Origin of the sequence: Rhodonellum sp., from assembly GCF_030656585.1 — a bacterium.
Taxonomy (GTDB): domain Bacteria; phylum Bacteroidota; class Bacteroidia; order Cytophagales; family Cyclobacteriaceae; genus Rhodonellum; species Rhodonellum psychrophilum.
On sequence record NZ_JAUSPP010000059.1, the window covers coordinates 57,429 to 161,769 of the forward strand.

A 104,341-nucleotide genomic window follows, 5' to 3' on the forward strand; every position below is an offset into this window, starting at 1 on the left:
ATCCCTTGTCTTCGGCTCTTTTCAGAATCGAGTGGGCAAAAGGACCTTCCAACAATCCGGGTACTACTGTGATGATGTCAATGCGCATGGATCAATCTTCCAAATAAATGTCAAGCAATCCATCGGGTAGTGAGCAGTAAACTTTTTTAGCTGCTTTGTCGACTTTTTGAATAATGCCGTCCTGAATCGGAATCAGCACTTCTTTTCCTTTGTGTTCGACACCCAATAGATCCTGGGTTTGTAGGTCATATATGACCTTTATATCCCCGATCCTTCCAAGGTTTTCATCCAAAACCTCATATCCGATCAGTTCGTGGAAGTAATACTGGTCTTCTTCAAGTTTGGGCAACTCAGATAGCGGAAGGTACATTGCCGATCCTACCAGGGGAGTTGCTTCGTCTATGGAATTGAAATCTTCAAATTTCGCCAAAACCTTATTTCCGGGTTGTAAGACAAAATGTTCAAGAAACATGGGGACCAATCTGGATTTCTGTTCGATGAAGACATGCTCGAGGTCTTGGTAGTTCTCGGGAAAATCCACATCTAACACTCCTGTCACTTCTCCACGAAGACCATGAACTTTTGAAATGTAGCCCAATTGGAAACAATCTTCTTTGTTCATGGTGGGGTTATCTATTATGCTTTAGACTCTTCTCCTTCAGCAGATGCTTCAGGTGCATCAGCTTCTGGTTCTGCTGCAGGAGCTTCTTCAGCAGGAACTTCAGCAACAGTAGGCTCAACAACAGGTGCTTTTGCAGCTTCGATTGCAGCTTTTGCAGCGGCAGCTTCAGCTTCAGCAGCAGCTACAACAGCCTTTGCTTCATCTTCCCTTGATTTGATGACATCCAAACGCGCTTGGTTCTTAGCAGTTTCTGCCTCGAATGCGGTCTGACGTGCTTCGTCTTTTGCTTTGGTTAATTTCTCTACCTTACCTGCGATGACAGTTTCTTTGCCTTCTGCCCACACTTGGAATTTCTCATCCGCCTGCTCTTGGGTGATTGCGCCTTTCAAGACACCAATCTGAAGGTGTTTCTTAAGCATCACACCTCTGTAAGAAAGCATTGCTTTTACTGTATCTGTTGGTTGTGCACCATTCAACAACCATTTAAGAGCGCGCTCATTGTTGATGTTGATGGATGCTGGGTCAGAATTCGGGTTATAAGTACCGATTTTTTCAATAAAGCGTCCATCACGTGGAGCTCTTGCATCAGCTACTACTACGTCGTAAATGGCTAATTTTTTTCTGCCTCTACGCGCTAATCTGATTTTTACTGCCATATATTGTTGATTTTTAATGAATTGATGGATCTCGTCCATCCTATTTTTTGGACTGCAAAGATATGATTTTTTGATTGAAAAGAACAACTTCCATAATAATATTTGCACTTTAACAGATATATGACTTAAATTGCATCGTTTTTAGAAAGGAAAATCGTTTTGATCTCTTTTTCACAAACATTCTGGCCTCGTAGTTCAATGGATAGAATAGAAGTTTCCTAAACTTTAGATCTAGGTTCGATTCCTAGCGAGGCCACCAAAACCCGCTTAGACACAATGTTTAAGCGGGTTTTATTTTTTGGTAGGTTGTTGGGGGGACAGGTCGCTTTTGTTTGGTTTATTTCCCGATAAACTCTGGAGATGAACCTTTTGCGGAAATAAAAAAGACAGGCGTTAGGACCTGCTATGATTCATTGGTTAAGTTGAGGTTTTGAAATATTAATAGGGGAAAATTGGAAATTTTTCTCCAGCCCTTAAAAAATCACCCTCATGTTTTGCTTTTAATTCCTCAAACTGCTTTTTTGATTTTGATCTTTCCAAGGAAAGCCAAACAAATTCCTGCAAAGCGAAAATAGCCTTTTCTTCCCTGCCCAAATACAGTGATTTATTGTATTCATTAAACCAATATTTGGGATCTTGAGAAGCCAGATTTTTTTTTATTTTTTTAACATCCAAAACAAGACCCACAAACATTAAGATCAAAACAAACTGAAGGATTAAAGCAACACTAATTAGATTGTCCATATTTTTATAATTTTTGTTAAGTTAATAATAATCAATATAGTGGGAATAAAAAAAGCGGCCCGTGTGACGCCATAGAATAATGTTCCAAAAACATAAAAAAGGGAGGTTTGAGAACCTTTCGATTTATCCTTTTAAAAAATGGCGCTATCTCCTTTTTGAGAATCCTAATTCAAATCAACCCCAAAAAATGATTTGATTTATCCGACAATCCTGTTTGAAAATGGTTTTGAGAGTTTAAACTGTTCATGGTCTGTGACCTACCAAGTCCGATTTTTTTGCTGTTTTTTTTGTCAAAGGGAATCATTAACTTGGTACAAATTCTACCGGTATGTCAAAAGAAAAAACAGTTAAGAAGGCAGAGAAAAAAAAGCCTGAAAAAAATCTGAAAGAAAAAAGAGCAGAGAAAAAAGAGAAAAAAGATGGTAAAAAACGCGCTGGTTAATCAACCTTGCGATTGTTTTTTTTATTCCTATTAATTAAGAAAGCCCTCCTCCTTTTTTGGACGGGGGCTTTCTTTATTGAACCCGAAAGATGTATTCCGTTTTCTAATGGGAGTGGAAACAGCTAGAAAATCAGACAATTTTGGGAATAACGGATATTCCCGATTTGTTGTCGTCAAAAATTGTAAACAAGGACTGATTACTAAGAAATTTCAGGCCGCAATAGAATTGGTAATGCTGACACGGGCTGAATTGACTTGGATAAATTCACTTCCGAAGTTTCCGGATTGCCCCTCATTTTTCCCAGGCATTTTTCAAAAAACCCAGCCAGTTACCATGCATGATTTTTTTGAGGTCGGTTGGACTGTAACCTCTTTTTGTCAACAGATTCGGAATTTTTTGGAAATCCGCTATGGTCTCGAGATCATAGGGGCATTGTTCCCGGCCAAAGGCACCGTCCAAATCCGAACCGATTCCGATATGATTGGCATTTCCGGCCAGCTGACAGATGTGATCCATATGGTCGATCATCTTCTCAAGGTTACAATCCATTTCCCTTGGGTTTGATTTCCCCCTTTCCCAGTTGGGGACCATCATCCAAGCATCCAAAGCCCCTCCGATCACGGCTCCCCTTTCGATCAATGCCTTAAGCTGATCATCGCTGAATTGCCTGTTGTGGTTCACCAGTGCACGGCAGTTGTTATGGCTTGCCCAGACGGGACCGTTATAATTGGCCAGGGCTTCCCAAAAACTATCGTCACAGAGATGTGTGGCGTCCAAAATGATGTTGAGCCTTTCCATTTCTTTCAAAAGTTCTTTTCCATTCGGGCCCAAACCGCCCGTGGCATCTGTCCCATTTGCATACCTTCCCGGACCGTAATGGGCGGGACCCAAAGCACGAAGTCCGTTTTCGTACGCCTTCTCCAGGTAACTGAGGTTCACGATCGAGTCCGCACCTTCCAAGGAAAGGATGTACCCGATGGGTTTGTAGCTCCAGGGCAACTCAAACAGCCAGAGGTGGAGATGCTTTTCCAGGCTTTCAAGATCATTTATCTGGACCATTTCCCCAGCATCTTCCATGGCTTTGTACCAGGCCAGTTGTCCTTGCGTCTGCGCCCAAGCCTGCTCTGGGGAATGCCATCCCGGGAGGGGATTTCCTTCTGACACATAGCGGGCGATTTGGGTCGCCACCACCAAGCCAACTTCCCCTTTTCTCAATTCCGGAATACAAACGGTGGCCTTTCCACGGTCTGGTTTATCTACCATCCCATTTTCCCTCCGGTTGGTCTCCGAAAGTGGTTTTCTCAAATCCCTGTTCCATTCGAGGGCATTCATGCTTAAATCAAGATGAGCGTCTATGGTGAACATGTTTGGAGTGTTTTTTTTTGTTAAATTTCCCCTGCCAGAGCAAGGAGTTTTCTTTTTTATGTATATCCGCAAAACGCCAGTAGAAGCCTAAAATCTTAATTGGAGGATTCTTCTTTCTTCCAGCTTCTGTCTTCCAATCCTTTTCTTAGAAAATATATTTTACTGGCCAACAGCGGTTGATCCTATCTCTTTTCATTGCTCCAGCTCAAACATGGCCTCTATTTCGACGGGAATATTGTCGGGAAGTGAGCCAAAGCCAACGGCGCTTCTGACCCCGATACCATTTTCCTCTCCCCAAACACTGGCAAACAATTCGCTGCAGCCGTTGATGACATAAGGATGTTTTTCGAAATCCGATGTGCAATTGACCATTCCGAGTACTTTTATTACTCGTTTCACTTTGTTTAGGCTGCCCAGATTCGCTTTTATCGTGGACAACATGGCCAAACCAACCTGCCGTGCGGCGGTTTTGCCGGCTTGAATGTCCAAATCCTCTCCGATTCTACCGATAATCAAAGTGCCATCCCCTTGAACGGTTCCATGTCCGGACAGATAAAGGTATTTGCCATCTATCAGGCAAGGTTTGTAAACCCCAAGCGGTTTGGGTGGAGGGGGCAATATTAGGCCCAAAGCCTCAAAATTTTCTTCTGCTGTTTTCATCTTGTTTGTGTAAAAATTTTCACTTGAATGATCAAATTCTTTTTTTTCTGATGCAATTTAAATAATTAGATCCAAAAGCATGACGCCACCAAGCCCTACAACGGCCACAATGGTTTCCATCAAGGACCAGGACTTCAGGGTGTCTTTGATGCTGACGTTGAAATATTCCTTGAACATCCAAAATCCAGCATCATTGAAATGGGAAAACATCAGGCTTCCCGCTCCGATGGACAGTACCAACAGATTCGGGTCTACCACACCTCCCGATACCAATGGCGCGATGATACCTGCGGTCGTCAATCCCGCTACGGTTGCTGAGCCTACGCAAACCCGGATGATGGCCGTGATCGTCCAAGCCAAAACCAAGGGATGAACATCCCATCCTTGAAGTCCGTCTGCAATGGTTTGGCTGACGCCACTGTCCATCAATACTTGTTTGAGCGCGCCTGCTCCAGCAATGATCAAAAGGATCATGGATATATCTTTGACTGAAACCACATACAGGTCCATCAATGTTTTGATGGAAAAATTCATTCTTAGGCCCAAGGTATAAGTGGCCAACAGAAGGGAAATCAGCATCACCATCCCTGGGTCGCCAACAAATAAGATGTAGGGGTAAATGCTGCTGGTTTCAGGAATCTGAAAGGCCAAAACCGTTGTTCCGATCAACAGTGCAACAGGAAAGAGCGCCGAGAAAAAACTGTTGAAATTTCCGGGGAGTTCCTCTTCTCTTTTTGGTTTGGCCTGGAAAGTTTCCAAGGGAGAGGATTTGATGTTTTTGAGAAAACGTGCAAACAAAGGGCCTGCAATGATGATGGTGGGAATAACGATGATCAATCCATACACCAGAGTGAGTCCCATATTGGCTCCGAATTGGGCAACCAATGCCGCCGGAGAGGGGTGCGGAGGCAAAAATCCATGCGTTACGGACAATGCGGCCAGCAATGGCATTCCAACATACACCGCTGGCAATTTGTATTGGTAGGAAACTGTGAAAACCAAAGGGACCAGCAAGACAAATCCTACATTGTAAAAAAGGGGAATTCCGACCACCAATCCCGTGACCATCATTGCCCAATGGACATTTTTCACGCCAAAAATGGCCATCAAAGTGTCTGAGATTCTCTGGGCGGCACCACTTTCCGCAACCAATTTTCCCAGCATGGCGCCCATGGTGATCACGATGACCAAATCTCCCAAAAGGCTGCCCATCCCCATTTGAACCGATTTGGCTATTTTTTCTGGTGGGATTCCCAAGAGGAAGCCTGCAAGGATGGAGGAGATCAAAAAGGCGAGAAAAGGGTTGAGTTTTACCCAGGTAATTAAAAGAATAAGCACCAGAATGCTAAGGAGTACAAATACAATGGTCATAGGTAGGTTTGGGTTTGAGGTTTTAAGTTAAAAAAATATTTAAGAACCGCTCAACATGCCCATTGATATATTTTATGAATGGTAAAATTTCCCTGCCGTCAATCTTTAAGCAAGCGGAGGTATTGATGATTTTCCCTGTCCACAAAGGAGATGTAATACAATCCGGGCTTCAGGCCTTCCAATTCTTTTTCAAGGGATAATTTATCCAGTAAATCATGGTAGAGGATCACTCCCTGTGGGTTATGGATTTGGACAATTGTGGTTTTGGGCTCAAAAAATTCGGATAGAACTATCGATACCCGACCTGAAGAATAGGGATTTGGCCAGATCTTAACCCCGCTGATGCGATCCGGATTTTGAGAATTGATCATGCGGAAGACCTTGCTCAATGTTGATTTTCCATCTTTGTCGACTTGCTCTATTTTGAAATAAACCGGTTGTGCGCCATAAAAATCATGGTGTTCAAATTCATAATGTTGAACAATATCACTGTCTCCCCAGCTTGGAACCTCTCGAATCGATTTGAAGGATGCCACATTTCCCAAAGACTGAAGGATTTTGAATTTGTGGTTGTTCGTTTCTTTTGCAGTAGACCAGTTGACCTTAGCCCCTGCGGCAATTCTTTTCGCGGAGGTTTGCAGCCAGGTGACTGGAAGGATACTCATGATCCTAAAGCTGCCCACAGTTAAGGTTTGATTGTTCAATTCCCCAAAAGTGAGTTGCCTTCTGGCCCACAGTTTATCGGGATCCAAGCCGGGAAGGTGCGTTCCTGGAGCAGCTTGTCCCAGACTTACAATCCTGAGATCATCGACATCGTCCACGATGAGATTTTTAGCGGAAATTCTTAGCTCCAAATCATCTGTACCTGCATTTAGTCCAGAAAACTCAAAAAAACTGTACAATTGATACAAAATCGGAGTACCATCCGAATCATTGAACGAAGGGTCCCAGTCTGCTCCTGGGAATTCCAAAAACCGGATGGATAGATTCCCTCCGGGAGAATTTCCCAAAAGCCGGACTTCTCGAATGCCTCCCTGATAAAAATCCTCGAAGGGGAAAGCAGCGTTTGACCCATTCAATCCCATTGGTATCTGGTTGTAAACCAATTGGCTTAGATTCAGCCAGCTTCCGCCTTGATAGGTATAAAAACCATTTCCGCTGGTGTTGAGAAAGAGCCTGTTTCCTCCAAAATCGACCCTCCCGTTTTTCATAAGGAAATTCGATTTTATTCTGAGGTTATTGTTTGTCAAAAGGGTTCCGGAAGGCTTGTTGACTTCAATTTGGTGGAGGTCCATTTCAAGATTGATGATTTGTTGCGCTCCTGCGCCTTCAAATCGTAGGAATGTGGGACGATCCAATACGGCGCCACCGTTAAGATAAACAAAATTTCCTCTGAGGAAAATGGAATCATTCAGTGTTTTGGTGGCCGCATTCTCGAAAAACAAGTTCTGGTAGGTTTTGAAACGCCCTGATGTGGCCATAGTTGAGCGGAGCATTTGTTGGTTGCCGGTGTTTGAGCTGTAATACACACTTCCCTCCATGAGAAAATTGGCCACATCCATGGTGGGGATATTTCCAGATAAAATTAGATTTCCCGTCGGCTTGAGGTGAAAAAGTGCTCCTGGAATGGACTCGGATCTTCGGATGATCGCAGACAGAGGCGCCGAACATGCGGAAATCAAGGTAGCCAAAGGCTCTATAATCAAATCTCCATAGGGATTGCTGCCATTGAAAATTGCCTGCGAATTGAAAGAAAAAGTGGAACAAGCGGGGATGCCCATCGTGTTGACGGTTTGGATCACCGTTCCGGATTGGATGATGAAGCGGTTTGCCTTAAATGCAGAATTGACAATCAAGGTTTCACCAAAATCCGGTTCAAAAACCACAGTGAATCGGCTGTTTGTGGTATTGGCACTCCAGGAAATCCGATCTACCACCGTTCTGGAAATCCCTTTGAAAACGATTTTCCCTGTTTCCGGGTAAATCCAATCGGTTGTGGCATTGGTCACGCTGTTGATTATAAATATTCCCGCGGTTTTATCCATACCCCTCAATGCACCGTAAACCTGAAGCTCAAAATTCTGGAGATTGAGTTTTCTTCCGGGGCTGGCAGCACTGAAGAGATAAACATTTTTGGCTTCTTCATTTTGGGTCAGGCGGACTTCGAACCCTTGGTCGATGAAAATATTGTTGTTTCTTCCCGGCTTGATGGTGGTGGGCATCCAAGCCGCCCCATTCCAAGTTTCCCAAATGCCGGGGTTTTGAAAGTTGCCGGAGGAAATGGTCCTGTAATCGTTGGTTTCCAATGCAATTTGTGCACAAAGCCTTGGACAGAATAAAAGGATTTGTAGGAGATTTAAGGAGAATATCCAGTAAATTCGCCACAAATTGTGAAATCTAAGCTTATGTTGGATTTTGCAAAAAGTCATGCTTAAAAAATTAGGACCAGAATAAATCTATACATATGCCCCCTTATTTGAAAAAACTGTTGCTGATTTATTCGTTTATTTATTCGACTATTTTCATTGCCTCAGCGCAAGACTATCAGATCAGCCTGCTGACCTGTGATCCGGGAGAGGAATTGTACTCTGCCTTTGGCCACAGCGCTGTACGGGTTTTGGATAGGGAGACCGGACAGGATTTGGTTTTCAACTATGGGACTTTTGACTTCAATACCCCCTTTTTCTACGTGAAATTCACCCAAAGAACACTCGATTATATCTTGAGTGTGACCACCTACGAAAGGTTTTTAATGGAGTACCATTACAATGAAAGGGATGTCAGGGAGCAAATCCTGGACTTGAATCCTACCCAATCCGCAGATATGGTCCGTTTTTTACAGATCAACCAGCTTCCCGAAAACCGGGCTTACCGTTATGATTTCTTCTATGACAATTGCTCCACAAGGATAAGGGACATGATGGAATCGGTGCTGGGAAAAAGCTTGAAATGGAACGATGATCCCGCAGCAGAGGAGAAAACCTTCCGGAACCTGATCGATGAATATGTTTATGCTATGCCTTGGGCGGATTTTGGGATTGACCTTGCCTTGGGTTCGGTCATAGACCGAAAAGCCTCAGAATGGCAAAAACAGTTCTTGCCGGATTATGTCGAAGCGGCATTTGCCACGGCTACGATAGAAGGGGATGGGCCAACCCGTCCTTTGGTCAAAGAAGAGCGAACAATCCTTGAATTTGCGGATGGAGAAGGGGACGGTTCTTTATTCAATCCCTATCTGCTATTTTGGTTAGTGGCCATCGTTTTTGTTTTGATTACTTATTTTGGATACAAAAAGCAACGCCTCCTGATTGGGTTTGACGTCACGCTTTTTGCGGTGTTGGGCGTCCTGGGTTTGGTTATTGTCATGCTTTGGTTTTTCACTTTCCATTCCCAAACCAAATACAACTGGAATATCCTCTGGGCATTTCCTCCTCACCTAGTCTTGGTATATGGCCTTCTTCAAGCCAAACCCGCAGTTTGGGTGAGAAAGTACCTGATGTTTGCCTTGATCATGGCCGATGCCGCCATTGTCTTTTGGATACTCGGCTGGCAATCTTTCCACCCGAGTATAGTGCCTTTATTGTTGGTCCTCATTCTCAGAACCAACTTCCTTTATTACAACCTGGACAAGTTCAAAAAGATCAGGGCAGGTAATTAAAGGAAGTTCGGAAAACTATTTGAGGGGTATTCTCTGTTTACTCTAAAATACAATACATCCTTATGGACTTCAGATTAGTTTCAGAATTCAAACCAACCGGAGATCAGCCCGTTGCCATCGAACAACTTGTCGAGGGTGTCAACAGGGGTGATGCCAGCCAAGTGCTGCTGGGGGTGACGGGTTCGGGCAAGACGTTCACCGTCGCCAATGTGATCCAACAGACCGGAAAGCCCACTTTGGTCCTGAGCCATAACAAGACCCTTGCCGCCCAACTTTACGGTGAATTCAAGCAGTTTTTCCCAGACAATGCCGTTGAGTATTTCATCTCTTATTACGACTACTATCAGCCGGAGGCCTTTATTCCCTCCAGCGGTACCTATATAGAAAAAGACCTTTCCATCAACGAGGAAATAGAGAAATTGAGGTTGAGCGCCACGTCTTCCCTGCTTTCGGGCAGAAGGGACGTGATCGTCGTGGCTTCGGTTTCCTGCATCTACGGTATCGGAAATCCCGATGAGTTCGGGAAAAACATCATCAAGCTTCAGGAAGGGGATCGCATTCCCCGCAATCAGCTTTTGTTCAAGTTGGTGGACATTCTTTACAGTCGGGTCAATCAAGACCTTACCCACGGTACCTTCCGGGTAAAAGGGGACACGGTGGATATTTTTGTAGCCTACGCGGACTTTGGGTACAGGATTTATTTTTGGGGCGATGAGATCGAAGCGATTCATAGAATCGATCCAGATTCCGGAAAGAAAATTTCAGACGAAAAAATCATTTCTATTTTCCCTGCCAATCTCTTCGTCACAGGCCGGGACGTGATCGATACCGCCATCCATGAAATCCAGGATGACATGGTGGCCCAAGTGGCTTTTTTCGAAAAGGACATGAGGTTGATCGAGGCAAAAAGATTGAAGGAAAGAACGGAATTCGACCTTGAGATGATCCGAGAGTTGGGTTACTGTTCCGGAGTGGAGAATTATTCCCGATACTTTGACAGAAGACTTCCCGGAACAAGGCCTTTCTGCTTGTTGGATTACTTTCCCGATGATTACCTGATGGTGATTGACGAAAGCCACGTGACGGTTTCCCAGGTTCGCGCGATGTGGGGAGGTGACCGTTCCAGAAAAATGAATTTGGTCGAATACGGTTTCAGGCTCCCTTCCGCATTGGACAATAGGCCTCTTCAATTTGAGGAGTTTGAGAGCATCACCAATCAGGTGATCTACGTCAGCGCTACGCCGGCTGATTATGAATTGGCCAAAACGGAAGGAGTCGTGGTGGAACAGATCATCAGGCCAACAGGTCTTTTGGATCCGAACATCGAAGTGCGACCAAGTGCCAATCAGATCGATGATCTTTTGGAAGAAATTGACCAAACCATTCAGGCTGGCGACAGGGTCTTGATCACCACGTTGACCAAAAGAATGGCGGAGGAACTCCAGAAATATCTGGAAAGAACCGGTGTGAAAAGCCGCTACATCCATTCCGAGGTAAAACCACTGGATAGGGTTGAGATTCTCAGGGAACTGCGATTGGGGGTTTTCGATGTATTGGTCGGAGTTAACTTATTGAGAGAAGGGCTGGATCTTCCCGAGGTATCCTTGGTGGCAATCTTGGATGCGGACAAGGAAGGCTTTTTGAGAAATGAACGGAGTTTGGTCCAAACCATTGGTCGTGCCGCAAGGAATGAAAATGGAAGGGTGATCATGTATGCCGACAAAGTGACCAATTCCATGCAGCTGGCCATGGATGAAACCCGGAGACGGAGAGCTGTTCAATCAGAATACAACGAAAAGCATGGGATCACACCCACCACCATCATCAAATCCAGGGAAAAAATCCTGGGTCAGACCAAGGTGGCGGACAGCAAGAGAAATGCAAAAATTTACCAGGAAACCTTGGAATTGGAAGCACAGGTGGCTGCAGATCCCCTGTTGCAATACCTGAGTAAGGATAAACTCGAAAAACTGATCGGTCAGACCCAAAAGATGATGGAAAAAGCCGCCAAAGAGCTTGATTTCATGGAGGCTGCACGATTGAGAGATGAATGGCAGGGAATGAAAAACAGATTGGAGCAAATGAACAGAGGCGTTTCTGGATAATCTCCGGATTTTTTTCTTCCTTTTTGAACAAAGGGCGAAATAGACGCTTAATCAATTCCCGATTAGAATTTAGTTCAGTGGCCATTTCGGAATGCTGGGATGTAGGATTTCTAACCCTGGATACAAATGCCCTAAAAAAATGACACTTCAGGAAATACATAGATTGGCCCAGCAGGGGGAAGGTTTGAAGATCGAATTCAAAAAGAAAGCTGCATTTCCCGAAAAAATCGTTCGGGAAATCATCGCCTTGGCCAATACGGAAGGGGGGCATTTGTTGATTGGGGTAGACGATGATGGTACAGTGAGCGGACAGAAATTCATCGAGGAGGAGGTTTTTGTCATGGAAAAAGCCATTGCGGAATTGATCTTGCCCAAATTAAACTACCAACTCAGTGTGCTGAAAATAAATGCCAAGAAAGGGGTCGCTGTTTTTCATATTGAAAAATCAGAGCATAGACCCCATTTTTTGTTGGAGGGAAATCGAAAAAAAGCTTACATAAGGGCTGCCGATCAGAGTCTTCAGGCGAGCAAAGAAATCTGGGAAATCCTTCGGCAGGGCAAAAAACAAAAAGACATCATTTTTACTTACAGGGAAAAAGAGGATATCCTGATGAAGGCGCTGGCGCAAAAAGGAACCATCACGCTGAGTGAATATTGCAGTGTGGCCAATTTGCCCCGCTTTTTGGCATCCAAGACGCTGGTTCGGCTGGTTTTGGCCAACGTGTTGAAAATTATGCCCCGAGAAACAGAAGACCTCTACTGCCTGAAAGAATAATTAGATAGGTTTCGTGGCCTTTCCTCCGAAAAGATTGCCCATGATGCAATACGATGGGCATCATCTCAGGTCAAGGTCTGTTCCGTGCTGCTGGTTGAAGCCAATATTCCCCTGTAGACCTCCGGTATGGATGGCGAGGATTTTTGTTCCCCTTTCATAAAATCCTTTGTTGATAAGGTCAAATAAGCCAAACATCATTTTCCCGGTATAAATCGGGTCAAGAGGAATTCCGGTTTGGAGATAGAAATCCTTTATGAAATCAACCAAGATCTTGTTATGTTTTCCATAGCCCCCAAAGTGATATTGATCCAAAATCTGATAATTTGAAGGTGGGGAATTGACATGCTGTTGAAGCAGGTCTAATATTTCCTGATGGATGAAATTTCCCTTTAGGGAAGAAAACCCCAATAACTGTTGGTTTGCCGCCAAGCTTGAGGCGATGCCTGTAAAGGTGCCCCCAGTCCCGATGCTCAGGGATACAAAATCAAATTGTGCGTCATCAAGGGAGAGTATTTCACCACAGCCTTGGATGGCAAGTGCATTCGTACCCCCTTCGGGAATAAGGTAAAAGTGACCGAATTGTGCGGCCAGGCCCTCCAGGACTTCTGTTGTGTTTTTGGATCTGTAGGTGGATCGGTTCAGGTAGTGAAGCAGCATGCCCTTTTCCTTTGCGAAAGCCAGTGTAGGGTTCAAAGGAAGGGTTTCTTCTCCCCTGATGATACCGATTGCCTTCAATCCCATTTCCTTGGCTGCCACAGCAGCAGCATAAATATGGTTGGAATATGCACCTCCAAAAGTCAGGATTTGGGAATGGCCTTCCTCCTTTGCTTTTATAAGATTGTGTTTGAGTTTGTAAAATTTATTGCCCGAAACCAAAGGATGAACAAGGTCCAGTCTTTTGACAAAAAGATGGATGCCTTTCTCCAAAAGGAGAGGGTTTTCGATTTTTTGGGTGGGGATATGGGAAGGGATCAACAAAACATTCAGAGGAATTATTCTGCAAATAACCGAAACTTTATGAAATGCACCTTATTTTTGTAAAATGGAAGAAGTGTTTGACGGAGAAGAATTCGAAGAAGAAGAGTTGGAGCTCTTTGAACATTATAATTTTATTATCGATAAAGGGCAGTCTCCAACCCGTATCGATAAGTTCTTAACGGAAAGGGTGACCAATGCCACCCGAAACAAAGTACAGAATGCCATAGATACCGGAATGGTTTTGGTAAACGGTGCGGTGACGAAATCCAATTATAAGGTGAGACCTTTGGATGAAGTCAAGGTAATGATGGAAAGTCCGTCCAAGAAAACCGAATCTCAACCGGAAGATTTGGACCTCGACATATTGTATGAAGACGAGCATTTGATGATCGTCAATAAGCCGGCTGGGATGGTCGTTCATCCTGCGCATGGGAATTGGACCGGGACCTTGGTCAATGGATTGATGTATCATTTCAATCAATTGCCGGAACTTCCGGGAAATACCGGGAGGCCAGGATTGGTGCATCGGATTGATAAGGACACTTCGGGTTTGTTGGTAGTCGCCAAATCCGAATTGGCCATGTCAGACTTGGCTGGACAGTTTTTTCACCACACGATCGAGAGGACCTATTTGGCCTTGGTCTGGGGAGAACCAAAGGATGAGGTGGGAACCATAAACACCCACGTGGGCAGAAGTGCCAAAAACAGAAAGGTCATCGAAGCCTATCCAGACGGCAGCCAAGGAAAGCACGCGATCACGCACTGGAAGGTTTTGAAAAGCCTCAGGTACGTGTCTCTGGTCCAATGTAACCTGGAAACGGGGAGAACCCATCAAATCCGTGCCCACATGAGGTATATTGGACATCCCTTGTTCAATGATGCGATGTACGGGGGAGATAAAATCCGCAAAGGGACACAATTTTCCAAATACAAATCCTTCGTTCACAATTGTTTTGCGATGATCCCGAGACAGGCATTGCATGCGATGTCGCTTGGATTTGTCCATCCTTTCACGAAGGAGAAAATGTATTTTGAGGCACCATTGCCTTCCGATTTCGCCCAAGTTTTGGAGAAATGGGAGAATTATGTGACCTATGAGAATTAATGAATATTTGGTTTTCGAACCTTAACAGGAACTGAATCATTAAATAAAAAAAAGCAGAGAAGCGCAAAGGGAATAAGGTCAATTTTGACTTATTTACTTTTGCGCTTTTTTATGCCCTTTTGTGAGCATGACATTCCCTTTTTCAAGAAATTTTATTCTGAATGAATGAATATAAGAGCCAAAACCTCCCATGAAAGATGAATTTTTGAAGATTTCGGGTGGGGGACGCGAAAGTGTTACACAATTATTAATTTATCCATTATATTTTAGCAAATCATTAAACATTTTGCTAAATTTTTTTGAATTCTCAATAGGAAACTTCAATTCAATTGTCAAGTTTTCAAAATCGGGGTTTTCGCAATCGTTGTAATTTTTATTTATTTAAAAAATATCCCGTTATTTTAAATTTACTGTAAATTTTTAGCAAAATTATTGAATTATTTTTAATAACAGATTCTGTGCATTACCTTTGATGTATCAAGAATGGCAAAAGGCTTTGTTGACATATACTGTAAGGTGTTGAAATTGGCAGACAAGCCCTCCGGTCTCGGGGGTGGAGATAAATGACAAAGCATATATGGAGCTCGTATATTGCCTAAATGCTCCGTAGAGGTTCGAGTCCTTTCCTTACAGCAGGTTATTTTGGGTTTATTGTTAATTGACTAAAGCTATGAGATTTTGTTTCATAGCTTTTTTTATTGTCTAAAAATTCAGAAGGAAAAAGAAACATTATTTTTCAAAAATCACTTATTGCCATATAAAACCAATCAATAACATAGAAATGTAGCTAGAAGTGGTTTGGGGGATTGAGAATTTGCCAATTATTGCTCCTTATTTTATCGTTTTTTTATTATTTGGCAATATATGTTTGTTATATTGATGATAATGTAAAAATTATTATATTTTCTTGATAATTGTTTAATAAACAAACCAGTTTGTTAACTTTGGCAAAATATTTAGGCAAAAGCGCTTGAATCAACCTTTGTAGGATGTTGAAACTGGCAGACAAGCCCTCCTGTCTCGGGGGTGAGGAGTTTAGGATAAAGCGCACATAGAGCTCTTGTGTTGCCTAACTACCTCGTGGAGGTTCGAATCCTTCTCCTACAGCAATTTATCCAACACAAAAAAGGGAATTCAAAGGCTGCTTTTCGGCACTTTTGGATTCCCTTTTTTTTGTCCCCATAAAACAGGAAACTTTCTTTTTATTTTTTCAGGCCGAATTGTATTACTTTTACCTTAGTAGATGCACCTATGGCAGAGAAAAAAGATAAAGAAAAATTTGGATTTAGACCTTCCCGGAAGCTTTTGAGGATTTTAGGCTGGTCTGTTATTGCCTTGCTCTTTCTTCAGGTGACCCTTTATTTTTCCGCTGACTTCTTGCTTCGGAATTTTTTGAAGGAGAAGGTGAAATTGGCCTCGAACAACAAATATGAGATAGATTTTGACCGGTTTTATATTTCCTTGCTTCAAAGGGGAATATCTTTTGATGGATTCGTCCTCAGTCCCGTGGAAAGCGAACTCTTGGAGTTGTCCGGGAACCCTTTTTATAAGATTTCCATGCCGGAGATTTCCCTGAAAAACATCAATTACCTATTTAGAAAAAAGGAATTCCAAATAGGAAAACTCTCGCTGGACAGTCCGGTCATTGATTTCTTTCTGGAAAAAGAGGGGCTTGATGAAAACCAGGAGTCTGCACTTAAAGTCCTTCAGGAGGAGATCAAAAAATCATTTTTGGGATCAAGTTTGGAGGAAATAAGGATTAAAAACCTGTTTATCGAAAATGCTGATTTTCTGTTCAGGAATTTCATCAGTCAGCATGCCATTCAGGCGGTCAATGCGGATTTGTGGATGAAAGACATCCAATTGCTCCAAATGAGAATTCCCGAAACGCCCTTCAATGCAGAGGGTTTTTCGGTGGATCTCGAGCAATTTGAGGTCATGTTGTCGGACAGTGTACACAGGGTAAAGGCATCGGAAATCCATATTTCCTCCCTGAAACAATATATCCAAGCCAATAAAATCGAGATCATCCCGGATCTTTCCAAAGCCTCCAAGACTTACCTGAAAATAAATCTTGATGACCTGGAGCTCACGGATGCCGATATCAACAAGGTATTCTACACTTCAGAAGTGGAAATTGGGAAATTGAAACTGAACAAACCTATTTTTGATCTTATTTCCACCAAAAGCTCGAAAAAAGCAGAGACCGATATTTTTGATCTTTATGCTTTGATCGAGGGCTTGTTGAAATCGATCAGTATTACGGATTTGTCCATTGAAGAAGGGCAGTTTATGCAGCGGAATTTTTCGGATCAGGCCAAACACCGGATCAAGGCCGAAAGGATAGATTTTGTGATGAAGGACGTGTACATAGGTCCGGATCAGGAGAAGAAAAAAAATCAGTTCTTTTATTCCCAGGATGCCCAGGTGGACCTTTTTCAGGTAGAACTGGCTCTGGTGGACAGCATTCATTGGATCCGCGGGGATAGGGTGCAGCTTTCTTCTTTTACAGACGACATCAAAATAGAAGGATTTACACTGACGCCTTTCGTGGAGAATGAGCTGGACCAAAATAAGACCTTGATTGAAATCGATATTCCCGAATTGAATATCAATGAGGCCAATCTGAGGAAAATCTATAACGAAGGGATCTTGGATATCCGGGAAATCGTGCTGATGAAGCCCGATATTCTCTTGAAGGATGTGCAGGGAAAAGACCAGGAGAAGTTGCCATTTGACCTTGAAATGATCACCCGTGATTTCCTTTCCTCTATCTATGTGGATCGACTGGAAATTCAGGAGGGGTCCTTGATTCTTGACAATAACCTTAGAGTCCGGCAGGATAGCCTTTCGTTTGGGAAAATCAATCTGGTGTTGGAGAATTTTTCGCTCGATGAAAGCACGGGCGATGGGGAATTCAAGGGGATTTTTATGGCAGAAAATCTTCAGCTTGAGCTGGATGATTATGCTTTGAAACTTTCGGATAACCTCCATGTTTTTACCGCCGACAAATTGTTTTTGGATACCAAAAGGGAGCTGATCAGGATAGATGGTTTTTCGATCAGACCCGAATACCCCGACCAAATCCAGTCTGCCTTGGACCGATATGGGAAAACGACGAGCTTGGATATTTATATCCCCCAATTCCTGGCCACAGGAGTCGATATTCCAAGAGCCTATTTTGAAGGGATTTTGAAGGTGAAACAAATCAAGGTGCCTTCGCCAAAAATCAATTTGCTCAGGTACAGGACCAAAGTGGATGATTTGGGAACTCCAGTCAAACAACAGGATATTTTGGACCTTTTGACCAGTTATTTTTCAGAGGTAACCGTAGATTCCCTCATCTTGGAAAAGGGAACCCTTAATTTCGAGAATTATGCCGGGGACCGAATGAGAACCTTTTCGGAAGACAACGTATCCATAGCAGTGAAGAATTTCCACATCCACGAAGGGACCGACCCGGAGGCTTTCAAGCTGCTGTTTTCTGAAGAAGTGGACCTCAGGCTGAACAATTATGTATTCAGTCTGGCCGGTGGAAAATACAACATCCTTGCAGACAGGATCAGTTTCAACACGGCAAGAGAAGAAATCATCACCTCCAATGTAAGACTTAACCCCAGCAGGAACAGCAAGGATAAAGCCAGTGTTTCGGCTCAAATCCCCTCTCTCGCTTTCCGTGGAGTCGACATAGAGGCCTTCTTGTTCGACAATACCCTAAGTTTGAGCAAGGTTTCGCTCTTGGGGTCGAAAGTCAATCTATTGATCAACAAGGATTTTGAAGAGGACGAAAAAGCTGTTTCCAGAAGGAGGGGAAGCCGCGATAGGAACCTTCCCAAGACCATTGATGTGGTCAAAATAGACACCGTCGAAGCTGAAAAAGCGATCTTCAATCTTGCTTTCAGGGAAAATGGTGTTCAACGCGAATTGATGAATACGGGGATAGACTTGACCATTTATGATTTTTTGCTAGACTCCGCCAAATTGTCCCAAGGTGATATCGCAGGGTTTTTTAGTGGCATGTCGATGGGTGTGGATGAATTTTGGCTAACCTTGGCTGACAGCATCCATCAAATCACCTTCAGTAAGGTGGAATTGGATACCCGGAATGAAGGGATTTTGCTGAATAACTTTAGGGTGATCCCAAAGAATCTTTCGGGAAAACCCGGGGTGCCCGTTATTTCAGCACATATTCCGAGGGCGCTGATCAAAACCAACGTGTTGACAGAACTTCAGTCCAGCAAAGATCTTTGGCTGAAGGAATTGAGGCTTTTCCGGCCGGATATAGAGGTTTTTGTGGACGAGGTAAGCCTTGAAACCAAGGAAGAGGAATTGAGGGCCATCAAAGATTTATTCCTTGAAAACATGATCATCGATGACTTCGAAATTGTGGAAGGGAACTTGGCCGTTCTCGACAAAAATTCCTCCAAACCCACCCGGAACTTCAAGAAACTCAACATGAGTTTGGCCGATCTCCGGGTTGACCTGAGGGATCTTTCAGGATTGGACCAAAAAAGCTTGCTCGAAAAGGACTTCAACATCACCCTGCCCAACTATCATGTATTGCTAAAAGACTCCCTGAACCAGATCCACATTGGAATGATCACCCTGACCAATAAGGGGCTAAAGCTACAGGCTGTGAAAATGACCCCGAGATTGGGCAGATATCAATATACCAGACAATTCGGAACACAGACCGACGTGATCCAGGTCATTGCACCTGAGATCTTGGTGAAGGATTTGGATTTGGTAAGATTTGTCCAAGACCAAGAGCTAGTTGCGAGGTCGATCAGTATAACGGGTTTGGAAGCCGATATATTCAGGGATAAAAGGTATCCTATTCCAAAGGATAATTATAGGTTTATGCCGCAAGCGCTCATGAAAAAGTCAGGAATGGTGGTTCATTTGGATACACTCCAAGTTTTCAATGGAAAGATCAGTTATACTGAATTTCCGGAAAAGGGAATGGTTCCAGGGGATATATACTTCTCAGAATTAAATGCAAGCCTGTTCCCCTTCCACCTGAATAAGGAATCGAACGCCTATCCGACAGAAATGACCTCAATTTCAGCAAATGCGCTCCTGTTTGGAGAGGCTTTGCTTGGCTTGGAGGGGGAATTGTATTTTGAGCATCCCTTTCCGATGGAGATCTCTGTAAAAATCGGGGAACTTGACCTGAGGCGTGTCAATTCGATGACAGAAACCAATGCGTTTGCACGAGTGGAAGATGGGAAAATAAACAGTGGAGAATGGTCGTTCATCGCGGATGACAACAGTGCCAAAGGGAACATGACATTGCTTTACAACGATATCAAAGTGGTCTTGCTGGATGAAAGAACCCTTGAAAAGGCCAAAGGAAGAAGAAGGATTTTGACCTTTGTGATCAATACATTTGCCGTGAAAAGCCACAATCCACGGAAATTGTTTAAAAACACCGTCAGTTCCACGATATATGAACCACGGGATGATCAGCGCTTTATTTTCAATTACTGGTGGGCAACAACGATGTCAGGCTTGAAAGGGAGTGTTGGACTTGGACAACCCAAACCGCCGAAGAAAAAGAAAGGTAAATAAGAATTGAATTTGTAGGAACAATCACAAAAAAAAGCCCATTGGATTTTACCATCCAATGGGCTTTTTTTTTACACAAGCAAACGTGCCCTTGTCATCTCGTTTTTGTCCGAAGGACCAGGGAGAATTTCTACCTCCAGTCCCAAAGACTTGAGGTCTGATCGCAGTTGGTTTTCAGCACTCGGGGTCACCAAAACAGCATTGGGGTTCATGGTTTCTACTACTTTTTCCAAGATGGATTTATCCCAAAGTTCCGCTTGGGTCTTTTTTGAAAAAGGATTGTAAAAAATCACGTCTGCGTGATACAGAACGGCATCTTCCAAGGTGGTTTTTTCCTTTTTCATGTTGAAATATTCCGAAGCGATGAAGCCTTCATCCCATGGCGCCTCATGGAGCCGATTGAAATAAGGGGCAAAATGGTAGATCGTTTGGTCTATTTCGGTATAATTCAACTGGGAATAAATCTCCTTGTCAACCGGGAAAGGTTCGATGGAATGGTACAGGACTGGGATTTTGTTTTGTTCGGCCCAGACCAAAGTCAGCCAGGCATTCAGACCAGTTCCAAATCCCACTTCGAAAATCCGGATGGGTTGAACCCCTTGATTGCGAATAAGCCAAGCTTCGAGTCCATAGAGCATAAAAACATGGATGGCTTCGCGAAAGGCCCCTTCCATGGAATGATAGGTTTCGTCAAATTCCGGTAAAAGCAAGGTATTGGATCCGTCCGCTGTTGTGACGATCTTGATTTCTTTGTTCATGTGCTATTGATGATATATTAAGGCGACGCAGTAGGCGGAGATGCCCTCTTGGCGACCGACAAAACCCAGGTTTTCTGTAGTGGTGGCTTTGATGGAAATATTGTTTTCGGGGATTTCCATCACAGTAGCCAAGCATTTTTTCATCTCGGGAATGTGGGGATTGACCTTTGGGATTTGAAGACAAATTGTGGTATCTAAATTTCCGATTTCATATCCTTCCTTCCGAACAAGTGCCATGACTTCCTTCAACAGGATCTTGCTGTCGATCCCTTTGTATTTGGGGTCTTTGTCAGAAAAATGAAACCCAATGTCCCTAAGGTTGGCAGCGCCCAGAAGGGCATCACAAATCACATGGATCAGTGTATCTGCATCGGAATGCCCAACGGCACCTTTTTCGTGCTCCAGCTTGATGCCCCCCAGCCAAAATTCATATCCCTCTTTGAGTTGATGAACGTCATAACCAAAACCTATTCTAAAATTCGTCATTTTCTGATTCCGTAGTATTTTTTAATGGATCAAACTGGTCAAACTCCCGCTTCCCTACAGGCCTAAGCCCTGCTTTTATAATAGAGAACGGAGCTGTTTTCCTCTTTTAAAATCTTGTTGGCCCAAGAAAGAATTTCTTCTGGCTTGATCCGGGTCTTTTTTTCGTATTCGGTTTGATAGTGCTCCGGATTTCCCAAGTGTGCATAATAGGCAAGGCTCATGGCACGGTTGAGTAACTCAATCGACTCGTACGTCTTCATGGCTTCCGCTTGGTTTTTTACCTTGGTGAGGATGGATTTCTGGATTGGGTTGTTTTTAAAATCTTCAATGACTTCGTCCAGTTCCTTTTCCGCTTCTTCCGCGGATTGGCCTTTTTCCATTTTCCCCGAAAAAACCAAGAGTCCAGGATCCACACTTCCCAAAACATAGCCTCCCACAGATGCAAAGACCTTTCCGTTTTTCACCAATCTTTGCTCAAGTGTGGATGATCTGCCAAAACCCAAGATGTCGGTGATCAGGTCAGCCTCCAAATAACCATCGTGGAGCCTTGCTGGCATATGGTACACCTTATACAAGGCATCGGTGGGTACATCGGCCTCAATGGTCAGCGTTTTTTTGACTTTTTGCGGGAGTTCTTGCAGAATGCCTTTCTTGGGTAATATTCCTTTGGGAATATCTCCAAACCACTTTTCCGCCAGGTTTTTTACCTGCTCTAAGGTCACATCGCCGGCGACTACCATGGTAGCATTGTCGGGTCTGTAGTGGGTGTAGTAAAAGTCGGCGACATCGGCAGCGGTAAAGCCGATAATATCTTCAAGGTTTTTGCCGATTGTGGGCCACTGATAGGGATGTGTATCATAGGCCAGACCTTTCAAATGGTGAAAAACATCTCCATAGGGTTGGTTCAGGTACCGTTGCTTGAATTCTTCCAAAACCACCTTTCTCTGGGTTTCGATCGTCTTCTCGCTGAGGTTCAATTGCAGCATCCGGTCAGATTCCAGCCAAAAGGCGGTTTCGATATTGATGGCTGGAAGCGTGATATAATAATTGGTGATATCTGTGTTGGTAAAGGCATTGCAGGAGCCTCCGACTTTCTCCAAAGGGGTGTCGAACACAGGGACATTTTTGGAACTCCCGAACATGAGGTGTTCAAAAAAATGTGCCAAGCCTGTTTTACCGGGAATTTCATTTCTGGATCCTACCTTGTAGAGGATGTTCAAAACGGCCATCTTGGTGGTATGGTCCTCATGGACCAAAACCTGTAAGCCATTGTCCAGAACAAATTTTTGGTAGTCGATCATATTGAGTTTTAAGCAAAGCTAATAAAATAAAGCAATTTGGGAGGATTTTGTTTGCCTAAATAGGCTCTCCCTGATATCCGGATTTCTTCAGGGCTTCCAATATGGAATCCTGGTCCAAATCACCGGTTACGGTCAGGACTCTGTCCTTGTCCTGCAAATCCACTGCCCAAGAATCAGCTTCTAATTTTGCCATTTCGGGCGTGATGGCCTGTACGCAAGCGCCGCACTTTACATTGGTTTTGAATTGTTGTGTTTTCATGTTTTTGTATTCCCGAAGGGACGTTTTTATGGGTCGAATGAAAATAATAAACGCAATCCTGTAGTCACTAGCGGTGGTTAGAGGGATATTCGGCCCTGAATTACCTCAAGCGAAGACTGTTGGTGACTACCGACACCGAGCTCAAAGCCATCGCAGCGCCCGCAATCATGGGGTTTAACATAAACCCAAAAGCGGGAAACAGAACGCCTGCGGCAATCGGAATGCCGATTATATTGTAAATAAATGCCCAGAACAAATTTTGGCGGATGATTTTCACGGTTTTTTTGGTAAGCTCGAGGGTCCTTGGGATTTTGGAGAGTTCGGATTGGACCAAAGTGACTTCGGCAATATCCATGGCAATGTCTGTTCCCTGACCCATTGCAATGCTCAAATCCGCGAGGCTGAGGGCTTCACTGTCGTTGATGCCATCACCCGCCATGGCTACCTTTTTTCCTTGGTCTTGTAGGTTTTGGATATAGGCTGCCTTGTCTTGGGGAAGCACTTCGGCCTTGAAATGCTCAATTCCAACATCTCGGGCCACCCATTCTGCGGTTTTCTGTTGGTCTCCTGTCAGCATGTGGATGGTGATTCCCATTTTCTTCAATTCCTGAATGGCTGAAATGGAGTCGGCTTTGATAGGGTCCTGGATTTTAAAGGCAGCCACCAAATCGTTGTTTTTAGTTGCAAAAACAACCGTGGCGCCTTCATCTGAAGCTTCCTCCGCCTTTTTGAGCAAGGTCAAATCCGGAGCAACGCCTGTGGCTTCCAACCATTTCCAATTACCAATTCTGTATTCGTTTCCATTGACACTTCCTAAGACCCCTTTTCCCGTAAAACTCTTGAAAGTATCCAGTTCCTTTTTGTCCTCGGAATTGGAAAGGTTTTCTACGATGGCTTTGGCCAAAGGGTGTTCGCTCCTTGATTCAAGGGCAGCTAGGATTTTCGCATCCCCATCATCCCATTTTTCACCATGATAGACGGCGGTTACTTGCGGTTTGCCTTCCGTGATTGTCCCTGTTTTGTCGAGTACCAGCGTGTCTATTTTTTTTCCTTTTTCCAGACTCTCCGCATCTTTTATAAGGACACCCATTTGTGCACCATTTCCCATTGCGGCCATGATGGCAGTCGGCGTTGCCAAACCCAAAGCACAGGGGCAAGCGATCACCAATACGGTGATCATGGCCAACATCCCCCTCAGCCAGGCATCCTCTGCTCCACTAAAACCCCATATCAACAAGGTGATCAAGCCGATCACCAATACCGTGGGGACAAAAATACTGGCAGCTTTGTCCACCAATTTTTGGACGGGAGCCTTGGATCCTTGGGCAGCTTTCACTCTTTGGATGATTTGGGACAAAAGCGTGTTGTCCCCCACCTGCTCGGCAGTGAAGGTGAAGCTTCCCGTTTGGTTGATGGTTCCGGCAAATACCTTTTCTCCCGTTTTCTTCAAAACAGGGATTGGCTCCCCTGTGAGCATGCTTTCATTCACGTAAGAATCTCCATTCAAAACCTTTCCGTCCAATGGGATTTTTTGTCCCGGTTTGATCAGAATGATTTCACCCACGCCCACTTCAATGGTTTTTTTGATGATTTCCTTGTTGTTTTCAAGGACAGTGAGTTCTTGTGGCTGTAAGCCCATCAGCTTTTTCAGTGCTGCTCCAGTTCCTGATTTTGCGCCGGATTCCAGGGATTTTCCAAGAAGAATAAAAAAGACAATGACAGCGGCGGCCTCAAAATACACATGTGGTTCTATCCCTCTTGATTCCAAAAACTCTGGGAAAAAGGTATTGAAAGTACTGTAGATATAGGCAATTCCCGTACTCAAGGCAACCAAGGTGTCCATGTTGGTCTGACCTTTTTTTGCCAAAGTCCATGCGTGCCGAAAGAATTGGTTCCCAAAAACAAACAGTACAGGAGTGGTCAGCGCCCACATAATGAAATGACCGTATGGCATTGACATCCAAAACATCCCGATCAAAAATACAGGGAATGCCAAAATCCCAGCAAATAAGGTTCTTTGCTTGAGTTTTTTATAGGCTTGGTTTTGAATGTCCTCCAAGTCATCTACATCCTTATCTTGGATGATCAGGTCGTATCCGCTGGATTGAACCTCTTTTTGTAATTCATCAAGACTTGTTGCCTTTTCATCCCATTCTATCCAAGCGGATTGGTTGGCATAATTCACGGCTGCATTTTTTACCCCAGGTTTTTTGGCCAGGGTTTTTTCGACACTGATCGCACAAGCTGCGCAACTCATTCCGGTCACAGGGACTTCTTTTTTCTGTGTCATTTGGGGAGGTTTTTTGAATTTGGCTGGATTTCAGGAGCGGTGTGAAAGTGCTATTGTAGTCTGAATTCCTGTTTTCCTTTTGTTGTTTGATTACAAATTTATCGATAAAGCCTTGCTTAACTTTATATCATTTCGGAAAAGATTAAACCGGGAACAAGCGTTGGGTTCCTAAATGTAGCTTGAAATGGCAAGAAAATCAGACTACTTGGAATATAGGGCAAAATACCGATACGGTGAAGTCAAAAAAAATGCGCAAGAGGCTGATTATTGTATAATTGATTTATGGGATGGAATTGCCAAGACATGATACAGGTTAAACCTGATTCAACCGTTCTTGTAATAGAGAAAAAAACACGAACTTTACAGCCCATCTGGAAGTTAGTGTAACTTGTACCCAAATTGAGACCCTTGATTTCTTCATTTCATGAATAAAGCCACCATTGAGCCAGACTGTACCGGTCAGTTTTCTTCCTTTTTTATCGATTACATTCATCAAAAACCGGCTCTTTCTCCTTTTTACAATCAATTTCCCAAGATTGAAAACTTTGCGAAAATCATCGCGGAAAGAAAATTCGATGGGAAAAAGCGGGAAGTATTGGTCAAAGCTTTGCTTTCGCAATATTCGGAAGTGGAGGACTTGGCCCTGACCAAGGCCCAGATCGAGAAACTGGGGCTCGAAACCACTTTCACGGTGACGACTGGACATCAACTCAACTTGTTTACGGGTCCACTTTATTTCATCTACAAAATAGTGACGACCATTAATTTGGCAAAGAAATTAAAGGAGGCTTATCCCAAATTTGAATTTGTTCCCGTTTACTGGATGGCGACGGAGGACCACGACTTTGAAGAGATCAATTATTTCAAGTTAGACGGTAAAAAATACCAATGGCAAACGGAACAGAAAGGACCGGTTGGGGACTTCAAGCTAGAGGAGAGTTTCAAGGCTTTTATGAAAACGGTTGCCTTCGCGCCATCATTTTTTAAGGAAGCTTACCTGTCTTCCAAGACTCTTTCGGAAGCAGTCAGAAAATACGTCCACCATCTTTTTGGTGAAAAAGGAATTGTCGTTGTGGACGGAAATGATGCCAACCTCAAGCGGCAATTTATCCCTGTGATGCGAGAGGATTTGGTGAACGAAACCCCGCACGAATTGGTCAATGCGCAAACCGCCAAATTGGATGCATTGGGCTATAAGAGCCAGATTTTCCCCAGGCCGATCAATTTCTTTTATATGGAAGATGGATTACGGGAGCGAATCGAAAAGAAAGGAACACAATATTTTGTACTGAATACGGATTTGAAATTCGAAGAAGCCGAGTTCTTGGACATGGTTGAAAATTCCCCCGAAAAATTCAGTCCAAATGTTGTGCTTAGGCCACTCTATCAAGAACAGATCCTTCCCAACCTTGCCTATGTCGGCGGGCCCGCAGAAGTCATTTATTGGCTTCAGTTGAAAGTCATGTTCGATCATTTTGAAACCCCTTTTCCGGTGGTGATGCCAAGGAATTTTGCAGCTGTTTTGGATGTGCCGACTGTCAGGAAAATTAAAAAGCTGAACCTGTCGCCTCAGGACTTGTTCAGGGATTTCACAGACTGGAAAAAAGAATTTGTTTCCAAGCACTCCAATGTGGATATTCATTTGGTCGGGGAAAAGAAAAAGCTGCAGGACCTATTTGATCAAGCAGCATTGTCCGCCCGTTCAATCGACCCTACGCTGGAAAGCGCGTATGCTTCGGCAAAAGTCCGTGCGACGAAGATCTTGGATCAATTGTCAGTGAAAGTCCGGAAAGCTGAGGAAAGAAAATTCGGGGAGGAATTGGATCGCATGAAAGCGGTGCAAGCGTATTTTTTCCCTGGAGGAAGTCCACAGGAACGCGTGGAGAATTTTATGAAGTTCTATCTTTCAGACAATGATTTTGTGGAAAAATTATTTGGATTGTTTGACCCCTTCGATTTTGATTTCATGGTTTTGGCCTCGGATGACAAGTAAATCAGAAATAAGGGAAAGGCATAGAATGCTGCGGAAATCCCTGAAAAATGAGGATAGGGAAATCCTATCTGAAAAAATCACTGAGCGGTTTCTTGAATTTTTGGATAAGCGAAAGGAGATACAGCATGTCCATATTTTTCTCCCAATTGAAAGATTGTTGGAGGTGAATACTTATGCCCTTCTTAAAAAACTGTTCGAAAGGAAGATCAATGTCTATACTTCCTTGGTCAGCAAGGATAAAATCACGCTTGACACAGTCGCCTTGCATCGGGAAAGTGTTTTTGCTATAGACAAGTGGGGCATCCCGATACCCGAAAACGCAGAAAAAATTTCATCGGACGAAATACAACTGGTCGTGATCCCGCTTTTGGCATTTGATTTGAAAGGGCACAGGTTGGGTTATGGGAAAGGTTTTTATGATAGGTTTCTGGAGTCTTTGAAACAGCCCGTTTTCAAGGTCGGATTCAGTTATTTTGATCCAGTGGAATCTATCCCGCATGAAAATCACGATATTGCATTGGATATTTGTATTACACCTGGAAAGATCCTTTCCTTTTAGGAAACCATTTCGTTGGAACGCTTTAAATAAAACTTAAATCAATAAACTTCAGTACTATGAAAAAAATATTCTACTCCTTTATTTTGTTTGCGCTTTTGGGATTTGGAAATGAGGCATTGGCCCAAGGCTACAATACTGCGATCGGCTTGAGAGCCGGTTCGGGAAATGGATTGACTGTAAAACATTTCATCAGCGATAAGGCGGCTTTGGAAGGTATTTTATACACAAGATGGAGAGGCTTGATTTTTGGCGGATTGTACGAAGTCCACAATGATATCAGGGAAGTCAAAAATCTACAATGGTTTTATGGTGGAGGAGCCCATATCGGTACTTGGAATGCTGGTAGGGGAAATACGCCTTGGGGAGACCGCAACAGGAGTTACACTGCTATTGGGTTGGATTTGATCATCGGATTGGATTATAAATTCGAAGATGCACCGATCAACTTGTCATTGGATTGGAAACCAACCATCAACTTGACCAGAGATGCAGGTTTTTGGGGAGATGAGGTGGCCTTGTCCATCAGGTTTACTTTCTAAATAAGTCTACTGCTCAGATTGATTCTAGAGATGATTTTATACTTTGTGAGAATAGTCTGGCCCTGATGGGTCAGACTATTTTTTTTGCGTTTTTGGAAGGAGTGATGTCATGATCCAGCTTTTTCACGATTCTCTATGTTTTTATAGATCAATATTGGTCAGATTCTGAATCTTGCTTTTAACTTTTTTGGTCGAATGGTTTTACTGTGAGCTTGTTTATCCCTGATGTTTTGATTTGGCAAATTCAAGATAGATTTTATTTGGGTTTGATTATAAATATAGTTTTGTAGAAAAGAATGAATTTGGCTCCTATAGCTTAAATTTTTAATTGATTTAGGCATTTTTTTTAAAAAGTGGTTTTTTTTTGAGCCAAAAATTATTTTGTAGCGACAATTTTCTTCCATTAGGGCTATACGGGCTATAATGTTAAATAAAAATAAAAAATTACACAAAGGGCTTTTGTTAAAATTTTTTAACTGGATTAATGAATTAATTTATTTTTAATAAAAGCTAGTATAGTGGGGAAATTATTAGAATAGGTCAATATAATGTGATTATATTAAAAATAATGTAAAAAACACGCCTATGTAATTTATTTTTTTTCATTCAAGAAGTTTTATACGAGGTGCGTTTTATAATGATTTCATTTATTCAACGATTCAAACAAAAAAATGTCTGCTCATTTTAATTACACATTGTAATAATAAATAACCATTATAATCTATAATTAAAATCATGTATTATTAAAAATAATTAAATATAGTAAAGAAAAATTTAAATAAAACAATAGTATCGTCTGAAAATAGTGCGCGTTTTGAATTCTGTGATAATTAATTTTTATTTACCAATCAACTAAACTAAATACATTATGAGAAAAGCTTTACTTCTTGTTCTTGCGCTTTTCACGATGGCACTCAGCTATGATGTGTCTGCGCAACAACGGGCAATTACCGGAAAGGTAATTTCCAACGAAGATGGATTGGGCCTACCGGGTGCATCCATTTTAGTGAAAGGTACCGTAATGGGAACAACCACCGATTTGGATGGTAATTATTCCATTAATGTACCAGCAGGTTCCAATGTCTTGGTCTTCTCTTTTATTGGGTTAAAAACCCTGGAAGAATCGATCGGTAACAGATCCGTCATCAATGTAACCCTGTCTCCTGATGCTTCGGAACTTTCTGAAATAGTAGTGACTGCATTGGGTATTGAGCGGGACAAAAGTTCCTTGGGATACGCTACCCAGCAAGTGAGTGGGGACAACATTAGGGTTGCCCGTGAAACCAATGTGAATACTGCATTGGCTGGAAAAATCGCTGGAGTCCAGATCGTTTCAGGATCAGGTGCCAAGTTTGGTGCGCCTGCCATCCGAATCCGGGGCTTGAGGGGGATAAGTGCTCAAGATCCTTTGTATGTTTTGGATGGGATCATCGTCAATGATGCAGCTTCCATCAATATGGACAACATCCAGGACATCAATGTGCTGAAGGGAGCCAATGCTGCGGCATTGTATGGTTCCAGGGCACGCGATGGTGTGGTGGTGCTTACCTCAAGAAAAGGTGGGAAAGGTGATCAGGTAAATATTGACTTTAACCAAACCAACACTTTTGAAAGGGTTTATATCCTTCCAAAATTCCAAAATGAATATGGTGGCGGTTATTCTCAGGAATTCCCGATATTCAATTTTGATCCAACCATTCATGACCCGGGACTTTCTGGGCTGAACGGGCTTCCAATGACAGAGTTTTATGCTGATGAGAGCTGGGGACCAAAATTGGATGGTCGAATGGTTGCACAATGGGATGCTTTTACTCCTGGCACAAGAGGCTTTGGACAAGCCCGACCTTGGTCACCACAGCCAAACAATGTTAGGGATGTCTTTAGAACAGGCGCACTCAACAACACCAGTATCAACATTGGGAAAAGTGGAGAGAATTATGCTCTCAATACAACACTGTCCAAGTCATCCAGAACTGGCGTAATGGAGAACACCAACCAAGACAAGTTGTTTTTGAACATGAATTTCAATGCCAAACTATCCAAAAAGCTTGAGTTGATTGCCGGTGCGAATTATAGTGAAGCCAATACTTTTGGAAATCTATTTGAAGGATACAACAGTATTGGTTCAAATGTGAACCAATGGTATCAAAGACAATTGAATACCGATTTGTTACGGGAATATTACCAAATGCCTGATGGTCGGTTTACTTCTTGGAACATCAATTCGCCAACCAATACCAGACCCCTATATTGGGACAATCCTTTTACCACCCTTTATGCAAATCCCAATGAAACCAATAGAGAGGTTTTAAGTACAAAATTTGCGTTGGCGTATGAGATTGTTGAGGGCCTTAAAGTATCCGTACAGGGAACGCGAAATACTGTATCGGGTGGAGGTACTTCCCAAACTGCTACAGGTACATTGGAAGTTGCTCGTTTTGCGACAAACAGTTACCGGGAAAATGAAGACAATATCCAAGGTTTGCTCAGTTATGACAAGCGGTTTGGTGATTTTTCTGTTGTGGCAAACGTAGGTGTAAACTGGAGAACCAATACGATAAAAAGATGGGGCATGAATACCTCCGGTGGTTTGAGTGTGGACAATTTGTTCAACATTTCAGCATCCGTTGATCCATACGTTGCCACCAATTTTGAAGGAACAAGTAAAGTAAACAGTTATTTTGGTCAAGGATCAATCGGCTACAAGGACTTTCTTTATTTGGATGCCACCATCCGTCAGGATTATGATTCGAGATTGCCCAATGGCAACAATAATTATGTGTACCCATCGGTTTCGGCGAGTTTCGTGTTCACAGAGCTTGTTGATTTGAGATTCCTTTCCTTCGGTAAATTAAGGTCAAGTTTCGCAAAAGTTGGGAATGAGATTGGTTTGTACAGAACGCAACAGACCTATGCACTGGGGATTCCTTATGCTGGCAATGCAGTTACCTCTGTGCCCAACGCTTTGATAGATCCCAACTTAAGAGCTGCCACCACTAATTCAATAGAAGTTGGTGCGGAACTGGGTTTTCTGAACAACAGAATCAATACTGAATTCTCGATTTACCACATGGACAATTCAAATGAATTGTTGAGCATTACGATTCCTTCGCAATCTGGAGGAAGTGGATTTTTGACCAATTCAATCAAATCATACACCAAAGGCTGGGAATTGTCAATTGGTGGAAGTCCCATTCAAAAGGTTAGAGGGCTAAACTGGGATGTGAATTTCAATATTTCGCGAAATAAGGTTTTCATTGAAGAGCTTGGATATGGATTGACCTCTTTTCCTTTAGCAAATGCTTTCAGGGGAACGAGTACTGTCGGTGGATGGAATGGTCAGGCATTGGCAAGAGAAAATGATGAGTGGGGTAGAATTGTCGGTCGTAAATTTAGAACAGATGACAATGGCAATGTAATCGTTAACAGCGCTGGACGACCTCTTTTGGATGAAAATCAAGACTTGGGCAAAATCCTTCCCGATTTTACCGGTGGTATTTTCAATAGAGTAAGTTATAAGAATTTTGAATTGGCATTTACCATTGATTATCAGATTGGGGGTTCATTTATGTCAATCTCCCGTATGTTTGGTGCTTATTCCGGTCAAACATCAGAAACTGTTGGGAATAATGACAAAGGAAACCCAATGAGGGATGCTGTAGAAGATGGTGGTGGACTTTCATTCGGTGGTGTATTTGAAGATGGATCACAAAACAACATTTATCTGCGCGCAGACCAATACTTCAAAACCATGTTTGGAACCAGCGAACAGTGGATGTATGATGCTACCTTTGTGAAAATGAGGGAATTGCGAATTGGGTATAACTTCCCAAGTGTTTTAATGGACAGGTTAAGCTACGTGAAAAGTGCATCAATTGCATTGGTTGCCAATAATCCTTTCCTTTTGTATTCCAAAGTGGATGGTATAGATCCTTCCGAAATTGGAGGAGATTCAGTACAAGCAAGGAATAATGGATCTTGGGTTGAAAGTGGAAACTTACCAGGAACAAGAAGCTTTGGTGTTGATTTAAGGGTTAAATTTTAATTATGAAAACGATGAAGAATTACATAGCAGCAATATCCATTTGTTTGGTCATGGGATCATGCAGTTGGGATGACTTTGGGGATTTAAATGTCAATCCAAACGAATCTACTTCACCGAAGACCAGTGCATTGCTTACCAATAGTATGTTGACAACTGGTGGGAATGTCTTGGCTACTCAAGGCGCCCTTTATGTTCAACATATTTCCAATAAGCAATACACCTCTGCGGATAATTATCAGACGATTAATTTCGCCTCGGATTTTTGGTACAATGGCCCTTTGGCAGATCTCCAGAAAATCATTGAGATCAACTCCAATGAGTTGACCAAAGTAGTTGCATCAGCAGATGGATCAAATGAAAACCAGATAGCGATTGCCAAAATTATGCAATCGTATTATTTCTTGTTTTTGACTGATCGTTGGGGCGATCTTCCATATTCTGAAGCGCTTAAAGGGAATGAAGGAATACTTACTCCTAAGTTTGATCCACAATCGGAAATATACGATGGATGTATTCAGGCACTCAAAGATGCTTCGGCCATGATCGTTACAGGTCCTGGTACAATTCCGGTTAAAGGAGATATTCTATTGAATGGAAATATGGAGTTGTGGAAAAAGGTTTCCAACACAATCCGCTTGGTAGCTGCGCAAAGGCTCTCCAAGGTTAACCCAACCAAAGCCGCTGCAGAATTTGCGTTGGCTTTTAATGCAGGGGTTATTGCACTCGATAATTCAGAGAATGTAATGTTCAAATATTTGAATATTCAGACCTATGAAAATCCATACTACAGTTCTTTTGTCTCCCAAGGGCGTTTGGATTGGACAGTTGCAGATCCAGTGATGAATTTTATGCAATTGAATTCCTACGCAAGTCCCCATAATGGATCAAGAGGGAAGATGGATAAGCTGGCTGATCCCCGCTTACCGGTTTATGCCAATCCTTTGGAAAATACGACCAATCAGTTTGTTGGGATGCCTTATGGTTTGTCAGAGGCTGATGCGGGTTCAATTCCGAATTCTAGGGTGTCATTTTTGGGGAATGCCTTTAGGCAACAAAATTCCCCTGCCTATATCTACACTTCTGCACAGATTGCTTTCGCATTGGCGGAAGGAGTGGTTAGAGGTTGGATTCCTGGAAATGCCAAATCCTATTACGATCAAGGAATCCAGGCTTCTCTAAATCAACATGGAGTTGGTTCTTCCTTCGATGCTTACATGACGAATACTGAAGTGGCATTTAGTTCCGGAAGGGAGCTGGAGCAAATCCTAACGCAAAAATGGATTGCTCTTTTTCCAAATGGATACGAGGCATGGGCAGAATGGAGAAGAACTGGAATTCCAAGTCTTACGCCTGCGGCCAATGCGCTGACTCCAAGCTTGCAAATTCCTAGAAGACAAGCATATGGTACCACTGAAGCGAATTTGAACACTGAAAATCATCAGGAAGCACTCACCCGTCAAGGCTTTTCAAGTGATGACCTGGATGGTCGCATATGGTGGGATGTTCAATAATTGGATTTATGATCTGATTCAAATAAAAAAAGGGGCTTTTAAGCCCCTTTTTTTATTTGAATCAATTCTTGGACGCAAATAGGCATGTAGGACCTCATCTGTGGTGCAGCGCTTGAACCCAAAATAAACATTCCGTTTCAATCGCATTTGGAAACCTATTGCATATTTCCATCTACTTTAATCAAGTTAGATGCTTTACGTTACTTTTTCGATGTCTTAGAATTCGGGTTTAATGTAGGAGACCTTGTCAGAGAAACCACGGAGCGCCCTTTCTTCAATCTTCGAAAGGGCAGAACATTCCAAGCTCCCTGCCGAGAGAATTAGGATTCAACTCTTCCTCTCCATGGGTTTTGGCCCTTTGGATTTCCCGAATGGATCTAAATTGGGATGCTCTTTTGGGATTTATTCGGTTTTTATAACCAGGAATGTGGTAAAAATTTTATTTGGTTTAGAATATGAACCCAATTTTGTTAAAATGAATAAAATTGGGTTTTAAATTCTATAAATTTAAATTTTAAATAACATTTTTAAAATTTTAGGGTTTTTTTTGACCCTAAAATTTATTTTCAAGTAATTTTAAATTTATTCTGGCCCCCTTATTTATTTTTTTTCAGAATGAAATAAAAATTTATAGATAGGCTGTCTCATAAAATTTGCTGAAAGTATTCAGCTGAAGTTTTTTTTGTTTAAAATCATTATAAATGACATTTATTGAAATAAACACAAGATAAAATCTTTTTTTTAATAAAAATGTAAAATATATGCCGTAAAAATGAATTTAGTACCGATGTTGTTGAATTTCATAGAACAAAATAAAATTTTTATTTATTGTCAAATGAATTCTTTTTGCATTAAAAATTTGGCTAAAAAGCCATTCCTGCCAAATTTTCAGCTTTTCAACCGTCCACACAAAAAAATGGCCACTTATTGTAATCAAATCCTCTAAATATTAATTAAACGTTAAGCTATGTTAATATTTCAATAATGGATGCTTTTTAATTGAATAATGGGGTATTGTTCTGAAAAATTCAGATAATCCAACTAAAAAGAGGCATATTTTGAAATGTGCGATAATTGATTTTTATTTACGCATCAACTAAACTAAATACCTTATGAGAAAAGCTTTACTCCTTGTTCTTGCGCTTTTCACGATGGCTCTCAGCTATGAAGTGTCGGCGCAACAACGGGTAATTACCGGAAAGGTAATTTCCGAGGAAGATGGTTTGGGCCTGCCAGGCGCATCCATCCTAGTCAAAGGGACTACAGTGGGTACTACCACCGATTTGGATGGTAACTATTCCATCAATGTCCCCGCAGGATCAAATGTTCTGATCTACTCCTTTATTGGTTTGAAGACCAAAGAAGAAGCAATTGGCAACAGGTCCGTTATCAATGTCACCCTCAATATCGATGCTGCCCAGCTTTCAGAAGTGGTGGTAACGGCGATCGGTATCGAAAGGGAAAAGAAGGCATTGGGTTATGCTGTTTCTTCCGTAGGAGAAGAGCAGATTTCCAATCGCCCAGAGGCAGATGTCTCCAGAGTATTGCAGGGTAAAGTAGCCGGTGTAAACATTACCGCCACAAACGGGATGTCCGGTTCAGGTACCAATATCATCATCAGGGGATATTCCTCTGCTACCGGATCCAACCAGCCTCTGTTTATTGTTGATGGTGTTCCTTTCAGTACAGGAACCAATGCTGCCAATGGATTCAGTACCGGTGGAGCCACTACTTCCTCCCGTTTCTTGGATATTGATCCCAACAACATCGAAAGTGTAAACGTGTTGAAAGGTCTTTCCGCCACCGTATTGTATGGCGACCAGGGAAGAAACGGTGTAATCTTGATTACAACCAAATCCGGTGCTGCAAAAAGAAGACCAGCAGAAGTGACTGTCAACCAGTCTTTCTTCACCAACAAAGCGGCTTCTCTTCCAACATTCGGGAATATTTACGGAAATGGTTTCCAACAGCAGCCAGGATTCTTCTTCTCCAACTTTGGACCAAGAATGGATACAGGGTTACAGGTTAATCATCCGGTTGCGGCCTCAGGTTTGGCCAGTATCAGAAACGCTTTCCCAGAATTTAGAAATCCAGACGGTACGCCTATCTTGTATGACTACAAAGCCTATGAAGACATCAGTACTGCTTTCTTTAGAACAGGTTTGGTTTCCAATACTTCTTTACAAATGTCAGGTTCTTCGGACAAAACAGGCTTCAGCGCCTCTTTTGGCTATACCAAGGATCAGGGATTTACACCTGGAAATGAGCTTCAGAAATTCAATTTTGGTTTGGGTGTAAACTCAGCCATTACTGATAAACTTTCCGTGAACTCTTCCTTTACCTTCGCCATTACGGATTTGGAAACACCTCCGGTAAATGCGGCCTTCGGTTCAGGTGCAAGTGGGGGTATTCCATCCGTATTTGCCAACGTATTGTACACTCCAAGATCGGTGGATATCGCGAATTTGCCATTTGAGAATCCGGTGGATAGAAGTTCTGTTTATTACAGATCAGGAAATGACCAGACCAATCCCCTTTGGTTGGCGAAATATTATAGAAATACAAGCTTGGTGAATCGTTTCTTCAATTCAACTTCGTTGAACTATGACGTAAACGATAATTTCTCTGTTACCTACAGGATTGGTTTGGATACCTACACCGAACAGCGTGACAATATGTACAACAAAGGCGGCGGAACAGGGTCAAGTGTTCTTGTCAATTCGGGTTACTTCAGGTCTTTGAGCATCAGAAACACCATCTGGAACCAGGATTTGGTCATCAACTTCAAAAAAGACCTTTCCGAAAAAATAGGATTCAGTGCCTTGATAGGAGGAAACTCCAGGTATGATTCCTATGCTCAGGATGGTATTGTTTCCACAGGGCAGTTGGCGTTTGATCTCTTTAGACATACCAACTTCCTTACTTCAGCATCAAGAGATCCATTTAATGGTGCAGCATTGAACTTTACCCAGGAAGAAAGAAGAATGGGGGTTTATGCAGCGGTTACTTTGGATTATAATGATTATTTGTTCTTGAACCTTTCTGCAAGAAATGATTGGACATCAACTGTTGAAAAAGAAAACAGAAGAATTCTTTATCCAGGTGCATCTGTTTCTTTCTTGCCTAGCCAGGCTTTTAATTGGAATTCCAGTACTGTCAATGATCTTAAATTGAGATTTGGATACGGTACGTCAGCAGGGTTTCCAAGCCCTTACAGAACCAGGAATATTTTGGAACAAAATGCTCAGTCTTTCGAAAGAGGAGGAAGTGTTTTTCAATCCCAATCTGTGAGCAGACGTTTGGGAAATCCAAATTTGAAACCTGAGTTGCACGAAGAATTTGAGTTTGGTGTAGAATCAGCCATGTTCAATAACAAATTGAGACTTGACCTTTCGGTGTATCAGAAAAACACGAAGGATCTGATCACTGGTGCGCCAATTGATCCGGCCACTGGTTACACACTTACTGAAATCAACATCGGTAAAATCAGAAACAGGGGAGTTGAACTTCAGGCCACCGCCACTCCAGTAAGTACAGCGTCTGGCTTTAGCTGGGAATCCATTGTGAATTTCGGGCTTTACAGAACCATCGTGATGGAACTTGGTGGAGGATTGGAAGAAGTGGTCGTATCGGGATTTACCGATTTGGGTAACTTCGCCATACCAGGCAAACCTTTCAACATTATCAAAGGAACCGGTTTTGCAAGAGATGAGCAAACGGGACAGCCAATCGTATTACCCAATGGAGATTACCAAACCGCTGCTGAATTGGTTGAATTGGGTGATCCTAATCCAGCTTGGACAGGATCTTGGATCAATACCTTTAGGTATAAAGGTTTGAGCTTGAACGTCATGATGGAATACAGACACAAAGGGACCATTTTCTCGAACACCGTAACGGCCTCTTTGGCAAGGGGTGTGACGAAAGATCCTGTAGTGGATAGGGAATTGACCTTTATCCTTCCTGGTGTCAAACAAGATGGAACGCCAAATGATATTCAAATCACAGCTTCAAACTACTTCTTCAATCAATACCATACTGGTGCTGACGAATCCAACATCTTTGATGGAAGTACCATCAGACTAAGAGAAGTATCCTTGGGTTATGATATCCCATCCAACTTGGTTAGCAAAACGCCATTCAAACGTGCTTCAATAGCTTTGAGTGGAACCAACCTTTGGTTTAGAGCTTTGAACTTCCCTCCAAACATGAACTTTGATACGGATGTATTGGGACTTGGTGTTGGGAATGGTTTAGGCTTTGATTTTGTAACTGGTCCTAGCTCCAGAAGATTTGGTGGTACAGTAACCCTTTCTTTCTAATCCCCAAAACGAAAAGACAATGAAAATAAAATTATATAGCCTATTTATCGCCTTGAGTGTTTTGGTGGTAAGTTCCTGCGATTTGAATTTGCAAGACGATCCAAATGAGGTGACGCCGGGAACTGCATCTCCTAATTTAGTACTGAATAAAATCCAGGTTGATTTTGCCGGTTTCTTCAATACTACTGGAAACAATGGGATGCGATTGACCCGGGTTTTGGGACAGCCTAGTAACCTTTATGAGCAGGCATATGTGCCTGTGAATTTCAACGGGATTTGGACCACGGGATATGCAGATATCCTGAACGATATCAAATTTCTTGAGCCATTGGCTGAAACAGCAGGATTTAAAAGACACCTTGGTATCGCCAGGACAATCAAAGCCTATGTTTTGTTGACAATGGTTGATTATTTTGATGCAGTACCTTTGACTGAAGCTTTGGATCCAGCCAATTTCAACCCGGTTGTGGATCCAGGTGCCCAAGTTTACCAGGCTGCATTCGCTGCCTTGGCACAAGCAAGACTTGATTTTGCAGCCCCTTCAGTTGGGACGCCAAATGATTTCTTTTACGCAAATGATGCAGCCAAATGGCTCAAATTGATCAATTCTTTGGAATTGAAATACCATTTGAACAGAAAGCTTGTGGATGCATCGGGAAGTACTTCAGCGATCAATGCTTTGATTGCTGCTAACAATTTCATTGCGCCCGGACAGGAATTCGTTTTCAGATATGGAACGAGCTTGACCAATCCTGATTCACGTCACCCGCGGTTTGCCGCTTATGGTGCCGGCGGAGGAGACTATCAGTCCACATGGTACATGTATCATTTGACTGAGGAAAAAGGGTTTGATGATCCAAGAGCGAGATATTACTTCTACAGACAAGTACTCGTAAATCCAACTGATCCTGACAAGCTTAGATGTCTTTCTGAAATTGCGCCCGGCCATTATCTTGCTGGTGGATTTCCATTCTGCTTGCCTGGTGACAGAGGTTACTGGGGAAGAGACCATTTGAATGCTGAAGGTATTCCGCCGGATGGATTTGATAGAACGGTGTGGGGTATTTATCCCGCTGGAGGCAGATTCGACAATAATTCTGGAGCTCCTGTTAGTTCTCCAACATTAGGTGGACTTGGAGCGGGTATCCAGCCGATTATGTTGCCAGCCTTCGTTGACTTTATGTTGGCGGAAGCGATCCAGACAATGGATGGTGTTTCTGGAGATCCAAAAGCGCTTACACTTAGCGGGATCAAAAAGCACATGGATTATGTGAGGGCTTACTCGACTTCTACTGCAGACGCTGCCGCAATCACAACTTTCCAGCCGATAGCTGCATTCAATACTGCCGTAACGAATTACCTTACATTCGTTGCAAGTGAATGGGATGCTGCTCCTGCGGGAAGGAAGATGAATATCATCGGTAGAGAATATTGGTTGTCTTTGTACGGAAGTGGCAATGAAGCCTATAACCTTTACAGAAGAACTGGTCAGCCTGATGGCATGCAGCCTGGCTTGATTGCAAATTTCGGTGATTTCCCTAGATCCTTTTTCTATCCAAATAACTATTTGGTGACGAATACAAGCGCATCTCAGAAGGCTTCTCAGCGTTTGCGAGTATTCTGGGATACCAATCCTGAAGGAAATGCTTGGGTGTATTAATCTATAAATAGCTAAAAAATATGAAAATACTAAAATATAGTTATGGATTGTTGGTTGCCTTGTTGGTCCTTGCGACCTCCTGCACTGACTTTGTAGAACCAAGAATTCCCTATAAAACCTTTGATACGGCAACATATCTTAGGACGATAGCGAGAACAAGCGATAGTTTTAATTTCTTTGACCTCCAATCTTCCAAATTCGCATTGACCTTGGAAGCTGTGGATATCGAAGATGGAGCGACAGTGTCAACGGTGGAAATCAGAGTAAGACACAGAAGGTTGATTCCAGGTGTAGGTTTGGAATATACACCAACAAATGATGTCTTGGTGAAGACCCTTAGTGCTTCCGATTTTGGACCAAATCCAAATAGCAGGTTCTTGAGAACTTCTTTTGAAGTTGCTGCCCTAGATGCAATTACTGCCGTAGGTTTAACACCTGCACAGATTGAAGGTGGAGATACATTTGAATTCAGACTGGTGTTGACGACTACGAATGGAAGGGTTTTCTCTTCTGACAATAGAAGTTCCGATGTGGCAGGTGGTTTCTTTTATGCTTCCCCTTTCTTGTACAATGTAGGTGTGGTTTGTCCGACAGCTTTGGGCGGTACTTACGCATTCAGTACCGTGGTTACCAATTCTCCATATGCAAGATCATGTGAAGGAAAGGTTTTGACGGGAACCATTTCTCTGACTCCAGTTACCAACTCAACTGCCTATACCATTTCTGATGGTTCATTTGGGATGTTTGATTGCTCAGACTCAGGATGGGGTGCAGGAAACTTGCGTCTGAATGATTCCTGTGGAATACTTAATTTCACAGGTGCTGACAAGTACGGAAGTACTTATACTTTCACTTTCGTCAGCAACGATGGCAAAAACCTTGTATTTGATTGGATCACGACAGACAATGAGGCGAGTAGAACAACCCTTATTGCTCCAGCTGGTTTCACATGGCCAAGTACTTTGAGATAATTGACTGAGTAAACTTTCTTCAAATAAAAAAGCAGCTCCCTATGGGTGCTGCTTTTTTATTTGAAGAAAATCATCACTTTTCTATTCAGTTTACTGCTTTAAACCCGTAACCTGCATTAGGTTTCTAAATTGGGTTAAACTGCAAGAAAATCAGACTATTGGAGCGTTAGGAGTATTTCCTCAGTGGAGAAGTCTATAATAGTTTACAATTGACGGATTGGTGATCAAATTTATGCGGGATCAGAAATGGTAATGCATCACAGGGGCAGAAAGGATATTATATTTGTCAAAGGCTATTTTTTAGAAATCAAACAGTTAAAATTATTTCTCTTTATCAAAATTAAAAAATAAAATTCCGTTACTGACGAGAAGAGGTCTGATTTCCAATAATATTTGGGTATCCGAATATACAATTTTTATATCAATTAATTTGAATCTACATTTGTAAGGTTAGCAAAAACTCAAACATGGATAAATTCTCGTATATCGCCAATGCCCACGTTGCTTATATTGATGAGCTGTATGTGGAGTACAAAAAAAACCCAGAATCAGTAGATCCCAGTTGGAAGTCATTTTTTGACGGTTTTGAATTTGCCATTACCCAATATGGTGAAGATGAAAACGGTGGGGCCTTAAAAGGAACCAGTATGGCTGAGGCGGAACCAAGCACAACGCCTGCCTCCAGTGGATCCTTAGCGACTAAGGGGACCATCATGGACATGGAGTTGTTGCCCAAAGAAATCAAAGTGAGGGCCTTGATCCACGCATACAGATCCAGAGCACATTTAAGGTCAAAAACCAATCCAGTAAGGGAACGAAAGGATCGAAAAGCGCTTATCGATCTGGAGGATTTTGGGTTGGACCAACAAGATTTGAATACCGAATTCCAAGCTGGAAAAGAAATTGGCATTGGGACAGCCAAGCTCTCCAAAATCATGGAGGCCCTCAAGACAATATACGAAGGCCCAATGGGGTTTGAATACCTCTATATCCGTGATCCGGAAATGCTGGATTGGTTCAAAACTAAGGTGGAAAAAGAGGCATTGGCCTTCAATCCTTCCGTGGAGGAGAAAAAACAAATCCTGTCAAAATTAAACCAAGCGGTAGTTTTTGAAAACTTTTTGCATACTAAATACATTGGACAGAAGCGTTTTTCACTGGAAGGTGGGGAAAGTACCATTCCTTTCCTCGATGCAGTTGTCAATGCAAGTGCAGACCTTGGCGTGGAGGAATTCATGCTGGGCATGGCCCACAGAGGACGTCTTAACGTACTCGCCAACATCATGGGGAAGACCTACGAACAGATTTTTTCAGAGTTCGAAGGGACCGCCAAGCCAGATTTGACCATGGGTGATGGTGACGTCAAATACCATATGGGATACTCCAGTGATTTGGTTACCCCCAATAATAAAAAAATCCATTTGAAATTGGCGCCCAATCCTTCCCACTTAGAGGCAGTCAATCCCGTGGTTGAAGGATTCATCCGTGCCAAAATCGATTCCCAACACAAGGGGGATTCTAAAAAAGCGATGGCCATTTTGATCCATGGAGATGCTGCTGTCGCCGGCCAGGGAATCGTCTATGAGGTAACCCAAATGGCGGAATTGAAAGGATACAACACGGGAGGGACCATCCATTTTGTGATCAACAACCAAGTGGGTTTCACCACTGATTTTGACGATGCACGCTCCTCCATTTATTGTACCGATGTGGCCAAGATCATCGATGCGCCCGTCATTCACGTCAATGGTGACAACGCCGAGGCAGTGGTTTTTGCAGCACGTTTGGCTTCCGAGTTCCGTCAAAAATTCAACAAAGACATATTTGTGGATATGGTGTGCTACCGAAGGCATGGACACAATGAGTCTGATGAGCCTAAATTCACGCAACCCTCCCTTTATAATATCATCTCTAAGCATCCCAATCCACGTGAAATTTATGTGAAAAAACTCACGGAAAGGGGAGATTTCGATGCCAAGATTGCCAAACAAATGGATGAGGAATTCCGCCAGTTGCTTCAGGACAGACTGAACATGGTCAAGGAAAAACCACTTCCCTATCAACAAACCAAGTTTGAAACGGTTTGGGAGTCTTTGAGGAGATCAACCCCAGAGGATTTTGAACTTTCACCTGAAACTGGGATTTCGGAAGAAACCATCAAAGTGGTTGCCGATGCCCTGACCACCATTCCAAAAGGATTCAAGCCAATCAAACAAATCGAAGTTCAGCTCAAGCAACGGAAGGACATGTTCTTCAATTCCAAATCCTTGAACTGGGCTGCGGCAGAATTGTTGGCTTATGGGTCTCTTTTGAAAGATGGAGAAACGGTTAGGATCACGGGACAGGATTGTCAGCGGGGAACATTTTCGCATCGACATGCAGTCGTCCATGATGCCAACACCAACACGCCACACAACTTCCTGAAGGAATTGAAAGGGCATGATGGTAAATTCTACATCTACAATTCCCTGCTGTCAGAATATGCAGTTTTGGGCTTTGAATACGGCTACGGGATGGCCAATCCGCATTCTTTGACCGTATGGGAAGCACAATTTGGTGATTTTGCCAATGGTGCCCAGACCATGATTGACCAGTTTATCACCTCTGGTGAATCCAAATGGCAAAAAATGAACGGCCTTGTCATGCTTCTTCCGCACGGTTATGAAGGTCAGGGTCCTGAGCATTCCAATGCCAGGCCGGAAAGATTCCTCCAGTTGTCCGCTGAATACAACATCATCGTGGCCAATATCACCGAGCCTTCCAATTTCTTTCACCTACTCAGGAGACAGTTGGCCTGGGAATTCAGAAAGCCCTGCGTCGTGATGTCTCCCAAATCCTTGTTGAGACATCCCAAAGTGATGTCCCCGATCAGTGAGTTTACCAATGGTAGGTTTAGAGAAATCATTCTTGACACCAAAACCAATCCCGATGAGGTAAAAAGAGTTGTGCTTTGTTCCGGAAAGATCTATTATGATCTGGAAGAAGTCAGGGAAAAAGAGAAAGTCACTGATGTTGCCATCATCCGGATAGAACAATTGCACCCTTTGCCGAAAAAACAGATGTTCGAAGCGCTTAAGCAATACAAAAATGCCGAGGTATTCTGGGTACAGGAAGAACCTGAGAACATGGGTTATTGGAATTATCTCCTTAGGTTGCTCTACAAAGAACTGCCAATGGAATTGATCGCCCGAAAAAACAGTGCTTCCCCTGCCACTGGCTATAACAAAGTGCACGTTGAAGAACAAACGGCGATCGTCAGAAAAGCCTTAAAACTTTCATAATCACCCCTGAGCAGCATAAAAACGATTGTGATCCAGAGAGGATGACAATCGTTTACTCTGCTTTTGGTTTAATTTAAAAAAATCATGTTAAATTAACCTTGGACCAACTGGTTTGGGGGTAAAAAAGAAAAACAATGAGCCTAGAAATTAAAGTCCCTACCGTAGGGGAATCCATTACCGAAGTCACCATTGGTCAGTGGTTCAAGAAAGATGGAGATTTTGTAGAAATGGATGAGGTGATCTGCGAACTGGAATCTGATAAAGCAACTTTTGAATTGACGGCTGAAGCAGCCGGGATTTTGAAAATCAAAGCCGGAGAAGGCGATACCTTGGAAATCGGCGAAGTGATCTGTGAGATCGACTCTTCGGCAAGTGCCGGAGAAAGCGCTTCCGATGATACCAAGAAAGAAGAAAGTCAGCCTGTCTCCAACAAAGGAGGCAAAACAGGCGAAATCAAAGACATGATAGTTCCTACCGTTGGGGAATCGATCACCGAGGTGACTTTGGCAAATTGGCTGAAAGCCGATGGGGATTTCGTGGAGCTCGACGAGATCATCGCAGAAGTGGATTCCGACAAAGCAACTTTTGAACTTCCTGCAGAAGCCACCGGGATATTGAGACACGTCGCCCAAGAAGGCGATACCTTGGAAATTGGAGGCTTGATCTGCAAAATTGAGGTGACAGAAGGTGGTGCTCCTGCACAAGAAGAAGCAACCTCTACCGGAGGTTCCCAAGCAGCCAGTACTTCAGTATCTGGAAAAGACACTTATGCAACCGGACATGCTTCTCCCGCAGCAGCCAAAATTCTTTCCGAAAAAGGAATGGATGCCAAGGGAATCCAAGGCACCGGTAAAGATGGTCGAATCACCAAAGAGGATGCTGAAAGAGCCCAAGTGGCAGCCAAAGAAACACCGAAAGCGGAAAGTAAGCCAACGCCGAAGACCGAAGCAACGGCACCTTCTTCTGCCCCAAAGATTGCCGGTTCCAGAGATACCAAAAGAGAGAAAATGACCTCCTTGAGAAGGACCATTTCTAGAAGATTGGTAGCTGTGAAAAATGAAACCGCCATGCTCACGACCTTCAATGAAGTGAACATGGGTCCGATCATGGAAATGAGAAAGAAATACAAGGATCAATTCAAGGAAAAGCATGGGGTAAACCTGGGCTTTATGTCCTTCTTCACCAAAGCCGTTTGCGTAGCCCTGCAAGAATGGCCGGCTGTGAATGCACAAATCGATGGAAACGAAATTGTGTACAACCATTTCTGTGACATCTCCATCGCCGTGTCCGCGCCAAAAGGCTTGGTCGTTCCGGTGATCCGAAATGCCGAATCGATGAGTTTTGATCAAATTGAAAAAGAGGTCGTCAGGTTGGCGCTTAAAGCCAGAGACAACAAATTGTCCATAGAGGAAATGACAGGGGGGACTTTTACGCTTACCAATGGCGGTATATTCGGTTCGATGATGTCGACGCCGATCATCAATGCACCACAATCAGCCATTTTAGGCATGCACAACATCGTCGAAAGGCCGATGGCAGTCAATGGCGAAGTGAAAATCCTTCCCATGATGTATTTGGCCCTTTCCTATGACCACCGTGTCATCGATGGCCGCGAGTCTGTAAGCTTCCTGGTTCGCGTAAAGCAGCTTCTTGAAGCACCGGAAAGGTTGTTGTTTGGGGTGTAATTGGTATTTGGAGAATAAAACCTTCGGTTTTGGGTATTTGGTATTTGAAACCTAGGGTAAATGGTTAAATTCATTTGGATATTTCCACTGATACTGACCAATTTCACAAGTATTGTGTGTATACTCCGCCATAAATAGCTCAGCAAGAAAAACCGGGCCCAATAATAAGAAAATGGGAAGACACAGATATGAGGAATTGGGTGTATGGAAAAAAGCTGTTGATTTAGCTGTTGACCTAAGTATCCGAACAAGAAAATATCCAAATGTTGAAAAATTCTCTTTGGTCACACAGACAAATAGGGCCGTTTATTCGATTTCAAATAATATTGCTGAAGGAGCGGGTAGAGGGACAAACCCAGATTTTAGAAATTTTCTATATTATTCTTTAGGTTCACTCAATGAAACCGAAAATGTTTTGCTTTTGGCTCTTAGATTGAATTACTTGGAAGAAGAAGAATATGAAATTTTTAAAAGCAATACCGAAGTAATAAAAAAAATGCTGATCAATTTAATAAAAAGTCTCTCTTGATGATGATTCTTGTTTATGGAATATAAAGACTTTGGTTTTGTGGACCTTGTGTTATAAACATTTGGTTTCTCGGGTTTTGGTCTTCAATCCCAAAATACAGAAGCGATGTGTCATACCTACTAAATACCAAAATCTCAAAGAGATAAATACCACATACAATAAATTGAATAAAATATGTACGACGTAATTGTAATTGGCTCCGGGCCGGGAGGATATGTGGCAGCCATTAGGGCGGCACAGCTTGGTATGAAAACGGCCATTATTGAAAAATACCCAACTTTGGGAGGGACCTGTCTGAATGTTGGCTGTATCCCATCCAAGGCACTTTTGGATTCTTCCGAGCATTATCACAATGCGGCCCACACTTTTAAAACCCATGGCATCAACTTGACCAACCTGAAAGTGGATCTCAAGCAGATGATCCTTCGCAAGGACGACGTGGTCAAGCAAAACGTGGATGGAATCCAGTATTTGATGAAGAAAAACAAGATTGAAGTCCACCAAGGTTTGGGTTCTTTCGTGGACAAGAATACTGTCCGCGTGACCAAAGACGATGGAACAAGCCAAGATCTCCAAGGTAAAAATATCATCATTGCCACAGGCTCCAAGCCTGCTTCCCTTCCTTTTATCCAATTGGACAAGGACAGGGTCATTACTTCCACGGAAGCGCTGAACCTGAAAGAGATTCCCAAACACATGATCGTGATCGGCGGTGGCGTGATTGGAATGGAACTCGGTTCCGTGTATGGCAGAATGGGGGCGAAGGTTTCCGTAGTGGAATATTTGGATTCTTTGATTCCTTCCATGGACAAGACCATGGGCAAGGAACTTCAAAAATCACTCAAGAAATTGGGTTTTGATTTTTACCTCAAACACAAAGTCACAGGTGTTGAAAGAGAAGGAAAAGAGGTCACCGTAAAAGCCGAAAACAGCAAAGGAGAAATCGTTGAACTGAAAGGGGATTATGTACTCGTTTCCATTGGCAGAAAAGCCTATACCGATGGGTTGAATGCCGAAGCCGCCGGGGTCAAGATAAGCGACCGCGGATTGGTGGAAGTGGATGACCATTTGCGGACAAACGTTCCAAATATATACGCCATCGGCGATGTGGTAAAAGGTGCGATGCTTGCCCATAAAGCCGAAGAAGAAGGCACTTTCGTTGCCGAAGTCATTGCCGGGCAAAAGCCCCATATCAATTACCTTTTGATCCCAGGGGTTGTCTATACCTGGCCTGAAGTGGCTTCTGTTGGGTATACCGAGGAGCAATTGAAAGAAAAAGGAACCAAATACAAGACCGGTAAATTCCCGTTTATGGCATCGGGAAGGGCTAGAGCTTCGATGGATACCGACGGACTGGTGAAAGTATTGGCAGATGCTGAGACAGACGAAATCCTAGGTGTGCACATGATCGGGCCAAGAACCGCAGACATGATTGCAGAGGCGGTCGTGGCGATGGAATTCAGGGCTTCGGCCGAAGACATTGCCCGGATGTCACACGCCCATCCGACCTATACGGAAGCTTTCAAGGAAGCCTGTTTGGCTGCTACGGACAATAGAGCACTTCATATTTGATCTTTAATCGCATCAAGTCAAGCTTACTAAACCTGCCAGAATTCCAAATCTGGCAGGTTTTTATTTTTATGTTTGGATAAATAATTTCTGAAGCTTATGTTCAAACCGAATTCCAATACAGCAGAAAAGTAACGGAAAGCAGCTAACTTGAGGGAAGTTAGATGGAAATATACAATGGGTTTCCAAATGGGGTTGAAACTGCAAGAAAATCAGCCTCTTTGGAGAATAAGGCATCTTGCCGATATGGTGAAGTCAAAAATTGTACAAAAATACCGAATTATAGGCGATTTCAGACTGGAATAGCATTGTAAAGCATAACACGGGTTTAATCATGTTCAAACAGATCTATTTAGCTTTCTTCCTTTTGTTTTTTATCTCTTTTCCTCTTATTGCGCAGGAGAGTTCGAGAAATGGGTTTCTGAATCAAATCTTTGATTCCATTTCCGATGATCCCATAAAGTGTTCTTCAGAAATTCCTGATTGGGCCATTATGAGGTTAAAAAAAGTCCTGGAGACAGAGGGTTCTGGTTTTTCTACCAAGGGGCAAAACCAAAAATGTGAGCTCTCAAAAGAGGAGCGAAAATTTCTATTGGGTTTAGTTGAGAACAAGAAAATTAAAACTGTCCATGATTTTGAATCAAAGCTGAAAGTTGCTTCCCAAGAGGAAAAAATGGTTGTTGCAAATATGGGAGGAGGTCAAATATTCACCTTTTCCGAGCCTGTTTTTTTTAGGGACGATGCGATGGTCTTCTTTTTCCAAAGCAGATATTGCGGCTCCAAATGTGCAGAAGGAAGGTGGTCTGTCTACAGAAAACAATCCGGTGAGTGGGCTGAGTGTTTGGTTATTTTAAGTTTTGTTTCTTAAACCCGTATTATGCATTATCAATTCTATTCCGACCTGGAATTGATTCATAATCAGTTGGTTTTTAGTGTTTTTGACTTCATCATGTTGGACGATATATTAATTATCTAAATAGTCCGATTTTCTTGTATTTACAGGCTTATTTGTAAGACCAATGCATATTCCGGGTTAAAATATTATTGATGAAAAAAGTTGAAGATATCCTCAAATTGGGTGATCCCCGCCTTTATGAAATTTGTTCTCCAGTGACACATGAAGAACTTCCTTTAGTGGAAAATTGGGTGCAGGAACTCCACCAAGCGATGGAAGATGTCCGGAGAAGGTTTGGCTTTGGGCGTGGCATTGCAGCCCCACAATTGGGGATCATGAAACGTCTTTTCTACCTCAATCTGGACAAACGCTATACCATCATCAATCCCGAAATAAAAAATCCGAGTGAAGAAATGTTCGAACTTTGGGATGATTGCATGAGTTTTCCCAATCTCCTTGTCAAAGTGAAGAGGCACCAATCCCTCACACTGGAATATTTGGATGAAAATTGGGAAAGGCAATCGTGGGATGTGGATGGAGCGATTGCAGAATTGATCCAACATGAATTTGATCACTTGAATGGAGTGCTCTGCACGATGAGGGCGATGGATGACAAGGCCTTTAAGTGGAGGTAGTTTCAGCCTAAATTGTTTCCGGTATTCACACTTTCCGAGAAATTGAACCCATGGATAATCTTGTTCAGTTAAAGAAATTTTGTTTTCCAACTTATATAAAATTTTGTTTCAAGTCAGAAAATATTCTTTTTTAGAGGGGGGAGGGTGTTTCCAAAAGCTAAAAAAGCTTTTAGGTGTAAGCCTTTGAAGCAAAAAGAACATGGATAAACAATGATGTTTTCTACCTTTTTTAAGTGAAAAGGACGAAGACCTCATTATTTTTCATAGATTTATTTTTAGCCTTCCTAATCATGATGTTATTAGGGGTTAATTCGCGTAATTGGCTTATGCCAAACAGTTTGTTTTTCAAAAAGCATTCCATCCAGGAAGCTTTTTGCCTTTAAAGTGATGTGCCCTATGGAAATGACGGGAGAAGAAAAGTCAATTCAGTTGAACAAAATCATCGATGCGCAATCCTCTCAAATACAGGAGATGCTTAAGGAGCGGGCTGTGCTAAGAAAACAATTGCTTCGGGCAGAGAAACTCTCCACTTTGGGGCTTCTTTCGGCAGGCATTGTCCATGAAATCAAAAACCCTTTGGGCTTCATCAATAATTTTTCCGAGTTGAGCATAGAATACCTTCAAGAAGTCAAGGAACAACTCACGTCAATCCAAGAACAATCCGAGACAAACGAAATACGGGACTTGATAGAGGATGTTGAGACTAACCTGAACAAAATCCAGCACCATGGAGGCAGAATCAATCGCATTGTCACCTCCATGCTCCTTCATTCTCGAGAGGGCTCAGGGCAGTTTGAACCCTACGATCTCAACTTACTCATCACGGAGTTTGTCAACCTCGCTTTTCACGGGATGCGAGCAGGCAAAGACCCCATCAATGTGGATATTCAGCTTGATCTTGATAGAAGCATTCCTCTTGTCCCATTGAAGGCTGAAGATTTCAGCCGGGTGATCCTGAACCTCTGCAACAATGCTTTTGACGCATTAAGAGAAAAGAACGACAAGAGACTAAATCGTGAATATTCGGAGGGTCCCCATCACGAAGGGCCAAAGCTTACCGTTAAATCTGTGTGGAAGGAAGAATGGGTTGTATTGGAAATTGAGGACAATGGCCCCGGTATTCCCAAGTCCCATCGCGAGAAAATATTTGAACCTTTTTTTACAACCAAAAATAGATTGCAGGGCACAGGTTTGGGCCTTGGGATCACCCAGGACATCATCAAAAACCATAAAGGAAGCTTGGCTCTTGAAAGTGAGGAGAAGCTTTTCACCAGGTTTATAATTAAAATCCCAACCCATTTGAATTCACAGAATGAGAATATTGAGCGTTGATGATGAGAAAGACGCGGAAATGCTGTTCCGTCAAAATCCCGAAAGGAAATGAGAAGAGGGGAAGTGTATTTGGAATGTGCTTTTTCTAGGCAAAATGATTTGGTGTTCCTTGGGAAAGAAAAGCCCCCCAAAGTGAGGGATGCCTTTTCAGATATCAGCATGTCCGGGATGGCTGGCTTGGAACTGCTGAGACTAGTCAAAGCCAAACAAACCGCAATCAATGAAAGCATGATTGCAGCATACGGAGACGAAGCAAACCACCACAAGGGGGTCAGTTCCGGCTCCAAAGAGTTTATTGCCAAGACAATACTTTTTGATTCACTCAAGGTGAAAATAGCAAAACCCATTAACAAATAAAACAATGGTCAAAATACTTGTAGTGGATGATGAAGTGGATTTGGAAGTTCTGATCAAACAGAAGTTCAGGCAAAAAATCAGACAGAATGAATACGAGTTTGTCTTCGCCTATAACGGACGGGATGCGCTGGATAAGCTTTTGGAACACCCCGACGTGGACATCGTGCTCAGCGACATCAACATGCCCGAAATGGACGGCCTCACCCTGCTCAGCAAGCTCAATGAGCAGGACGTTTTGCTGAAATCCGTGATGGTATCGGCTTACGGTGATATGGACAATATCCGCACGGCGATGAATAGGGGCGCGTTTGACTTTGTCACAAAGCCGGTCAATTTCCCAGACTTGGAAATCACCATCGACAAGACCTTCAAGCATGTACAAACCATCCGCGAAATGCTTAAAACAGTGAAGGAAAATAACATCCTCAAGATGTATGTGGATGAGAATGTCCTCAACTTTATGGGTGGAAAGAAAATCGACAACATTCTTGCACACAATGAATTCATGCAGGGATCCGTGGTGTTTATTGATATTTGCGGGTTTACTTCCATTTCCGAAAATGAGCCAGCCAATAGAGTAGTGGAGCTATTGAATACTTATTTCGATATCATGGTGAAGGAAATTATCAGGGAAAATGGTGTGGTGGACAAATTTATGGGAGATGCGATAATGGCCACTTTTTGGGGGGATTATCACCTGGACAGAGCGATTGATGCCTGCCTTTCCATCAAAGAAAAAATAAAGGAAGTCGGCGGAAAAATCGAGTCAGGGTCCTACCAACCTGAGGTTTCCATTGGCATCAATACGGGAGGGATGGTCTGGGGAAATATAGGCTCCGTTACCCTCAAAAGATTGGATTACACAGTTATCGGCGACACGGTCAACGTGGCCTCACGCTTGCAGACCGCTGCCAGCAAAAACCAGATCTTGATATCGGAGGATTGCTACCTCCAAGTAAAAGACTCCTTTAAATGCCGAGAAGTAGGGCTTTTGAGTCTGAAAAACAAAAAAAATTCCATAAAAGCCTTTGAAGTGATCGAGTAGAAACAGGCGACTCAAACATGCATAATCCCCAATCAAATGATGAATACGAAAAAGAAAATTAACTGGAAGTCCATTTTTAATCCCAAATCTATTTTATTCACACTCATTGGGGTCTTTTTTGCGGTGGTAGGCCTTCAGGGCTTTATGGTGCCCAATAATTTTTTGGATGGAGGGGTCACGGGTCTCTCCATTCTGGCAACAGGGTTTTCAAACATACACATCAGTTTTCTTCTCGTTTTTTTTAATATTCCCTTTTTGATTATCGGGTTCAGGAAAATAGGCTACACCTTTGGGATCAAGGCGACTATTGCGGTTATATTGCTGGCCTTGGGGATGTACTTCTTTCATATCCAGCCTTTCACCACCGACAAGGTCCTGATTGCGGTATTCGGGGGCTTTTTTATTGGACTTGGAATTGGCTTTGTCATCAGGGGCGGGGGTGTCATCGACGGCCTTGAGGTCATCGGCTACTACACCCAAAAAAAATCAGGGTTCAGCTCAGGGGAGATCATCTTGGTCTTGAACACCTTGATTATCTTGGGCGCTGCCTACGAATTTGGGATTGAAACCGCCATGTATTCCATACTCGTTTACTTCACGGCTATGAAAACCTCGGACTACGTGGTGGATGGTTTTGAGGAATACACCGCACTCACCATCATTTCCAAGGAGCACCGGGCCATCAAGAGACTTCTGGTAGTGGATTTTGGGAAGGCGATATCGGTCTACAAAGGGGAGCGGGGTTATTTGCCCAAAAGCTTCGATGTCAAATTTGACTGTGACATCATCATGACCATCGTGACCCGTCTGGAAATTCACCGCATGAAGGAAGCTGCTGCGGAAATTGATCCAAATGCTTTCTTTTATGTGCAAAGTATCAAGGAGGTAAAGGGAGGAGTCATGAAAAAAAGAGCAGGCCATGATTAAGGAAAAAAGGGAAGATTCTCTCAGCTTTTCAAAAAATGGGTTGAATCCGAAATATGCATGAGGCTTCCTAATGGGGCTGAAACGGCAAGAAAATCAGGCTATTGGGAGAATTACCCATATCACTGATTTGGTGAAGTCAAAAATTAAAACAAAGACGGCTTAATTCAGCAATTACAATCTTGAATGGCGTTCGTACTGCATAAAACGGGTTGAACTGATCCAAAAGGGCTTGGTTTTAAGAAATCCTCTTGCCTTTTCAATATCAATCGGCTTAAATTAAAAAAAAAACAATTGATCAAGGGTCGGGGTTTTATTTCGCTTTTTTCCCAATGTATCGGGCTACTTTAAATTATTTCCCTAATTTTGCACCAATTTAGCCATCAATATATAAACCTCCTAAACCTCCGTTCTTAATGCCTAAGGATAGCAGTATCAAACACGTACTTATTATCGGTTCAGGTCCAATCGTCATTGGTCAAGCTTGTGAATTTGATTATGCAGGCTCCCAAGCCTCCAGATCACTCCGGGATGAAGGGATTACCGTCACCCTGATCAATTCGAATCCTGCCACGATCATGACGGATCCCGTCACTGCAGATCATGTTTATTTGCTCCCGCTGGAAAAGAAATCCATCATCAAAATCCTTCAGGACCATCCGGACATTGACTGTGTGCTCCCAACCATGGGTGGCCAAACGGCCCTCAACCTTGCCATTGACTGTGACAAGGCCGGGATTTGGAACAAATTCAACATCCGCATGATCGGTGTGGATATCGATGCCATTGAAACTGCCGAAAACAGGGAGAAATTCAAGGCCTTGATGGAAAAGCTTGGTGTGGGCGTTTGTATCGGTGATACGGCCTCCTCCTTCCTCGAAGGAAAAGAAATCGCTCAAGAAATAGGTTTCCCTTTGGTGATCCGTCCTTCCTACACATTGGGTGGATCTGGTGGAGGATTCGTGGAGAGAGCAGAAGATTTTGAAAAAGCGCTTGTCACTGGATTGCAAGCTTCCCCAACCCATGAGGTTTTGATCGAACAAAGCATCACGGGCTGGAAGGAATATGAGTTGGAGGTACTGAGAGACAGTATCGGCAACATGGTGGTAATCTGCTCGATCGAAAACTTCGATCCAATGGGCATTCACACGGGGGATTCCATTACGGTTGCCCCGGCGATGACTTTGCCTGATACCGTTTATCAGGAGCTTAGGAACCAGGCAATCAAAATGATGAATGGGATCGGTAATTTTGCGGGCGGCTGCAACGTGCAGTTTTCCGTCAGCCCGGACAACAAGACCATCATCGGCATAGAAATCAACCCGAGGGTGTCGCGTTCCTCGGCTTTGGCCTCCAAAGCCACAGGATACCCGATTGCGAAAGTGGCAGCCAAATTGGCCATTGGCTATAATCTGGATGAAATCCCCAATTCGATCACAGGAAATACCTCCGCATTTTTTGAACCCGCTATCGATTATGTAATTGTCAAAATACCAAGATGGAATTTTGACAAATTCAAGGGTTCGGATAAGAAACTGGGCTTGTCCATGAAATCCGTTGGAGAAGTAATGGGTATCGGTCGAAATTTCCAAGAAGCGCTTCAAAAAGCCTGTCAGTCTCTGGAAATCAAGAGAAATGGTTTGGGTGCCGACGGCAAAGAGCTCAGGGACCAAGAAAAAATTCTTTATAGTCTGGCCAATGCGAGTTGGGATAGGCTTTTTCATATTTACGATGCCTTCAAGTTGGGCATTTCCTTCAGAACCATCCATGACCTGACCAAAATCGACAAATGGTTTCTCAAGCAGATTGAGGAACTGATCCTTTTGGAAGGGGAAATTGAAAAACATACCTTGGAGAGCATCCCTAAGGATTTGATGGAAACAGCCAAGAAAAAAGGCTATTCCGACCGCCAAATTGCCCATTTGCTGCGCTGTTTGGAAAGTGAGGTTTTTAACAAAAGGTACAAGGAAATGGGCATCAAGCGGGTGTACAAACTCGTGGATACCTGTGCGGCTGAGTTTGAAGCCAAAACTCCTTATTTCTACTCCACCTTTGGTGAAGAAAACGAATCCATCCCTTCAGACCGCAAAAAAGTAGTGGTGTTGGGTTCCGGCCCCAATCGTGTCGGACAAGGCATCGAGTTTGACTATTCCTGTGTCCATGGGGTTTTGGCTGCCAAAGAATGCGGTTACGAAACGATCATGATCAACTGCAATCCTGAGACGGTTTCCACTGATTTTGATATTTCCGATAAACTCTACTTCGAGCCTGTATTTTGGGAACATATTTACGAAATCATCCTTTTGGAAAACCCTGTCGGTGTGATCGTCCAACTTGGCGGTCAAACAGCTTTGAAACTTGCTGAAAAGCTGGACAAACTCGGTATTCCAATCCTTGGCACCAGTTATGAAGCACTCGACTTGGCTGAGGACAGAGGGAGATTTTCAACCTTATTGAAGGACAACAATGTCCCTTATCCGGAATTTGGCACCATCCACAGCACGGATGAGGCACTTGAGCTTTGCAAAACGATAGGCTTCCCTCTTTTGGTGAGACCTTCCTATGTGTTGGGTGGTCAGGGAATGAAGATTGTCATCAACGAAAAGGAACTGGAAGAGCACGTTGTGGAAGTCTTGCGGGACATTCCCAACAACGAGATTTTGTTGGATCATTTCCTTGAAAATGCCATTGAAGCTGAAGCGGATGCGATCTGCGATGGGGAAAATGTCTATATTATCGGCATCATGCAGCACATTGAGCCAGCGGGTATCCACTCGGGTGATTCCTATGCTGTGCTTCCTCCTTATAACCTAGGGGATTTCGTGATGCGCCAGATTGAGAGCTATACAGAAAAAATCGCCCTTGCACTCAGGACTGTAGGATTGATCAACATCCAGTTTGCCATCAAGAATGACAAAGTATATGTGATTGAAGCCAATCCAAGGGCTTCCAGAACTGTTCCTTTTATTTGTAAGGCATATCAGGAACCCTATGTCAATTATGCCGTTAAGGTTATGTTAGGAGAGAAAAAAGTGACGGATTTTGTTTTCAACCCGACCAAAAAGGGTTATGCGATCAAAGAACCGGTTTTCTCTTTCCATAAATTTCCTAACGTGAACAAGGAATTGGGACCCGAGATGAAATCCACGGGTGAAGCGATTTATTTCATTGATGACCTGATGGATGATTATTTCCTGAAGATCTATTCCGAGAGGAACTTGTACCTAAGTAGATAAATAAGGTTGGGGAAGGAAGATATCCCAAGAGGAAAATCTTCCTTCCCTTTTCCAATAAAAAATTTAAATATGGGATTAGTATTCAAATTATTGCTCTTTTTTATTGCCATCTCATGGATCTTTTCCAAGCTGATGGGGTTTTTCCTCAGAAGCAAGTTGAAACAATTTGTGGCGCATTCCGATAATCTCCAGAAAGAAGAACAGCGGAGAAAGAGACCTGCCGATGGAAGCGTCAACGTTGATTTTGTTCCTACGGATTTCAAGGAAAGAAAATCCAAGGAAATCAGGGGCGGGGATTATGTCGATTATGAAGAAGTAAAAGAATAGAAGATCAAAGGTTTTGATTTTTTTGGGAAAAGGGTTTGCAATGGTACACCCTGTATTTCTCCCCTTCTTTGGTTCCAATTAAGAATTCATGGCCTCCATCTTTGAGGTTGAATTTGTTTTTAAAGGCTTCCGCTTTCAGGGAATAGTTCCGGGTGATAACATTGACAATACCCTTTGGGAATTTTTTCTTCAGCTCTTTTTTGTCTGCCTTCACTTCCCCGATCACCTCAAAAACCCTTCCTGGAATGCGCTCCTCCAATACGTCGGTGGTATACAGATGACTGTTGGGATGCAGTTTCTTCAGTTGATACCTTTCTGAAAAGGATTTGAAAGCCCCGGCTTTCAGCAGGGACGCATTGGGTTCGATCAAATACTTGCCCGTTGCCCCAAATATGGCGTTCGCGGTTTCTTCCTCTTCATAAGTAAATGCAAAGGTCTGTTTTCCTTCGGGGGTCAAATCCGTACAGATGATTTCTGGCTCGTTTTCAGCTTCGGCATTGCTCCAGTAAAGCAGTATTTCCTTCACTTCGTTTTTGACCGATAAGACCCATATTTTTTGGATTTTGGGCAATTCTTTCAATGCACTCTTGATTTCAAGAATAGGAGAGGCCTTGACCAGTATTTGGTTTGCCTTATTGGTCAACAAATCCCAGAGGTCCGTTACATCCGGTTCGCAATCCGAGAATTTATAGAGTTTCTGGTTATGGTCTCCGCGTCGGGCCGGGTCAAGATAGATCAGGTCAAAATCGTGGGGAATACTTCGCAGGAACGTGATGGCATCCCCGGAATGGACCGCAAATTTATTCGGCTGCAAGAGCTCAAAATTTTGTTGGACGATCGCCGCAAGGCTTTCATTTCGCTCAAAATAAGTGACGGTGTCGAAATGCTGCCCAATAAAAAAAGTGTCCACGCCAAATCCTCCGGTCATGTCCAGAAAACCTCTGCCTGAAACGAATTCGGCTTTAAACTTTGCGGTTTCTTCTGAAGAGCATTGCTCCACCGAAATCCCCGCTGGAAATATAACCTCTGGATTTGCTGCCCAGGTGGGGAGTTTTTTTTTGGCCTTTTGTCGGGCAGAAATTTGCTGTACGGCAGTTTTCAGGTCAAAATCCGTTTTCCCCTGATGTTTAAAAAGTAAAAGTGCAGGATCTTCTTGAAGATGATCCTGCACGAATTTTTTCAAAGCTTCGGTATGGAGGCTTTTGAAGTCCAATTTAGACCAATCCTTTTTTTATCAGATAATCCGCGATTTGTACCGCATTTGTTGCAGCGCCTTTTCTTAAATTATCGGCCACTATCCACATGTTGAGTGTGTTTGGCTGGGATTCGTCTCTTCTCAATCGGCCGACAAATACATCGTCCTTCTTGTGCGCCGTCAATGGCATGGGGTAAATATTGTTGGCCGGATCATCCTGTACGACGATTCCCGGGGCATTGGAAAGCAATTCCCTAACCTCAGCCAAATCAAAATCATTGTTGAATTCCACGTTGACGGATTCGGAATGTCCGCCCATGGTTGGGATTCTGACTGTGGTAGCAGTGACTTGGATGCTGTCATCGCTGAAGATCTTTTTGGTCTCCTTGATCATTTTCATTTCTTCCTTGGTGTATCCGTTTTCCTGGAATACATCGATATGGGGAAGGACGTTCAAGTCAATTTTGTGTGGATAGACCATTTCAGGAGTTTCTCCGTTTCTTTCCGCCATCATTTGGTCCACTGCGGCTTTGCCGGTTCCGGTGACGGATTGATAGGTGGAGACCACGACACGTTTTATGCCATATTTTTTCCGAAGGGGATCCAAAGCCAATACCATCTGAATGGTGGAGCAATTTGGATTTGCAATGATTTTGTCCTCTTTCGTCAATTCAGAGGCGTTGATTTCAGGAACCACCAATTTTTTGCTTGGATCCATTCTCCAGGCAGAGGAATTGTCGATGACGACCGTGCCTACTGCCGCAAATTGAGGTGCCCATTCCAGAGATGTACTTCCGCCTGCCGAAAAAATAGCAATGTCCGGTTTCTCAGAAATTGCCTGTTTCAATCCAACGACTGTATGTTCCTTACCTTGGTAAGTGATTTTTTTGCCCGCAGATCTTTCGCTGGCGACCAAAAGTAATTCGTCAAATTGGAATTGGTGCTCATGCAGCACCTCGAGGATTTCTGAGCCTACCAGACCGGTAGCTCCCACAACTGCGAGTTTCATGCTTATGGATTTTAATGATGGTTAAATATGCCCTGCAAATGTAAGGTAAGAATTCCCATTTGTGCTAATTATTGATGCGATAATTACTTTAATATCAAACGAATGTCCCGATTGTTGCAAAAAACGCAAGCTTAGTCGGGTAAACGTTTATTTTGAAGCCCATTTAAAAACTATTTTTTAAATTTATTTTTATGGGAAATTTGGGTTTTTCTTGGTGTTTTGGCGCTTTTGGCCTTCTCGCCCTGCTTTTTTCGACTTCGTGCAATGCGTTTGCACAGGTACAGGGCTTTGAAAATGAGTTTGCGATCGTCAATCATCCTGATACATTTTTGCCCAATTGGTCAGCTAATGTAGTCAGCGCAAGTTCCTCAAGGGTTTTTCATGCCAAAGGGGAAGGGAAAAATGGGTCAAATGCTTTAGCCGTCCAAACCATCGGTTCATTCAATGCCGAGATTTTTACCGAAATCATTTTGGGTACATTTCCATCTCCAGCAATTGGGTTTTATGCCAAAACCAAACAGAATGGGTCGGGCACCAGACCTGTTTCTGTTTTTCTCTCCTTTTCCAAAAACCAGGGAGCGGAATTCCAATTTCGAACGCAGGTAGGAGAAAACGAAACCTTCCAAAACAAAAATTCAGAGTACGCATTTTTTGAAATCCCCATCCCCCAATTGCTACAAAGTGAAGCCAAATTGGTCGTAAAAATAGAGGTGCTTTATGGGCTAGGTTCCGGGTCGGCTGCCAGGTTTTTAATGGATGATTTTGGACTTGCTTCCAGTCCAATGCCCCGTGGGCAAATCCGTGTATTGGAAAAACGATTGTTGAATCCATTTTCTGTGTTCCTTAAAATGGATCAAGAAATCAAAGGCCTTGGCCAGGAGCAAGTGACTTTGCAGGGCAATTCCCTATCAAGGCTCGCTTTTCCCACCGATTCCACCTTCGTCTTACATTTTAATGACCCGATTGTAGCCGATTCCCAACAAATCATCCTTCAAAATGTGACTGCCAAAAACGGAGATTTGATCACGGACCTATCGCTGGAAATACGAAACGATACCATTTCCCTTGGGGAAGTATTGATTGTGGGACCGGAAAGGATTAGGCTCAGCTTCAGCCGGTTTTTTGACCCGGCGGTCACTTCGCAGACTTCACTTTACCAAGTCAATGGACGAAGCCCGGTGGATATTTTGCTGATGGAAAATCTGTTTGAAGTGGAGCTGCTGTTGGACAATCCACTTCCCCTATCGCAACTTCATGAGATCACCTTGTTCAGGAACAAAGGCACAAATGGGAAGGAGAGTCAAAACCAAAAGCGGGAAATCTATTACGACGACTACTTGGAGGCTGTCTTTGCCACGGATTCCAAGACGATCCAACTCATCCATGATCTCGAGTTGGACATGGAAGTACTGGACCTGGAACGTTTCAGGATTGCGGATCAGGATTTTACTTTCCAGCGCTTGGAAGTGCCTGATGACTTGAGGGTACTTTCCCTTTCTTTGAATAGAGAAATGGAGGAAAACCTTCAATATCTCTTTTCCATACCTCCTAGAAGGAGTCGAAGAGGGATTTGGATTCCTGGTTCCAAAAAGGAAATCGTCTGGGATAAGACCTCGCCGACTTTGGTCAGCGCAATCGGCATAGGGCCAAAGAAACTTCTCTTGACTTTTTCGGAGCCAATCGATCCGGTGTTTGCATCCATGCCCCAAAATTATACCCTAGGAGGAAAACAACCCGAATCGGTCATTCTTCAGGAAAATCCTAGTCAGGTGGCTTTGGTGTGGGAGCAATCCTTCTTGGACCAGGCAAACTATGTGCTTGAGATCAGTCAGATTCCGGATCGGGCAGGAAATTTTATTGTCCCAAGCGCATTTCCTTTCCTCTTCAAGGATCCGGACCGCTTGGTTTTCAAATCCCTGATCATCAATGAGGTGATGGCTGCGCCTAGGGATGAAAATATTTTGCCCAATGTGGAATATATCGAGCTCTTGAATGTGAGCCAAGAATGGATTTCCCTTGGAGGATTGTCACTGGCCAATTCCAGAAGCGCGACGGTTTTGCAGGCAGATACACTGGAGCCTGGTGGATATGTACTTTTGGTATCCAGAACACAAGCGAGTCAGTTTGTTGAATTTGGGAAGGTGTTGGGTTTGACGAATTGGCCAACTTTGCTCAATGCCGGAGATCGCCTCAGATTGCTTGACAGAACGGGGAATATTGTGGACAGCCTCCTCTATTCTACCTTAAGTTATGGGGGTTCTGCGATCGCTCAGGGAGGCTACAGTCTGGAAATCGTCAATCCATATTATCCTTGCCATGCGGCTTCCAACCTAAAACCTTCCTTGTCTCCAAATCGCGGGACGCCAGGAAAGATCAATTCCGTTTTTGACGATACGCCGGACAGAATTGCTCCGAGATTGCTTCAGGCAAGGGCTGTCGGGGATTCTGCGGTGGTACTTTTGTTTTCAAAATCTTTGGCTGCAGATTTGGCAGCCGCAAAATTGTCCTTTGTGCCAAATCTACCCCTGAAAAATTTTTCCTTGTCGGCCAATGGATTATCTGTGATTGTGACATTTGGGGAGGAACTGAAAGAGGGGACGAGGTATTCCATTCAGGTGGGAAATGTCAGGGATTGCGTCGGTAATCTGATCAGTCCGGAGCACAATGAGATGTTTTTTGCCATTCCTTCCGAGACGGTTTCGGGGGATTTGATTCTCAATGAAGTCCTTTTCAATCCAAGGACGGGTTTTCCCAAATTTGTGGAAATTTACAATGCCTCTGGAAAATACCTGAACTTGAGGGATTGGAAACTGGCCAATCTGGACAACGATGGCCTTGTGGCCAACCGTAGGGTATTGTTTCATGAAGACCAACTGGTGGATCCTTTTTCCTATATGGTGTTCACTACGGATGCTAAAAAGTTAAAATCCGAATACCCAAAGGGGGATGCCGGCAGGTTTGTGGAATTGGCAGCATTGCCAAGTTATCCGATAGCTGCTGGGAATGTTGTTTTTCTGAATCCCGATGAAAGCATCAAGGAGCATTTCTCCTATTCAGACAAGATGCACCATGCCCTACTGAAGGAATCCAGGGGAGTCTCATTGGAAAGGTTGTCTGCTTCAGGTCAAATTGAAAAGCCAAGCAATTGGCATTCTGCCTCGGCCTCTGAGGGGTTTGCCACTCCGGGATATAAAAACTCGCAAGTATATACAGAAGAGGGGGAATTTGGCATTCATGTTCAACCAAAGGTATTTGCCCCAGATGCTCTGGGACAGCAGAATTTCACCACCATCTCCTACAAAATGGAACAATCCGGTAATTTGGCGACCATCAGGATCTACGGAATAGATGGGAAATTGGTGAAGGAATTGGCACAGGGGGAGATTTGGGGAGATTCCGGGTTTTATACCTGGGAGGGCACAGATCAAGGAGGAAGAAAAGTCAGGTCAGGTTATTACATCGTTTGGGTAGAAATTTTTGATCTAAATGGAAATGTCAGTCGGATCAAGAAAACTGTTGTTGTTGGATCCAAATTTTAAAAAAAAATGAAAATTTAAGGTAAAAAGTACTATATTAGAAAGTGAAAATCAATTAAACCAAAGCCCTTATGGAAAATGACCTAATCACCCAAACATTAAAGACCTATTTCCTAAAAAAGGGCAAGAATCTAAAAGTTATCCAGCGCTACCTGAGAATAAAGTACAATTTGGCGATGGATGAAAAGCTACTGCAGAAGAGGTTGCAAAATCTCTCTATAAATTAAAAAGCCGTCGAAAGACGGTTTTTTTTTTATTTCAAATTGCTTGGTGTATTTTAGAGGACTTTTTGATTGAGATCTAAAGATCAAAAAAACACTTCTTTAACGACAAAGATATGAACCAGGTAGAAAAAACAGCTTACGCTCCAGAAGAGCTTAAGGAATTCGAAGAACTTATTTTGGGAAAATTGGCAATAGCCAAAGAAGAACTGGTCTCTCTAAAAGAAACCTTGAGCAAAAAAAACGATACCGGAACTGATTTCACTTCATCAACATCAAAATTGCTGGAAGATGGAGCAGACACTTTGGAAAGGGAAAGCTTGAGTCAACTTGCTGCTAGGCAACAAAAATTCATCACCAATCTCGAAAATGCCCTTGTCCGTATTAAAAATGCAACATACGGGGTTTGTGTGGATACAGGGAAGTTGATTCCCAAGGAAAGGTTAAGGGCCGTTCCGCACACCATGCATTCAATTGAAGCCAAGCTCGCGAAAAAATAAGTGGATTTTCTTCCCAAGCATATTGAAGCTTTGATATTTTGTTCACCATCTCCGTTAGGCATTGAGGAGATTCAAAAGTGTCTAACGGAAATGTTTGAAAGTGAAGTCCCGAATGAGCACATCAAAGCAGCTATTTTGACTTTGCGCAACAAGTACCAAGAGGATGATTTTTCGTTTTCCTTGGAGCATTTAGGTGGTGGGTATCAATTTTTGACCAAGCCGGCCTACAAAGCCAGCATTTCCATATTGCTCAAACAACAATCGCACAAAAGACTCTCCACGGCTCAAATGGAGACACTTTCCATTATTGCCTACAAACAACCGGTTACCAAATCCGAAATTGAACAGATTCGCGGCGTGAATTGTGATTATTCTGTCCAGAAATTATTGGAGAAGGAATTGGTTGCGATCAAAGGAAAATCGGAAGGGGTGGGCAGGCCTATGCTTTATGGAACAAGTGATAAATTCATGGAATATTTTGGCATCAATGCATTGAAGGATCTGCCTCAGCCCAAGGATTTTTCTCAGGAAGAAAACCAGATCGGAGAGGAGAAAGAGTAGTTATGCCTCAATTTTTCTGACCTCTGCATGTGCGGAGATGAGGTATTTTTTTCCGGAGGGAATTTCAATGCAAAGAACCCTTGTTCTTCGTACAGTTTCCTTTTGGAATTTCCGTCCTTTCAATTCAAAAATTGACCCCAGTTTTATATCATTCAATAGTGAATGTCCCGGTTCCTGGTTTTGGAGATTGTATTTCTTGATTTCCCTATTTAAAAAGAGATCTGCTCCTGTACTTGCTTTCGGATTGAGCATGTGTCTTTTGAGAGGGATGAGGATGTCTTTGGGGAAGACCAAATCTGACAGCATAGGCGAAATGATTTCCTGAAAAGTTTTTTTCCATTCCAACCCGTGTGGCTTGATCGCAATGCCATAATTCTTGAATGCCCGATGGTGTGCAACCTCATGGATGTAGGTGATCAGGAATTGAAAGGCATTGAGGTCTGAATTGATTGTGATGGTCTGGATGGGTCTATCCTTCCTATACCTAAAATCACCCAACTTGGTGCTTCTGCTCTTGGTGATCAAAAAATTGAAAGGGTCCTCGTTCCAAAGATCCCAGCAATATTGAACGGAATTCTCGGGAAGATGAAGGTTCAGGGAATTGAAGATTTTTTGGGCAGTACTCATCCACTCAAAGATAAATAGGATTGATCAAAAAAAAACCCCGCAGATGCGGGGTTTTTTAATTTTTTTTGAAGAGTGAGGAATTAACCTTCAACTACAACTTCAACATTTTCAGTTGAATCTTCAAGTACTTCTTCAGTAGCTTCTTCAATAACTTCAGGAGTTTCTTCAATGACTACTTCAACTTCAGTAGTCTCTTCTGAAACTTCTTTGTTTCCGCAAGATGCAGTGAACAACATACCAGCTACAGCGAATAATGCAAATACCTTTTTCATGTTTTTTTGTTTGTTTCTTAATTCAAGGATGCAAATTTACGACCATTCATGTAACTATCAAGCAATCGATCAAATATTTTTTATTTCTTTTTGTAAGTCACCTTGATTGGAACGCCCTCAAAATCAAAGTTTTCCCTGATTCTGTTTTCCAAATAACGTGTATAAGGCGCCTTGATGTATTGTGGAAGGTTACAGAAGAAAGCAATCACCGGATTTCTTGTCGGAAGTTGGGTGATGTATTTGATTTTGATATACTTCCCTTTCCAGGCTGGTGGAGGGTATCTTTCGATTTCCGCCAAGATGATGTCATTCAATTTCGACGTAGGGATTTTTCGGGTCTTGTTTTCATACACCTTTACAGCCAGTTCTATTGCCTGCAAAATCCTTTGTTTGTTGACCACCGAAGTGAAAATGATGGGTATCCATCTGTTTTCGCCAAGTTTTTCAAGCATGTCTTCCTTGAATTTGTCCATGGTTTTGTGATCCTTTTCGATCAAATCCCATTTGTTGACAACAATCATGATGCCTTTGTTATTTTTTATCCCCAAGGAGATCAAGTTACTGTCCTGTGCCTCAAGTCCTCGGGTGGCGTCGATCATGATGATCAGTACATCGGATTCTTCCAATGTTCTCAGCGAGCGCATGACGGAGTAAAACTCGATATCTTCATGTACTTTGGCTTTTTTCCTGATTCCTGCCGTATCGGTGATGATGAAATCCTGACCGAAGAGTTTGTATCTGGTGTGGATGGCATCACGGGTGGTTCCTGCTTCGTCGGTGACGATGGAGCGTTCTGTGCCCAAAAGGGTGTTGAGGAAAGAGGATTTACCCACGTTTGGCCTGCCGAGGATGGCGATTTTTGGCACTCCTGCATCTGGATCTTCGTCTCCTTCGTCGGGAAATTCCTTAATGACGGCATCCAAGAGGTCTCCTGTGCCACTTCCACTGACCGCTGCGATGGGGTACACTTCGTTGTCACCAAGTCCCAGGCTGTAGAATTCTGTAGCCATCAACAACCTTTCTGTATTGTCGGCCTTGTTGGCGACAATGAAAATAGGTTTTTTGGTCTTCCTGAGTACTTTGGCGAATTCCAAATCCAGTTCTGTCACTCCTTCGAAACAATCCACCACAAACAAAATCACGCTGGCCTCATCCAAGGCAAGTTTCACTTGTTTTCTGATTTCTGATTCAAATATATCTTCTGATCCGATGACATATCCACCGGTATCGATCACGGAGAAAAATTTTCCTCCCCACTGAGCATGCCCGTAATGGCGGTCTCTGGTGACACCGCTCATGTTGTCTTCGATGGCTTTTCGCTCCTCTACTAACCTATTGAAAAAGGTAGACTTCCCAACATTGGGTCTACCCACTATCGCTACTATATTTGCCATTCTGTTTTTATCTTATTGGTCGTAACCAAATTTTTTCAATTTCAATTTATTTTTTCTCCAGTCGTCTTCCACCTTCACGTAGGTTTCCAGGAAGATTTTCTTTCCGAAGAACTTTTCCATTTCAGCACGGGCTTGGATACCCACTCTTTTCAGTGCCTTTCCACCTTCACCGATGATGATGCCTTTTTGGCTTTCTCTCTCGACGTAGATAATGGCTCGGATCCGTATGATTTTCTCATCCTCATAAAAGTCCTCAATCGCCACTTCAGTGCTATAGGGGATTTCTTTTTTATAATTGTTGAAGATTTTCTCCCGGATGATTTCAGAAGCAAAGAAACGTTCCGGCTTGTCGGTAAGTTCGGCTTTGTCGTAAAATGGGGGATGGTCAGGAAGCCTGTCAAGGATTTCCTGGAGAATACGCTCTGTGTTAAAACTTTCTGTGGCCGAAATGGGGATTACCGTTTCGGCTTTTAATCTTTGGGTCCAGTAGGCAGTCACCTCTTCCAATTGATTTTCCTTGGAAAGATCAATTTTGTTGATGACCAGAAGTACAGGAGTACCGGATTGGTTGATCTTTTCAATTACGTCTTCTATTTCTTCTTCAGTTTCAAATAGATCGGTTACGAAAAGGATCACATCTGCATCCTCCAGGGAGATGTTGACAAAACTCATCATGCTTTTGTGAAGCTCGTACTTGGGCTTCAGCATTCCGGGGGTATCGGAAAAAACAATCTGATAGTTGTCGTCATTGATCAGGCCCATGATCCTGTGACGGGTCGTTTGTGCCTTGGAGGAGATGATCGAAAGTCTTTCACCTATAAGCACATTCATGAGCGTGGATTTGCCTACATTGGGTTTTCCGATGATATTGACAAAGCCAGCTTTGTGTGTGATTTCAGTCATGACAATAATTTTTTTTTGCAAAGGTACTTGATTTTATAGAATATCTATTTACCTTTGTATCACAATAAAGGACAAGGCGTCAAAAAATGATTTGAAGCCCCTTTAATTTTCATATCGATACCAATAATTACAAAGATATATCGCGGGATGGAGCAGTTGGTAGCTCGTCGGGCTCATAACCCGAAGGTCACAGGTTCGAGTCCTGTTCCCGCTACAAGAAACCCCTTATACTAATTGTATTTGGGGTTTTTCTTTTTTGGGGGACACTTTGGGGGACACTTTGAGCTAGCCAAATACTTAGGTGAATAAATTTTTTCATCCCATAGGGTTAAGCCTTGAATTAATTAATTCCCATGCCTCTTCTGAATTATAGATCATTCCTTTCATAAAAAGTGGTTTACAATGTGAAATGAATTTAGATTTCATATCATCCACATCTAGGTTTATTTTTTCTTCAATCAAACTCAAATGGCCTAAATCGACATCCAAAATATGAGAGAGTTGAAGATCAAATTGTTTATTAAGATTATCATCACATCCATTTAATTCTAAGAATAAGGACTCAAAAACTAAAAAAAGCCCTTTTTCTATTCTGTTTTCTTTTTTTAAAAAAATAACCATCATTCTTCTAAGTAAACTGTATTTGCCAAATTTCCTTTTAGAAAATAATTCAATGGAAACTTTATTTAATTCTCCCCAAAAAATATCCTGTATTTTTAGCTTTCTTTCCTTAGAAAGATTTTCCACATTTTTAAAGTCAATATTGAAATACTCGCATTCTTTTTGAATCCATTTTATCAAATTGATTTCTTCTTCAATCAGTTTAAACTTTTTAAATTCTTCACCCTTTAATAACACCCTCTCTTTGGTTGATTCTATGTATTCCCTGAAAATCTCATTTGAACAATTTTTACATTTCCTTTTTCTTTTTATTTCCTCAGGGTATTGAAATTGGCAATGGGGACAAGTATTATTTTTATAGTACTCAATGTTTTTTTCGAATGTCCGGATTAACTCATTTTCAATCTTAGGGACTGTTACAATCGGTGCTTCGGTGAATAATCCTCTTAAAAATTTAAACATATCATTTCCTTTTTTTTAAAATATATGGCTCGATCCCGTACTTTCTTAATGCCTCCAAATGTTTTTCTGATTCGTTTTTCTCATCCAAAACGATAAAACCAACTATTCCAAACTTCAATAACATTCGAGCATGATCTAAATTGATGTTCTTTTCCTCTAAAGATTTTAGAATTGAAATTTTGTTTCCTTTTGTATGTTCCATTAACGATTATTTGAAGGTAAGACGAATAAAATTTTAGAAACTTTTCTCAATGCCTCTAAATAGATTTGTGTTTTTTGGGATCCATCTTGAATTACCACGGACGTAACCCCTTTATCCAGTAGGGTTTTTGCCTCCACTTTATTAATCATCGAATGTTTTAAACCGATTAGAACGGCTTTCTTTGTCTCTTTATTCATTTATTAACCTGTCAATCAATATTTGTAACTGATCCTCTGTAAGGCTCTCTAAATTGACCGTATGGTTCAAAGTGGAGGTTTGAAGTTTTGGAACCAAATAAGGCAACAAATCAGAAATGAATTTTAACCTTTCCTTTGGTTCTAAATCGTCAAGGTCTGATTGAATCGTTTCAAAATTATCATCAAATAGATTTTGGATCCGATCACGCAACGCTAAAGGATATTTATTTTTTGATCCCTTTGGTCTGCCTGCATTCCCTTTTTCAAATTTTCCCATAATTGCCGTATTGTTTCCGTAATTTACGAATTTAACGCCTAATTACTTCTTATTAATCCGATTTAGGATGATTGGACTATTTGCAGATAAGTATTATTATAATTCTTTTTATAGTGTAAGAAAATTCTTGGTGATTTCCTCTTTTTCCTTTTCATCTTCTTTTTTGGAAGGATCCTGAAGGATTGAATTATTTTAAAAGGTTCAATTAGTCGAATTCGACTAAAATTTAATTATTCAAATCCTGAAAGTTGTATGGGAGATAAGGTGAAACTTATCAATTAAATAAAATTTTTTAGAATAATTGAAGTAAGATTCAACATGATTTTTTGAAAAGATATTTGATTGTGTCTAAAGTTTTTGCTAATTGGTCTAAATTTTATTTTTAAATTAATATTAAAAAAAATGTACTCAATTTCCATCAAAGAATTTTTAATGATCTCCTCAGTTTTTTTTATGCTTTCATGTGGTGATAGGGCTACTGAAACACCAAAAATTCCAATTATTGAAGATCATCTAAAAAGTGGTTTAACGTATGGTGAAATTTCTGATGGTGATGGAAATTTATATAAAACTATACAGATTGGCAATGTTTTTTGGATGGTTGAAAATTTAAAAACCACTAAATTTTGTAATGGGGATTTAATTTCCAATATAAATGATTCTCAAAAATGGTCAGAAAATGTAGTGTTAAATAATCCTGCTTGGGTTTATTATAATAATAATCCTGATTTAAATAAACCACATGGTAAATTATATAATTGGTTTGCTTTTAATGATTCTAGAAATATTTGTCCGTGTGGATGGAAAATACCATCAATTGAGGATTGGAATTTAATGATTAACAATTTAGGAAGTGGGGCAGGAGGTAAAATGAAATCTATCGGAAATCAATTTTGGGATACTCCGAATACAGGTGCTACAAATGATAGCGGGTTTTCTGGATTATCAAGTGGAACAAGGTTTACTGATGGTCAATTTGTTTTATTTGGATCTGTTGGGGGCTGGTGGTCTAGTACCTCTATCAATCCAAGAGTAAGTGAGGTTGTAACGTTAACCCATGATAGCGGGAATGTTGGAGATGGAGGCGCTGAGAAGGCTCAGGGATTATCTATAAGATGTATTAAAACTAATTAGATTTGTAGGTAGTCATATTTGTTAATATCTACTCAAAGTTCTAAACACCCCTTTTTATGGATTCCGAAAATTCAGAATAAACCAATTAGGTTATTAGATTTTATGACTCCACTTTCAGGTGGTGCAATCTTGCATTAACCAAGAATGCTTTAATTTTTTTTAAACCTTAAATTCAAAAATTTAGAATCCTCTAAATGATTGTGCTCCTATTTGATGTTTGGGTTTAATTGGTGGTATTGGATTTCCAGCCTTTATCCAATTTAGAAAATGGCTTTTAGCATTTTTTGGATCTGTTTTGAAATCTTCTTTAATTATGCAATTAATTTTAAAAGTCTGCAAATGTTCAGCAACTTCATTTAGGTCTTTGCATTTGAATTGGCTTCTAATAAGCTCCAACCATTTTATTTCATGGAAAAGGAGATTGAAAATCTCTAAATGGGTTTTTTCTTTTTCATTATAATTTATTTCTTTTATATTTAATTCTGGGTTAAAAGTGATTTTATCCTTTTCGCTAATTGTCAGGAAAATCTTTCTTTTTAAATAGCCTTTAAAAACACTTTCAATGTCCTCCAATGTTGTAAATTGTTTTTTAATATTTCCATTTGTCCAATGTTTTAATATTAATTCAAAATCCCATCCTTCAGTTGGTGATGTTTCCCAATGGTGTTTAAGTTTATCGTAAACAATTGAATCTTTAATTGCATCAAATAGGTCTTTCCAATTTTCAAAGATTACATTTAAAGGGGAGTCTTTTTTTTCTAAAAAATCTTTTATGATATTATTATTTATAGTATTTATAATGATACTATTATGAGGGTAATAATTTACTTCCGTAGATGGTAATAATTTACTTTCAGTAGGGTAAAAATCAACCTCCTTCTGTGGTAATTCTTTACCTTCTTGGGGTGATTTAAGAGGGTAATATTTTACCTTCTTATCCTCAATTAATGTTTGTGTTTTTTTTGATAGCAACTCAAATAATTTTTCTGATGGCTTAATAGTTCTTTTTCCTGGTTGACCTGGGTAATCTATGGCTATAAAATCTTCTTTTTTTAATTGCCTCAAATCCTTATTTATTGTGGATTCACTACAACCCCAAATTTTCGCTAAACCCTCATTGGTTTCAAAGCATCCCCTTTTTTTTGCCTCCCATCGGTTTAAAATATGCCCTATTAGATAGTATAGCTTTTTATCTGTTGGTAGATAAAAAATATTTTTTATGTAAATAGCTTTTTCTTCCATAATCAAAACAGGCTCTTTTGCGGTTCAGACATTGGATCTATGGCATAATAGAAATAAACCTCCATGCCTGTATATTCGCAAACATCTTGCTTTTCGATACCAATTAATCCAATGGTGTGCAAACTGTTAATTATACTTGTAAGTGAGGATGCCCGAAATCCTGTTTTTTCCTCCAACTGCCTCCGAGAAAAACATTCATCCTGAAATTTTAAAAGGAATGAATATACACATTGAATCTTTGTATAACGTGTTGGATCTCGCTGTACTGCCTCCCATGCCAAAGCTTGGGTAATGGTACTTTTTTTGCCCGGCTTCTTATACTTGGTTTGGAATTGATCAGACTTGTTTCTGTTGACCTTCATAAATTAACGGCCTCCACACCTGCAAAAAATAATATTTCAAAATTCTGACTGATTAAATACCCTAAATAATGGGTATATTTGAATTCTGCTTTTGATTGGATACTTAAGCGGGTTTTGGCATCAATTGGATTCCTTCTGATTGGTGCCACTTCTTTTATTGGTACCATCGGTTTAACATTTAACTGTTTTGACCAAATGAAGTGAGTCTTCTAACTCACTGTCTTTATACAAAACCCTACCTCCAATCAAATAAGATTTAATTACACCTCTTTTGCTCCAATCATTAAGGGTTACTAAGGAAATTTTAAGCTTGTCCGCTGCTTCTTTTCTGGTTCTAAGTATTTCGCTTTGGCGGGTTGATTCAGTGGTCCTTAATGATTTTACTGCTTCTCTGACTTCATTTCTAATTATCCCTGTAAACTCTTCATATGAGTAAGGAAATAGCATTATTGGCTGGTCCATAACTTTTGTTTTGATGTTATGGTGTAATATTAGAAAGATGAAAAGTGGGGAATGTTTGCGGTTTCCCCAACTTGTTAAAAAAGATTAATTGATATAAATATGGAAGGTTCCAACCCATGATTTTTTAGGGTTATATTAGCATTCTCAATCGCTTTGGTTGATTGAAAATCATTTTTTCCATTTTGTTTTTGTTTTAATGCTTGTCTTACTGCTTCGGGGTTTTCAATTTCAAAAAGTGAGGCTAATAATCTTGCTTTATCGTTGTGTGATGCCTTTCCAAAATAAGATTTATTTGAAAACCGTTCCTCAAGAAGTTTCAAAAAACCCAAATCTTCTAAAACACAAAGTTTGTGAGGTAGATTTTTAAGTTTCTCAGATTGTTCCTCAGATATAAATTCAAATTGAGTGGCATGTTCTTTTGCCCATTGAAAAATTTGTTTCTCACTAAGTGGTGGAATTGTACTAATTGATGCATTTTCAAATTCAGGATATTTTAACAAGTACCATTCATAGAATATTTTTTCCCAATCTGTTGGTACGATGGTGTTGTATTGCCTGAAAATATGTTTCAAACCTTTAACTGCTTTTTTAAATTCACCTTTGTGGTATTCCTTCCAATCATTATATCCCACCATGGTTTGAATAAATAGCTCATTGGAGTGTAAATCCGTAATTGCCTTTTTCAAATCATTTTCGACTATCCAAGTAACTAAAGTTTCTCTTATAATATTTAGTACTTCCTTATCAACTATTTCATTTAATTTTTCTTGCTTTTGTTCCTCTTGAGCATACTTTAAGAAATTTTTAAGTTTCTCAATTTCTTTTTCGCTAAAACTTATTTTTTTCATATCAAACTACTTTTAAAACTGACTTATTCCAATGTTCTAATAATTTATGTGCGTTTTCTTCTGGTGTCACTTTTATGTACAATAAAAAACTTTTTTCTGTTTTATGTCCAGTAATTTTCATTAAACTAATCGCAGGAAATCCACTTTTATAAACATTTGTTGCCATTGATCTACGGGCGGTGTGAGTGGTTATCAGTTCCCATTTTTGTTTTTTGGTGGAGGTTTGAAATCCTCCTTTTATCCCCTCTACATTTACAGGCTTTTTTAGGCTCTTAGCCAGCACTGCAATTTCTTTGAGGTAAAGATTCATCTTTTGGTTTGAAATTGCAGGGGGCAAGCTATTAGGGTATTTCCCGTTGTATTTTGCCATTATTTCCTTTACTGTTTCATGGATTGGAATAATGACTTTTTCGCCCGTCTTAAATGTAGTTATTCTCAAAAAATCCCTATCAATGTTTTCTTGTTGAATATTGGTAAAATCTGAAAATCTTAATCCCGTCCAACATCCCACGATAAACAAATCCCTGACTCGTTCCAAATGTGGTTTATGGCTTAATTCCAAAGTGTACAAATCGTTAATTTCATCCTCAGTTAAGTAAACTGAAAATCCTGCTACTTTGTGGGCTTTGAACTGTTTTGTCTGAAAGTACATGTTGTGGTTATATCCGTTCTCCGTGGCATAGGTCAAAAAGGTTTTAATTACTTGTATGTACTTTCCAACGTTGTTTAAAGAATAGCTTTTTTTGATGATCACCTTTTCCCCTTTGGCGTTTTTAGTGGATTCCTCTTTATTCAAATAAGCTACAAACTTGGTGTAAAAATTCTTGTCAATGGTTTCAAAAGTGAGGTTATACTTTTTTCCAAACTTATCCAAAGTTGAATAAACAGTATTGTATTTTTGAATGGATCTTTTATCAAACCTTTTTCCACTACTTGTAAGCCTAATACCTTCCTTTGAATCATCAATGAATCTTTTGAACAATCCTAAAAATGTCGGGGCGGTTTCAGTGGTGGAGGTATCCCCATTTTCATTTCTTTCTAATTCTCTATCTATAAAATTCTTGATTTCTTCCGGTGTGGGTAAACGGCCTAACTCATTTTCTAAATTCCCAATTGATTTTTTTGCCGCTTTTAAAATCGATCCAAGATTATTATTAAAAATTTTTGGCTCAAAAAAATCCTTAACCTGCCTTACTTCTTGTTCGGGTTCATTCCAAAATTTAGGATGAACTGTTTTCCCCGTTGGGTATTTAAAGCGGTTGCCGTTAAAACTAATGAATAAGATGATAGGGGTTTCGCCATCCTTATTTTTTTCTCTTAAGTAAAAATTGAATTTGGCCATTATTTCTGTCGTTTGATTGGATACCTAAAGATATAAAAAATATAATGGGGGACACTTTGGGGGACACTTTTCTTTTATCTAATCTTATTTTATTTATCCCTATTTAATTAGGTATTAAGATAAAACATTGATTGCTTGTATATTTAAACTCTGTTTGGTGAAATGAAAATAAGAGGTATTTAGCCCTGTTCCCGCTACTTTTAGAATCCGAACAATGTAAAAATTGTTCGGAGTTTTTTGTTTTTCAGGCATTTAGCACTATTTCGAATCTGTTTGATTCTGGTAAATTCGAATGGGTCTGTCCCCCAATTTCTCCCTTTTATTGTCCGCTTTGATTTTTCTAGGTGTTTTGAACCATGATAGATTTCAAAATCTCTGCTGTTTTGAATTCCAAGAGCAAGAAATCCTCCGAGGGAGAGGCAATTTATTTGTGCATTAATCGGAAAGGAAGGCACTACATCAATCTCAATCTGGAAAAGATTCTTTGGAAGGGCATTAGTCAATTGATTCTTACCGCAACGGTATATCCCATCTCATGGTCAGGGATAACAAAGCAATTTTCGTTGAGCTTGTAGCGAACTAAGGAGTACTCTCGTCTTATTACCTATAAAACATACTATGAAACCATTTTTGAACATTTCCATTTGGATCTTTGTGATTGGTTGCCTTTGCCGATGCACGGATCAGCAGCAAGAGTGTTTGGCTTATCAGGGAAAGATCCAATCTTACGCATGTGATGGATTTGTTATTAAAGTAACAAATCGTTCAGTGAATTCTTTTATGGAAAGCGGAGCAGGTAGGGTTGAAAATGTAATCGCTGCCAGGATACCTATAGGGAGTGCATTTTACGAATATTTTGGAGAGCCGATTGAGGAGCCAAAATTAGGTCAGAGTTTCTTCTTTGAGTTCAGAGAGTTACTTCCTGAAGAGAAGAATATTTGTACCACTATGACAGCTGAACCTTCCAGATCTGTTTTTATAACGGACTTTTCATTGGAATGCGGAGATTAAGTATTTATTAAAAAAACTCAACCTATATTCGAATATTTCTATCCTTTTCATTCTTTCTTCTGATTAATTTTTTTTACAACCCCTCAAGAAAAAGAGCTCTTACAGTGGGACGGAAAAATTAAACATAATTTTCAAACCTCAATTATCCAGTAAACCAACAACCAATTTGCCCCAAATCAAAAATTGAATAGCGAAAAGTAAAACTTTGGAATCGATTATTTTGGAATATGATTATCCGCAATCAGGCCAGTAAGTTTATATTGAAGAAATGATGAGCCTGTCAAAAAGCTTTTGACCGAAGTATCTTTTGTTCAGCTTATATCAAAACTTATCTAGATGTTTTATAAACATTCGTTCACTGATCATATGGTAGGTTTGCAGCTGTTTCTTTATTTTACTGAGGGCAATTTGTACCCATGTGAGGTTAAACTTGCCTTTGTCTGTTTTACATAGATTTCTCTGACATGGACATCAATACAATCGTTTAGATTTTGTAGGATAGTTTTGTTTCAAAAAAATAAGATATTCAGGACGAATTTAAGTTAGATTTTTATTAACTATGAGCTTGTGTTATTATTTCACCAACGCTATGCGAAAACTATTTGGAACGTTAATTTTCTTCTTTTTAACGTTTATTTTCTCCCAGGCCATTGCGCAAGTTCGAGTACCTTTTCAAGAAAGAGCTTCTCAAAATAATCAAAGCAGGAAAACCTTTGAAATTAAAGGAGACTTTGCTTTGATAGGCAATACCAATTTGACGCTTCAAAACTATGGAGACAACTTGATGAATGATAATCTTCTAATATATGTGGATGTAGATGGGGATTCAAATACAATTAATTCATCCTCAGCTACATTAAAATTTTCAAATGAAAATGGAGCAAATACTGATTGCTCTCAAGTTTTATTCGCAGGTATGTATTGGTCTGGAAGGGGGCCTACTTAGGATGAATTCGAAGTGTCAAAAGGATCCTTTATAAATAAAAAGCTGGATAGAAGGAAGGTAACATTAAAAGGACCAACAGGAATTACACAAACTTTTACAGCAAAAGCAAATGATATAAGGTACACTTACGGTTTGGATTTACCCAATGATTTGGGTCTTTTTGTTGGCTTTGTGGAAGTCACTGATTTCGTTAAAAATTCCGGTGAAGGAGAATATACTGTTGCTGATTTGGCAGCAATAGAAGGAACAAACTATCATTATGGAGGATGGTCAATGGTTGTGGTTTACGAGAATCCTTCGATGATTAACAGAAGTATTACCGTATTTGATGGTTATGCATTTGTTCGGGGAAGTGTAGTTGCGGATTATACAATTCCGATCTCAGGATTTTCTACAGTCGATTCAGGTCCGGTAAGAATGAAATTGGGAGTCGCTGCAGGCGAAGGCGATGTAGCTGCTTTTGGAGATTACTTTGAAATAGAAAAAGAAGAAGGCTCTGGTAATTTTATAAGACTTTCTCATTCTGGGAATTCAATTAATAATTTTTTCAATTCAAGTATTTCCACAGGTGGAAATCTAAGGAATCCGCAATTGAAAAATAATACGGGAATGGATATTTCCATTTTTGAAATTCCCAACGATAATAATGAAATTCTTAAGAATGGACAGACGGGCACTCGCTTTCGATATGGAACTGATGGGGACGCATATGTTATATATAATATCATTACAGCAGTAGAAGCGAATGAGCCCCTTGTTGAAGGTTACCATTATATTACCCCTGATGCTAATGGAGAAATACCGGAAATTAAGCCATTGGATGAAATAGAACTGGAGGTTGAGATTAGGAATCTGGGACAAATTTCAATAGAAAAGGCTCTTTTAGAATTGAATATTCCTAATGGACTTGAATTTGTTAGTGCAGAAACTGAATATTTTTTTTCAAATTCTTCCGGACAATTACCTGAATTCAGTAATGGGGTATTAAATTGGGAAATAGGTGATTTGCCGATACCAAATTCAAAGGATCAAATTCTTGGAAAAATCGCATATAAAGTAAAGGTGACCGGACAATGCAATCTCCTAGTGCAATCTTGCGGACTTCCATTTGTCCTAGATGGTAATATTGTGGGGATCAATAGCATTACAGGTACCTCAATGGCTACCGCACCATTAAAAATTGGAGAAGATGAAGGAGGATCCTGTCTTGAATCACCTATTTATGGCCCTGTTTTGTTGGATGTATTAGCGGGCGAATATTTGATTCAAGAATGCGGTTTTGATCAAGCCAATTCTTTGATTTCAATTTGCCAACCGGAAAGTAATTCTGTGGTGAACATTTCCAAACTTAATAGTTTATTTCCGGTTGGAACCAGATATTTCGATAGTTTCCCTGTTAGTGAGTCGACCATTGAATATGTAAATGAAATTCCATTCAATATAAGTCAAACCTATTTTGCAATTCCTTCCGATAACCCAAATTGTCCAAAAGAATTTGGCCTTCGGTCCGGGTTTTTCGATCTGGAGATAGAGATTGAAGAGGCAGGTTGTGGAGGAAGCATAACTGATCGATTGGTAACTTTCAATTCATTAAATCAAGATATTGCAGTTAGTTATGACTATTTGGATGGCAATGGATTTGTCCAAGACTACAGTAGATCGTTTCCAGTCGGTAAACACCAGGTAGTAGCGCAAAATTCTTTGGGGTGCAGTCAGGAACTTGAATTTGAAATTTTACCTCTGCAAAGTTTTACGGTAGATATTCAGAAAATTGGACAAAAAGGGATCTGCCCGGATTTCTCTGATTTTGCGCTGTCAATTGCTATAGATTCCGAAATTGAGGATACTTTTTACCTTACAATTGAAGGAACAACAGGTGAGGGAGAATCATTTAATTTCACTAATTCTAATTTATCCATCGGGACATTTGAGTTTAAAGAAATAGGTCCCGGGAACTACAATATTAGAGTTGAAAACACCGAAGGCTGTAGTCAATCTTCTAACTTAATTATTGAAAATGAGGATATAGCGTATTTGGAGGCGAATTTTGAATGGAAGAGTTCTAATATAAATCAAAGTGGATCGATAGAACCCAACGAAATAATTTTGTTTGAAAATCTATCAATTGGAAGCGGTCAGTTGGACTTCACTTGGGATTTTGGAAATGGCGTTATGAGTTCTGAATTTTCCCCTATCCACAGTTATACTGAGCCAGGAAATTATGAGATCATATTATCAGTGAATTCAAGTGATGGCTGCTTTAAAGAAATTAAAAAAATCATTGAGGTAGGAGGGCCGGCATTAAGAGTCCCTGATGCATTTGCTCCCGACAAAAATGGCAGTAATGATTATTTTTTTCCAGTATTCAGACAAATTGAATCGTTGAAATTATGGGTTTTTGACCGATGGGGAACTTTGATGTTTTATTCCGATTCGCTAACAGATAAAGGATGGGATGGAACAGTTAATGGGGTGAATTCTTCTCAAGGTATTTATGCGTATAAGGTGGAATATTGGGCCGTTGGTTCTCAGACGAAAGTGGTTTCAGGTTCATTCATGTTATTGAGGTAGGTCAAACGCTGAATTGTAGCGCTTAAATTATACTTCGTCAATCGTCATTCAAGGCATTCTCTAAACTCCAAAATATCCCCCGGCTGGCAGTCCAGCGCCTGACAGACCGCCTCCAGCGTGCTGAACCGAATGGCTTTGGCTTTGCCGGTCTTGAGAATGGAAAGGTTGGAGAGCGTGATATCTACTTTCTCAGAAAGCTCATTGAGGGACATTTTCCGCTTGGCCATCATGACATCTAAATTGACTATTATTGGCATGATTTAGATGGTTAAGGATTGTTCCTCTTTTAATTTGATTCCTTCACTGAAGGCTTGGGTGATCAGTAATAAGAAAAGTGAAGCAATCACGTAAGTCCAATTGAAATCCAAAGCAGAATCAATATTGATTGGAAATTCGCTAAAGCTATTGTTTAATTTCTTAAAGATATGCCATTGAGCTCCATAGTCAATCAAACTGTATCCAATAGCGATATAAGAAATAATCCGTATATATGTGATGTTAGCATGAACGAAGAAATGTCCTTTATCACAGTTTCTCAGGAATCTTATAGTTATAAAAATGGCAATTAATAGGATTGCTGCCGCCAAAAAGAAGTAAAACTTTCCAAATGTGATTGCAGCCTGAATACTTGAATATGAAATTGGAATATACAAATAGCTTTCTGAGTCTGGCATTGTGTAAAAATTTTCCTGTAGTAATACAGGGTAATCTACATCCTTTTCCGCGACTTGCGCTTCTGCAGAATTAGTTAGGAATTTCTTTTGAAGTTTTAAAAAATAGCTGTCTACTAATAACACGCCATTTTTGATTCGGAAATAGTACTCCACATTCAAGTTCATGGGCAGCTCGAACTTATTGGTAGTGCTTTTGGAAACCACACCCTCTAAACTTCCTTTTTCAGCTTCTTGAGCATCGAATTCAGTTTGAAAAAAAACCGCTCCCAAAATACTAAGGGCTATGATTGATGACACAAAACTGATATATGCAATCCAGAGTAATACTTTAGTTGTTTTCATAAAAAACTGTCTTTTTTTAATAATCGAAGTAGAAAGGCTTAGACTGTGAGTTCATTTTCAGACTGCAATTCCATCCCTTTTTTGAAAATTTGTGCGATCACAAAAACCACCGCAGCCATCATCAAAAAGGCTGAATAGTCATTCCAATATTCCCAGGCATTTTCGACTGGATAACCTCTTTTGGCTAACTGCTGGTTGAATCGGTGTGCAATTGTACCGAGTATTCCAACTGAGAAAATGTAGTAGCTGATCTTTGAAATCAGATTGGAAATCTCAATGCTGAATGGCTTATCCAATTTTAAATGCTCAAAAATCTGTGTGATCAGAAAAAAAGTGTAAGCTTTCAATGCAGTGATGCCGATCGCCAAACTGAAAAGCATTCCGAAATAGATTTCATTCTGAGTAAATAGCTCAGATAGATCCAAAATCAGGTAAAGGTATTTCACCTCGAAGATATGAAACTGGATGAATGCGTAATTGAAAATCAGGGTTCCCATCTGGATGCAAAGGCCAATGAAGATGATCCATGAGATCACGTGTAGGAACTTGATGACGAGGTCGGTTTTAGGAGACATAGCCTGTTGAGTTTGAATTTGATATCTCAAACATCGGTAAATATTTATTGAAAAACAATAAATAATAATTGAATAAAGAAATTTGTAACTACTCAGCTTCTTTTTAATTAACCGTAGTACAAGTTTTAGGTGTGCAATAGGGCTTCTTTTTGAAGGCAGTTGTCTATGGAGTTGTTTCCCTTTTCTTACCAAGAGTTTGTCGCTTTTACCAATCGTGTAGCCTCTCAGGAATCTCTTGAAGAATACTAAAAAATTGGCGGTATTCCTGAGTTTGTCAAAAGTCAAAATGAGTTGATCATAATTGCTTTGTTGGATGATATTTTGGTGAAAGATATCGCCATCCGTCATGGAGTTAGAGACCTGGCCTCGTTGAAGCAATTCGCACTTTATTTGCTGAGTAATCTAGGGGTGCCTACATCCGCCAATAAACTTACAGGTATGTTTGGGATTAAATCGGCGGTGACGATTTCGGACTTTTTCTCCTATTTCCAAGATGCCTCCCTGATTGATTTTGTACCCCAATTCAGCTATTCACTCAAAGCCCAAAATCGTAATCCTAAAAAAGTCTATGCCATGGATATGGGTTTAGTCACTGCTATCTCTACTTCCTTTTCAGAAAACTTGGGTAGAAAATTAGAAAACTTGGTTTACCTCCATCTCCGCCGCAAGTACACCTCCATTCATTATTTCAAGGAAAAAGGAGAGTGTGATTTTCTGGTATCACAAAAAGGAAAAGTATCCCGTGCTATTCAGGTATGTTAACATGTCTCTGATGAAAATTTCACGAGGGAATATGCGGGCCTGATTCAGGCCATGGATTTTTTCAATCTTGATAAAGGCGTGATTGTAACTGAAAATCATAGCGATCGATTTGAAGAAAACGGGAAGGTGGTGGGGCTAATTCCAGCCTTTGAGTTTCTTAAGCTAAATCTTTGATTGAGTTTTGAAAAATATTACAGTGGGGAATTAGCAGAAACACCAATATTTGTTCTGACCACTATTTTTTGACTGCCGATAAGATGATCCACCAGGCATTGTCGGTATAAAACACTTTTTCATATTGGATTTCCATGCCGGCTTGTCTGGCGAAGTGGGGGTAGGGATGGCTGAAGTTGAATTCATAGCCGTCTACCTTGGAGTGCTTTTCTTTCTTTGGATCAAAGCCATCTGCAATGGGCTCAAACACCACAAGGCCTGCAGGGGCATGCTGCGTCATGGAATCAAGCATATTGTTGACCTGGTCCTCATTGAAATACTCCAAAACCCCGCCGTAGGTGACGTAAACCGTGTTTGTACTGGAATTTTTCTTGAGCCATTCCATTGCATCCTCGGCGTAAAATTCAAGTCTCGGGTTGGATTTGTATTTGGTTTTGTTCAATTCAATCTGTCCTGCACTGATGTCAATCCCTATAAATTTATCAATCATGGGGAATTTTTCTGAAAAATAATTGAGGAATTTTCCAGTTCCGCAGCCGATCTCTACCAAGGTTTTGAAAGCAGACTTGTCAAGGACCTTGTCGAAACTTTTCATCAGGTAGGGTTCTACCTCCATCAACAATTCCTCTGTGGACTCGTAGGCGCTAAAACCAGAGGTTTTGGCCCAGATCTGCTGGTGTAATTTCGCGAGATGGTCCACATCTTGTGATTTTTTCAAATTGTTCACCAAGCTTGCCAATGCCGCCCTTTCATACCGGTCTTTCGGGTAGTGGCCTGAAAAAAATTTATCTTTCAATCCAGGTCTTAAAAGTAACATCAATTTTCCTGTGCCGATTTTTGCCCACTTCCGGAATTTGGTGTCGGGGATTCCTACTGGAAAATCCCATACGATTGGTGGTTTTTGTGCTGAAGAAACAGTATTTTTTTCCATGGTTATCATAAAAATGGTGTTTAAAGAGATTTCTGTCCAAAGGATTCAGATAAATAATGCCATTAATTTAATGAAAATCATTTGAATAATTTGTTGCCCATAAAGTTAATTTTTATTTATAAGTATAATTATTTGTTTTATAAATAATGTTTTGTGTATATCCTCAATATTACCAGTAAATGCCAAAGTTCAGAAGGTCCTTGCCGGAAACCATAATGGGAGGCTTCTTCCGGAAGATGATCATGGATTGTTTTGTGTTTTTAAACCCGAATTCTAAGACAGCGGAAAAGTAACGTAGGGCATCTAACTTGAAGTAAGTCAGATGGAAATATGCATGAGGCTGCCCAATAGGCCTCTAACGACAAGAAAATCGCACCAATTGGATAATAATGCATAGTCAAAAACAGTAAAAAACCGGCTGATAAATGAGCAACTTCAGGTCGGAATAGAATTGATCATGCATAAAACGGGTTAAATCTTCTACCCGTTTCACCTGAAATATGGATTCAGTTTTCCAATAAGGGTGGAAACTGCAAGAAAATCAGGCCATTTGAAGAATATGCCTTGGGGCCGATAAGGTGAAATCAAAATCGGTTGACAGTGTTCCGATTGGTAGACAATTGTTAGCTGGAATGGAATTGTAAGGCAAAACATGTGTTGAGCATTAGCCGGTCCCGCCCAGTGTACAAAAGATCGGGAGGCACAGACATACTGGCAGTAAACATCCCTTAAATGGTAAAAAACAAATTTTTAAATACACTATTTCAATAATCGGGAGGCTTTATCATTTTAAATCTTTATTTGCCTTCCCATGGTATAGTTATTGCTTAAATTGGGCCGGAAGGCATTTTTGATCATTTTCCAAAATATTCTGTTCCTTCCTTTCTCCAATTGTTTTGAGACTTCTTTCCTGAATTTCAATGAAAATAGTCAAAAAAACAGCTTAATAAAATTCAAAAAAGCATGCAAACCAAAAAACTTCTCATCAAGTATGGTGGGAATGCAATGACCAACCAATCTCTGAAAAGTGAAATCGCAAAACAGGTGTTGGCACTCAGCGAAGAAGGTTATCAGGTAATTCTGGTCCACGGTGGAGGCCCCTTTATCAACAAGGCCTTAAGATCCGCCGATATCCAATCGGAATTTTTTGATGGTCAACGCAAAACCACTTCCGAAGCTTTTCTTCATATAGAAAAAACCCTAATCGGGGAAGTCAATACAGATCTTGTCGGTATTTTTAATCAAGCGGGGCTCAAAGCCGTGGGGCTTTCCGGTAAGGACGGCAACTCGGTCACCGCCGTCAAATATGATCACGAATCTAAGGATGGTAAAGGGAATCCAATCCATGTGGATCTCGGACAAGTAGGACGGGTTGATACTGTGGACACCAGCTTGTTGAATTTGTTGTTAAGCGGGGGGTTCACTCCTATCATGACCTGTATCGCCAACGATAAGGATGGGACGGGATACAATATCAATGGGGATACTTTTGCCGGCCAAATCGCTGCGGCTTTAAAAGTGGACCAATATATCCTTCTCACCGATGTGGACGGGCTTTTTTCTGATTATCCAGATCCCAAATCCATTATCCGGGAACTCCGACTTTCAGATCTTTCCCAGCATTACGGTTCCACGATCCAAGGCGGGATGATCCCGAAGATAAAATCCTGTGAAGAAGCCGTTGTGGCTGGAGTCCGGAAAGCGGTCATCCTCAATGGAACCCAGCCTGACCAGCTTCGCAGGTATATCCTTGAAAATGAATCTTTAGGAACCACTTTGACCCCGTAATCCATGCAGATAAGCAATCAGGTACTACACGAAATAGATCAGGAAAACTATCTCCCAACCTTTAAAAGATTTCCTTTGGCCTTTATCAAAGGAAAAGGAAGTAAGCTTTGGGATGCTGATGGAAAGGAATATATCGATATGCTCGCGGGCATTGCAGTGAACAGCGTGGGTCATTGTCATCCCAAAGTCGTGAAAGCCATTCAGGATCAAGCGGCGGAATTGATGCATATTTCCAATTTTTTTGTCAGTCCACCGCAAGTGGCCCTGAGTGCGTTGCTGGTGAAGATTTCCGGAATGGACAGGGTGTTCCTGACCAATAGTGGTGCGGAATCCGTGGAAGGAGCGATCAAGATTGCCCGTAGATATGCCCACAAAATTGGGAAAGGGGGTCAGGTAATTTCCATGTTGAATTCTTTTCATGGAAGGACCTTGGCCACCATCGCAACTGGTCAAGTCAAATACCAACAGGGTTTTGAGCCTATTCCAGGCGGGTTTTCCCAAGCGCCATTCAATGATTTGGAGGCGATCAAGAATCTTTTGAGCAGAGAAACGGCGGCAATTATCCTCGAACCCATTCAAGGGGAAGGTGGGATTGTTCCGGCGGAAATTGAATATCTGAAATCGCTGAGAACCCTCTGCGATGAAAACGATGTCCTCCTGATTTTTGATGAAATCCAGAGTGGTATCGGCAGGACGGGGAATTGGTTTGCCAAAGACCATTATGGCGTACAACCGGACATCATGACTTTGGCCAAAGGCTTGGGAGGTGGAGTTCCTATTGGCGCTTTCCTCTGCAATGAAAAAGTGAGTTCCGCTATTCAGTTTGGTGATCATGGGACGACCTTCGGAGGCAATCCTCTGATGGCTGCAGCTTCATTGGCTACACTCCAAGTGATCTCGGAAGAAAGGCTCTGCGAAGCAGCTACTCAAAAGGGAGAATGGCTGAAATCGGCTTTTATGAAGCTTAAGGAAAAATACCCCTCCATTTTGGAAATCAGAGGACTTGGGCTTATGCTCGGGGTGCAGTTTGACAAGCCTGCAGCCCCTTTGGTAAAATCCCTGATGGAAAAAGGCGTGATCGCCAACGCCACTGCCGATTCGGTCCTGCGCTTGGTCCCACCATTGAACATCGATCAGAAGGATCTGGAAACAGTTCTTCTCAAAATCGAGGAAGTTTTGGAACAACAATTAAAAGATGAAAAAAATGGATAATCCTATATATAAGGTAGCAATTGTTGGGGCATCAGGATTTACGGGATCAGAATTGGCCCGCCTGCTTGTCCACCACCCTGCAGTGGAAATAATGATGATAACCTCGGAAACGCATACCGGAAAACCATTTTCCGACCTTCATCCCCAGTTTTATGGGATTTTGGATATGGAGCTTGTGAGTGCCTCTGCGGTGGAGAACTCAAAACCAGACATTATATTTTTGGCATTGCCCCATGGGATTTCCATGGATTTTGTGGCCAAATGGGAGCCTCTGGGAGCAAAAATAATTGATCTTTCCGGGGATTTCCGGCTTTCAAGTCCCGAGGTTTATGAGAATTGGTATGAAAAGAACCATTCTTACCCACAAGGATTCAAGAATGCCATCTATGGTTTGCCGGAACTCAATGCTGACCAGATCAAGGATGCAAATCTGGTGGCCAATCCAGGCTGCTATCCGACAGCTTCGATCCTTGCATTGAGTCCTTTGTTTGCAAGAAACACGATTCAAAAAGGCAGTGTGGTGATCGATGCAAAATCTGGACTGACCGGGGCGGGCATCAAGGCGAATGCAACCACACATTTTTCGAATGTCAATGAAAATTTCAAAGCCTACAGCATCGGAAGCCATAGGCATACGGTAGAGATAGAGGAACAATTATCTACATTGTCCCAAAACAAGGTAACTTTACAGTTTACACCACATTTATTACCGATTGATAGGGGAATTCTGGTGACGGCCTATGCAAGTGTCACTGAGGAAATGAATCAGGAAAAACTGGATAAAATCTACCATGAATTTTATCAGGACAAGCAGTTTATCAGATTGCGGAAAAGTCCTCCGGGAGTGAAAGATGTGCGGGGCAGTCATTTTTGTGACATCTGTCCCGTCTGGGATGCGCGTACACAAAGAGTGATTGTTGTATCCGTGATAGACAATTTATTAAAAGGTGCTGCCAGTCAGGCAGTTCACAATATGAATTTGATGCTGGGTTTGTCGGAGTCGACTGGATTATCACAAATCCCATTAAAACCCTAAAAGGGAAGAAATTATGATCAAAAACATTACAAATGTAAGAGGTTTCAAATGTTGGGGCGCCCATTCGGGCATCAAATCCATGAGAAGGGATTTGGCCATCATTTATTCAGAAGTTCCTGCAGCAGCTGCGGCAACTTTGACTCAGAATAAGGTTCAGGCAGAACCAATAAAAATCACGCAAAGAAACCTGGCCAACAACCAGGCCCAAGTCATTGTCTGCAATGCCGGCAATGCAAACGCCTGTACTGGCGAACAGGGCCGTTTGGGAGCAGAAGCCATGGTCCGGGTGACTGCCGAAATGCTGGGTATTTCGGAGGAGGATGTCATTGTGGCTTCTACCGGACTGATAGGGGAAAAATTCCCAACGGAAGAAGTAGTGGAAGGCATTCGTGTGAATATCCCCAAATTGAGTACGGAAGCGAAGGCAGGCTCATTTGTGGCCAATGCCATTTTGACCACGGATACTTTTGCCAAGGAAGGCTTTGTAGAGTTTGAGCATGAAGGGATCACCATCAATATGGGTGGAGTAGCCAAAGGATCGGGAATGATCCATCCCAATATGGCGACGATGCTGGCTTTTGTGATCACGGATTTTGACATCGACAAAGATTTGTTGCAGTCGACATTAAGGTATTGTGTGGACAGAACTTTCAACATGATCACGGTCGACGGAGACACCTCGACCAATGATATGGTGGCCATCCTGGCAAATGGAATGGCTGGAAATACCAAGGTCACCTCTGAAAGTGATCCTGGATTTATAGTGTTTCGGGAAAAACTGCTTGAAATCCTTACCCATCTCGCCAAACTGATTGTGTCAGACGGTGAAGGAGCTTCTAAGTTTATCGAATACAGAGTTTCCAAATCTCGCTCGGAGGAAAATGCAAGGAAATTGGTAAGGGCCATTTCTGATTCCACTTTGGTCAAAACTGCCATGTTTGGTCGGGATCCCAATTGGGGAAGGATTATCGCTGCTTGCGGAAATGCCGGGATTGCTTTCAATTACAAGAAAGTCAACCTGATGATTGGGGACAAAACCCACATGGTCACTGTTTTGGAAAAAGGAAACCCGACAGATTTTGACAAGAATTACATGAAAAAAATCCTCCGTGAATCCCATATTCGCATTCACCTCGAAGTGAATACAGGGCATGAGGAGGCGGTGGGCTGGGGCAGTGACCTGACCACCGATTATGTGCTGTTCAATTCGGTTTATACGACCTGATCGAAAAAAGGCCTCGAATCAGTTCAGGGCCTTTTTTTGGTTTCAAGGGAAGCTTTTTGATGAGTTTTCTTTAAAAAGAGAACTGAATTGATTTTTTCAGGAAAATCTATCCACCCTAAATCCTTCCAGCTGCATTATTGGCGTTTTATGCTGGTGCATTTCCGCCAAGATTTTCCCTGTACCCGGCGCCAAACTGATTCCCATCATGCTGTGGCCGGAACCCACCCAAACATTGTTGAGGCCTGGAGCGGCTCCGATATAGGGCAATCCGTCAGGGGAGCAAGGTCTGAGGCCTTTCCAGACGTGGTTTTTTTCGGGGAATTTGGCCTGAAAATCAGGGTAATAGCGGTTGATGGATTCGAAAATCCCTTTGACGCGGTTCATGTTGATCGTTTCATCCGTGCCGGCGATTTCCATGGTTCCCCCAAACCGCACTTCATTCCCAAATGGGCTGACGGAAACCTTCATCTCGGTCAGAATGGAGGCCTGGAGGATTTCCGGTCGGTTTTCCTGCATAAAACTGTAGCCCTTTCCGCCCATCATCGGCAGGGAAAAACCCAGCATTTTGGCCAATTCAGCAGACCAAGCCCCGCCGCAGAGCATAAAATTAGCGCCTTCGATTCTCCCTTCTGTTGTCAGGACAGCATTTACAGCTCCACCAATTTTCTCGAAACCGGTGACGGTTACCTGGTTTTGAAACTGAACGCCATTTTTCTCAAGATGATTTTTCAAAAAGCGGTACAGGGAAGAGGGCGATAAATGCGCATCTCCAGGGAACAGCAATGCACCTCGGGCTTTGACTTCCAGGTTGGGTTCTTTTTTCTGGATATCCGAAGGGCTTAAAATCTCGGCTTCCAAACCGTGTTTTCTTGCCAGATGGGCAAATTCGATTTCTTCTTTTTCGGCTTCCGGCGTCTGGTACAGCATCATCAAACCCTTTTCAACCAGTCGCAAATCCGCATCCCGATATTTTTCATTGAACTCCTGATACAGGGCCTTGCTGAGCAAGCTCAGGTTTTTGAGGAAGGGAATACTTTTTTCCACATGGTTTTTGTTTGCGGAACGGTAAAAGAGCAAGCACCATTGGAGGAGTTTTCGGTCCATTTTGGGATGGATGTAGAAGGGGCTTTTGGCCGAAAACATCCAGGAAATCCCCTTGCTGATCATTCCCGGCGCTGCCAAGGGGACAATATGGCTAGGCACGATCATGCCGGCATTTCCGGTGGAGCAATTGATCTCCATGTCTCCTTTGTCAATGACAATGACCTCCACTCCGGCTTCCCGCAGAAAATAAGCCGTAAACAATCCGACGATTCCGCCGCCGATGATAAGGGTTGGTTTCATATTTTAGTAGCTAGTATAAAGAGCCAAGAATCAAGAGCTTAGAAGATTTAGGTCTATGCAAGAATGGAATTTGACTCATCATTACAAATTGGATATCAAAAGATGTGTGCAGGCTAAAGGTAATTTAAATCCGGAACTATCCATTACACCCTGTTCATTTGATCTGTTACAGAAAAATCTATATCGGAAAATATAAATAATATGAAACTGTTCCAAAATTGGAATTATTTAAGGATAAAAAAGTAAAAAAAGGCAAAAAATACCCAGTATTGGGTATTTTTTTAACGGAATTTAAAGGCAATATTTCAGTTTAAATTTAAAGGCAAAATTTTAACGAAAACAAATATGGTAAAATCTCTGTTTTTCGTAATCATTGTATTTATAAGTTTTAATTTTGTATATGCTCAGGAACATTATTACTGGGCTAATGGGGAAAAACATTTCTTGGAATTGTATCCTGAAAAACAGTATGTTTTAGTAGAAGGTCAAAATAAGGCCTCCATCGCTCAGGAATTGGGGATATCAGTACAAAATATTACGGACCTTGAGCCGATTGTGATTAGTCGGACAATAAAATACCGCCGATCCGGCAAACCTGAAAAGGATAATTTGCACTGGGGTTTGGTAAACCAATCTGTGAATAAAGATAAAATTCAATCAGCCAAAATTATATATACTGCACCTTTCTTTTTGGGGAATGGGAAAGAAGTCGGTTTATCGCAGTATTTTTATGTGAAATTGAAGAATGAAAAAGATTTTGAAATATTAGAAAGTCTAGCTAATCAAAATCAGGTGGAAATAATGGGCAACGATACCTTTATGCCATTGTGGTACATTTTGTCGTGTGATAAAAATTCTAAAGGCAATGCGCTTGAAATGGCTAATTTCTTTTATGAATCAAGGTATTTTGATTCTGCTGAACCTGACCTAATGGAAGATTTTTTAATGGGTTGCACAAATGACCCATTAATTGGTGAGCAGTGGCACTTAAACAATACTGGTCAATCAGGTGGCACAGTTGGTAATGATATTAAAATTTGTCAGGCTTGGAACATCACGATGGGTTGTCCAAACATTGTGGTTGCAGTTTTAGACCAAGGTCTGGAATTCAACCACCCGGATTTTGCCAATATAAGCCCCATAAGTTTTGATTCTGAAACCGGAACAAGCCCAAGTGTGGTAAGAGGAAATCACGGAGTGCCTGTTGCAGGAGTTATTGGTACTTCTTCAAATAATAGCTTAGGTGTTGCGGGTGTGGCAACAGGGGTACAATTAATGTCAATAAGTAATAGTTTAGCTCTATCTCCATTACTTAGTCAGCGTCTTTCTAACGGACTTAATTTTGCATGGCAAAATGGGGCAGCTATAATTAATAATAGCTGGGGAAGTAATTCCATTGAGCAACAAGGACTTATTAATGATGCTATAAATAATGCAGTAACTCAAGGCAGAGGTGGCTTGGGTACAATCGTGATTTGTATTACTCATAATCAAAATGCCAATTCAATCACTTTTCCTTCTAATAACCCACAAACAATAGCAGTTGGTGCAATAAATCGAACCCCAAGTAGAGCAAGCTTTTCAAATTATGGAACCGGGTTAGACGTTGTTGCTCCAGGTGTAAGCATAAGTACAACAGATCGTCAGGGTACTTTAGGTTATAATACCAATGCCGGTGCGGCTGGAAATTATACGTCTCTTGATGGTACTTCCTTCGCTGCACCTCAGGTGGCAGGCATAGCGGCATTACTCCTTTCTGTAAACCCCGGATTGACCTTGCAACAGATTCGGGATTTTATCGAACGTTCAGCGGATAAGGTCGGGAATTATACATATACAAATGGGGCAGGAGAACATCCTAATTTATCATGGAATAATTAAATGGGCTATGGCAAAGTAAATGCCTTTAAAGCGCTGCAAGAAGCCTTTCCAATTACCGGACCATCTCTCATATGCTCCAGTGGTACATATACACTGCTAAATCAGCCTGCAGGTACCAACATAACTTGGATTAGCAGCAACCCTAATGGTTTAAATATCAATCCTACAACTGGAGCGGCTAGTCGCCTGAATAATTTTAATGGAGAGATTACAATAACTGCCACTATCAATGCTGCATGCGGTCCTACCAGTCTAACACGAAATATATGGGTTGGTAATCCGGGAGCCGGAATCAATACCTTGTTATGGACAGGTACCCGAGGTGTAAATCCGGTAAGCACCAATCCAGGTGCGACATATATTTTTAATGTCGATCAAGTCCCAAATGCAACATCATACACTTGGGTATTGCCTTCAGGATTTAGCGTATATGGGGGATCAACTACTACAACCAGTACTAGTATTTATATTACGACTTCAATGACAATCGGAACATACACGCTGTATTGTAGGGCCAATAATGCTTGTGGCTCAAGTTGGACAAATAGCTTAACGATCAATAACAGTGGATCCGGCGGAGGTGGTCCAGTACCGTTAGTTGTTTATCCAAACCCCGCATCTTCCAGCCTAATAATCCAAGATGAATCGAAAGGAAGTGAGGGCTTTTCCGAATCATCAGTGGGAAATCCGGAATACGTTGAAGAATTTGAAATTCAACTCCTTGACAATAATGGAAGAATAAGAAAAACCGGTAAATCGTTGAAAAGACGGTTAGAACTTAAAATAGATGATCTTCCGGACGGACAATATATTCTTGAGATTAGAACCGTAACAAAAACCGATTTCAGACATATCATTATTAAACATTAGGATGTTCTAAATGGAATAGGTTTTAAGCCAAAGCGATTTCGGTGCCAGGTGTACCTTTACCAGCTAAAGTACCGGCATCCTTGTGATAGAAAACCAGGAATTTACAGCATATTTAAAATAATAATGAAATAAAATATTGGGAGATACTAGAGGCAAATTTGAGTGTGGTGTCTTGCGTATTCTTGTTCAATCATTAAATGAATTATATGTACTTAAAATAATATTGCTATGCAAAATACTATGAAAAGCAAATCTAAAGCGGTGACAATTCTATTGCTTTTGACAGTGCTTTCGGGCAGTTGTCAGGAAGAAAGCATGATTCAAAATTGTGAGGGTGAAAATGGCCAACGGATAGAAACATTTTACAACGAGGAGTTAAGAGAAATTCCATGTAGCATTCAGAATATAAATCCTGATACCAGAGAGGTAAACCTTGTCATCAAGACACAAGCTGATTACGATAAATATTTTACATGTAGCGCTGAACTTCCAACCGTTGATTTTGAAAAATATTTCATCCTTGCCGGGCGCTACCGCCATCACCAATGTGCAGAATTTAACAGGCAGCAAGTGTTTATATGCAATAATAAACTAATCTATAAAGTTGAAATGCATGAACTGATCTGCGCTGCCTTTACAAATGTATTTTATGTAACTGTCATTGAAAGGAAATATGAAGGTCTGCAGGTAGTATTTGATGTTGGATTCAAAAACTAAAAGCAGGCACCACTGCAGGAGTTTATAAACCCCGGTGAAGCCAAGGGGACAATATGGCTGGGTCCGATCATTCCGGCATTTCCCGTGGAGCAATTGATCTCCATGTCTCCTTTGTCAATGACAATGACCTCTACTCCAGCTTCCCGTAGAAAATAAGCCGTAAACAATCCGACGATTCCGCCGCCGATGATAAGGGTTGGTTTCATAATCGGGATTGAAATTGCATGGCTTGAAATTGAGAAGGGACTATGAATGAAGGTGTATTTATCATCAGAATGGCTTGATTGGAATTCATAATAATCCTAAATCACCTGAAATCCATGCACATAAGGATCTTCATCATCCAGGAAAATGGTGTTGTATCCCGTTACCATCGCCCATCCCTCGATGCTGGGAATAATGGCTGGGAAATCTCCGACTTTGGTTTCTTCCACGACCTCGCCCGTGAATTTTGACCCGATAAAGCTTTCATGGATAAAGGGTTCACCTTTTTTCAAGATTCCTTTGGCATGCCATTGGGCCATTCGGGCTGAGGTTCCCGTTCCGCAGGGAGAGCGGTCAATTGCCTTGTCTCCGTAGAAAACTGCATTTCGCGCAGTTGAATTGCTGTCAATTGTTTTTCCAGTCCATAGTAAATGGGAAAGGCCCCTGATGGATGGTTTTTCGGGATGAATGAATGCATGGGCAGCATTGATTTTATTGCGAATTTCCCTGCTCCAGGTGATAAGTTGCTCCGCACGGTAATTTTCGATCCCCAAGAAATTCTCCTGCGGATCCACAATCGCATAGAAGTTTCCTCCATACGCAACATCTACTTTCAATATCCCCAGGTCACCACATTCGACCTCAATGTCCTGTGCTGCAAGATAGGAAGCGATGTTCACCAACTTGACGGATTTCACTTTTTTCCCTTCCTGCACATAGGTAACATGAACCAATCCGGCAGGAGTTTCTATGCGGAGCTTACCGGGGGTTTTGGGTAAAATCAAACCTTCCTCAATTGCAATTGTCACCGTACCAATCGTACCATGACCGCACATGGGAAGACAGCCACTGGTTTCGATAAAAAGTACCGCAACATCATTTGCCGGATCATGGGGTGGAAAAAGCATAGAGCCCGACATCATATCGTGGCCTCGAGGCTCAAACATCAGGCCTTTTCGGATCCAGTCGCAATGGTCCAAAAAGAACTGGCGCTTTTCCACCATATTGTTCCCTTCCAAAAAAGGAACCCCACCCGAAACCAGTCTGACGGGATTGCCACAGGTATGCGCATCGATGCAACTGAATGTTTTTTTCATTATTGAACAATAAATTGGCTTTTTATGAAAGGATTAGGCGAATAAGAATCTGGGATACTCAAGTTACTTCTGTCCCTATTTTTTAAATTCCCCATCCACCATTCTCCAAATTTTCAAGGGATTGCCTTCTCTAAGTGCGTCTGGCAGAAGGATGTCCGGCATGTCCTGCAAGGCGATCGGGCGCGCAAAGCGTTTGATTGAATACACCCCTACTGAAGTACTTCTGCTATCGGTCGTGGAAGGGTATGGTCCACCATGATGCATGGCATAACCCACTTCCACCCCTGTCGGAACACCTTTGTAAAGCATTCTCCCACATTTTTCTTCCAATAAGTTAATCAAATAGAGCTGGTCTTTCAATTCCTCCTCTTCGGCCCAGATGGTCACGGTGAGTTGTCCCTGGAGTTTCTGGGCGATTTCCAAAAGCTCATCCTCAGTTTTATAGATCACCATTAAGGCAAAAGCCCCAAAGACTTCCTGCTGGAATTTATTGTCCTTCAACCAGTCTTTCGACTTGATCTTGGCAAGGGCAGGATGGCCTTTGATCAAATCCTTGGCTGCGGCTACCTTGACCCATTCCAATTCGTTTCTTCCCTGAAGGTATTGAAGTGCAGAATAATAGCTTTCGGCAATTCCTTCATGCAGCATGGGCGCCGCCGTGATATCTTCCAATTCACTTTTCACCGCATCCGCAAATTCCTTTTCCAAGCTTTTGGGAACAAAGATCAATCCCGGGTTCGTACAAAACTGGCCGGCTCCCAAAGTCAGCGAGCCCACAAAAGATTTTGCGGCACCCACAATATCGTTTTCAAGTTTTTTGGAGAATGTAAAAATAGGATTCACAGAACCCATTTCTGCAAAAACCGGTATGGGCTCCTCCCTTTGGTTGGCCAAGTCGAACAAAGACTTTCCTCCCACATGCGAGCCAGTGAAAGCCACCGCTTTTGCCATGGGATGCTTTACCAATGCCTGACCAGTCTCCACGCCGCCTTCCACTTGCTGGAATAGTCCACTGGGAAATGCGGAATCTTTTACCGCTTTTTGGATTATCGAAGAAACAAGTGTGGAAGTTTTGGGATGCGCTGGATGTGCCTTGTAGAGCACAGGGCAACCGGCAGCCAATGCAGAAACCGTGTCCCCTCCGGCAGTGGAAAACGCCAAGGGAAAATTACTGGCACCAAACACGACTACAGGACCCAATGGGGTCAAAAATCTTCTCAAATCCGGCTTTGCTGCGGGCGTTCGGGTCGGATCACCATGGTCAATGGTGGCTTCCACCCAGGAACCCTCCTCCACCAAATTGGCGAACAACCTGATCTGTCCACAGGTCCGGCCCAGTTCGCCGGTGATCCTTCCTTCCGGAAGATTGGATTCCTCTGAGGCAAGCGGGATCAATTGGGTCTTTTCCGACTCTATTCCATCCGCAATCTTCCTGAGAAAAGCAGCTTTCTCCTTTCCCGGAACATTTTTGTAAAAAAAGAATGCTTCTTGGGCTTTTTGAAAGATGGGGTCGTAGGTCATGGTTTTTTGGTTTGAGGTGAAATAAAATATAATAAAATGCATCTTCCCATTAATCCCCATGATTTTGGGAGGGTGGCGAAGATACCATTGCTTGCAAAATTTTTATGCGTACAAAATAAAATGGATCCAATTTCAGGTTGCATCTCTGATGTACAAATTAGACAAAATGAAGCAAATTCCTGTGGGAAAGGGAGATTTAGAAAGGTGAATTGATTTCAACCAAGGCTTTTCTCAGCATTTACCGTTTTAGATGATCGGCCGATGCTCAAGGCCTCTCTTGATGATGTTTTCCACTTTTATTCTCTCTTCTCCTACCAAAGTCAATCGCGGGGCACGGACATATTCGGTACCGATGCCCGCCATTTGTTCTGCCAACTTGATGTATTGGACCAGTTTCGGGTGGATATCCAACTCCAATAAAGGTAAGAACCAGCGATAGATTTTCAAGGCTTCTTCAATTTTTCCCTCCTGCAAAAGATTGTAAATCGCAACGGTTTCCTTGGGGAAGGCACAGACCAATCCGGCTACCCATCCCGAGGCGCCCATCAGCAATTCTTCCATCGCCAAAGTATCCACTCCACAAAGGATATTGTACCGATCTCCAAATTTGTTGATCATCCGCGTGACATTGGAGATGTCTCTGGTGGATTCTTTTACGGCCTGGATATTTTCACAGTCAAGGAGGTCCTCAAACATGGGAAGTGTCACAAGTGTCTTGTAATCCACGGGATTGTTGTAAATCATGATGGGAAGCCTTGTGCTTTTCGCTACCGCCTTGAAATAAGTGACCGTTTCCCGGGCATCTGCGGCATACCGCATGGGTGGAAGCAGCATGAGACCGGAGGCACCCAATTCTTCGGCTTTGTGCGCCCAAAATATTGCGTCTTGGGTCGCTCCCTCAGCGATATTCAGGATTACGGGGAGCTGACCATTGAGCTCTTTGATCGTTTCCTTGGTCAACACCATTTTTTCTTCCAAGCTGAGCACACTGGATTCCCCCAAGGTGCCCCCCAGAATAATTCCATGTACGCCTGCTTTTACTTGGGCTTCCAGGTTTTTGAAAAACATGTCCATATCCAAGCTTCCATCCTGGTGAAACTTGGTGGTCACTGCGGGGAATACTCCTTTCCAATTCATAGTTTTCGTGGTTTTTATCAAAGGTAGGATGCCTTTTAAAAGTTTTTATACACTGAATTAATGAATACTGGTATTATATTGATTTTATTTTATGAATTAATTCTAATATTGATTAATATCATATTGAAATGTCAAAAATCATCCCATTCAAAATCCCCAAATCCCAGAAGGAGTTTCTTCGGTTCCAAATCGACGAAGGCAAGCACTTCTATGGCAAGCTACACCAGCATCCAGAGTGGCAATTGACACTGATTTTGGAAGGAAAAGGACAGTTGATGGTCGGGGATTATCTGGGAAGATTCGAGCCCGGTGATATTTATCTGTTGAGTTCCAATGTGCCCCATGTTTTTAGAAGCGATGAGGAATATTTTGCCAGTGAAAATCAAAAAAAATCACGCAGCAATACTCTTTTTTTTGATTTTGATGCTTTGGGAAAAGAGATATGGGCAGTGGAGGAGTTTTTGGCACTCAAACAATGGATGATGACCATCAAAGGCTGCTACTCCATCCAAGGCAAAAAAAAGGAGTCGATCGGGAGATCCATCCAAAGATTCGGGGTAAATGCTGGGCTGGAGAAATTTCTCGCTGCCCTGACGATCCTAAAGTCCTTACAGGAAATGGAAGCATTGGTACAGCTCAATCAAATGATGCCTGGTAAAGATTATTCCGAACTTGAAGGGAAGCGGATGGGGAATGTCATGCAGTTTATTTTGGCCGAAAGCCAAAGAAACATCGCCTTACACGAAGTGGCAGAAGTGGCTAACATGAGTAAAGAGGCTTTTTGTAGGTTTTTCAAAGAAAGAACGGGGAAAACCTTCACCGAATTTCTCAACCAGCTGCGTATTCACAAAGCTTGTCATCACCTTCAGGAATCTGATTTGTCCGTCTCCCAGATTGCTTACCAAACTGGATTCCAGAATCTTTCCAATTTTAACCGGGCATTTAAAAAATATACGCATCACACTCCAAAAGCATTCAGAAAGCAAGTCCAATTTTAATCGATATGAAAAAAATACTCCTCTTTTCCCTTGTCCTACTGATGGGTTTTCAGGCGACTGCCTCAGAACTCTATGAAGCCATCATGGCCTATCAGGCAGACCGTTCTTCCCTGAGCCGAAAGTACAGCAACCCGCTTTCGGAAGAATATTTCCTGAGAATGGAGCAGTTGTATAGAGATTGGATGGGGAATCTGGAAGCGATGTCTTACGATTCATTTTCTGAAGACGGGAAAACGGATTACTTGCTTTTTAGAAATCATCTCGAAAAACAAAGTTATTTCCACAATTCGGAATTTCAAGAATACAAAACAGTGGCCCATGTGGCTGGTTTTTCATCGCACCTCCAGGCTTTTTATACCAATAGAAGAAAAGCGAAGCAGCCAGAATCTCCCAAACTTGCAGCCGCTTTTGAGGAGTCCCATCGACTCATGTTGGCGGATTGGGAAAAAATGAAAAAAGCCAAACCTTTCGAAAGTTGGCAAAAGGCTGAATTGGCGGCCAATGTCATTGCGGCCTTGAGGAAGAATACGGAAGAGGCCTATTATTTTTACTTTGATTATGATCCGGAATTCACCTGGTGGATGCAGGAGCCTTTCGCAAAGGTGAACAAAGGCTTGCAGGAATACGAGGCGTTTTTGAAAACCCATTTTGAAAATACGGTGATCAAAGATGATGGCAGCGGGATCATCGGCAAACCGATAGGGAAGATGGCCATAGAAAAAGAGCTTGAGTTTGAATTCATCAACTACAGTCCCGAAGAATTGATCAAGGAAGCTGAAAAACAATATGCCTGGTGTGAGAAGGAAATGCTGAAAGCATCGAATGAACTGGGATTTGGCAATGACTGGAAAGCAGCTTTGGAGATGGTGAAAAACACGTATGTTCCGGCGGGTGTTTGGCCGGGAATGGTGACGGAAATGGCGGATGAAGCGATTGCTTTTTTGGAGAAATATGATCTGATCACAGTGCCTGAGCTCGCCAAAGAAACCTGGAGGACGAGTATGATTTCGGCTGAAAGACAAAGGGTAAGTCCTTTTTTCTTGGGTGGTGAGGAAATCCAGATTTCGTATCCCACTTCTGACATGACGCATGAAGAGAAAATGATGAGCATGCGGGGAAACAACCCCCATTTTTCAAGAGCGACGGTTCAACATGAGTTGATTCCCGGTCATCATTTGCAGCAGTTTATGAACCAACGCCATCATCCGCACAGGAGATTGTTCAGCACGCCATTTTGGACCGAGGGCTGGGCTTTGTATTGGGAATTCAATCTTTGGGACAAGGACTTTCCAAGATCGGCAGAGGACCGAATCGGGATGTTGTTCTGGAGAATGCACCGTTGTGCAAGGATCGTTTTCTCCCTCAACTATCATTTGGGAAAGATGAGTCCGCAGGAATGCATCGACTATTTGGTGGAGAAAGTAGGCCATGAAAGAGCCAATGCAGAAGCCGAAGTGAGAAGATCCTTTACCGGAAGATATGGGCCACTTTACCAAATTGCCTACATGATCGGAGGGTTACAGTTTTATGCGCTGAAGGCGGAATTGGTCGACACGGGAAAAATGACCGAAAAAGCCTTTCATGACTTTATCATCACCCAAAACACCGTACCCGTGGAATTGCTTCGGGCCAGGATAAAAAGAGAGACTTTACCGAAGGATTACAAGGGTTCATGGAGGTTTTTGGATTGATGGAATATTCTTGATTCCTTTTTTTTGCTTTAAGAAAGAGCTCGAATACGAAAAAACATAAATAAAAATTCACCTCAACTTCGATTCTGATTCCGAGGTTGAGGTGAATTCATTCAGCGGATATTTTCCTAATTCTTTTTAAGGGTGATGATGACGATGCCATTCTTTCCAACTTCCCCCACTTTGTCAATTGCGGCTTTTCCTTTTAAGACTTCCATTTTTTCTATATCCTTCGGATTGATGGTATTGATGTCTTTGGTTCTGGTCAACTTGCCTTTTTCAGAAAGATAAAAGTTTGGCTTTGGGCCTTCACTCTCTCCACTTTTCACCGTAATGGCAAAAGGAGAAGAAGCATTATCACCTGTTTTTTGGCTTGCATACCCTGTTACACGAATCCCCTTGGTTTCTTTAAGTAAATCAACCTGGTTTTCATTCAGCTCATTCTTAATGGCCACGAGGTTGGTCAGCTGCTTCTTTTTCAAGTTGTTTTCTATGGCAAGTACCACATCCATCTGTTTTTGGACGGCATCCTGATTGACTTTTGTTTCGCTGAGTAAAGCCTTCAATTTTGAGTTGGCAGCAGCCAAATCCCATTTCAGGGTGCTGAATTCACCGGCATTTACACTGTGTATTTTTTTTATTTTATCTGCCTGTTGATCGGTCAGGGAGATTTTCTCCCTGTTTTTCATGATGAGATCAGCAGGGAAAAGGTCTCCTTGAAAGATATCCTGTGCCTGCGCAATTCCTGTGATGGATAAAAAGGCGATTAAGATCAACTTTTTCATAGTAATTCGATTTTGGTTAAAATTCTGTAAGTAAGGAGGAAGAAGAAGCTTCCCAGCTATCCATGGATGTCGTGGACTCTATCGAAAACTGCAACTCATTGTTCTTGTCTTGTATCAGCGAAATGATGATGATGTCCTCTTCCAATTTATAATCGGGATCGATTGGCGTAAAATACCAGATCCCCATAATCAGAGACGCAGCGATCCCAATGGGAACCCAAAGCCAATTTTTGGTCTTGGGGAATTTTGGAAGGGGAGGGATTTGGGATTGGGCATCCTGCTTCTTCATTTCTGCGAAAAATCCCTGCAATTCTAAATCGGTTTCTTTATCTGGCATTTTCATGGGCTTGCTTCTTTAGAATGAGGTTTTTGAGATTGGTTTTTCCACGATCATAATGTGTTCTGGTAGAACCAATGCCGATCTCCATTACTTCGGCGGCTTTCTCCAAGGTCAGTCCGTGGTAAAACACCAGTAACAAAACCTCCTTTTGCCTCAATGGGAGCATTTGGATGAGCTCTTCATGGGATTCGGCTATAATGGGTGCCGCGTTTTCCGGAATGTCAAATCCATCTTCCATCCTTATATGATTGTTCTCCTTTTTTCGCCACTCCGACGCTGTAAATCTTACCACCGAAAACAACCATGTTTTCACCTTGGATTTTTCATCAAACTTGGCGGTACCCTCAAGGATTTTCAAATAAACGTGCTGGAGAATGTCCTTTGCTTGTTCATCATCAAATCCACAGCATTGTCTTGACCAGAAATAGGCTTCATGGTGAAGTTCTTCAATGATTTTTTCCAGCTGTGGTCTTTTCATGCTTATCCCTTAGTGTCAAAAATCAGGATTTATATGACAGTGGCAAAAAATAAAAGTGAAAAAAAGCATCCATGACCCAATCCATGATTCGGATAATGACAAGTTTGAAATAAGAAAGCCTTTGATTGCTGGAAAAATCCAGAAACCAAAGGCCTTTACGCATCTAATCTTTAGTTCAATCAACAGGAAAACCTTTGGCAGACCACCAGATTCCGCCCAGGATGTGTTTTAGGAAATTGTCATCCAAAAAGGATTCATCTGTATGTCCCAAAGCGGTGTAGAAAATCCGGCCGCCATCGTACTCATGGGTCCAAGACATCGGGTGAAATTCGCCCATTCCACCTTTAGGGTCATAGGTTCTTTCGTCTGCAGTGATCAATACCGTTACGTCTGGATTGAAGTTTTTGAAAGCATACAATTCGTCTGTCCATACCCATTTGGCAGGCAAATGATAGGTGGAGGGATGTTCGCGGTTGATGACATTCAACTTCAATGTTTGTTGATGAGGGTGGTTCATGAACTGGGCACCGATCAGTTTGGTGTACCAAGGCCAGTCGTATTCGGTGTCGGTGGCACTGTGGATGCCCACGATTCCCTTACCACTTTGGACAAATCTTTGGATGACTGCTTTCTGTTCTTCATTGAAAATCGTACCGGTGGTACTCATCAGGATGATGACATCAAAATTTGCGAGGTTCTTGTCCGTGATATAATCGGCGTCTTCCGTGGAATGCATGTCAAAGACATTTTCCCTGGAAAGTTTTTTTATGGCCATGACCCCATCTGGGATGGACTGGTGCCGGAACCCCTTGGTTTTGCTAAATACCAAAGCCCGGAACTGGGCATTTCTTTGGCCAAAGGACATTTCCACAGTGCCGATGACCATAAAAAGTGCAAGCAACATGGAGGTTAAATAGGTTTTTGAGTTCATGTGGGTTTGTTTATGTGTAAATTACAAGATACCAAGTACAATGGTAATTCCATAATTAAAAACCGATGGTTTGCCTCCCTTTTCCATTATCGGTAATGATCTCTTTTGAGAAAAAGTAAAAGTGGATTGGGCCAAAAATGGTTTCTTCGGTTTGAACCCGAAGCGTGTTTTCGAATTGACTATTTTACCAAATCGAATTTCACCGCAGCCTCTTTCCTTGAAAAAGCATTGAAATGCCACCATTCGGAACCGATTCCCGTAAATCCACCATGTTTCATGACTTTTCGGAGGATTTCTCTGTTGGCCACATGTTCCTTGGTGATTTTTCCTTCTCGAAGCATTTGATTTTCCCTGTCGGGATAGGCGGGATACCCAAAAAAATCATATCCTGTTCCCATGTTTAGCGCTTGACCGGATTCTTGGTAGGCTAGTGTCAGGTCCACAGCCACACCATAATTGTGTAATCCACCGATTTTTGGGTCGGCAACATACAGCGGTTTGAGACTGTCGGGTTTGTCCAAATTGTCCCAAAGGATTTGTTGGACGCTCAGCGGTCTGACCCCGTCATAAACCAAAAAGGTGAGTTCCGGATGTTCTTCCTTGAGTCTTTGATGGGCTTTCTTTAGCATTTGGGCCACTTCCGGTTGGATATATGCCTTAGTCAAATCGCCATAGACATCCTGACCAAAAAAATTGTCCGTAGTTGAATATTTTAACTCCACAAAAACCCCTGGGATTTCAGTTTCAATATTCACCAATCCCGCCTCGATCAGGCTTTGTTCCAAATCACCGATGGATTCAACATCAATTGGCTCAGCAATCACTTCCTCCGCTATTTCTACTGATTCGGCTGGGATTTCCATTTCCTCTTCAGTCACAGTTTTTGGATTGCATTGGAAAACCAATGCAGAGACCACAATAAGAAAGAAGCGTTGTTTTATGGACACAGGTTTAAAGCGTTTTCTTCAAGATCGTTGCACTTGCCTGCGCAGTGGGTAGGATGACGATGTCTGCCATGACCACATGAGCCGGTCGCATCACGGCGAAGGCTATGATTTCGGCAATATCGGCAGCCTTCAAAGGTTCATAACCTTGGTAAACCTTTTTTGATCGGTCTTCATCCCCTTTGAAGCGGACCAATGAAAATTCTGTTTCGACAAGGCCTGGATGGATTCCGATGACTTTGATGCCAAATGGATTGAGGTCCATCCGCATGCCATTCGTGATCGCATCGACCGCATGTTTGGAGGCACAGTACACATTTCCGTTTGGATAGACTTCTTTGCCTGCGATGGAGCCAATGTTGACGATGGTCCCTGATTCTCTTTCCACCATACCTGGCATCACTTCCTTAGAAACGTAGAGCAATCCCTTGACATTGATGTCCATCATGGCATCCCAATTGTCCACATTTCCGGATTGGATGGGATCCATACCGTGGGCATTTCCAGCATTGTTGATCAGGACATCGATGGCTCTCCAAGATTCAGGGAGTGAGGCAAAGGCTGCTTTCACCGCCTCTCTATCCTTGACATCGAAGCAGAGTGTAAAAAGTTGGGCTTCTTCTGGTAGTTCCGCCTTGAGTGCTTCCAGTCTTTCCTTTCTCCTACCTGTGGCAATGATATTGTACCCCAAGTTGGCTAGGGAAAGGGCAGTGGCTTTTCCTATTCCTGAGGTGGCGCCTGTAATGAGTGCTATCTTTTTTTTCATTTTATTGAAAATTCAAATACAGCGTGATGCTTTTTCTTTTCAGGGATTCGATTGCTCCGGCAAATTCCGAATCAGAAGCTTCCGGTCGGTACATGTTGTTCAATCCATGTGAAAAGCGAACCTCGGGAGAAAATTTGAAGAATTTGAAATAAAGGTCGAAACCAATGCCCATATCCACAGTGAAATCTTTTCCTGTGGTGACCAATCCCTCTATGTCCGCTTCATCTTGATCTTTTGTCCTGAACATGGCGCTGCCACCAGCGGTAAAAAACATCCTGGAATTGTTGAACCGTTGTGCTTTGTACTTGAGCAGCAATGGGAATTCCACCATGGTGGATTCCGTAACGATCGTTCTGGTGTTTCCTCGGGTAGGTTCCATCGTATTGGAAACTTCATTACTAAAGAAATTGATATCGGTCTTAAATTCGTAGAAAGCCACTTTTGGGGTAAAGAGGATATTGAGTTGATCGTGTAGCCTAAATGTGGTCAGGAAACCCAGCGAAAATCCCGGCGTATAGACGGGCATGATACTCTGTACCTGTCCCAAAACCGCATTTTGGGAATTGAGAAATTCTTCTGAATATTTCAGCCTCCAGGAGTTGGTGTGGGTGGCAAGAAAAAAACCATAAGAAATGGCTTTTTCATCCTGACCAGCCGTGCTGATGGCATTGAATCTGGCTTGGGCAAAAAGAGAGGAGCTGGTGAAAAGAAGCAGGAAAAGACTCGCTGCTATTTTTCTCCGATGTAAATTGAGCTGATGCCGAAGGTCAGGGGTTTGCATTTTGTGTTTTTAAAACCAACTTTTTCTAATACTTCCAGAAAATCATTCCCGTCCGGGAAAGCCTGTACCGACTCTGGCAAATAGGTATAGGCGGAATCATCTTTTGAGACGAGTTTACCGATTCGAGGCAAAATATATTTGAAATAAAAATTATATCCTTGCTTCATTGGGAATTTCTTTGGCTTTGAAAATTCCACGATCACGGTTTTTCCTCCAGGTTTCAACACCCGATACATGTCGGCAATTCCTTTTTCCAAGGTTTCAAAGTTTCTGACTCCAAATGAAACGATGACGGCATCAAATTTATTATCCTCAAAAAGGAGCTTTTCGGAATCACCCATCTGAAGATCGATGATATGTTCCAAGTTTCGCTTTTTCATCTTTTTTCTGCCTTCTTCCAACATTCCTGCCGAAATATCCACACCGATGATTTTATCGGGGTTGAGGGCAAGTGCCTCGATCGCAAAATCTCCGGTACCTGTGGCTATGTCCAAAATGAGTTTGGGTTTGTCTTTTTGGAGCAATTTGATTGCCTTTTTCCTCCAAATAATATCGATTCCCAAGCTGAGCACATGATTCAACAAGTCGTACCGCTTGCTGATGTTGTTGAACATTTCCGCAACCTGCTCTTTTTTGCCTTCCTGTTTGTTTTTGTATGGGACTACTGCCATGTACTTTTCTTG

87 protein-coding genes, 2 tRNA genes and 2 pseudogenes (1 of these 91 running past the window's edge) are annotated in these 104,341 nt (G+C 41.9%); 46 read left to right on the plus strand and 45 right to left on the minus strand.

Annotation, left to right across the window (positions count from 1 at the left end; genetic code table 11):
• The 3 genes in view from trmD to Q7J63_RS14295 are tightly spaced (at most 14 nt apart) and all read right to left on the minus strand, a layout consistent with a single transcriptional unit that may run on beyond the window.
• On the minus strand, positions 1 to 88 hold the beginning of the coding sequence (trmD, locus tag Q7J63_RS14285; protein WP_019596651.1) for a tRNA (guanosine(37)-N1)-methyltransferase TrmD. 590 nt of this gene lie to the left of the window's left edge; only the first 88 of its 678 coding nucleotides appear in the window; its start codon is at positions 86 to 88; the stop codon falls past the left edge of the window.
• A 3-nt stretch (positions 89 to 91) separates the two neighbouring features.
• Positions 92 to 622 (minus strand): ribosome maturation factor RimM, encoded by a 531-nt coding sequence (gene rimM / locus Q7J63_RS14290; RefSeq protein ID WP_019596652.1) that lies wholly within the window; start codon positions 620 to 622, stop codon positions 92 to 94.
• Positions 623 to 636: 14 nt separating this feature from the next.
• On the minus strand, positions 637 to 1,317 hold the full coding sequence (locus tag Q7J63_RS14295) for a 30S ribosomal protein S16 (RefSeq protein ID WP_019596653.1): 681 nt from the start codon (positions 1,315 to 1,317) through the stop codon (positions 637 to 639).
• A gap of 145 nt (positions 1,318 to 1,462) precedes the next feature.
• Between Q7J63_RS14295 and Q7J63_RS14300 the strand changes: the two genes are divergently transcribed.
• Positions 1,463 to 1,537 (plus strand) — tRNA-Arg (locus tag Q7J63_RS14300).
• A 179-nt stretch (positions 1,538 to 1,716) separates the two neighbouring features.
• On the opposite strand, the gene Q7J63_RS14305 is transcribed toward Q7J63_RS14300, so the two are convergent.
• From Q7J63_RS14305 to Q7J63_RS14325, 5 genes are all read right to left on the minus strand, one after another.
• Positions 1,717 to 2,022, minus strand: coding sequence for a hypothetical protein (locus Q7J63_RS14305; protein ID WP_304887075.1), 306 nt, complete (start codon positions 2,020 to 2,022; stop codon positions 1,717 to 1,719).
• A gap of 734 nt (positions 2,023 to 2,756) precedes the next feature.
• On the minus strand, positions 2,757 to 3,830 hold the full coding sequence (locus Q7J63_RS14310; protein WP_304887077.1) for a dipeptidase: 1,074 nt from the start codon (positions 3,828 to 3,830) through the stop codon (positions 2,757 to 2,759).
• Positions 3,831 to 4,022: 192 nt separating this feature from the next.
• Positions 4,023 to 4,490 carry a RidA family protein gene (locus Q7J63_RS14315; protein WP_304887079.1) on the minus strand — a complete coding sequence of 156 codons (468 nt, stop codon included), beginning with the start codon at positions 4,488 to 4,490 and terminating at the stop codon, positions 4,023 to 4,025.
• Positions 4,491 to 4,547: 57 nt separating this feature from the next.
• Positions 4,548 to 5,861 (minus strand): gluconate:H+ symporter, encoded by a 1,314-nt coding sequence (locus Q7J63_RS14320; protein ID WP_304887081.1) that lies wholly within the window; start codon positions 5,859 to 5,861, stop codon positions 4,548 to 4,550.
• 98 nt (positions 5,862 to 5,959) lie between these two features.
• Positions 5,960 to 8,167 carry a T9SS C-terminal target domain-containing protein gene (locus Q7J63_RS14325; protein WP_304887083.1) on the minus strand — a complete coding sequence of 736 codons (2,208 nt, stop codon included), beginning with the start codon at positions 8,165 to 8,167 and terminating at the stop codon, positions 5,960 to 5,962.
• 158 nt (positions 8,168 to 8,325) lie between these two features.
• Here Q7J63_RS14325 and Q7J63_RS14330 point away from each other — a divergent pair, with 158 nt between their 5' ends.
• From Q7J63_RS14330 to Q7J63_RS14340, 3 genes are all read left to right on the plus strand, one after another.
• Positions 8,326 to 9,519, plus strand: coding sequence for a DUF4105 domain-containing protein (locus Q7J63_RS14330; protein ID WP_304887085.1), 1,194 nt, complete (start codon positions 8,326 to 8,328; stop codon positions 9,517 to 9,519).
• 62 nt (positions 9,520 to 9,581) lie between these two features.
• Positions 9,582 to 11,624 (plus strand): excinuclease ABC subunit UvrB, encoded by a 2,043-nt coding sequence (gene uvrB, locus Q7J63_RS14335; protein WP_304887086.1) that lies wholly within the window; start codon positions 9,582 to 9,584, stop codon positions 11,622 to 11,624.
• A gap of 139 nt (positions 11,625 to 11,763) precedes the next feature.
• The gene (locus Q7J63_RS14340; protein ID WP_304887088.1) at positions 11,764 to 12,399 is read left to right on the plus strand and encodes a helix-turn-helix domain-containing protein; all 636 of its coding nucleotides are present in this window, start codon (positions 11,764 to 11,766) and stop codon (positions 12,397 to 12,399) included.
• 60 nt (positions 12,400 to 12,459) lie between these two features.
• Here Q7J63_RS14340 and Q7J63_RS14345 read toward each other — a convergent pair whose 3' ends face one another.
• Entirely contained in the window at positions 12,460 to 13,377 is a 918-nt protein-coding gene (locus tag Q7J63_RS14345; protein WP_304887090.1) for a 1-aminocyclopropane-1-carboxylate deaminase/D-cysteine desulfhydrase, read from the minus strand.
• Positions 13,378 to 13,441: 64 nt separating this feature from the next.
• On the opposite strand from Q7J63_RS14345, the gene Q7J63_RS14350 reads away from it, so the two are divergent.
• Together Q7J63_RS14350 and Q7J63_RS14355 are read left to right on the plus strand one after the other, a co-directional pair.
• Positions 13,442 to 14,482: an RluA family pseudouridine synthase gene (locus Q7J63_RS14350; protein ID WP_304887092.1), complete on the plus strand. Its 1,041-nt coding sequence runs from the start codon at positions 13,442 to 13,444 to the stop codon at positions 14,480 to 14,482.
• A 1,251-nt stretch (positions 14,483 to 15,733) separates the two neighbouring features.
• Complete coding sequence (locus Q7J63_RS14355) at positions 15,734 to 20,053, plus strand: hypothetical protein (protein ID WP_304887094.1); 4,320 nt, start codon at positions 15,734 to 15,736, stop codon at positions 20,051 to 20,053.
• Between the two features lie 68 nt (positions 20,054 to 20,121).
• On the opposite strand, the gene mnmD is transcribed toward Q7J63_RS14355, so the two are convergent.
• The 5 genes from mnmD to Q7J63_RS14380 form a co-directional block, all read right to left on the minus strand.
• Entirely contained in the window at positions 20,122 to 20,808 is a 687-nt protein-coding gene (mnmD, locus tag Q7J63_RS14360; protein ID WP_304887096.1) for a tRNA (5-methylaminomethyl-2-thiouridine)(34)-methyltransferase MnmD, read from the minus strand.
• Between the two features lie 3 nt (positions 20,809 to 20,811).
• On the minus strand, positions 20,812 to 21,294 hold the full coding sequence (ispF, locus tag Q7J63_RS14365; protein WP_304887098.1) for a 2-C-methyl-D-erythritol 2,4-cyclodiphosphate synthase: 483 nt from the start codon (positions 21,292 to 21,294) through the stop codon (positions 20,812 to 20,814).
• Positions 21,295 to 21,356: 62 nt separating this feature from the next.
• Positions 21,357 to 22,595: a pitrilysin family protein gene (locus Q7J63_RS14370; RefSeq protein ID WP_304887100.1), complete on the minus strand. Its 1,239-nt coding sequence runs from the start codon at positions 22,593 to 22,595 to the stop codon at positions 21,357 to 21,359.
• Between the two features lie 55 nt (positions 22,596 to 22,650).
• The gene (locus Q7J63_RS14375; protein ID WP_019596670.1) at positions 22,651 to 22,854 is read right to left on the minus strand and encodes a heavy-metal-associated domain-containing protein; all 204 of its coding nucleotides are present in this window, start codon (positions 22,852 to 22,854) and stop codon (positions 22,651 to 22,653) included.
• 100 nt (positions 22,855 to 22,954) lie between these two features.
• Complete coding sequence (locus Q7J63_RS14380; protein WP_304887102.1) at positions 22,955 to 25,144, minus strand: cation-translocating P-type ATPase; 2,190 nt, start codon at positions 25,142 to 25,144, stop codon at positions 22,955 to 22,957.
• Positions 25,145 to 25,328: 184 nt separating this feature from the next.
• Between Q7J63_RS14380 and Q7J63_RS14385 the strand changes: the two genes are divergently transcribed.
• The 21 genes from Q7J63_RS14385 (at position 25,329) to Q7J63_RS14485 (ending at position 56,559) form a co-directional block, all read left to right on the plus strand.
• Positions 25,329 to 25,451: a hypothetical protein gene (locus Q7J63_RS14385; RefSeq protein WP_304887104.1), complete on the plus strand. Its 123-nt coding sequence runs from the start codon at positions 25,329 to 25,331 to the stop codon at positions 25,449 to 25,451.
• 117 nt (positions 25,452 to 25,568) lie between these two features.
• Positions 25,569 to 27,137, plus strand: coding sequence for a bacillithiol biosynthesis cysteine-adding enzyme BshC (gene bshC / locus Q7J63_RS14390; RefSeq protein ID WP_304887106.1), 1,569 nt, complete (start codon positions 25,569 to 25,571; stop codon positions 27,135 to 27,137).
• The gene (locus Q7J63_RS14395) at positions 27,127 to 27,696 is read left to right on the plus strand and encodes a 5-formyltetrahydrofolate cyclo-ligase (RefSeq protein ID WP_304887108.1); all 570 of its coding nucleotides are present in this window, start codon (positions 27,127 to 27,129) and stop codon (positions 27,694 to 27,696) included. The genes bshC and Q7J63_RS14395 overlap by 11 nt, the downstream gene beginning before the upstream one ends.
• Positions 27,697 to 27,752: 56 nt before the next feature.
• Complete coding sequence (locus Q7J63_RS14400) at positions 27,753 to 28,235, plus strand: hypothetical protein (protein ID WP_019596675.1); 483 nt, start codon at positions 27,753 to 27,755, stop codon at positions 28,233 to 28,235.
• A gap of 868 nt (positions 28,236 to 29,103) precedes the next feature.
• A complete protein-coding gene (locus Q7J63_RS14405) occupies positions 29,104 to 32,280 on the plus strand; it encodes a SusC/RagA family TonB-linked outer membrane protein (protein WP_304887110.1) in 3,177 nt (1,058 codons plus the stop codon).
• An 11-nt stretch (positions 32,281 to 32,291) separates the two neighbouring features.
• On the plus strand, positions 32,292 to 33,791 hold the full coding sequence (locus Q7J63_RS14410) for a SusD/RagB family nutrient-binding outer membrane lipoprotein (RefSeq protein ID WP_304887112.1): 1,500 nt from the start codon (positions 32,292 to 32,294) through the stop codon (positions 33,789 to 33,791).
• 1,112 nt (positions 33,792 to 34,903) lie between these two features.
• Positions 34,904 to 38,113, plus strand: a complete 3,210-nt coding sequence (locus Q7J63_RS14415; RefSeq protein WP_019596681.1) for a SusC/RagA family TonB-linked outer membrane protein — start codon at positions 34,904 to 34,906, stop codon at positions 38,111 to 38,113.
• 19 nt (positions 38,114 to 38,132) lie between these two features.
• Positions 38,133 to 39,773, plus strand: a complete 1,641-nt coding sequence (locus Q7J63_RS14420; RefSeq protein WP_019596682.1) for a SusD/RagB family nutrient-binding outer membrane lipoprotein — start codon at positions 38,133 to 38,135, stop codon at positions 39,771 to 39,773.
• Between the two features lie 20 nt (positions 39,774 to 39,793).
• Positions 39,794 to 40,744 (plus strand): hypothetical protein, encoded by a 951-nt coding sequence (locus Q7J63_RS14425; RefSeq protein WP_019596683.1) that lies wholly within the window; start codon positions 39,794 to 39,796, stop codon positions 40,742 to 40,744.
• A gap of 467 nt (positions 40,745 to 41,211) precedes the next feature.
• Complete coding sequence (locus tag Q7J63_RS14430; protein WP_304887116.1) at positions 41,212 to 44,025, plus strand: 2-oxoglutarate dehydrogenase E1 component; 2,814 nt, start codon at positions 41,212 to 41,214, stop codon at positions 44,023 to 44,025.
• Between the two features lie 134 nt (positions 44,026 to 44,159).
• A complete protein-coding gene (odhB, locus tag Q7J63_RS14435; protein WP_304887118.1) occupies positions 44,160 to 45,710 on the plus strand; it encodes a 2-oxoglutarate dehydrogenase complex dihydrolipoyllysine-residue succinyltransferase in 1,551 nt (516 codons plus the stop codon).
• 172 nt (positions 45,711 to 45,882) lie between these two features.
• Positions 45,883 to 46,239 carry a four helix bundle protein gene (locus tag Q7J63_RS14440; RefSeq protein ID WP_304887120.1) on the plus strand — a complete coding sequence of 119 codons (357 nt, stop codon included), beginning with the start codon at positions 45,883 to 45,885 and terminating at the stop codon, positions 46,237 to 46,239.
• 174 nt (positions 46,240 to 46,413) lie between these two features.
• Entirely contained in the window at positions 46,414 to 47,811 is a 1,398-nt protein-coding gene (gene lpdA, locus Q7J63_RS14445) for a dihydrolipoyl dehydrogenase (RefSeq protein WP_304887122.1), read from the plus strand.
• 490 nt (positions 47,812 to 48,301) lie between these two features.
• On the plus strand, positions 48,302 to 48,676 hold the full coding sequence (locus Q7J63_RS14450) for a hypothetical protein (protein WP_139189616.1): 375 nt from the start codon (positions 48,302 to 48,304) through the stop codon (positions 48,674 to 48,676).
• Between the two features lie 179 nt (positions 48,677 to 48,855).
• A complete protein-coding gene (locus Q7J63_RS14455) occupies positions 48,856 to 49,338 on the plus strand; it encodes a peptide deformylase (protein ID WP_019596691.1) in 483 nt (160 codons plus the stop codon).
• 396 nt (positions 49,339 to 49,734) lie between these two features.
• A complete protein-coding gene (locus tag Q7J63_RS14460; protein WP_019596692.1) occupies positions 49,735 to 50,670 on the plus strand; it encodes a sensor histidine kinase in 936 nt (311 codons plus the stop codon).
• 48 nt (positions 50,671 to 50,718) lie between these two features.
• A complete protein-coding gene (locus Q7J63_RS14465; protein WP_304887125.1) occupies positions 50,719 to 51,027 on the plus strand; it encodes a response regulator in 309 nt (102 codons plus the stop codon).
• A 4-nt stretch (positions 51,028 to 51,031) separates the two neighbouring features.
• Positions 51,032 to 52,072, plus strand: a complete 1,041-nt coding sequence (locus Q7J63_RS14470; protein WP_019596694.1) for an adenylate/guanylate cyclase domain-containing response regulator — start codon at positions 51,032 to 51,034, stop codon at positions 52,070 to 52,072.
• A gap of 36 nt (positions 52,073 to 52,108) precedes the next feature.
• Positions 52,109 to 52,999, plus strand: coding sequence for a YitT family protein (locus Q7J63_RS14475; RefSeq protein ID WP_026333496.1), 891 nt, complete (start codon positions 52,109 to 52,111; stop codon positions 52,997 to 52,999).
• A gap of 413 nt (positions 53,000 to 53,412) precedes the next feature.
• Positions 53,413 to 56,232 (plus strand): carbamoyl-phosphate synthase large subunit, encoded by a 2,820-nt coding sequence (gene carB / locus Q7J63_RS14480; RefSeq protein WP_304887128.1) that lies wholly within the window; start codon positions 53,413 to 53,415, stop codon positions 56,230 to 56,232.
• 69 nt (positions 56,233 to 56,301) lie between these two features.
• On the plus strand, positions 56,302 to 56,559 hold the full coding sequence (locus Q7J63_RS14485) for a DUF4834 family protein (RefSeq protein WP_026333497.1): 258 nt from the start codon (positions 56,302 to 56,304) through the stop codon (positions 56,557 to 56,559).
• A 4-nt stretch (positions 56,560 to 56,563) separates the two neighbouring features.
• Here the strand turns inward: Q7J63_RS14485 and Q7J63_RS14490 are convergent, their stop codons facing one another.
• Both Q7J63_RS14490 and Q7J63_RS14495 read right to left on the minus strand, forming a co-directional pair.
• Positions 56,564 to 57,772 (minus strand): class I SAM-dependent methyltransferase, encoded by a 1,209-nt coding sequence (locus Q7J63_RS14490; RefSeq protein ID WP_304887131.1) that lies wholly within the window; start codon positions 57,770 to 57,772, stop codon positions 56,564 to 56,566.
• 1 nt (position 57,773) lies between these two features.
• Entirely contained in the window at positions 57,774 to 58,763 is a 990-nt protein-coding gene (locus tag Q7J63_RS14495) for an aspartate-semialdehyde dehydrogenase (RefSeq protein ID WP_019596699.1), read from the minus strand.
• Positions 58,764 to 58,954: 191 nt separating this feature from the next.
• Here Q7J63_RS14495 and Q7J63_RS14500 point away from each other — a divergent pair, with 191 nt between their 5' ends.
• The 4 genes from Q7J63_RS14500 to scpB all read left to right on the plus strand — a co-directional run bounded on the left by Q7J63_RS14500 (position 58,955) and on the right by scpB (position 63,581).
• Complete coding sequence (locus Q7J63_RS14500; protein ID WP_304887134.1) at positions 58,955 to 62,302, plus strand: lamin tail domain-containing protein; 3,348 nt, start codon at positions 58,955 to 58,957, stop codon at positions 62,300 to 62,302.
• A 68-nt stretch (positions 62,303 to 62,370) separates the two neighbouring features.
• On the plus strand, positions 62,371 to 62,526 hold the full coding sequence (locus Q7J63_RS14505; RefSeq protein WP_019596701.1) for a hypothetical protein: 156 nt from the start codon (positions 62,371 to 62,373) through the stop codon (positions 62,524 to 62,526).
• A gap of 110 nt (positions 62,527 to 62,636) precedes the next feature.
• Positions 62,637 to 63,020 carry a TraR/DksA C4-type zinc finger protein gene (locus Q7J63_RS14510; protein ID WP_019596702.1) on the plus strand — a complete coding sequence of 128 codons (384 nt, stop codon included), beginning with the start codon at positions 62,637 to 62,639 and terminating at the stop codon, positions 63,018 to 63,020.
• Positions 63,021 to 63,581, plus strand: a complete 561-nt coding sequence (gene scpB / locus Q7J63_RS14515; protein WP_026333498.1) for an SMC-Scp complex subunit ScpB — start codon at positions 63,021 to 63,023, stop codon at positions 63,579 to 63,581.
• Here scpB and Q7J63_RS14520 read toward each other — a convergent pair whose 3' ends face one another.
• The 4 genes from Q7J63_RS14520 to era form a co-directional block, all read right to left on the minus strand.
• Positions 63,582 to 64,208, minus strand: a complete 627-nt coding sequence (locus tag Q7J63_RS14520) for a transcription elongation protein SprT (RefSeq protein ID WP_304887137.1) — start codon at positions 64,206 to 64,208, stop codon at positions 63,582 to 63,584.
• An 80-nt stretch (positions 64,209 to 64,288) separates the two neighbouring features.
• Positions 64,289 to 64,480, minus strand: coding sequence for a hypothetical protein (locus Q7J63_RS14525; RefSeq protein ID WP_019596705.1), 192 nt, complete (start codon positions 64,478 to 64,480; stop codon positions 64,289 to 64,291).
• A gap of 80 nt (positions 64,481 to 64,560) precedes the next feature.
• Positions 64,561 to 65,874: a ribosome biogenesis GTPase Der gene (gene der, locus Q7J63_RS14530; protein ID WP_019596706.1), complete on the minus strand. Its 1,314-nt coding sequence runs from the start codon at positions 65,872 to 65,874 to the stop codon at positions 64,561 to 64,563.
• A gap of 12 nt (positions 65,875 to 65,886) precedes the next feature.
• Entirely contained in the window at positions 65,887 to 66,777 is an 891-nt protein-coding gene (era, locus tag Q7J63_RS14535) for a GTPase Era (RefSeq protein WP_019596707.1), read from the minus strand.
• 141 nt (positions 66,778 to 66,918) lie between these two features.
• On the opposite strand from era, the gene Q7J63_RS14540 reads away from it, so the two are divergent.
• Positions 66,919 to 66,991: transfer RNA gene (locus Q7J63_RS14540), tRNA-Met, on the plus strand.
• A 101-nt stretch (positions 66,992 to 67,092) separates the two neighbouring features.
• Here Q7J63_RS14540 and Q7J63_RS14545 read toward each other — a convergent pair.
• From Q7J63_RS14545 to Q7J63_RS14555, 3 genes are all read right to left on the minus strand, one after another.
• Entirely contained in the window at positions 67,093 to 67,860 is a 768-nt protein-coding gene (locus Q7J63_RS14545) for a hypothetical protein (protein WP_304887140.1), read from the minus strand.
• Between the two features lies 1 nt (position 67,861).
• Positions 67,862 to 68,062 carry a hypothetical protein gene (locus Q7J63_RS14550; RefSeq protein WP_304887142.1) on the minus strand — a complete coding sequence of 67 codons (201 nt, stop codon included), beginning with the start codon at positions 68,060 to 68,062 and terminating at the stop codon, positions 67,862 to 67,864.
• Between the two features lie 189 nt (positions 68,063 to 68,251).
• Positions 68,252 to 68,536 carry a hypothetical protein gene (locus tag Q7J63_RS14555; protein WP_304887143.1) on the minus strand — a complete coding sequence of 95 codons (285 nt, stop codon included), beginning with the start codon at positions 68,534 to 68,536 and terminating at the stop codon, positions 68,252 to 68,254.
• Positions 68,537 to 68,938: 402 nt separating this feature from the next.
• Here Q7J63_RS14555 and Q7J63_RS14560 point away from each other — a divergent pair, with 402 nt between their 5' ends.
• Positions 68,939 to 69,670, plus strand: a complete 732-nt coding sequence (locus Q7J63_RS14560; protein ID WP_304887145.1) for a fibrobacter succinogenes major paralogous domain-containing protein — start codon at positions 68,939 to 68,941, stop codon at positions 69,668 to 69,670.
• Positions 69,671 to 69,850: 180 nt separating this feature from the next.
• Here the strand turns inward: Q7J63_RS14560 and Q7J63_RS14565 are convergent, their stop codons facing one another.
• The 4 genes from Q7J63_RS14565 to Q7J63_RS14580 form a co-directional block, all read right to left on the minus strand.
• Positions 69,851 to 70,912: a hypothetical protein gene (locus tag Q7J63_RS14565; protein ID WP_304887147.1), complete on the minus strand. Its 1,062-nt coding sequence runs from the start codon at positions 70,910 to 70,912 to the stop codon at positions 69,851 to 69,853.
• A gap of 533 nt (positions 70,913 to 71,445) precedes the next feature.
• A complete protein-coding gene (locus tag Q7J63_RS14570; RefSeq protein WP_304887149.1) occupies positions 71,446 to 71,736 on the minus strand; it encodes a helix-turn-helix domain-containing protein in 291 nt (96 codons plus the stop codon).
• 74 nt (positions 71,737 to 71,810) lie between these two features.
• Positions 71,811 to 72,584 (minus strand): hypothetical protein, encoded by a 774-nt coding sequence (locus Q7J63_RS14575; protein ID WP_304887151.1) that lies wholly within the window; start codon positions 72,582 to 72,584, stop codon positions 71,811 to 71,813.
• A gap of 1 nt (position 72,585) precedes the next feature.
• Positions 72,586 to 73,926, minus strand: a complete 1,341-nt coding sequence (locus tag Q7J63_RS14580; protein WP_304887153.1) for a site-specific integrase — start codon at positions 73,924 to 73,926, stop codon at positions 72,586 to 72,588.
• Between the two features lie 780 nt (positions 73,927 to 74,706).
• Between Q7J63_RS14580 and Q7J63_RS14585 the strand changes: the two genes are divergently transcribed.
• Complete coding sequence (locus Q7J63_RS14585; RefSeq protein ID WP_019596709.1) at positions 74,707 to 74,937, plus strand: hypothetical protein; 231 nt, start codon at positions 74,707 to 74,709, stop codon at positions 74,935 to 74,937.
• Positions 74,938 to 75,192: 255 nt separating this feature from the next.
• Here Q7J63_RS14585 and Q7J63_RS14590 read toward each other — a convergent pair.
• Positions 75,193 to 75,425, minus strand: a pseudogene (locus tag Q7J63_RS14590) (IS1595 family transposase); the annotation flags it as partial.
• Positions 75,426 to 75,526: 101 nt separating this feature from the next.
• Between Q7J63_RS14590 and Q7J63_RS14595 the strand changes: the two are divergent.
• The gene (locus Q7J63_RS14595) at positions 75,527 to 75,883 is read left to right on the plus strand and encodes a hypothetical protein (protein ID WP_304887155.1); all 357 of its coding nucleotides are present in this window, start codon (positions 75,527 to 75,529) and stop codon (positions 75,881 to 75,883) included.
• Positions 75,884 to 75,895: 12 nt separating this feature from the next.
• On the plus strand, positions 75,896 to 78,454 hold the full coding sequence (locus tag Q7J63_RS14600; RefSeq protein ID WP_304887157.1) for a PKD domain-containing protein: 2,559 nt from the start codon (positions 75,896 to 75,898) through the stop codon (positions 78,452 to 78,454).
• A gap of 44 nt (positions 78,455 to 78,498) precedes the next feature.
• On the opposite strand, the gene Q7J63_RS14605 is transcribed toward Q7J63_RS14600, so the two are convergent.
• From Q7J63_RS14605 to Q7J63_RS14615, 3 genes are read right to left on the minus strand one after another with little or no spacing between them, the layout of a single operon-like run.
• A complete protein-coding gene (locus tag Q7J63_RS14605; RefSeq protein WP_304887159.1) occupies positions 78,499 to 78,711 on the minus strand; it encodes a helix-turn-helix transcriptional regulator in 213 nt (70 codons plus the stop codon).
• A 3-nt stretch (positions 78,712 to 78,714) separates the two neighbouring features.
• Positions 78,715 to 79,470 carry a DUF2975 domain-containing protein gene (locus Q7J63_RS14610; protein WP_304887161.1) on the minus strand — a complete coding sequence of 252 codons (756 nt, stop codon included), beginning with the start codon at positions 79,468 to 79,470 and terminating at the stop codon, positions 78,715 to 78,717.
• Between the two features lie 38 nt (positions 79,471 to 79,508).
• Complete coding sequence (locus Q7J63_RS14615; protein WP_304887163.1) at positions 79,509 to 80,045, minus strand: DUF2975 domain-containing protein; 537 nt, start codon at positions 80,043 to 80,045, stop codon at positions 79,509 to 79,511.
• A gap of 291 nt (positions 80,046 to 80,336) precedes the next feature.
• Here Q7J63_RS14615 and Q7J63_RS14620 point away from each other — a divergent pair, with 291 nt between their 5' ends.
• Positions 80,337 to 80,807 (plus strand): ATP-binding protein, encoded by a 471-nt coding sequence (locus Q7J63_RS14620; protein ID WP_304887165.1) that lies wholly within the window; start codon positions 80,337 to 80,339, stop codon positions 80,805 to 80,807.
• A 235-nt stretch (positions 80,808 to 81,042) separates the two neighbouring features.
• Here the strand turns inward: Q7J63_RS14620 and Q7J63_RS14625 are convergent, their stop codons facing one another.
• A complete protein-coding gene (locus tag Q7J63_RS14625; RefSeq protein WP_304887167.1) occupies positions 81,043 to 81,921 on the minus strand; it encodes a class I SAM-dependent methyltransferase in 879 nt (292 codons plus the stop codon).
• 954 nt (positions 81,922 to 82,875) lie between these two features.
• Between Q7J63_RS14625 and argB the strand changes: the two genes are divergently transcribed.
• The 4 genes from argB to argJ are packed head-to-tail and all read left to right on the plus strand — an operon-like array spanning position 82,876 to position 87,173.
• Entirely contained in the window at positions 82,876 to 83,700 is an 825-nt protein-coding gene (gene argB, locus Q7J63_RS14630) for an acetylglutamate kinase (protein ID WP_304887169.1), read from the plus strand.
• A gap of 3 nt (positions 83,701 to 83,703) precedes the next feature.
• Positions 83,704 to 84,912: an aspartate aminotransferase family protein gene (locus Q7J63_RS14635; protein WP_304887171.1), complete on the plus strand. Its 1,209-nt coding sequence runs from the start codon at positions 83,704 to 83,706 to the stop codon at positions 84,910 to 84,912.
• Positions 84,896 to 85,948: an N-acetyl-gamma-glutamyl-phosphate reductase gene (gene argC / locus Q7J63_RS14640; protein WP_304887173.1), complete on the plus strand. Its 1,053-nt coding sequence runs from the start codon at positions 84,896 to 84,898 to the stop codon at positions 85,946 to 85,948. The genes Q7J63_RS14635 and argC overlap by 17 nt, the downstream gene beginning before the upstream one ends.
• Positions 85,949 to 85,961: 13 nt before the next feature.
• The gene (gene argJ, locus Q7J63_RS14645; RefSeq protein WP_304887175.1) at positions 85,962 to 87,173 is read left to right on the plus strand and encodes a bifunctional glutamate N-acetyltransferase/amino-acid acetyltransferase ArgJ; all 1,212 of its coding nucleotides are present in this window, start codon (positions 85,962 to 85,964) and stop codon (positions 87,171 to 87,173) included.
• A 96-nt stretch (positions 87,174 to 87,269) separates the two neighbouring features.
• Here argJ and Q7J63_RS14650 read toward each other — a convergent pair whose 3' ends face one another.
• On the minus strand, positions 87,270 to 88,517 hold the full coding sequence (locus Q7J63_RS14650; RefSeq protein ID WP_304887177.1) for an FAD-binding oxidoreductase: 1,248 nt from the start codon (positions 88,515 to 88,517) through the stop codon (positions 87,270 to 87,272).
• Between the two features lie 345 nt (positions 88,518 to 88,862).
• On the opposite strand from Q7J63_RS14650, the gene Q7J63_RS14655 reads away from it, so the two are divergent.
• The 3 genes from Q7J63_RS14655 (at position 88,863) to Q7J63_RS14665 (ending at position 91,985) form a co-directional block, all read left to right on the plus strand.
• Positions 88,863 to 90,398, plus strand: a complete 1,536-nt coding sequence (locus Q7J63_RS14655; protein WP_304887179.1) for a S8 family serine peptidase — start codon at positions 88,863 to 88,865, stop codon at positions 90,396 to 90,398.
• Positions 90,399 to 91,268, plus strand: coding sequence for a T9SS type A sorting domain-containing protein (locus tag Q7J63_RS14660; RefSeq protein WP_304887181.1), 870 nt, complete (start codon positions 90,399 to 90,401; stop codon positions 91,266 to 91,268). It abuts the gene before it with no gap.
• 228 nt (positions 91,269 to 91,496) lie between these two features.
• Entirely contained in the window at positions 91,497 to 91,985 is a 489-nt protein-coding gene (locus Q7J63_RS14665; protein ID WP_304887183.1) for a hypothetical protein, read from the plus strand.
• Between the two features lie 20 nt (positions 91,986 to 92,005).
• Here Q7J63_RS14665 and Q7J63_RS14670 read toward each other — a convergent pair.
• The 4 genes and pseudogenes from Q7J63_RS14670 to Q7J63_RS14685 all read right to left on the minus strand — a co-directional run.
• Positions 92,006 to 92,191, minus strand: a pseudogene (locus Q7J63_RS14670) (FAD-dependent oxidoreductase); the annotation flags it as partial.
• A gap of 96 nt (positions 92,192 to 92,287) precedes the next feature.
• Complete coding sequence (locus Q7J63_RS14675) at positions 92,288 to 93,286, minus strand: 4-hydroxyproline epimerase (RefSeq protein ID WP_304887185.1); 999 nt, start codon at positions 93,284 to 93,286, stop codon at positions 92,288 to 92,290.
• Between the two features lie 75 nt (positions 93,287 to 93,361).
• On the minus strand, positions 93,362 to 94,807 hold the full coding sequence (locus Q7J63_RS14680) for an aldehyde dehydrogenase (NADP(+)) (protein ID WP_304887187.1): 1,446 nt from the start codon (positions 94,805 to 94,807) through the stop codon (positions 93,362 to 93,364).
• A gap of 246 nt (positions 94,808 to 95,053) precedes the next feature.
• Positions 95,054 to 95,944 carry a dihydrodipicolinate synthase family protein gene (locus tag Q7J63_RS14685; RefSeq protein ID WP_019596732.1) on the minus strand — a complete coding sequence of 297 codons (891 nt, stop codon included), beginning with the start codon at positions 95,942 to 95,944 and terminating at the stop codon, positions 95,054 to 95,056.
• A gap of 128 nt (positions 95,945 to 96,072) precedes the next feature.
• On the opposite strand from Q7J63_RS14685, the gene Q7J63_RS14690 reads away from it, so the two are divergent.
• Complete coding sequence (locus Q7J63_RS14690; protein WP_304887189.1) at positions 96,073 to 96,942, plus strand: AraC family transcriptional regulator; 870 nt, start codon at positions 96,073 to 96,075, stop codon at positions 96,940 to 96,942.
• A 5-nt stretch (positions 96,943 to 96,947) separates the two neighbouring features.
• Positions 96,948 to 98,633, plus strand: coding sequence for a DUF885 family protein (locus Q7J63_RS14695; protein ID WP_304887191.1), 1,686 nt, complete (start codon positions 96,948 to 96,950; stop codon positions 98,631 to 98,633).
• Positions 98,634 to 98,761: 128 nt separating this feature from the next.
• Here Q7J63_RS14695 and Q7J63_RS14700 read toward each other — a convergent pair whose 3' ends face one another.
• The 8 genes from Q7J63_RS14700 to ubiE form a co-directional block, all read right to left on the minus strand.
• A complete protein-coding gene (locus tag Q7J63_RS14700) occupies positions 98,762 to 99,418 on the minus strand; it encodes a Spy/CpxP family protein refolding chaperone (RefSeq protein ID WP_304887193.1) in 657 nt (218 codons plus the stop codon).
• Between the two features lie 16 nt (positions 99,419 to 99,434).
• Positions 99,435 to 99,761, minus strand: a complete 327-nt coding sequence (locus tag Q7J63_RS14705; protein ID WP_304887195.1) for a hypothetical protein — start codon at positions 99,759 to 99,761, stop codon at positions 99,435 to 99,437.
• Complete coding sequence (locus tag Q7J63_RS14710; protein ID WP_304887196.1) at positions 99,745 to 100,236, minus strand: RNA polymerase sigma factor; 492 nt, start codon at positions 100,234 to 100,236, stop codon at positions 99,745 to 99,747. Before Q7J63_RS14710 ends, Q7J63_RS14705 begins: the two co-directional genes overlap by 17 nt.
• A gap of 175 nt (positions 100,237 to 100,411) precedes the next feature.
• Positions 100,412 to 101,167 carry a ThuA domain-containing protein gene (locus Q7J63_RS14715; RefSeq protein ID WP_019596739.1) on the minus strand — a complete coding sequence of 252 codons (756 nt, stop codon included), beginning with the start codon at positions 101,165 to 101,167 and terminating at the stop codon, positions 100,412 to 100,414.
• Positions 101,168 to 101,346: 179 nt separating this feature from the next.
• The gene (locus Q7J63_RS14720; RefSeq protein ID WP_370691918.1) at positions 101,347 to 102,108 is read right to left on the minus strand and encodes a M15 family metallopeptidase; all 762 of its coding nucleotides are present in this window, start codon (positions 102,106 to 102,108) and stop codon (positions 101,347 to 101,349) included.
• A 10-nt stretch (positions 102,109 to 102,118) separates the two neighbouring features.
• Positions 102,119 to 102,877 carry an SDR family NAD(P)-dependent oxidoreductase gene (locus tag Q7J63_RS14725; protein ID WP_304887198.1) on the minus strand — a complete coding sequence of 253 codons (759 nt, stop codon included), beginning with the start codon at positions 102,875 to 102,877 and terminating at the stop codon, positions 102,119 to 102,121.
• Position 102,878: 1 nt separating this feature from the next.
• On the minus strand, positions 102,879 to 103,658 hold the full coding sequence (locus Q7J63_RS14730) for a porin family protein (RefSeq protein WP_304887200.1): 780 nt from the start codon (positions 103,656 to 103,658) through the stop codon (positions 102,879 to 102,881).
• The gene (ubiE, locus tag Q7J63_RS14735; RefSeq protein ID WP_019596743.1) at positions 103,607 to 104,329 is read right to left on the minus strand and encodes a bifunctional demethylmenaquinone methyltransferase/2-methoxy-6-polyprenyl-1,4-benzoquinol methylase UbiE; all 723 of its coding nucleotides are present in this window, start codon (positions 104,327 to 104,329) and stop codon (positions 103,607 to 103,609) included. Before ubiE ends, Q7J63_RS14730 begins: the two co-directional genes overlap by 52 nt.
• Positions 104,330 to 104,341: the final 12 nt, after the last annotated feature.

What these genes read in the sequence shown, in the direction of transcription:
- Q7J63_RS14625 (WP_304887167.1), bottom strand. Translation starts at nt 81,921, where the DNA reads ATGATAACCATGGAAAAAAATACTGTTTCTTCAGCACAAAAACCACCA.
- Q7J63_RS14410 (WP_304887112.1), top strand. Translation starts at nt 32,292, where the DNA reads ATGAAGAATTACATAGCAGCAATATCCATTTGTTTGGTCATGGGATCA.
- Q7J63_RS14370 (WP_304887100.1), bottom strand. Translation starts at nt 22,595, where the DNA reads ATGATCGACTACCAAAAATTTGTTCTGGACAATGGCTTACAGGTTTTG.
- Q7J63_RS14315 (WP_304887079.1), bottom strand. Translation starts at nt 4,490, where the DNA reads ATGAAAACAGCAGAAGAAAATTTTGAGGCTTTGGGCCTAATATTGCCC.
- Q7J63_RS14395 (WP_304887108.1), top strand. Translation starts at nt 27,127, where the DNA reads ATGACAAGTAAATCAGAAATAAGGGAAAGGCATAGAATGCTGCGGAAA.
- Q7J63_RS14730 (WP_304887200.1), bottom strand. Translation starts at nt 103,658, where the DNA reads ATGCAAACCCCTGACCTTCGGCATCAGCTCAATTTACATCGGAGAAAA.
- Q7J63_RS14500 (WP_304887134.1), top strand. Translation starts at nt 58,955, where the DNA reads ATGGGAAATTTGGGTTTTTCTTGGTGTTTTGGCGCTTTTGGCCTTCTC.
- Q7J63_RS14405 (WP_304887110.1), top strand. Translation starts at nt 29,104, where the DNA reads ATGAGAAAAGCTTTACTTCTTGTTCTTGCGCTTTTCACGATGGCACTC.
- Q7J63_RS14425 (WP_019596683.1), top strand. Translation starts at nt 39,794, where the DNA reads ATGAAAATACTAAAATATAGTTATGGATTGTTGGTTGCCTTGTTGGTC.
- Q7J63_RS14695 (WP_304887191.1), top strand. Translation starts at nt 96,948, where the DNA reads ATGAAAAAAATACTCCTCTTTTCCCTTGTCCTACTGATGGGTTTTCAG.
- Q7J63_RS14570 (WP_304887149.1), bottom strand. Translation starts at nt 71,736, where the DNA reads ATGGACCAGCCAATAATGCTATTTCCTTACTCATATGAAGAGTTTACA.
- Q7J63_RS14320 (WP_304887081.1), bottom strand. Translation starts at nt 5,861, where the DNA reads ATGACCATTGTATTTGTACTCCTTAGCATTCTGGTGCTTATTCTTTTA.
- Q7J63_RS14430 (WP_304887116.1), top strand. Translation starts at nt 41,212, where the DNA reads ATGGATAAATTCTCGTATATCGCCAATGCCCACGTTGCTTATATTGAT.
- Q7J63_RS14400 (WP_019596675.1), top strand. Translation starts at nt 27,753, where the DNA reads ATGAAAAAAATATTCTACTCCTTTATTTTGTTTGCGCTTTTGGGATTT.
- uvrB (WP_304887086.1), top strand. Translation starts at nt 9,582, where the DNA reads ATGGACTTCAGATTAGTTTCAGAATTCAAACCAACCGGAGATCAGCCC.
- Q7J63_RS14295 (WP_019596653.1), bottom strand. Translation starts at nt 1,317, where the DNA reads ATGGACGAGATCCATCAATTCATTAAAAATCAACAATATATGGCAGTA.
- ubiE (WP_019596743.1), bottom strand. Translation starts at nt 104,329, where the DNA reads ATGGCAGTAGTCCCATACAAAAACAAACAGGAAGGCAAAAAAGAGCAG.
- Q7J63_RS14565 (WP_304887147.1), bottom strand. Translation starts at nt 70,912, where the DNA reads ATGGAAGAAAAAGCTATTTACATAAAAAATATTTTTTATCTACCAACA.
- Q7J63_RS14655 (WP_304887179.1), top strand. Translation starts at nt 88,863, where the DNA reads ATGGTAAAATCTCTGTTTTTCGTAATCATTGTATTTATAAGTTTTAAT.
- Q7J63_RS14595 (WP_304887155.1), top strand. Translation starts at nt 75,527, where the DNA reads ATGCGAAAACTATTTGGAACGTTAATTTTCTTCTTTTTAACGTTTATT.
- Q7J63_RS14355 (WP_304887094.1), top strand. Translation starts at nt 15,734, where the DNA reads ATGGCAGAGAAAAAAGATAAAGAAAAATTTGGATTTAGACCTTCCCGG.
- Q7J63_RS14550 (WP_304887142.1), bottom strand. Translation starts at nt 68,062, where the DNA reads ATGGAACATACAAAAGGAAACAAAATTTCAATTCTAAAATCTTTAGAG.
- Q7J63_RS14460 (WP_019596692.1), top strand. Translation starts at nt 49,735, where the DNA reads ATGGAAATGACGGGAGAAGAAAAGTCAATTCAGTTGAACAAAATCATC.
- Q7J63_RS14485 (WP_026333497.1), top strand. Translation starts at nt 56,302, where the DNA reads ATGGGATTAGTATTCAAATTATTGCTCTTTTTTATTGCCATCTCATGG.
- era (WP_019596707.1), bottom strand. Translation starts at nt 66,777, where the DNA reads ATGACTGAAATCACACACAAAGCTGGCTTTGTCAATATCATCGGAAAA.
- Q7J63_RS14330 (WP_304887085.1), top strand. Translation starts at nt 8,326, where the DNA reads ATGCCCCCTTATTTGAAAAAACTGTTGCTGATTTATTCGTTTATTTAT.
- Q7J63_RS14675 (WP_304887185.1), bottom strand. Translation starts at nt 93,286, where the DNA reads ATGAAAAAAACATTCAGTTGCATCGATGCGCATACCTGTGGCAATCCC.
- Q7J63_RS14375 (WP_019596670.1), bottom strand. Translation starts at nt 22,854, where the DNA reads ATGAAAACACAACAATTCAAAACCAATGTAAAGTGCGGCGCTTGCGTA.
- argC (WP_304887173.1), top strand. Translation starts at nt 84,896, where the DNA reads ATGAAAAAAATGGATAATCCTATATATAAGGTAGCAATTGTTGGGGCA.
- Q7J63_RS14420 (WP_019596682.1), top strand. Translation starts at nt 38,133, where the DNA reads ATGAAAATAAAATTATATAGCCTATTTATCGCCTTGAGTGTTTTGGTG.
- lpdA (WP_304887122.1), top strand. Translation starts at nt 46,414, where the DNA reads ATGTACGACGTAATTGTAATTGGCTCCGGGCCGGGAGGATATGTGGCA.
- argJ (WP_304887175.1), top strand. Translation starts at nt 85,962, where the DNA reads ATGATCAAAAACATTACAAATGTAAGAGGTTTCAAATGTTGGGGCGCC.
- Q7J63_RS14700 (WP_304887193.1), bottom strand. Translation starts at nt 99,418, where the DNA reads ATGAAAAAGTTGATCTTAATCGCCTTTTTATCCATCACAGGAATTGCG.
- Q7J63_RS14310 (WP_304887077.1), bottom strand. Translation starts at nt 3,830, where the DNA reads ATGTTCACCATAGACGCTCATCTTGATTTAAGCATGAATGCCCTCGAA.
- Q7J63_RS14635 (WP_304887171.1), top strand. Translation starts at nt 83,704, where the DNA reads ATGCAGATAAGCAATCAGGTACTACACGAAATAGATCAGGAAAACTAT.
- Q7J63_RS14650 (WP_304887177.1), bottom strand. Translation starts at nt 88,517, where the DNA reads ATGAAACCAACCCTTATCATCGGCGGCGGAATCGTCGGATTGTTTACG.
- Q7J63_RS14440 (WP_304887120.1), top strand. Translation starts at nt 45,883, where the DNA reads ATGGGAAGACACAGATATGAGGAATTGGGTGTATGGAAAAAAGCTGTT.
- Q7J63_RS14725 (WP_304887198.1), bottom strand. Translation starts at nt 102,877, where the DNA reads ATGAAAAAAAAGATAGCACTCATTACAGGCGCCACCTCAGGAATAGGA.
- Q7J63_RS14580 (WP_304887153.1), bottom strand. Translation starts at nt 73,926, where the DNA reads ATGGCCAAATTCAATTTTTACTTAAGAGAAAAAAATAAGGATGGCGAA.
- Q7J63_RS14465 (WP_304887125.1), top strand. Translation starts at nt 50,719, where the DNA reads ATGAGAAGAGGGGAAGTGTATTTGGAATGTGCTTTTTCTAGGCAAAAT.
- Q7J63_RS14505 (WP_019596701.1), top strand. Translation starts at nt 62,371, where the DNA reads ATGGAAAATGACCTAATCACCCAAACATTAAAGACCTATTTCCTAAAA.
- Q7J63_RS14690 (WP_304887189.1), top strand. Translation starts at nt 96,073, where the DNA reads ATGTCAAAAATCATCCCATTCAAAATCCCCAAATCCCAGAAGGAGTTT.
- Q7J63_RS14715 (WP_019596739.1), bottom strand. Translation starts at nt 101,167, where the DNA reads ATGAACTCAAAAACCTATTTAACCTCCATGTTGCTTGCACTTTTTATG.
- mnmD (WP_304887096.1), bottom strand. Translation starts at nt 20,808, where the DNA reads ATGAACAAAGAAATCAAGATCGTCACAACAGCGGACGGATCCAATACC.
- Q7J63_RS14305 (WP_304887075.1), bottom strand. Translation starts at nt 2,022, where the DNA reads ATGGACAATCTAATTAGTGTTGCTTTAATCCTTCAGTTTGTTTTGATC.
- Q7J63_RS14385 (WP_304887104.1), top strand. Translation starts at nt 25,329, where the DNA reads ATGGCAAGAAAATCAGACTACTTGGAATATAGGGCAAAATACCGATAC.
- Q7J63_RS14610 (WP_304887161.1), bottom strand. Translation starts at nt 79,470, where the DNA reads ATGAAAACAACTAAAGTATTACTCTGGATTGCATATATCAGTTTTGTG.
- Q7J63_RS14415 (WP_019596681.1), top strand. Translation starts at nt 34,904, where the DNA reads ATGAGAAAAGCTTTACTCCTTGTTCTTGCGCTTTTCACGATGGCTCTC.
- Q7J63_RS14525 (WP_019596705.1), bottom strand. Translation starts at nt 64,480, where the DNA reads ATGAAAAAGGTATTTGCATTATTCGCTGTAGCTGGTATGTTGTTCACT.
- Q7J63_RS14605 (WP_304887159.1), bottom strand. Translation starts at nt 78,711, where the DNA reads ATGCCAATAATAGTCAATTTAGATGTCATGATGGCCAAGCGGAAAATG.
- carB (WP_304887128.1), top strand. Translation starts at nt 53,413, where the DNA reads ATGCCTAAGGATAGCAGTATCAAACACGTACTTATTATCGGTTCAGGT.
- Q7J63_RS14450 (WP_139189616.1), top strand. Translation starts at nt 48,302, where the DNA reads ATGAGGTTAAAAAAAGTCCTGGAGACAGAGGGTTCTGGTTTTTCTACC.
- Q7J63_RS14705 (WP_304887195.1), bottom strand. Translation starts at nt 99,761, where the DNA reads ATGAAAATGCCAGATAAAGAAACCGATTTAGAATTGCAGGGATTTTTC.
- Q7J63_RS14575 (WP_304887151.1), bottom strand. Translation starts at nt 72,584, where the DNA reads ATGAAAAAAATAAGTTTTAGCGAAAAAGAAATTGAGAAACTTAAAAAT.
- Q7J63_RS14710 (WP_304887196.1), bottom strand. Translation starts at nt 100,236, where the DNA reads ATGAAAAGACCACAGCTGGAAAAAATCATTGAAGAACTTCACCATGAA.
- Q7J63_RS14585 (WP_019596709.1), top strand. Translation starts at nt 74,707, where the DNA reads ATGGAAAGCGGAGCAGGTAGGGTTGAAAATGTAATCGCTGCCAGGATA.
- Q7J63_RS14455 (WP_019596691.1), top strand. Translation starts at nt 48,856, where the DNA reads ATGAAAAAAGTTGAAGATATCCTCAAATTGGGTGATCCCCGCCTTTAT.
- Q7J63_RS14350 (WP_304887092.1), top strand. Translation starts at nt 13,442, where the DNA reads ATGGAAGAAGTGTTTGACGGAGAAGAATTCGAAGAAGAAGAGTTGGAG.
- Q7J63_RS14660 (WP_304887181.1), top strand. Translation starts at nt 90,399, where the DNA reads ATGGGCTATGGCAAAGTAAATGCCTTTAAAGCGCTGCAAGAAGCCTTT.
- der (WP_019596706.1), bottom strand. Translation starts at nt 65,874, where the DNA reads ATGGCAAATATAGTAGCGATAGTGGGTAGACCCAATGTTGGGAAGTCT.
- argB (WP_304887169.1), top strand. Translation starts at nt 82,876, where the DNA reads ATGCAAACCAAAAAACTTCTCATCAAGTATGGTGGGAATGCAATGACC.
- Q7J63_RS14560 (WP_304887145.1), top strand. Translation starts at nt 68,939, where the DNA reads ATGTACTCAATTTCCATCAAAGAATTTTTAATGATCTCCTCAGTTTTT.
- ispF (WP_304887098.1), bottom strand. Translation starts at nt 21,294, where the DNA reads ATGACGAATTTTAGAATAGGTTTTGGTTATGACGTTCATCAACTCAAA.
- Q7J63_RS14680 (WP_304887187.1), bottom strand. Translation starts at nt 94,807, where the DNA reads ATGACCTACGACCCCATCTTTCAAAAAGCCCAAGAAGCATTCTTTTTT.
- Q7J63_RS14665 (WP_304887183.1), top strand. Translation starts at nt 91,497, where the DNA reads ATGCAAAATACTATGAAAAGCAAATCTAAAGCGGTGACAATTCTATTG.
- Q7J63_RS14615 (WP_304887163.1), bottom strand. Translation starts at nt 80,045, where the DNA reads ATGTCTCCTAAAACCGACCTCGTCATCAAGTTCCTACACGTGATCTCA.
- Q7J63_RS14685 (WP_019596732.1), bottom strand. Translation starts at nt 95,944, where the DNA reads ATGAATTGGAAAGGAGTATTCCCCGCAGTGACCACCAAGTTTCACCAG.
- Q7J63_RS14545 (WP_304887140.1), bottom strand. Translation starts at nt 67,860, where the DNA reads ATGTTTAAATTTTTAAGAGGATTATTCACCGAAGCACCGATTGTAACA.
- Q7J63_RS14510 (WP_019596702.1), top strand. Translation starts at nt 62,637, where the DNA reads ATGAACCAGGTAGAAAAAACAGCTTACGCTCCAGAAGAGCTTAAGGAA.
- bshC (WP_304887106.1), top strand. Translation starts at nt 25,569, where the DNA reads ATGAATAAAGCCACCATTGAGCCAGACTGTACCGGTCAGTTTTCTTCC.
- Q7J63_RS14380 (WP_304887102.1), bottom strand. Translation starts at nt 25,144, where the DNA reads ATGACACAGAAAAAAGAAGTCCCTGTGACCGGAATGAGTTGCGCAGCT.
- Q7J63_RS14475 (WP_026333496.1), top strand. Translation starts at nt 52,109, where the DNA reads ATGATGAATACGAAAAAGAAAATTAACTGGAAGTCCATTTTTAATCCC.
- odhB (WP_304887118.1), top strand. Translation starts at nt 44,160, where the DNA reads ATGAGCCTAGAAATTAAAGTCCCTACCGTAGGGGAATCCATTACCGAA.
- Q7J63_RS14555 (WP_304887143.1), bottom strand. Translation starts at nt 68,536, where the DNA reads ATGGGAAAATTTGAAAAAGGGAATGCAGGCAGACCAAAGGGATCAAAA.
- Q7J63_RS14495 (WP_019596699.1), bottom strand. Translation starts at nt 58,763, where the DNA reads ATGAAACTCGCAGTTGTGGGAGCTACCGGTCTGGTAGGCTCAGAAATC.
- Q7J63_RS14470 (WP_019596694.1), top strand. Translation starts at nt 51,032, where the DNA reads ATGGTCAAAATACTTGTAGTGGATGATGAAGTGGATTTGGAAGTTCTG.
- Q7J63_RS14340 (WP_304887088.1), top strand. Translation starts at nt 11,764, where the DNA reads ATGACACTTCAGGAAATACATAGATTGGCCCAGCAGGGGGAAGGTTTG.
- rimM (WP_019596652.1), bottom strand. Translation starts at nt 622, where the DNA reads ATGAACAAAGAAGATTGTTTCCAATTGGGCTACATTTCAAAAGTTCAT.
- Q7J63_RS14520 (WP_304887137.1), bottom strand. Translation starts at nt 64,208, where the DNA reads ATGAGTACTGCCCAAAAAATCTTCAATTCCCTGAACCTTCATCTTCCC.